Raw genomic sequence first — 96,872 nt, 5'->3', positions numbered from 1 at the left:
TCGGGGGCGCTCAACGAGTCGGTCTCCGACGTCTTCGGTTCGCTCGTCGAACAGTATGCCCTCGACCAGTCGACCACCGAGGCGAGCTGGCTCATCGGCGCCGGCCTGTTCACCGACGAGGTGGAGGGCACGGCCCTGCGGTCGATGAAGGCTCCCGGCACCGCCTACGACGATGACGTGCTCGGCACAGACCCGCAGCCCGGCCACATGTCCGACTACGTCGAGACGGACGACGACAACGGCGGAGTGCACATCAACTCCGGCATCCCGAATCGGGCCTTCTACCTCGTTGCCGAGGCTCTCGGCGGCAACGCCTGGCAGCGCGCCGGGCAGATCTGGTACGACACGATCACCCTCGAGCTCGCAGCCGACACGACCTTCGAACAGTTCGCCGAGGCCACGGTGCGCGCGGCCGGCACACGCTACGGTGAAACGTCGACAGAAGTCGACGCGGTGCGTGCCGGCTGGGGCACCGTGGGCGTGAAAGTGGGCAACGATGGCGGTCTCACGGCCTGACTCCTGGGCGATCATCGTGGTGCGCACCGGTGGCTTCGCGGGGTTGCGTCGCGAATGGCGCACGGGCACCGCGGATGCGCCCGACGTCGACTGGGCCACCCTCATCGGCGCGTGCCCGTGGAAAGACGCCGTGAAACCCGCCGACCCGCGGGCCCGAGACCAGTTCGTCTGGCGTCTCGAGGCATCGGGCCGCGCCCGCGCCTACCGCGCCACCCTCTCAGACGGCCAGCTCACGGGCGCGTGGCGGTCCCTCGTCGACGAGGTGCGACGAGCGCGACGCGGCGATGAGCACCCCCGACCCGCAACGCGCGACTAGCCTGCACCCTCGAGCATGACCTCGATGCTGCCGTCGGTCACGCGCGATTCGAACTTCGGCTGGGGTGCCGTCGCCGGCCCGTGCACGACGTCGCCCGTGCTCAGCGAGAACACGCTCTTGTGCCAGGGGCACACGACGCACCGCTCGCCGCCGTCGACCACGAGCTCGCCCTCGTCGAGCGGGCCCGACAGGTGGCTGCACGTGTTGGCGAGCACGTCGACACCTGCTCCGCTGCGCACGACGAGCAGCGGCACGCCATCGACGGTGCGCTGGGTGAGCTCATTGTGGGCGAACTCCTCTAGCGCGCCGAGATGGCGCCAGCCGGTCGGAAAGCGGTGCGGCACGTCTTCGGCGTGGTTCACCGCGGCCGCCTGCCGGTAGGCGAGGTGACCGCCGAGGTAGCCGGAGAAGCCGACGAAGGCGAGTCCGGCGAGGCCCAGAACGCGACCGCTGGCGTGACGACCGCGGGTGCGCTGCACGAAGGACGCCGCGTAGAACGCCGTCGCGACGGTGTTGGATGCTGCGTGCACGAGTCCCACGCGCTGCTGTTGTTCGTGCAACTCCGACCAGTCGGTGAGCCCGGTGGCGACGGACGGGAGTACGCCGGCTACCCCAGCACCCACGAGAAGGCGCGACGCCTTTTCAGAGCCGGGCACGCAATCGAGAATGGCACTGCTCACCCAGGCGCCGATCGGCAGCATCACCGCGACCGGGTGCACGGCGTGCCCGACCGGCACACCGTGCAGCAGATCGCGCAGTCCGCGGGGGCGCACCACCGCGTTCACGATGTCGCGCACTCGGTTCACCACCGGATCGAGCACCTCGGCGTCTTCGAGCACCGCGATCTTCTTGACAATGCCGAGCTCTCGCATGGTTGTTCTCCTATCCGATGGACTTCGCGTGGTCGGGAACGTAGCGGTACTGCTTCTTCGACGGGCGCTCGTAGTCGGCAGCAGACGGGCGGGCGGGAATCTTCACGCTCTTCGGCTCGGTCGACTGATACGGGATCTGCGACAGCAGGTGGTTGATCGTGTTCAGCCGCGAGGCTCTCTTGTCGTCGCTCTCGATCGTCCACCACGGCGCCTCGTCGATGTCGGTGTGAGCGAACATGTGGTCTTTGGCACGGGAGTAGTCCTCCCACCGCGTGATCGAGAGCACGTCGACGTCGGACAGCTTCCAGCGGCGAACCGGGTCGTTGAGGCGCTTGTGGAACCGCGCCTCCTGCTCCTCATCGGAGACCGAGAACCAGTACTTGATCAGGATGATGCCGTCGTCGACGAGCATCCGCTCGAACACGGGCGTCTGCTCGAGGAAGCGTTCGTACTGCTCCTGCGAGCTGTATTCCATCACGCGCTCGACGCCCGCGCGGTTGTACCAGGACCTGTCCATCAGCACCATCTCGCCCGCGGTGGGCAGGTGTTGGATGTACCGCTGGAAGTACCACTGGCCGAGTTCGCGCTCGCTCGGCTTCGTCAGCGCCACGACGCGGGCGGTACGCGGGTTGAGGTACTGCATGATGCGCTTGATGGCGCCGCCCTTGCCCGCGGCGTCGCGGCCCTCGAAGACCACCACGACCCGCGCGCCCGTCGCTGCGATCCACTGCTGCATGCTCACGAGCTCGATCTGCAGTCTCTTGAGCTCCGCCTCGTAGACCCGGCGGCGGACGCGCTTCTCGTGCTTCTTTTTTCCCACTAGCCGGACGGGTTCTCGACGGGCGTGCCGTCCTGCTCGGTTCCCGACTGCGGGTCGACCTCTTCAGGCTTCGGAACTGACGTGTCTGGGGTGTTCTCTGCATCGCTCATGCCAGCCACGCTAGGCGCACCCACGCAACGAGAAAACGCCGAGCAGGAATCGACGATCGGTGCTAAGGAGCTTCTCGAGGCCGGGTCAACCAATACGCTGGCCGAATGACCGATCCTAACTTCGATTCGCGAGATCGCGAACTATCCGTACGGGGTCACTTCATCGCGAGTGTCGTCGCGCTACTCCTCGCCGTTGCGTGGACAGGTTTCCCGATGCTGGCGGAGGCAAACGACACACCGCTGCGCGGCGAACTCGGCGGCTACCTCCTCGCGTCCATCGGTTTCGTAGGTCTTGCGGTGTGGTTGGCCGCCACCGGCCTGACACGGCAGCTGCGCGCCCGACGAGCCGCCCGAAGGGGTACGCGATGAGCCGCTCGATACGGGCGTCACTGGCTGTCGGAATCGGCGGGGCGTTGCTCCTGAGCGGATGCGCGTCGACGGCCGAGCCGGCCGGCGCTCCGGCGGGCAATCCCGCGACTCACGCGACGTACGACGCCACGAACGCGCCTCAACCGCCGCCCGCGGGGATCGTCATCGACTACCAGCTCGGCGGCGGCTACGCGCCGGTCGCCGGAGTGGGCGGGGTCGTGCGCGACAGCACGGAGGAGCCCGCCGAGGGGCTGTACTCGGTCTGCTATGTGAACGGCTTCCAGACGCAACCCGCCGACCGCGACGACTGGCTCGGAGGCAGTCCCGACCTCGTGCTCCACGTCGATGGTCGACCGCTCGTCGACGAGAATTGGCCGGACGAGCTCATCCTCGACACGTCGACCGCCGACAAGCGCCAGCGCATCGCGGCGAAGCTCGCGCAAACGCTCGACCGCTGCGCCTCGGCGGGGTTCGAGGCGATCGAGATCGACAATCTCGACAGCTATACCCGCAGCGACGGCCGCCTCGGTCAGGACGACGCGGTCGCGCTCGCCACGCTCTACGCCGAGCACGCGCACGCGGCAGGTCTTGCGATCGGGCAGAAGAATTCGGCGGAGCTCGGAGTGCGCGGGCGCGACGAGGCCGGGTTCGACTTCGCCGTGGCGGAGGAATGCCACCGGTGGGACGAGTGCGCCCTTTACACGGACGTCTGGGACGAACGGGTCATCGCCATCGAGTACGCCGACGATCTGCGCGGTGACTTCGACGACGTCTGCGCCGACCCGCAGGTTCCGGCATCGACGATTCTGCGCGACCGCGACCTGACGACGCCCACCGACCCCGAGTACCGCTTCGCGGCCTGCGGATTCACAGAAGCGGAGTAAGTGCCTCGATCCTCGATGCGGTCACCGAGCAGGCACACTGCGTCGGTCGAGGCCACAACAAGTGGCCGCGGGTACCTAGAATCGACGAGAGAAGTCACCGGAGGGGGTCAACGTTGTTATCCATCGTCTATGTCAGCTCTGCTGTCTCGCCGTTCTCCGACGAGGCGCTCGCTGAGCTTCTCGTGAAGAGCCGGGCGAACAACTCGGCAGCCCAGCTGACGGGCATGCTTCTCTACCGCGACGGGCAGTTCATGCAGGCGCTCGAGGGCGATGATGCGACCGTCCGCTCCGTGTACGAGGTCGTCGCCGCCGATCCGCGTCACGAGGGCGTGCGCACGCTGCTCGAGGAGCAGATCGACGAGCGTCGCTTCCCGGATTGGAATATGGGATTCCGCGCACTCACCGAGTCAGGCATCCGTGAGATCCCCGGCTACAGTTCGTTTTTCCAGGAGAGCTCGAACCCCGCCGACTGGGGCACTCCGTCACGTTCGCGGATGCTGCTGGAGTGGTTCCGCTACCACGACGCGGCCTGACCTTCTCGGGCTTCAACGCGGTCGCCCCGACCGCGTCTGTGAGTCCGGGCACGCCTCCGCCTGTCGCGGATCTGTCGGGCCCGGTCGCGGGGTCATCGCTTCCCCGTGTTTCTGTGCCCCTGGCAGGAATCGAACCTGCGACCAAAAGATTAGAAGGCTTTTGCTCTATCCACTGAGCTACAGAGGCGCTGCGCTACAGAGGCGCGGCATTAACGATAGCGCAGGCGGCGTCAGACGGCTTTCGCCAACGCCACGAGCACCTGGTTCACGGTGGGCACACCCTCGGCCCGGAACACCTCGCTGCCGTCTTCGGCGGCAATCACGATGGTCGGGGTCGAGCGGATTCCCGCCTTCTCCGCCTCGGCGGTGTCGCGCGCGACATCCAACTCTGCGATCTTCACGTCGGGCAGCAGCATGGCCACCTGCTTCAGCACGCCCCGCGTCTGGATGCAGGGGTCGCAGAAGGCCGAGGAGAAGAAGAGTAGGTTCACGTGAGAGCCAACCGGGGCGGAGGCGGGGCTATTCCTACTGGTCGCTCAGGCGCTCTTCGGGGTCTTCGAGCGCTTCGCTCGCCGTGGCATCCCACGTGTAGTGAACCTGCACGCTGCCGCCGATCGACTTCGCCTCGGGAGCGCCGTAGACGAGCTGCGACTCCTTGCCGTCGAGCGAGACCAGAACGGTGACGGTCTCGTCGTACGAGCCGTCGGTGCTGATGCGGGTGTCGGTCTGGCCGTCGTAGGGTCCGCCCGTGTAGAAGACGACGTACTGGTCGCCGCGCGAAAGCGTTACCTCGTTGTTTGTCATGAGTCAGGTTTACCAGACACCGAGCAGCGTCAAGACCCCGAAGACCAGCGACACGGCGGCGAGGGTGAGTGCGACGCTCACGATCACGAGGTGCACGGTGAAGAACGGAGTGGCCTTCCCCTCGGCCGTGCGAGCCCGCGGATCGCGCGCCACACGGCGGAAGAAGGTGGGCCAGACGGCGAAATTGAAGACGCCGTTCAGGATGAGGAGGACGGCAAGTGCGGTGGTCATGATGCGAACAAGACTATTCGGATGCTGCGGCGCCCGTTCGCGGTCGGCGAACCCATTACTTAACCCAGTTATATAACTGGGTTATAGACTTGCTGCATGCACGCAGAACCCACGGACATTTTCGAATCCCTCCTCACCTCCAACCATCGGCTCACCCGCATGGCGGCGCAGTCCACCGGCTCGACGGTCTCCGCCGCGGTCTGGTCGACCCTCTCGGTGCTGAACGCCGACGGGCCGCGCCGCAACGGCGAACTGGCGAAAACCGCCCGCATCACCCAGCCCGGTATGACCAAGCTGCTCGGCAACCTGATCGAAGACGAGTGGGTCTACCGCATCGCCGATGTGGACGACTCGCGCGCCTGGCTCATCGCCATCACCGACAAGGGCCGCGACGCGCTGTCCGACTGGCGCACCCAGCTCGCCGAGGCCACGAAGAACATCTTCGGCGACCTGAGCGACACGGAGTGGGCAACCCTGGGCCGTGCGGCCGAGATACTCGCGGCCCGCGTCGGGGTGGCGGAGGTCGCGGCGTGAGCGCATCCGACACCCACGCGACTCCCCCGATTGCGACCAGGAAGGCCAGCATCCTGCACCAGCCCAAGCAGGTCTGGGCGGTGGCCTTCGCGAGCGTCATCGCGTTTATGGGCATCGGCCTCGTCGACCCCATCCTGCCCGCCATCGCCGAGCAGCTCGAGGCGAGCCCCACCGACACGGAGATGCTGTTCACGAGCTACCTCGTGGTCACCGGGTTGGCGATGTTCTTCACGAGCTTCATCTCGAGCCGCATCGGCGCCAAGAAGACCCTGCTCATCGGCCTCGCTCTCATCGTGGCCTTCGCGGCCGCCGCAGCGCTCAGCGGAAACGTCGAGAGCATCATCGCCTTCCGCGCCGGCTGGGGCCTCGGCAACGCGCTGTTCATCTCCACCGCCCTCGCCACGATCGTGGGGGCGGCGAGCGGGGGAACGTCCAGCGCCATCATCCTGTACGAGGCGGCCCTCGGCTTGGGCATCGCGATCGGACCTTTGCTCGGCGGGCTGCTCGGCAGTGTCAGCTGGCGCGCCCCGTTCTTCGGCACGGCGGCCCTCATGGCGGTCGGTTTCATCGCGATCACCGTGCTGCTCGCGGGCGACGACCGGGCCACCCGCATGCCGACAGCGCTCTCCGCACCCTTCCGCGCCCTCGCCAGACCCGCTCTCGCGCTGCTCGCCGGTGCCGCGCTGTTCTACAACATCGGGTTCTTCACGCTGCTCGCCTACACGCCGTTCCCGCTCGGCTTCGGCGCGATGGGCATCGGCCTCACCTTCTTCGGCTGGGGCCTCGGACTCGCGATCACCTCGGTGTGGGTCGCCCCCGCCCTGACCGCGCGGATGAAACGCACCACCGTGCTCGGCGGGGTGCTGCCCCTCCTCGCCCTCGACCTCGTCGCGGCGGGACTCTTCGTCGGATCGCAGGCGGGCCTCGTGACCACCGTCGTCGTCGGAGGTCTGCTGCTCGGGGTGCTCAACACCGTGCTCACCGAGTGCGTGATGGAGGCCACCGACCTGCCGAGGTCGGTCGCGTCGTCGTCGTACTCGGCGGTGCGCTTCCTCGGTGGCGCCGTCGCTCCCCCGCTGGCCACCACCCTCGCCGGGCTGTACACCGCGGCGACGCCGTACTACGTGGCGGGCGGCTCGGTGCTGATCGCCATGCTGATCGTGCTGCTCGGCCGGCGGGCGCTCGCCCGGGTGAACGACGGCGCCGAAGAGCCGGTGGTCGAAGCCGAGGCGATCGGTGCGGGCGCACTGGCCTGACCGGCGTGCGACCGTCACGAAGATAGACTGAGCCAATGGCTACTGCTACGGACCGACTGGTCTGGATCGACTGTGAAATGACCGGACTCGACCTCGCGGTCGACGAACTCGTGGAGGTCGCCGTCGTCGTCACCGACTACGACCTCGTGCCGGTTCATCCGGGCTTCACGATCGTCATCAAACCCGACCAGTCCGCGCTCGACAACATGGGCGACTTCGTGCGCAACATGCACACCGAGAGCGGGCTCATCGAGGAGATCCCCAACGGCGTCAGCCTCGCCGACGCCGAATACGAGGTGCTCGAGTACATCCTCAGGTACGTCCCCGGCGTGCAGACGACGCCGCTGGCCGGCAACACGATCGGCACCGACCGCGCCTTCCTCGCGAAGTACATGCCGCGCGTCGACGGTCACCTGCACTACCGCAGCGTCGACGTGTCATCCATCAAGGAGCTCGCGCGCCACTGGTTCCCTCGCGTGTACTTCAACGCGCCGGCCAAGAACGGCGGACACCGTGCCCTCGCAGACATTCTGGAATCGATTCGCGAGCTCGATTACTACCGAAAAGCCGTATTTACCGCGGAACCCGGCCCCACCACCGAGCAGGTGCAGACCATTTCGGCCGAGGTAGTGGAGAGATTCGCTCCGCACCTGTAATAGGATCGTCTGGTTGCTTCAGTGAGAGATCACGAAGCAGCCGCCTGGTGGGCGTAGCTCAGTTGGCAGAGCGCTGGCTTGTGGAGCCGGATGTCGCGGGTTCGAGCCCCGTCGTTCACCCCAATCGTTGCACCACAGCAACACGGTATGGCCCGACTGAGAAGTCGGGCCATTGCCGTTTTATGCGAGGCTTGATTGCATGTCGAAGACCCTCGAAAGCACCGAGCTGCGCGAGCAGACCGTGCTCGACAGCCCGTGGGTCACCCTCGTCTGGAACGACCCGGTCAACCTCATGAGCTACGTCTCCTACGTCTTCCGCAGCTACTTCGGCTTCTCGCACGAGGAGGCCGACCGCCGCATGCTGCAGGTGCACAACGACGGTCGCGCGGTCGTCGCCACGGGCAGCCGCGAAGAGATGGAACGCCACGTCGAGGCCATGCACGATTTCGGCCTCTGGGCGACGCTGCAGAAAGCGGATGCGTGACCCCCTTCTCGAAGACCCCCGACGGCACAGTCGTGGTCGGCTTCAGCGCGGTCGAATGCGACATCATCGCCGATCTGGCGGCGCAGATCGCCGGCATGCTCGGCGACATCGCCGGTTCGGACGACGCCGACCCCCTTTTCGACCTCGTGGGTATCGGCGGCCGGTCGGCGATAGACCCCGACCCGGCGATAGCCCGGTTGTTACCGGATGCCTATGGTGACGATTCCGAGGCATCCGGCGATTTCCGTCGCCTCACCGAGCGCTCCCTCGCGAGCCGGAAGGTGGCGAACGCCCGGGTCGTGATCGCCACGCTCGAACGCGACAGCGGACACGTGGAACTCGACGAGGGCGACGCCCAGGCCTGGTTGCGCACCCTCTCGGACATCCGGCTCACGATCGCCGCCCGGCTCGGCATCCAGAGCGACGGCGACGAGGGCGCGACCGACAGCGACGCCGCGGTGGCGCTGCACGACCTCTACGACTGGCTCGCGTTCGTCACCGAGAGCCTGCTCGACGCCCTCGAGGACTGACCCGGGCCGGGCTCTGCCGGATTCCTCTGTAAGACTGGTCGGGTGGAAGCCCTCACCGAAGACGAGTTCGAGAAGCTGGTCGTCGACGAACTCGACGCCCTGCCCGATGAGATGGTGGACGGTCTCGACAACGTGGTGTTCGTCACCGAGGCGCGACCGGAAGACGGATCGCTCGACCTGCTCGGCCTCTACGACGGCGTCGCCATCACCGAGCGCGGCCAGTACGGGTTCGGTGAACTGCCCGACCGGATCATCCTGTACCGCGAACCCCTCGCCGACGTCAGCGAAGACCTCGACGATCTCAAAGACCAGATCCACATCACGCTCGTGCACGAGATCGCCCACTTCTACGGCATCGACGACGACGAACTGCACCGGCTGGGCTGGGCCTGACCCGTGGGCTGACCTTGTCGAGCGGATCCATCCACCGAGGATTCCGACAGGCTCGCTGCGCGACAGGCTCGATGCGCACCAGCTTCGATGCGTGAGGCTCGATGCGCCGCCGTCAACCCGCGTGTTCGCGCTCGCGTCTCACGTCGCGCATCGCCACACTCTTCGACGGCATGGGTCTCGGCCGCCGTTCGGGGTCGACGTCGGGCGGAGGCACCAAGAAGTAGTCGGTGCCGACCCGGTAGATCTCCCAGCCGTTGTCGTGGACGAGCAGGTGATGAAACTTGCAGAGCAGTATCCCGTTGGCCAGGTCGGTGCGGCCGCCCTCTGCCCAAGGGATGATGTGGTGCGCCTCGGTCATCGAGGGCTCCTTGTCGCAGTCGCCGAACATGCATGCTCCGTCGCGGATGGCGAGGGCGATGCGCTGCTTCGGGGTGAATGTGCGATGTTCACGCCCGACATCGAGCGGTCGGCCGAAGCTGTCGAGGGTGACCTCGGTTGTGGCTCCGTCGCACGCCAGGCGCTGCAGCGCGGCCGCGGTGAGGGGCGCGCCGGTGGCTTCGATACGTCCGTGACCGGAGGAGACGCCCGTCGAACCCCAGTCACCCCCTGCGCCGGAGACGCCCGCGGTCTCCAGAGTCTTCTTCGTGACGAGCACCCGGATCGACGCCGCGCCGGTGCCGAGGAGGTTCGTGGAGTCGGCATGGGCGCCGGCCTGCAACAGGCCGAGAAATGTGTCGGAGGCCAGCTGGCCGATGGTTCGCGGGTCGTTCAGGATACGCTCGGCGATCTGCTGGTTCTCGCCCGAGACAAAGCGGACGCCCCGCTTGGGCGATGTCGCACGATTGTTGAGCTCGAGCACGGTGGCGTAGCTCTCCGGATCGAGATCCCAGACCAACCTGCCCATGCCGTTGCCGAGGCTGAACACCCTCAGCGCCCGCTTCTCGAACCGCTCACGTTCACGGTCGGCGATACCCGCCTCGTCTAGGTCGTCGCGAAACTCACGAGCGCGCCCCCGCAGCAGGTCGAGATCGAGGGTGGATGCGAGCGCGCAGAGGGCGCCCGCGGCATCGGCGAGAGCGGCGGCGGGCACGTTGTCGGTCGGGAGTCCGAGCCCCGTTCGGATCGCGTCGGCGGCCCCCACCGACAGCGCGCCACTGGCTACCGCCGCGGCCACACACGCCAGCCATGGCTCTCGCGCTTCGAATACCTCGCCCGATGTCGGGTCGACCTGCCCTGACGTCGCTGCCTCCCGCACGAGCCGCCCCACCCGCACCGCGGTGGTCGCATCTTTACCCGACGCCCCAGAGGTCGCCTTCACCAACTCCTCGGCCGTCCTGAACCCCTCTCGCTGCGCGAGCCCCGAGTGGCCCATCTCCCGCGTCGAACGCGCCGCGATTTCGCCGGCAACGAGTGCCAGGTGAGCGTCGACGAGCTGCTTGGCCCGGGCGGCCAGTCGGCTCAGTGAAACGAGAGCCGCGTCATCCGATGCCTGAAAATCGGCGACATCGCTCGACACCGCGGAAGCGGCCTCGACGACAGCGGTGAACTGCTGCGTGAGGTCGATAGTCGGTGTCGTTGTCATGCCTCGATTTTCCCACTTTCGAACATATGTTCGAGTGTTCGCGGCAAATATTGTGGAGAAAAATCGAGCGCTGTGGAGAACTCAGGGAGAGGAGACCTCGAGCGGCAACGCCGGGTTGGCCGACCACTCCTCGAGCGACCCATCGTAGATGCGCACGGCCTTGACGCCGATCGCCGCGAGCGTGAGCGCCCCGGCGGACGCGGTGATGCCGCCGCCGCAGTAGAGCAGCACCTCTTCGGTTCCCGACGCGCCCACGGCCTGGGTGTCGACGCCCGCGCCGTCGTAGGCGAGGATCACCTCGACCCGGCTCTTCAGGGTGCCGTCGGCCTTGAACAGGTCGCGGCTCGACACGTTGACGCTGCCCGGGATGTGTCCGCGGCGCGAATAGCGGGTGGGATCCGTTCCGGCGAAGCTCCCCGAGGGCAGGCTGCAGACGAGCGGCCGGGAGTCGGAGGCCGAACGCTCGACGAGTTCCTGCTGGCTCACCCACGCCTTGCGTGCCACGGTCGCGGTCCACGGCGCGACCGGCGCGGCCTCGACCGCTTCACCGTTCTCGAGGGGCTGCCCGGCTGCCTTCCAAGCCGCGAGACCGCCGTCGAGCACGCGGGCCCGAACCCCGATCCAGCGCAGCAGGTACCAGAGGCGCGCGGCCCACACGGTCCCGGTGGTGTCGTAGATGACGACCTCGGCGTCGGCGGCGACCCCGAGGCGCGCGAGCTCGTCGGCGATTTCCTGGGGTTCCGGATGCGTGTAGTTGAGTTTCGCGCTCGTGTCGCTGAATTGCGTGGCCACGTCGACGTGGTGCGAACCGGGGATGTGACCGGCTAGCCAGCGCGGTCGCCCGTTGTCTTTGCGATAGTCGCCGTCGTACTTCGGCGGGTGCAGTTCGAGGCTCGCGTCGAAGACGACGGGAGGACTGTCGCTGCCGAGGGCGTCGGCGAGCTCGGACACGGAGATAAAGGGAGAAGTCACTCGGTCACTCTCGCACCATCCACCACGGCCCGCCACCGCGCAAGCTCGAGCGTCACGTCGCTGCCGTCGATCACGGCGTCGGCGTGCGCCGCGGGGTTCTCCCGGGTGAGGAACGCGTCCTCCTGCGCCGCCCACTCGTCCCAGTGCGGAGCGTAGGTCGAACCGTCGCGTTCCAGTGCTCGGCGCTTTCGCGTGGCGGCGTCGAGCGCGACCCAGATGCCGAACGTCGCGAGCCCGCGGTTGTCGCGGCTGAGCGCGCCGCAGCCCTCGATCACGAGCGGGCGACCCGGGTCGATGTCATGCCACTCCGCATGCCGACCGAGCGCCCAGTCCCACCGTCGCCACCGTGGGGCGTCGCTCGCGAGGATGTCGTCGTGCACGACCCGGCTGCCCTCCTCGAGCCCGCCCCACCCCGGGTACAGGTCGTCGAGGCGCACGAGCTGCGCGGTCGGCGACCCGGCGACGATGGCCCGCGCCAGCTCGGTCTTGCCCGATCCCGAGCGCCCGTCGATCAGCACCACGGCGGCCCTCACGGCAGCTCCGCGATTCCGTCGTCGTCGAAGCGCACGGTCACCTGCTGTCCGACGGTGACCGGATGCTGCGCGCTAGCGATCCCGTCGACCTCGCCGACCCCTGGCACAGTCAGCCGCACGTGCGAGCCGTCGACGGCGGGAGTGCGGCGCACGACCGTCGCGGCGACCGGCCCGCCATCCGTCACGACCACGGCACTCGGCCGCAACGCGACCGGATGATCCGCCGCGGGACGCACCATCCGCGCCGCGTCTCCCCCGAGCACCGTCGTGTAGCCGAGGAACCGCGCGATCTCGGGCGAGGCCGGGCGGCGCCACACCTCGGCGGGGGTGCCGCTCTGCCGCAGCCGCCCACCGATCATGACGGCGACACGGTCGGACACCGCGAACGCCTCATCCTGGTCGTGGGTCACGAACACCGCGGTGGTGCCCGTCTCGTCGAGGATGCGTCGCAGGTCGCCGGCGAGCCGCTCGCGCAGTTCGCGGTCGAGCGAGCTGAGCGGCTCGTCGAGCAGCAGCAGCCGGGGCTCGGCGGCGAGCGAGCGGGCCAGGGCGACCCGCTGCTGCTCGCCGCCCGAGAGCTCCGTCACCCGCCGGTCACCGAACCCGGCGAGGCCGACGAGCGTCAGCAGCTCGTGCACGCGGGAGCCCGACGACCGACCCGCGATCTGCAGCGGATAGGCGATGTTCTGCGCGACCGTGCGGTGCGGGAACAGCTGTCCGTCTTGGAACATCAGCGCGAACCCGCGTTTGTGCACGGGCACGGCCGTGATGTCGTCTCCGTGCCAGGTCACGCGCCCCGCGTCGAGCCGCTCGAGACCGGCGATCGCGCGCAGCAGCGTCGACTTGCCGCTGCCCGACGGGCCGAGAATGCCGAGCACCTCCCCCGCCTCGAGCCCCAGGGTCACGTCGTCGACCGCGACCGCGCCGTCGAACGACACGGTCACCCCGTCTACCTGCAGCGCACTCGAATCAAAAACCGCGGTCATCTAGAAAGCCCCCATCGTTCCCACGCGCAGCCGCTCGACGAGCGCGATCACCGCGACCGTCACGGCGGCCAGCACGACCGAGGCCGCGATGGCCATTCCGAAATTGTCCCCGCCCGGCAGGCCGATCAGCCGGAAGATCACCACGGGCAGCGTCGGCCGGTCGGGACGGGAGAGAAAGCTCGTCGCGCCGAACTCGCCGAGAGCGACCGCGAACGCGAATCCGGATGCCGCGAGCACGGGCCGCCCGACGATGGCGAGATCCACGTCCCGCAGCACCCGCCACGGCGCCGAGCCGAGCACGGCGGCCGACTCCCGCATCCGTCCGTCGATCCCGGTCAGCACCGGCAGGACGGTGCGCACGACGAGCGGCAGCGCCACGAGCGCCTGCGCGATGGGAACGAGCACGGGTGACGACCGCAGGTCGAACGGCGGCTGGTTGAGCGTGATGAGGAAGCCGAACCCGACGGTGACCGCGCTCACCCCGAGCGGCAGCATCAGCACGCCGTCGAAGCCGGCGAGCGAGCGGCGCAACCCGGGCGAGCGCGGGCGCCGCGAGATCACGAGGCTCGCGGCGAGACCGATGACGAGCGCGATGGCGGTGGCCTGCACGGCGATCACGAGCGAGTTGCCGAGGGCCGTCCAGACCGGCACGACGAGGGCGTTGCGGCTGCCGGTCGTGCCGAGCGCGGCGTAGTTACCGAGCCCCCAGCCGTCGGCGGTGCGCAGCGACCGCAGCAGCAGCGCGACGATCGGCAGGGCCAGGAAGGCGGCGACGGCCAGGGTGACGACGATGTTCGGCAGGTCGCCCGGTCGGGGTGCCCGCCCAGACCTAGCCGAGTCGACGCGCCGCTGCGCGGTGCGGCCCCCACGCGCCCGGGCGGCGACGAGCAGCACCGCCACGACGACGACCAGCTGGGTCATCGACAGCACGCTCGCGGCGCGCAGGTCGAGAAACTGGGTCGTCAGCAGGTAGATCTCGGTCTCGATCGTGCCGAACCTGGTGCCGCCCAAGACGAGCACGACACCGAAAGCCGTGGAGCAGAACAGGAAGACGATGGATGCTGCCGAGGTGATCGCGGGCGCGAGCCGCGGCAGCGTGACGGTGAACCACACCCGCACGGGACCGGCACCGAGCACGCGGGCGGCCTCCTCCTGCCGCTGGTCGAGCCCCTCCCACGTGGTGCCGACCGTGCGCACGACCACGGCCACGTTGAAGAAGACGAGTGCGAGCATGATGGCGGCGAACGTCCCGTCGAGGTGCAGGTCGCCGAGAAGGCCGCCCTCGCGCAGCAGCGTGCGGAACGCCACACCGACGACGACCGTGGGCAACACGAACGGCAGCACGACGAGGGCCCGCAGCATCCGCTGGCCCCTGAATCGCAATCGGTAGAGAACGTGCGCGATCGGGAGTCCGAGGATGACGCAGACGATCGAGGCCAGCGCGGCCTGGCCGATGGTGAGACCGATGAGGCGCAGCGTGCGCGGCCGCGTCAGCACCTCGGCGAAGCCGCCCAGGTCGAGCACCCCGTCGGCGAACAGCCCGCGGGCGACCATGGCGGCGACGGGCCAGGCGAAGAACACGCCGACGAACGCCAGCGGCACACCCGCCCCGAGCACGATCGCGAGGACCGTGCTCGGGGCGGGTTTCACACTCGTGCGACTCACGGGGTGGCGATCGCCGCCCACTCGGTGAGCCACTGCTCGCGGTTCGCGTCGATCTCGTCGGGGGCGACCTCGAACGGGTCGTCGGCGATCGCGGCGAACTGCGCCCAGGTCGCGGGCAGCGTGGCCTCGGCGTTCACCGGAAACACGTACATGTTCTCGGGGATGTCGTTCTGCACGGTCGGCGAGAAGAGGAAGTCGACGAGCTGTTCGGCGGCTGCCCTGTTCTTCGTTCCGGCGATAACGCCGGCGTATTCGGTCTGGCGGAAGCAGGTGTCGAGCAGGGCACCGGTGGGAGCCTCGGTCGCGCCCTCGGTCACCTCGGCGGGCGGGCTCGAGGCGTAGCTGACGACGAGCGGACGGTCGCCGTCGCTCGACGGCCCGGAGAAGTCGACGTAGTAGGCGTCGCTCCAGCCGGCGTCGATCTTCACGCCGTTGTCGACGAGGGCGGCCCAGTAGTCCTGCCAGCCGTCCTCGCCCTTGGCGGCGATGGTGGCGAGCAGGAAGGCGAGACCCGGTGACGACGAGTTCGCCGCGGGAACCACGAACAGGTCCTTGTACTCCGGCTTGAGCAGGTCGTCGAGCGTCGCCGGTTCCTCGATGCCGGCCTCGGTGAACCACTCGTGGTCGACGTTGACGCAGACGTCGCCGTTGTCGATCGGGGTGAGCTGCTCGCGTCCGCTGCCGGCGGGCAGCAGGTACTGCTCTTCGGCGTCGGTCAGGTCTTTCGAGGCGTAGTCCTCGAGCACGCCCTCGTTGACGGCACGGCTCGCGAACGTGTTGTCGATGCCGAAGACCACGTCGCCGAGCGGCGAGTCCTTCGTGAGCACAAGGCTGTTCACGAGCTGGCCCGCGTCGCCGGAGGCCTGCACCTGCACCTCGATGCCGGTCTCGTCGGTGAACTTCGCGAGGGTGCCCTCGCTCAGGGTGAAGGAGTCGTGCGTGACGAGAACGAGCGTGTCGGGCGCCGCGCCCGGGGCCGCGTCGCTCGCGCACGAGCTGACGGCGAGGCCGACCGCGAGCAGGATGCCCGCGGAGGCCAGAGTTTTCTTGGATGTGTGCACTTGTCGTGCCCTTTCATTCGCTGAAATAGGCACGGGTTGAAGAAGATATGGATCTCCCCGTGAGAATGCCTCCCTGCGCTGGCATGATCCAGATCAGGTTCGACGGTCGAAGCTTGGTTTAGCTTCCTCTCAGCCCGGCTCACCGGACTCCCGTGTTCGAGATCAGTGTAACCCCGCCGGCGGACGACGCATGAACAGGACAACCTGGCCGGAATGCGCGGTCGACAGGACGGATGCAGGCGAGCGGATGCCGCGGCTCCTGTCGAGGGAAGGCGGACGGGCAGCCGTCGGCAGCGGGTCAGCGCATCTGGCCGATCGCGCCGAAGAACAGCGAGAACCAGACGATGAAGAACACGACCTGCAGTATCGTGCCGACCATCCCGATGATCACGCCGGCGCGGGCCAGACCTCGGCCCTCTTCACCGGTGCGACGGATCTGGGATTGCGCGATATAGCCGGTGATGACGGCGGCCAGGGGAAATATGAACGCCGCGATGAGCGAGATGATCGCGAGGACATTGGTCTTCACCGGCATGACAGCGGCTTGAGGTTGGCTCATGGCTGTCAGTGTAGTGGCGCGGTCAGCGCCGGTAGGACGCCACCATCAGCTCGCCCGCGATGACCGCGAGCTCGTCGTCGAGCCGCTCGATGAGCCGGTCGGAGACCGAGCCGGCCACGAGGTCGTGCGGGCCGAGGGGCAGCAGGCGGCCCGTGCGCACCCGGATGACCTGCCAGCCGGTAGCGCGCAGCATCCGGTCTTTCCTGCGGTCTTTCTCTTCGTGGCGCCCGACATGCTCGAGCCCGTGCCGGCCGACGCTGTCGTATTCGATCGCGACGCGCAGCTCGGGCACGATGATGTCGGGCCAGATCTCGAGGTTGTTGAAGAACGGCTTCGCCACCCGGATCGCGTTGTTGCTCAGGTCGAAGTCGAACCGTTCGGCCACGCGTGCGCGCAGGTCGCCCTCGACCGCCGACGCGGGTCTGGGCGCGAGCGCGCTCACGAACGGCTCGCCCACCGCGACCCTGTCGGCCCCGGCCGACGCGTTGCGGCAGGTGCGGCAGCCGCGACCGCCGAGCATGCGCTCGACCGTCGACTCCCACGTGCCGTGACCGCGGCCGCACACCCAGCGGTACGCCGTCGCTGTGCCCGTCTCGACCGCGAGGGCGTCGCGCTGGCCCGGCGTCACGATCGACAGCAGCCGCTCGCGGGTGACCGCCGACCCGTCGAGTCGTCGGCACAGGTAGCAGCGGTCGTCGTCGCCGGTCTCGATGCGTCGAAGATCGCGCGGATGCCCGCACGCGTACGGCGGCGGCGGCACGGCGGGTGCCGCGGCGACGGGCGGCCGCCGTTTCACGGCCAGCGCCGCGCAATCGGGACACCACGACGACTTACGCCGCTCGCGCCCCGGCCTGTTGCGCTGCTCCTCGGGCGTGGCCACGAAGGTGTGCCCGGCATCGCACTGCCACACGAGCAGCACCTCGGCGAGCGGAGGGATCTGCGTGAGGGTCACGCCGTGGTTGAACTCGGGGTGGTACTGGCGGATGAGCACCGGATAGCGTTCCCAGTCGGCGCGATACGTGCCGACGGCGTAGGGCATGGCGGTGCCCTTGGACCACTGGCGGCGCGCCCACCAGGTGTTCACCGGCTCTGCCACGATTCCTCCCGCGGCGAGGCTAAGCCCGGCCGCCGACATTGCAGCGCGGCGGTACACACAGCAAAGCTCCAATACTGTGTACCCATGGCGTTTTCGCACGAGACAGATGGCGGGCTCTCCCTCATCGACCTCGTCGACGAAGTCATGACCCGCGCCGAAACCCCCGAGATCGCGCGCGAGCAACTCGCCCGTCTCATCGCCGCGTCGAAGGCGATTTCATCAGACCTCGACCTGCCGACGGCGCTGCGCAACGTGGTGCAGGTCGCCTGCAATCTCGCCTCGGCACGCTACGGCGCGGTCGGCGTCATCTCCCCCGACGGCATGCTCGAGGAGTTCATCCATGTCGGCATGAGCGACGGCATCGTCGCCGAGCTCGGCGCCCCGCCCAGCGGCCACGGGCTGCTCGGCTCGGTGATCGCCGAGGCGCGGCCGATCAGGCTGGAACACCTCTCCCGCGACGAACGCTCCGTCGGCTTCCCCGCCGGCCACCCGCCGATGGAGAGCTTCCTCGGTGTGCCCGTGCGCGTCGGCGGAACCATCTACGGCAACCTCTACCTCACCGGCAGCGCGCGCGGGTCGTTCGACGCCGTCGACGAGCAGATCATCCTGACGCTGGCCTCCATGGCCGGAACCGCCATCGCCAACGCGCGCCTCTACGAGGAGGCCCACCTCGGGCAACGGTGGCTCGCGGCATCCGAGGAAATCAACCAGCGTCTGCTGTCCGGCGACCTCGGCGAGACCGACGTCGCGCCCATCGCCGACCTCATCCTCACCCTCGCCGACGCGTCGTTCGTGGGTCTCGTGCTGCCCACCGACCGGCCGGACGCCCTGCCGTTCGCCCAGAAGTTCGGCCCCCTCGCCGATGCGACCGGCACCGTCGCCGACGACGAGATCGCCGCGCTGCCCGAGCGGGTGCGCCGCGCTCTCGAGCTCAAAGACGACCGTCCCTCCGCCTTCCGCGACATCGAGATCTGGGCGAGCGCGCTCATCGGCTCGACGATGGTCATCCCGTGGGGCGACATCGAGGCCACCCGCGAGGGCGCCCTGGTCATCACCCGCGACAGCGCCGGACATCCCTACACCGTGGCGGAACGGCGCATGGCGAAGCGGTTCGCACGCAGCGTCGCGATCGCCCGAGAACTCGCGATGGCGCGCAACAACCGCGAACACGTCGCCCTCACCGACGAGCGTGACCGTATCGCGCGCGACCTGCACGACCACGTCATCCAGAGCCTGTTCGCGGTCGGGCTCGGGCTGCAGAGCATCGTCGGTTCGGCGAGCGGCCAGGTCGCCGCGCGCATCTCCGCCCAGGTCGACGCGATCGACGTGACCATCCGGCAGATCCGTCAGACGATCTTCCAGCTCGGAACGACGCCGAGCGCCACGACGTGGAGCCAGAAGAAGCGGTTCAACCAGCTCGTGCGCGAGATCCTCGAGGGCGAGGGCATCGACTCGTCGCTCGACTTCCGCGGACCCGTCGACACCCTCATCGACAGCGAGCTCGGCGACGAGGTCTCGGCCGTGCTGCGCGAGTCGCTGAGCAACGTCGTGCGGCACGCCGACGCCACCCGCGTCGACATCTCGATCGCCGTCTCCGCAACCGAGGTGCGGGTGGTCGTCACCGACAACGGCCGCGGCCTCGGCGAGGTCGGCAAGCGCAGCGGACTCGACAACCTCGACCATCGGGCGCTGGCCCGCGGCGGCCGGTTCGCGACCGCCGCGCGCGCGCCCTCGGGAACGACTATCGATTGGGCCGTGCCCGTGGTGACTCAGTGACAGCTCCCGTGCGTCTCTACCTGCTCGACGACCACGAGATCGTGCGCCGCGGTCTCATCGACCTGCTCTCCGAGGAGAGCGACTTCGCGGTGGTCGGGGAGAGCGGCGTGGCCACCGGCGCGGCGGCCGCGATCGTCGCTTCCGGCGCCACGGTCGCGATCCTCGACGGACGCCTCCCCGACGGCAGCGGCATCGACGTGTGCCGCGACGTGAAATCGGCGGATCCGAGCATCCGGTGCCTCATCCTCACCTCGTTCGACGACGACGAGGCCGTGCTCGCCGCGGTGCTCGCGGGTGCCGACGGCTACCTGCTGAAAGAGGTGAGGGCTACCAGTCTGGTCGACGCGATCCGCTCGGTGGCGGCCGGCACCAAGCTGCTCGATCCCGCGGTCACCGAGCGCGTGCTCGACCGCGTGCGCTCCCCCGGTGCGACCGCGTCGCCGCTCGGACTGCTGACCCCGCGCGAGACCGAGATCCTCGCGCTCATCGCCGAGGGTATGTCGAACCGCGAGATCGCCGGCGCGCTCTTCCTGGCCGAGAAGACCGTGAAGAACAACGTGAGCGGCATCCTGTCGAAGCTCGGGATGCAGCGGCGAACGCAGGCCGCGGTGCTCGGGGCCGAGTGGCTCCCGAAGCGCGACCGCTAGCCGAGGCCTGCTCCCCGCGGCCGCGAGTTGTCACATATCGACCCGTTTCGACGGTCGATAGGTCGATTCGTGACAACTGGACGCGGCGCGCCCGGGTCAGCGGGCGGCCGCTACCCGCTCGTAGTACGCCAACGTCGCGATGATGCGGGTGAGCAGCTCGCCGACCTCGTTCTGCTCGTAGCCGCGGCGCCACGAGGTTGTCGTGAACCGCACGTTGACCACGTCGGCCGACACGAAGGGCGCCGGCACCGGCGGTTCGCCCGTGGTCTCGTAGGCGGCGATCAGCTCGCGGGCCGCGGCGAGGAAGCCGTCGACACCGACGATCGAGTAGCCCGTGCGGAACCTCGTGGTGGTGAACGTCGCGTCGGCGAGAGACGACGAGTGCAGCAGGTCGGCGGGCGGCGCTTCGACGGGCGCGGCGACCGGAGCCGCCTCGTACTCGCGTAGAGCCGCCACAACCCGCTCGAGCAGGTCGTCGACCTCGTCCTGGTCGAAGCCGTTGTCGAACTTCGTGGTCGGCAGGCGCAGGTGGGCCACCTCGTCCGCCGACAGCCCGGCGGCCGACACGGGCCGCCCGGCGGTCACGGCCGTCTCCCACGCGGCGAGCGCCGCACCCGCCACGGTGAGGAAGCCGGTGACGGGACCCTGCTCGTAACCCTCGCGGAATTTCGTGACGGTGAACCGGGCTTCGAGAACGGAGTCGGAGGTCAACATCCCCTCACCCTAGGGTGTGTCGAGCAGCGCGACGATCTTCTCGACCGTGCGCAGATTGCGTCCGGTCGCGGTCACGCCGAGGCTCAGAAAGTATTTCGCCGGCACCTTCGACTCGGAGATGCCGTTCGGACACCACTGGTAGATCGCGTGCGGACCGGCCACCAGGCGTTCGGGAAGAAGATCGGTGTCGGACGGGCGGCCGCGGACCGTGTCATCCGCGGGGCCGTCCAAAAAGTAGACCAGCGCCCGCGACGGATCGACCGACACCGAAGCCAACGGATTCGCGGCCACGATCTCGCGGAACCGCGCGTCGTCGACGAGTACCACGGGGGCCGACACGCCCGTGGCAGCCGCGATCGCCGCTTCGAGCGAACGGGCGTCGACGACGTCGGACGAGTCGAACACGACGTTGCCGCTGCGCAGGAGAGTGCGCACATTCTCGTGGCCGAGCGCCTCGAAACACGCCCGCAGGTCGGCCATCGCGATGGACTTCGCCGTTCCCACATTGATACCCCGGAGCAACGCGACATAACGGTTCACGCCAACACCCTAGCGACTAGCACAGGTGCGTCAACCCGGCAAAGCTGTGACAGCGTTGAGAGCCACCGTCTATCGTGAACACGACCCACCACGTCTATAACAAGGGGATTAATTGACTGTCTGGCCCGGATCTGCCTACCCGCTCGGCGCAACATATGACGGAAACGGAACGAACTTCGCACTATTCAGCGAATCTGCCCAGAAGGTCGAACTCTGCCTGTTCGACGACGACCACAACGAGACCCGCTTCGAGCTGACCGAGGTCGACGCGTTCGTCTGGCACGGCTACCTGCCCCAGGTCCAGCCCGGGCAGCGCTACGGCTACCGCGTGCACGGCGAGTACGACCCCGAGAAGGGCGAACGCAGCAACCCGAACAAGCTGCTGCTCGACCCGTACGCCAAGGCGACGACCGGTGTCATCGACTGGGACCCGAGCGTGTTCCCCTACAACTTCGGCGACCCGCTCTCGCGCAACGACGACGACTCGGCCGCGCACACGATGCTCGGCGTCGTCATCAACCCCTACTTCGACTGGGCCGGCGACCGCCATCCGCGCACGCCGTACAGCGACACCTTCATCTACGAGGCGCACGTCAAGGGCCTCACCAAGCTGCACCCGGGCATCCCCGAAGACCAGCGCGGCAGCTACGGCGGCGTCGCCCACCCGATCATGATCGAGCACTACCAGAAGCTCGGCGTCACGGCCGTCGAGCTCATGCCGGTGCACCAGTTCGTCAACGACTCGGCGCTGCAGGAGAAGGGCCTCAGCAACTACTGGGGCTACAACACCATCGGCTTCTTCGCACCGCACTCGGGCTACGCCTCCAACGGCGAGCTCGGCCAGCAGGTGCAGGAGTTCAAAGGCATGGTGCGCTCGCTGCACGACGCGGGCATCGAGGTCATCCTCGACGTGGTCTACAACCACACCGCGGAAGGCAACCACCTCGGCCCGATGCTCTCGATGCGCGGCATCGACGACAAGGCGTACTACCGCCACGTCGACGGCAGCCCCGAGTACTACATGGACTACACCGGCACCGGCAACTCGCTGAACGTGGGCCACCCGCATTCGCTGCAGCTCATCATGGACAGCCTGCGCTACTGGGTCACCGAGATGCACGTCGACGGCTTCCGGTTCGACCTCGCCTCCACGCTCGCCCGCGAGTTCTACGACGTCGACAAGCTGTCGACCTTCTTCGAGCTCGTGCAGCAGGACCCGATCGTCTCGCAGGTGAAGCTCATCGCCGAGCCCTGGGACGTCGGTCCCGGCGGCTACCAGGTCGGCAACTTCCCGCCCCAGTGGACGGAGTGGAACGGTAAGTACCGCGACACGGTTCGCGACTTCTGGAAGGGCGAGCCGTCGACGCTCGGCGAGTTCGCCGAGCGCCTCACCGGTAGCGCCGACCTCTACGAGCAGTCGGGGCGACGTCCGGTCGCATCCATCAACTTCGTCACCGCGCACGACGGCTTCACGCTCGCCGACATCGTGTCGTACAACGAGAAGCACAACGACGCCAACGGCGAAGACAACAACGACGGCGAATCGCACAACCGCTCGTACAATTTCGGCGTCGAGGGACCGACGGATGACCCGCACGTGCTCGAAATGCGTGCCAGGCAGCAGCGCAACTTCCTCACCACGCTGCTGATCTCGCAGGGCGTTCCGATGCTGCTGCACGGCGACGAGATCGGACGCACCCAGGGCGGCAACAACAACGGCTACGCCCAGGACAACGAGATCAGCTGGATCCACTGGGACAAGGCCGACCTGCCGCTGATGGAGTTCGTGGCGGCGATCGCGCACCTGCGCAAGGACCACCCCACGTTCCGCCGCAGCCGCTTCTTCGACGGGCGCCCCGTGCGTCGCGAAGAAGGTGCGCCGCTGCCCGACATCGGCTGGCTGGCTCCCGACGGCGGGGCCATGGCCCCCGAGGACTGGGATTCCGGCTTCGGCCGTTCGATCGGCGTGTTCCTCAACGGCGACGGCATCCGCGGCAAGGACATGCGCGGCGAGCCCATCGTCGACGTGCACTTCCTCATCCTTCTCAACGCGCACACAGAGGCCGTGGAGTTCACGCTGCCCGAAGACGAGTACGCCTCCGCCTGGGAGATCGTGGTCGACACGGCAGGCGCCGGCGTCTCCACCGAGCCGCGCAACGCGGGCGACACGGTGACCGCGCAGGCGGTCTCCGCGCTGATCCTGCGCCAGTCCTCCGGCCCCGAGCCCGAGACCGACAACTCGGTCGCGGCGTCGCTCATCGCCCAGACCGGCACGAGCAGCGCCATCAACGCCCCGGCCCGACCGGTCGTCGAGTAATGGCCGCCGTCACCGCGCTGCCCGTCTCGACCTACCGGCTGCAGATCACCGCGGAGTTCACGCTCTTCGCCGCGGCCGATCTCGTCGACTACGTGCGCTCGCTCGGCGCCGACTGGGTCTATGTCTCGCCGATCCTGCGGTCGACCAAGGGCTCGAACCACGGCTACGACGTCGTCGACAACTCGATCGTCGACCCCGCGCGCGGCGGACCCGAGGGTCTCGCCGCGCTCTCGAAGGCCTGCCACGAGGCGGGCCTAGGCCTGCTCGTCGACATCGTGCCGAACCACCTCGGTGTGGAAGACGCTACGCAGACCGCGTGGTGGTGGGACGTGCTCGAGAAGGGCCGCGACTCCCGCTACGCCGAGGCGTTCGACATCGACTGGGACTTCGGCGGCGGCAAGCTGCGGATCCCCGTGCTCGGCGACGCCGACGACGCTCTCGACGACCTGAAGATCGTCGGCAGCGAGCTGCACTACTTCGAGAACCGCTACCCGATCGCGGCCGGCACCGCCGACGACGGCGCCTCCGCCAGGGAGGTGCACGACCGTCAGAACTACGAACTGATCAACTGGCGCCGCGCGGATTCGGAACTCAACTACCGCCGCTTCTTCGCGGTGAACACGCTCGCGGGCGTGCGCGTCGAGGTGCCGTGGGTCTTCGAGGAGTCGCACGCCGAGATCGTGCGCTGGATCACCGAGGGCCTCGCCGACGGACTGCGGGTCGACCACCCCGACGGTCTCGCCGACCCGGGCGGCTACCTCGACATGCTCGCCGCGGCGACCGGCGGCACCTACGTGCTCGTCGAGAAGATCCTCGAGGGGCCCGAACGGCTGCCCGGGTTCTGGGCGACCGCCGGCACCACCGGCTACGACGCCCTCGCCGACATCGACCGTGTGCTGGTCGACGGCGGCGGGCGCGAGCGCCTCGACGCCATCGACACGGCCCTGCGCGACCGCGCCCAGCCGGTGGAGTGGAAGACGCTCATCCACGGCACCAAGCGCGGCATAGCCGACGGCATCCTCAACTCCGAGGTCAACCGGCTCGCCCGCGAGTACGGCGTGGCCCGTCCCGACAGCGACACCGCCCTCGTCGCCGACGCGGTGGCCGAGCTGCTCGCCTGCTTCCCCGTCTACCGCTCCTACCTGCCGAGCGGCGCCGAGCACGTGCACGAGGCCGCCGAACTCGCCCGCCGTCACCGCCCCGAGCTGTCGGCGACGATCGACGATCTGCTGCCCGTGCTGCTCGACCCCGAGCAGCCGATGGCCGTGCGCTTCCAGCAGACCTCGGGCATGGTGATGGCCAAGGGCGTGGAGGACACCGCGTTCTACCGCTACACCCGGCTCGGTTCGCTCACCGAGGTGGGCGCCGACCCCGAGGAGTTCAGCATCGGGGTCGCCGAGTTCCACCAGCGCCAGAGCGACCGTCAGGCGAGCCTGCCCGGTTCGATGACCACGCTCTCCACCCACGACACGAAGCGCGGCGAAGACACCCGCGCCCGCATCACAGTTCTCTCCGAGCTGCCCGAGCGCTGGGAGTCCGTGCTCGGAAACCTACGCGAGCTGGCGCCGCTCGGCGACGGCCCGCTCGAGAACCTGCTCTGGGAAGCCATCGTCGGCGCGTGGCCCGCCAGCCGGGAACGCCTGCACGGCTACGCGGAGAAGGCGGCCCGCGAGGCAGGCAACTCCACGACCTGGACCGGCCCGAACGAGGAATTCGAGGCGCGCATGCACGCGGTCGTCGACAGTGTGTTCGACGACGCGGCGGTACGCGGCATCGTCGAGGGATTCGTCGAAGAGATCGCGGATGCCGGGTGGTCGAACTCTCTCGCGGCGAAGGTCGTGCAGCTCACCGCTCCCGGCGTGCCCGACGTCTATCAGGGCAGCGAGCTCTGGGAGACGAGCCTGGTCGACCCCGACAACCGCAGACCGGTCGACTATGACATCCGACGCCTGTATCTGGCGGCGGTTTCGGCGGGGGCGCATCCGGAGATCGACGAAACCGGCGCGGCCAAGCTGCTCGTCACCTCGCGTGCCCTGCGGCTGCGTCGCGACCGTACCGAGCTGTTCACCCGCTACGCCCCGCTCGAGGCCTTCGGCAAGCAGGCCGCGCACGTCGTCGCGTTCGACCGCGGCGGCGCCGTGACCGTCGCGACCCGTCTGCCCGTCGGGCTCGCGGCGGGCGACGGCTGGGGCGACACCACCATCACGCTGCCGGGCCACGACCTCGAAGACGTGATCACCGGCGCCCGCTACCCGGGCGGCAGCGTTCTGCTCTCAGAGTTGTTCCACAAGTATCCGGTGGTGTTGCTCGCCCCCGTGGAGGTCGCATCGTGAAGAACCGCAACTACGAGGTGTGGGCACCGCTCGCCACCCGCGTCGACCTGAACGTCGAGGGCACGGCCGTGCCCCTCGAGTCGGCGGGCGGCGGCACCTGGGTCGTGCCCGCCGGCACCACCGTCGACGCGTCGGCGGGAACCCGCTACGGCTATCAGATCGACGGCGGCGACCTGCTGCCCGATCCGCGGTCGCGTCGCCAGCCCGACGGCGTGCACGGCGCGAGCGCGGTGTTCGACGACTCCGAATTCGAGTGGACGGACGCCGCGTGGACCGGACGCCAGCTCGCCGGCGGGATCATCTACGAGATGCACGTCGGCACGTTCACGCCCGAGGGCACCCTCGACTCGGCGATCGAGCGTCTCGACTACCTCGTCGACCTCGGCATCGACTTCGTCGAGGTGCTGCCGGTCAACAGCTTCAACGGCACGCACAACTGGGGCTATGACGGCGTGCTCTGGTACTCGGTGCAGGAGACCTACGGCGGACCGGCCGCCTACCAGCGGTTCGTCGACGCCTGCCACGCCCGCGGTCTGGCGGTCATCCAGGACGTCGTCTACAACCACCTCGGCCCGAGCGGCAACTACCTGCCGGTCTACGGCCCGTACCTGCACTCCGAGAGCGCCAACACCTGGGGCTCGTCGGTCAACCTCGACGAGGCCGAGGTGCGCCGCTACATCCTCGACAACGCCCTGATGTGGCTCGGCGACTTCCACGTCGACGCGCTGCGCCTCGACGCCGTTCACGCCCTCGTCGACACCGCCACACCGCACATCCTGCAGGAGCTCGCGCAGGAGGCCGACGCGCTGAGCGCCCACGTCAGGCGCCCGCTCACGCTGATCGCCGAGAGCGACATGAACGACGCCAGCATCGTCACCCCGCGCGAGGCCAACGGACTCGGGCTCGCGGCACAGTGGAGCGACGACTACCACCACGCGCTGCACGTCGCGCTCACGGGCGAGACGAGCGGCTACTACGCCGACTTCGCCTCGCTCGAAGCCCTCGCCAAGGTCTCGACGCGCGGGTTCTTCCACGACGGCACGTTCTCATCGTTCCGGAAGCGCGACCACGGTGCGCCGATCGACCCGGTCATGCCCGCCTGGCGTCTCGTGACGTTCTCGCAGGACCACGACCAGATCGGCAACCGCGCGGCCGGCGACCGGCTCACCGAGACCCTCGACTACGGCCAGCTGGCCATCGCCGCCGTTCTCACCGTGTGTTCGCCCTTCACTCCCATGCTGTTCATGGGCGAGGAGTTCGGCGCCACCACCCCGTGGCAGTTCTTCACGTCGCATCCGGAACCCGAACTGGGCAAGGCCACCGCCGAGGGCCGCATCGCCGAGTTCGAGGCGATGGGCTGGGATCCCGACACCGTGCCCGACCCGCAGGACCCGCAGACCTTCGAGCGCTCGAAACTCGACTGGTCGTCGGTCGAATCGGGCGATCACGCGCGTCTCCTCGCCCTCTACCGCGAGCTGATCGCGGTGCGCCGCGCAGTGCCGGCGTTCTCCGACCCCGACTTCGCGCACCTCCGCGCCTCGTTCGACGACGACACACGCTGGTTCCGGGTGGAGCGCGACGACGTGTCGATCGTGGTGAACTTCGGTCTCGAAACGCTGTCGCTGCCCGTGCTCGAGGCGACCGTGATCCTGGCGACGGATGACGCGGCCACCGTCACCGGCACCGTGCTGAGCCTGCCGGCTCACAGCGCCGTCATCCTGCAGCACTGATTCGCGCACACCCCTTCGCCGGTCGGACCTCGCGCGCTGCGGAGCCCGACCGGCGAATTTAGTTGTCGCTGAAACTTTTTTGGTCGATCGGGAATAGCGCACAGGTCCATGCGCTTGAATGAATCTGTGAGCACCGCCGTGCTCGTATATTTCGAAAACTCTGGAGTACACACATGACCATCGACGTCGCCACCATCCCCGCCGGAACCTGGACCCTCGACCCCACCCACTCCGACATCACCTTCAGCGTGCGCCACCTCGCCATCTCCAAGGTGCGTGGCGCGTTCGAGAAGTTCGATGTCACCGTCGTCACGACCACCAACCCCGCCGACACCACCGTCACCGCCTCGGTCGACGTTGCCTCGGTCAACACCAACCAGGCCGACCGCGACGGCCACCTCAAGACGAGCGACTTCTTCCTCGTCGAAGAGTTCCCGACCATGGACTTCGTTTCCACCGGCGTGCGCGTCGACGGCGACGTCTTCTTCGTCGACGGCGACCTCACCCTGCGCGGCGTCACCAAGCCCGTCACCCTGAAGGGCGAGCTCGGCGGCGTTATGGTCGACGGCTACGGCCAGACCAAGCTCGGCGCCTCGGCCTCGACCAAGATCAACCGCCTCGACTTCGGTGTGAACTGGAACGCTGCGCTCGAGGCCGGCGGCCTCACGCTCGGCAACGACGTCACCATCAACTTCGAGATCCAGGTCACGCTCCAGCCGTAATCTGCTCGCAGCACGTCGTTAGATACCCACGCGGCACTTGCGCCTCCGTTCGAACATGTGTTCGAATGGGGGCGTGAGGCATTTAACCGAGGGTTCAGCATGAGGTGGGACGGCCAGGCGATCAACGTCGAGCAGCGCGATTCCCTCACCGGTCTCGCCAAGCTCAGCAACGTGGTGCGCAGCGTGCAGACCCCCGAGTTCGCCGGCATCACCTTCCACGAGGTGCTCGCGAAGACCGCCCTCAACCACGTGCCGGGCGCCAGCAACTCGATGCCCTTCGCGTGGACGATCAACCCGTACCGCGGGTGCAGCCACTCGTGCGTCTACTGTTTCGCGCGCAACACCCACACCTATCTCGAGCTCGACGCCGGCAAAGACTTCGACAACGAGATCATCGTCAAGGTCAACGTCGCCGAGGTGCTGGCGAAAGAGCTGCGAACCAAGCGCGCCGTGATTCCGGCGGTCGCGCTGGGAACCAACACCGACCCGTACCAGCGGGCCGAGGGCCGCTACCGGCTGATGCCCGGCGTGATCGCCGCGCTCGCCCAGAGCGGAACGCCGTTCTCCATCCTCACCAAGGGCACCCTGCTGCGCCGCGATCTACCTCTGCTGGTCTAGGCGAACACGCAGATTCCCGTGTCGCTCGCGATGTCGATCGCGATCTTCGACGACGACCTGCAGCAGGCGGTCGAGCCGGGCACCCCCACCGCGAAGGCGCGGCTCGCCACGGTGACGGCGGTGCGCGAGGCCGGGCTCGACTGTTCCGTATTTATGATGCCGATCCTGCCGCACCTCACCGACACCACCGCGCACCTCGACGAGGCGCTCCGCCAGATCAAAGCGGCCGGCGCCACGACGGTGCTGTACACGGCGTTGCACCTCCGGCCCGGAACCAAAGAGTGGTTCATGCAGTGGCTCGAGCTGAATCATCCGCACCTCGTCGAGAAGTACCGGTTCATGTACTACGGGGTCAACTCCTACGCGCCCAAAGAATATCGACAGTGGCTCGCGGCCAAGATGCGGCCCCTCATCCGCAAGCACGGGCTCACCCGCGGCATCGAAGACCCCACGACGGGCGGCGTGGCCGCGCCCGACGTTCGCTCCCGCTTCGACCAGCGGGGAGAACGCCGAGCCCTTCCCTCCCTCATCGCCGAGGAACTGCCGCCCGCTGTCGCCGCCCAGGCACTCGGCGTGCCGACGCTGTTCTGACCGCCACCGCGACGGGCGGGGGCCGTCGCTGTCTGCGGCGTCGCGATCTGCGCCGACGCGGAATGAACCGCCCACCGCTCGACGTTGGCTCTGAACACGGCGTGACGATCTGCGTGACCGCCAGCACCGAGGGAGACAAACCGTGACGACCACCGATTTCGACTGGGTTCAGCTTCAGCACCGCGCCCACCAGGAGTTCGCCGCCCGCATCGCCGCCGTGCAGAACTGGGACGCTCCGACGCCCGACACCGACTGGAGCGTGCGCGACCTGGTCACCCACGTGGTCACGGAGCAGCAGTGGGTCCCCCATCTGCTCGCCGGCCGATCGCTGGAACAGGCTCGCTCGAGCATCGACCGGCTGCGCGCCGACCTCGCGGGCGAGTGGGCGCTGTACTCCCTCGCCGCCACGTCGGCGTGGCACAGCACGCCGCGCGACGCCCGCGTGCAGCTCTCCTCCGACACGGTGACGGCCGACGAGTACCTGCGCGAGCAGGTCGCCGACGTCACCATCCACGCCTGGGATCTGGCGCGCGCGGTGGGCGCAGACGAGACCCTCGACGACGAACTGGTGCGGGCGGTGTGGAGCGTGTTCGAGCCGCAGAAGGCCACGCTCGAGGCGAGCGGGCTCTTCGCCTCGCCCGTGCCCGTGGCCGACGACGCCCCGCTGCAGTCACGCCTGCTGGCGATCACCGGGCGCGACGACCGTCGGTAGCCGTATGTTTCGCAATCCCTGTTGCTTCGATCGCGCATCTGCGTACGATGTGCAGGCATTTTGCTCGTGCAAGGAGGCCCAGCAGTGACGATGCAGTACGAACAGCGACCCCTGTCTATCGACATCCGACTCGACGCACTCTCCGAGCGGGAATGGCGCGTCTGCGACAACCGCCTTCCCGAAAGCGACCACCTGTCCATTCTCGGATTCATCGAGCTGCGCAATGGACTCTTCGAGGTGACGACCATGGACGACCCCGGTCAGCGCGTGATTTTCGACTCGCTCGCGGCGGCCAGGAACGCCTTCGCGCCAATCCCGAGAGAGCGTGTTCACACGGCATAGCTCGTGGTCTAGTCTTCGAGTAACACCGTGCACTACTACCCCGCACGACGACGTCCGGGGCGCATTTCCCCCTCGCGGGGGAAGGACCGACGATGGAAGTGGTTATGGGCAAGATTCTGTATGGCGAGTCAGGCATCGAGGTAGTTTTCGACGACAGGGCTATGGCCCACCTACAGCTCGTCATCGGTGCGAAGCTGCGTCGGCGCGAGAGCTTCTTCTTCTCCTGGAAAGACGATGCGAGCGTGGGTGACGGCCGCAGCAGCATCTGGCTCGACTCCTCGATCCCGCTGTACTTCCGATACTCCGGCAGCAAACCGGTCACGATCAACCGGGAATGGCTCGACATCCTCACCCTCTCCGCCCACACGGCCCAGGGTCTGCAGTTCACGGGCGAGCCGCACGGCGACACCCCCGCGCCGCGGTCGCAGGTGTAGCAGGGGTTCCACCGTTTGACAAGTGTCTCTCTGACGAACACTTCGTTTGGTTGACTGTAGTGCCCCCAATCGAGGGCCGTACAGCAGACCCATAGGACGACGACCACCATGGTGCTCATTTCCCCGAGCCGCAAGCCCACCCCCGCCCGTTCCGTGAGCGTCGCGATGATCGACGACGAACTCTTCGCCCTGCTCACACCCACAGAGACGCTCGGCTACGTGCACAAAGTGGGCCGCGTCTACGTCGCCATGCGCGGCGCCGACTACAACCACGCGGTCGAGGTGGGGCAGACGCTGTCCCGCGAGCGCGCCATCGAAATCGTGCGCGCCGCCTAGCTTCAATAGAGTGGTCCTCGTGACCACCTATACGCCCCGCCCCTGGCTGGCCAGCTACGCTCCCGGAGTCCCGCACGAGATCGCACTTCCCGAAGGGTCGCTGTTCGACCTGGTCGACAACTCCATCCGAGAATTCCCCGACAATGTGGCCTTGGAATTCTTCGGAGCGACCACGACCTATAGCGAGTTGGGCGAGCAGATCTCCCGGGCCGCCGAGGGCCTGAGGCGGCTCGGCGTGAAGAAGGGCGACCCGGTGGCCCTCGTGCTCCCGAACGCGCCCCAGCACATTGTGGCGTTCTACGCCGTGCTTCGCCTCGGCGCCATCGTCGTCGAACACAACCCGCTCTACACGCCCCGCGAACTGCGGCACCAGTTCGAAGACCACGGCGCGCGTTTCGTGATCGCCTGGAACAAGGTCGTCGAGACGATTCAGGCTTTTCCCTCGGATGTCGCGGTCGAGACGATCATCTCGGTGGACGTCACACGGGCTATGCCGTTCATGACGCGAGCGCTGCTGCGTCTGCCCGTCGCCAAGGCGCGCGAGTCCCGCGGCGCACTCACCACGAGCGTGCGCGGCACCGTTCTCTGGAAGGACCTGCTGAAGAGCAAGCCGATCGACGTCGACGTCGCCCGGCCGGGGGCCGACGACGTCGCGCTGCTGCAGTACACGAGCGGCACGACCGGCAGCCCCAAGGGCGCGACCCTCACGCACCTCAATCTCACGGTGAACGCGGCGCAGTCCCGCGCGTGGACGCCGACGGTGCCCCGGGGCACCGCCGTTGTCTACGCCGTGCTGCCGATGTTCCACGCCTACGGGCTCACGCTCTGCCTCACCTTCGCCATGAGCATGGGCGCGCGGCTCGTGCTCTTTCCGAAGTTCGACCCCGACCTCGTGCTCGCGGTCGTCAAGAAGCGGCCCGCGACGTTCCTGCCCGCGGTCCCGCCGATCTACGAGCGCCTCACGAAGGCCGCCGCCGACAAGGGCGTCTCGCTCGCCGGCATCGAGATCTCCATCTCGGGCGCCATGCCCCTGTCGGCCGCCGTAGTCGAGCCGTGGGAGGCCGCGACCGGCGGCTACCTCGTCGAGGGCTACGGGCTCTCCGAGACCTCCCCCGTGCTGATGGCGAACCCCGTCGCGCCCAGCCGCCGCGCGGGCACCGTCGGCCTCCCGCTGCCCAACACCGAGGTGCGGGTCGTCGACCCCGAGAACCCCCAGGCCGACCGGGCGCCGGGCGAGGCGGGCGAGCTGCTCGTTCGCGGCCCGCAGGTCTTCAGCGGCTACTGGGGAAAGCCCGACGAGACGGCCGAGGTCTTCGTAGAATCCACCGACGATGGCGCGCACTGGTTCCGCACGGGAGACATCGTGAGCATCGACGCCGACGGATTCGTCAGCATCGTCGACCGCATCAAGGAACTCATCATCACGGGCGGATTCAATGTCGCCCCCAGCGAGGTCGAGGAATGCCTGCGCGGTTTCCGCGGCATTGCGGATGCCGCCGTCGTCGGCCTTCCTGACGGTCACAGCGGCGAGGCGGTCGTCGCGGCCGTCGTGCTCGAGCCGGGGGCCGAACTCGACGCCGAGGCGGCGCGCGCCTACGTGCGCGAGAACCTCACGCCCTACAAGGTGCCCAAGCGTCTCGTCGTCGTCGAGGCGCTGCCGAAGTCGCTGATCGGCAAGGTCCTGCGCCGCGAGGTGCGCACCATCCTGCTCGATTCCGGCACGGGCGCGTGATGGCCCGGACTCCGACGGAGCGGGCCCGACGTCTCTGGCGCTGGTCCGCCGCCGCCGTGGCGGCCGGCCTGCTCGTCGCCGTCGCGAGCATCTTCCTTCCCGTCGCCGCGTTCGCGCTGTCGATCGTGGCCGCCGTGTTCTTCGTGGCGGCGGTGCTCGTCGGAGCGATCGCGGCGAACCAGACGACCCGCCGGCCCGAGCTGACGTGGATCATCGCGGGCATCCTCGTCTTCTGGGTCGCGAACAGCGCGCTCTACCTTCACCTCGTGGTCGAGGCGAACTCGCTCGTCGGCACGGTGCCGCCGCAGGAGGCGATCGACCTGCTCGGCACCCTGTTCGCCGCCGGCACCACCGCGCTCATCGCCGCCGTCATCCTCACGATCGTCGGCTGGGCCGTGCGGCCCGGGCGCTGGTCAGCGCTGCACGGGCCCAGCGGGCAGTCGTAGCCGCCGGTCCCCAGGCGTCGGTCGCTAGGCGGCCGGGATCGGGAAGACCAGCAGCGTGCTGCTCGCCGTCGCCACGGTGCGCCCCTGGCCGTCGAGCACGATCGCCTCGGCGAACGCGACTCGTGATCCCGGCTTGGTGACCGTGCCGACCACGGTGAGCGGCCCCGTCGTGGTGCTCACCGCCCGCAGGTAGCTCACCTTGATCTCGAGCGACGTGTAGCCCGTGCCCGCCGGAAGTGTCGTCTGCACCGCGCAGCCCGCCGCCGAGTCGAGCACGGTGCAGACGAAGCCGCCGTGCACCGAGCCGATCGGGTTGTAGTGCGACTCGTCGGGATGGCAGCTGAACGTCGCCGTCCCCTGGCCCACCGACTCGAGGTTCATATTCATCAGCGCCGTGATCGGCGGCGGCGGGATCTCGCCGTCGATCATGGCCTGCAGGTACTCGATGCCGGGCATCGTGGCGGCGCGCGAGGCGCCGACCATCGGGTCGTCCCACTCGACGGTGCGGCTGCGAACGACGTTGTTCTCTGGGTCCATACCCCCCAGTGTGCTGCTAGGCCGGATCGGTCACAAAGTCGATGAGCTGTTCGACTCTTCCCAGCAGGGCGGGCTCGAGATCGTTGTAGGAATTCACCTGACCGAGGATGCGCTGCCAGGCGCGGGCGATGTCGGCCTGTTCCGCGTGCGGCCAGCCGAGCGCGGCGCAGATGCCGTGCTTCCACTCGATTCCGCGCGGGATGACGGGCCACTCGCGCAGACCCAGTCGCTGCGGCTTGACCGCCTGCCAGACGTCGATATACGGATGCCCGACGACGAGAACGTGGGATCCGTGCGGTCCGCGCGCCACGGCATCCGCGATTCGGCTCTCCTTCGACCCGGGAACCAGGTGGTCGACCAGCACGCCCAGCCTGCGGGATTTCGCGGGGCCGAACTCCGCGACCAGGCTCACCAGGTCGTCCACGCCCTCGAGGTATTCGACGACGACGCCCTCGACCCGCAGGTCGTGCCCCCAGACCTTCTCGACGAGTTCCGCGTCGTGGCGGCCCTCGACGTAGATACGGCTCGGCAGCGCAACGCGAGCCGCGACATCCGCGACCCTGATCGAGCCGGAGGCGCTGCGCCCGGTCGACGCCGCTTTGCGCACCGGTGGACCGAGGGTGACCCGCGCACCGTCCACGAGGAAGCCGGCACCGAGCGGGAAGGCCCGGATCTTGCCCGCGCGGTCTTCGAGTTCGACGCTCGTGCTCTCGATGCGCACGATGGCGCCGACGAAACCCGTCGCCGCGTGCTCGAGCACCAGGTCGCGCTCCGCAGCGACCACGGGAGCGGCGGCGAGAACGGGGCGCTTGGTGAACCCGACGAGCGGGTCAGAGCCGTAGCGGTCGTACGTCACGGCCTAGTTCCCCTGGAGGGAGTGCTCCGCGACGTAGGGCGGGGCCAGGTGTAGGTACTTCTCGTGCACCTGGGCGCTCGTGTGCCCGGTCGTGCCGTCGAGGTGCGTCTGCGGCGAGTCGAACTCGACGATCCACATGCGGGTCGGCCCGCCGGTGTTGGTCACGCGCTGGATCGCTGCCCCGCCCGCGCCGACGATGACGCCGCTCGGTTCTTCCGGCCAGGGCGAGGGGTCGTCTTCCGACACCGCCTCGACGTAGACCTGGGCGCCGATTCCGAAATCGAAGGTTTCCACCGGGGTTGTCATGGCTCCATCTTCGCCCACGCGCCGCTAGGCCTCCGACTGACGTGCCGCCCTCGCCCGAGATTGCTGCCGCAGCCGGTGCGCCGCCGGCCAGGTGACGAGCAGGGCGAGCAGCACGCCGACCACGGTGCCGAGGCCGTTCGACAGCAGGTCGCGTGGATCCGAGACCCGGTCGGAGAGCCAGACGCCCTGGGCAAGCTCGATCCAGCACGAGGCGAGTAGCCCGGCGAAGACGCCCACCCACCAGAGCCTCCGGCCGAGCAGCAGCAGGACGAAGACACCCATGGGCACGAAGAGCGCGACATTGGCGGCGAATTCGACCCGACCGAAGGTGAGGAACTCCGTGCCGACGTTCGACTGGACGGAGCGCGCGACCCGCTGCAGCAGCGAGAACGTGCGCACGCCGGCGTTCGACGGTGTGAGCGTGAGCCACGCGAGTGTTCCGAGATACGCCAGAGTCACGACACTGACGATCGGGTGGCGACGGAACACGTCTGTATCGTCTCAGGCCCGCCTATGCGACACGTGGGAGAAGAGTGGATGCGACGTGTGAGCCGAATCCTGCGGCGAACGCCCGCTTCGGGGCAGGATGGGGGGATGGACAAGCCCCAGATCGAGCATGAGCCCGAACGCACGCAGTACACCCTGGTTCTCGACGGGTCGGAGATCGGCTACGCCCGCTACACCGACACGGCGACGCAGCGCGTTTTCACGCACACGGTGGTGCAACCCGAGTTCGGCGGCCGCGGTTTCGCGACCGGGCTCATCGAGTTCGCGGTCGCCGAGGCACGCGCCGAAGACAAGCGCATCGTCGGCGAATGCCCGATGGTGGCCCACTGGCTCGGCAAGCACCCCGAGCTCGCCGACTACGTCGACGAAGCCTAGAGGCGTAAGGGCCTAGGAGACCTAGACGCCTAGGAAGCCGGTCGTCAGCAGTTCGCGCACGCTCGGCAGCACTTCGGCCAGCAGCTCGTCGCTGTCGACCCCGAGCAGCTGGGCGACGGCCGAGCAGATGGCGCCCAACTCGAGCTCGCCGTCGCACGCACCGACCACCGCGGCCAGCGCCGTGCCGAGCGGGAACGTGCGGCCGAAGCCCGTGCCCTGCCGCAGATCCATCACCGTCGGGTCTTCGTCGCCCGGCCAGTAGTGCCGCTCCTCGGTCACGTCGCCCGCCACGACGGGGGCCGTGCGCGTCAGCTCCGCGTCGGACAGCGGCGCCTGCAGGTCGTGGGCCGCCAGGGTGGCCGCGACGTGTACGCCGAGTCCCGCGGGATTGTTGCCGAGACCGCCGTGCAGGCGTTCCAGCCTGCGCAGGGTCGGCCCTCCCGTCACGGGTCGGCGCAGAGTCACGTAGCCGAAGCCGATGCTCGAAACGCCGCGGGCGGCGAAGTCGTCGAGCCAGGCGGCGTAGAGAGCGTCGAACTCGTCGGTGCGGGGCAGTATCCCGCCGTCGCGGATCCAGGTCTCGGCGTAGAGCGCGGCGTCTTGCACCTCGCGTTCCACGACCCAGGCGTCGAGCCCGGTTCCGTCGAGCCAGGCGGTCACGCGCTCGAAGGCGTCCACACCGTCGTGGTACTCCCAGTTGCCGAGCAGCTGGGCGACGCCGCCGGGCGCCAGATGGCGGGCCGCGCGGGAGATGACGGATGCGACGAGCGCGTCGCCGACCAATCCCCCGTCTCGGTACTCGTACGACGGCACGCCCTCGCCGCGCGGGGTGATCACGAACGGCGGGTTGGAGACGATCTGGTCGAACGTCTCGCCGGCAACCGGTTCGTAGAGGCTGCCCGACCGCAATTCGATGTTGCCGACGCCGTTGAGCTCGGCGTTGAACCGGGCGAGTTCGAGCGCGCGGCCCGAGATATCGGTCGCCACCACGTGCTTCGCGTGGCGGGCGGCGTGCAGCGCCTGGATGCCGCAGCCGGTGCCGAGGTCGAGGACGCGGCCCACCTTCGTGCCCACCATGAGGCCGGCGAGCGTGGTCGACGCTCCCCCGACGCCGAGCACGTGAGTCTCGGGGATGGCACGGCGCAGGGCCGCCTCGCCGAGGTCGGAGGCGATCCACCAGCTGCCGGCGCCGAGCGCGTCGACGAACGCGTGCGGACGCAGGTCGAGCAGCGGCATGGCCAGCTCGCCGTCGAGGCGCACGAGACCGAGGGCTTCCGCACCGTCGACGCCGAGCGCCGGGAGTGCCGCCGCGAGGCCGGCCGTCGGCACGGGCAGGCCGAGCACGAAGAGGGTCGCGAGCACGCCGACACCGCCCGTGGCGGCCACCGCGCGCCGCGCAGGCTCGCGCTGTCCGCGGCGGAGCGCGGAAGCGGCATCCGGCCCCCACAGCGAGTCGACGGTGTCGGCGGTGAACTGCGCGGCGAAGAGGTCGTCGCGTAGGCGGGCGATGAGGGCGGAAGTCACTGCGACATTCAACCCCATCGGCGGCACTGCCAGCGACCGTCGCGCAATTCTCTGCCGCACCCCGGCGTCGGTCAACCCCCGACGAGGCCGGTCTCGCGGCGACCTACCGTTAAGAAGTGGCCGCGGCGTGCGCCCGCACCACGCAGGAGGTGCATGGCCATGCGGCGCGTCTACTATTCCAGCGGTTCGATGCTCACGGGCGACTCGATCGCCAACGCGGTGCTCGAATACGCCGAGGCACTCGCCAAAAACGGTCGGGCCGACATCGTCGAGATCCCGGTCGTCCTGGCCTCCGGTGCGTCCGGAACGGCGACCCTGCTGATCGGGCCGTCCAGCCAGTTGGCGAGCGTCACCGAAGAGTCGGAGTTGCGGCAGCCGTTCGACGATTCACTCGTCGACGATCTGCGGCAGCGGGCGACACGGTTGAACACGCCCCGGGCGGGCGACTACCAGCCCCAGTACGCCGACTTCCTGTCGGTGCACGAAGACTACGAGTGAAACGGGGCTGAAGAAGCTCCGGAATCGATCAGGCTTCGGGCTCTTCGACGATGCGCAGTCCGCCTGGGCTGTTCGCGCTCACGGTCAGCGCCTCGAGCCAGAGGCGGTTGACCGCCGGCGGCTGGGATTCCGGGTAGGTGAAGTAGAGGGGGATGGAACGGTGCATCCAGATGCAGCTGCGGCCCTCGCCCACGCCGGGCGCGTCCTTCCAGGAGAAGAGGAAGCCCTCGTCGCGACGCAGCTTCGCGACGATCACAGCCTGAAGGTGCGCGAGTACACGGTCGTCGAACTCGATCTCAAGGTTTGCGTTTCCATAAACCAGCGTTCCCACGAGGCCCCCGCTTTCTAACTTCTGTTGCTTCGCTCAAGCGCGCAGAACCCTGCGTCATGTGCACGATCCTACGGCGAAAAATACGTGTTCTCAGTTTACGCCCCCGAAGCGGATTGTCGACGCTCGCGCGGGTAGGCCGCCCCGGCTGGGCTTCACGCTCGGTTTCGATGTGTACCCTGTCCACATGAGAGTTCGTCGTCGCCCCGCGCCCGGGAGCACCCCGTGACCGAACCCGCCACGGCACCGCCGCGCGAGACGTATCGGCACGGCGACCTCCGCCAGGCGCTCATCACGGCGGGACTCGACCTCGCCCGCGAAGGCGGTCCGGACGCCGTCGTGCTGCGCGAGGCGACCCGCCGGGTGGGGGTCTCCCCCAATGCGGCCTACCGGCACTTCGCCGACCGGCACGCCCTGTTGACCGCGGTCTCCGCCAGCGCCCAGGGAATGGTCGCCGATTCGATGCTGGCCGGCATTGCGCCGCAGGGGCCGGATGACGCGGCCACCGCCGCGCGCGGCCGGCTGCGAGCCGTCGGCGAAGGATACCTGCGCTTCGCCCGCGAGCAGCCCGGGCTGTTTCGTGCGGCGTTCACCGTTCCCGACGACCTGTCGAACTCCGGCTCGCCGGCGAAGGCTGGCGCCGCCGGCTTCACGCCCTTCCAGATCCTGAGCGGGACGCTGGACGAACTCGAGAGCGCCGGGGTGCTGCCGGCTGACCGTCGGGCGGGCGCAGAGCTGCACGCCTGGTCCGCCGTGCACGGTCTCGGCATGCTCATCATCGACGGCCCGCTGCGCGGCCTCACCGCCGAGATGATCGACGGCGCCACGACCCGACTGCTCGACATGGTCGACCGCGGCATCTGAGGCCCGGCGCGGTCAGGCAGCGTTGTACGCTGAATTGACCGCCAACGCCCCGAGGAGATCGTGAAGCCGCTCAGCGAATCCGACATCCGCGCCAGCTTCGTCAACGCGACGCGGGGCGAGATCGACCGCATGCCGTTGCCGGGCCTGCACGAGGTGCTCTGGGACAGTCGGGAGTACCTGGGTTGGCGCGACCCGCAGGCGCGTCAGCGCGGCTACCTCGTGCACTGGTCGGGCGACACCCCGGTCGGCATCGTGCTGCGCGCATCCGAGGTCGCCCTCAGCCACGGAATCTCCGCGATGTGCGCCCTCTGCCGCACCGCGCAGCCCTCGCACCAGGTCACCATGTTCTCCGCCCCACGCGCGGGCGAGGCGGGCCGCAACGGCAACACGGTCGGTACCTACATCTGCGACGACCTCGCCTGCTCGCTGATCATCCGCATCGCGCCGGCCGCGCAGCCGATGCACCCCGATCCCGCCGACGTGATCGCCACCCGCGCCGAGGGCCTGCTCGGGCGCGTGAACGCCTTCACCGCCGACATCATGCGCACGGCCTGAATGGCCACCCGCCTGCTGCTGCTCGCCGACACCCACGTGCCGAAACGCGCGCGTGCGCTCTCGCCCGCCGTGTGGTCCGCTGTCGAGGAAGCTGACCTGGTGATCCATGCCGGCGACTGGGTCGACGTCGCACTGCTCGACGAGCTGCAGGACCGCGCGGCCCGCCTGCTCGGCGTGTGGGGCAACAACGACGGCGCCCCACTGAGGGCCCGCCTGCCCGAGGTCGCCCGCGAGACCGTGGACGGCATCCGCATCGCCGTCGTGCACGAGACCGGCGGCGCGGTCGGGCGTGAGGCGCGCTGCGACGCCGCGTACCCCGATACCGACCTGTTGGTCTTCGGGCACAGCCACATCCCTTGGGACACGGTCACCCCCGGCGGCCTGCGTCTGCTCAACCCCGGTTCACCCACCGACCGCCGCCGCCAGCCGGTCTGCACGATGATGACCGCGGTCGCCGATGCGGGCGTGCTGCTCGACGTGAAGACGGTCGCCGTCGAGCGCTAGGCGGCCTGCTCTCTAGATAGCAGGGGCGCTAGGGGTTGTCGCGCGTCGGCGGCCGGTGGCAGCGTGGAGTCATGACTGACGACACCGATCTCGAGACCATCCGCACGATCATCGACGCGGCCAAGGTGGCCATACTCACCACGACGAGCGAGGAGGGCGAGCTGCACAGCCGCCCGCTCGCGGTGCTCTCCGACACCTTCGAGGGCTCGCTCTGGTTCTTCACGGCAGACCCCAGCCCCAAGTCACGAGACATCGCAGCGAATCCCGAGGTGAACGTGGCCTACGCCGACAACAAGGCCTACCTGTCGATCGCCGGCACCGCGTCTATCGACCGTGACCGCACCCGCATCGACCAGCTCTGGAACCCGATGGTCGAGGCGTGGTTCGAGAACGGCAAAGACGACCCCTCGGTCGCCCTGCTGCGTGTCGACGCCCGCAGCGCCGAGTACTGGTCGATAGACAAGCCGGGGGTCGTGCGGGCCTTCGAGATCGCCAAGGCACTCGTAACGAAGACCCCGCCCGACCTGGGCGAGAACCGCACCGTCGCGCTCTAGAAAGCCGTCGCACTCTACCGGAGGAGAAGATCATGCCGCTCACGTTCCGACCCGGGCAGCCCCGCTGGATGGACCTGATCAGCCGCCACCCAGACACGGCCGTCGAGTTCTACACCTCGCTGTTCGGCTGGCAGACGGCGGCGGCACCGCCCGAGTTCGGCGGCTACGTCACGTTCTCCGCTGACGGTAAGAACGTCGGCGGTCTCATGCTGAACCCCGCCGACTCGGGTGTCGACGACACCTGGACGGTCTACCTCGAGATCGCCGACGCTCGCGCCACGGCCGAGGCGACCAAGGTCCAGGGCGGCCGGGTGCTCGAACTCGAGCAACTCGACGACATGGGCACCTGGCTGGTGATCACCGACCCCGACGGCGCGCGGGTCGGCGGCTGGCAGAACGAATCGCACACCGGGCTCGAAGTGACCCAAGGACCGGGCGCCCCGGTCTGGGCCGAGCTGCACGCCCGTGACTACGCGAAGGCCGTGCAGTTCTACACGACCGTGTTCGGCTGGGAGAACGAGGTGCTGAGCGACACCGACGAGATGCGCTACACGACGCTCGGTTCGGGCGCGGACGCGGTCGCCGGCATCTGGGATGCCGACGACCTGCCCGAGATCGAACCGCCCTTCTGGGACGTGTACTTCGGCGTCGAGAACGCGAACGAGGCGGCCGTGCGGGTCACCGAGTTGGGCGGCACGATGCTCGAGCGGGTCGAAGACAGCCCCTACGGCCGACAGGCCCACGCGGTCGACCCGACCGGCGCGAAATTCGCGATCCTGCAGGTGGACTAGCGGAAACCTTCCGGTCAGTCCCGTTGCGTCAGCTGCCGCTCGAGTTCGGCTATCGCCGCCAACTCGCGACTCGTCTGCACGACGCCTATGACCGCAATCACAGGGAAACCAATGACTTCGATCCAAGCGAGCCAATCCGGAACAAACGAGTTGGCCAGGCTGATCACGCCGAGGAGGGTCAGGAACAGAAAAATCAGTGGGTTGAGCCACCGGTATCGCGTCGCCTGTCGCTTGCGATAACGCAGTGCCGACAACCAGGATTCGTCGATCGCCGGGGGCAGAGCGCGTGCGCTGATGGCAGCCTGAACAGCTCTCGCCGTACTCGCCCCACCCATTCCGCGATTCTGCCGGGCAACAATGAACGCGAAAGCCGTGCCGAAGAGCAACCCGCCGACTGCACCCAGAATCACGACGAATCCGATGTTCCGCTCTGGGCTGGTCAACGCAGTAAACAGGCTCATCAGCACTCCGAAGAGCCCGCCGCTCACGAGTCCGACAACAAGTAGCGGGCGACGCCCGCTTACCTCGCGCACGTTCATGAAGCTCCCCCTAGGCTGAGGCCGTCTGGCCCGACGGCCTCAGCCTAGGGGGATGCGCCGGAATACCCCGGTGCTGACACACAGACGCCGATCCTGTCCGTGCGGGGTCGCTACGAGGCCGACAGCACCGAGAGCACGTTGCCCGCCGGGTCGCGGAACCAGGCGATGTCGGGGCCGTCGCCCTTCATCACCCCGCGGTCGTCGGCCGGGATCGATGGGCCGTAGATGTTGGTCTCGACACCGCGTGCGTTGAGGTCGTCGACGGCGGCGTCCACGTCGTCCACTTGGAAATTGAGGATGGTGAAGGTGGCGGGCTCGTGGTCGGGCTTCACGTAGGCGAGCACGGTGGCGCCGCTGTCGAGGTGCAGGTTGAGGAAGCCCATGTCGTTCTCGGTGATCCTCAGGCCGAGGGTCTCGCCGTAGAACTTCTTGGCGGCGTCGAGGTCGTCGATCGAAAAGCCGCTGAAGGCTCCGCTGGGTGTGAACATCGGTGTTCCCTTTCACTAGGTGGGGCAATGTGGTCAGTGTCCACATTGCCCCGTTGCGAGGATTTAATCCACCCCCGGGGCGAGGCGGCGGCGCAGTACCTGCCGCTCGACGAGGGTCCACGTGGTGGTCACCGTGAGGTAGAGCGTGGCGGCGAGAGGCACGAGCGCCGCGAACAACACGGTGATGAACGGCAGCCAGCTGAGGGCGGCGTTCATCCGGGCCATGGCGGGAGCCGCGTCATCCGCGGGCTTATTGAAGGCGAGGGCCACTCGTCGTGACGCGAACGCCACCGCCGCGATAACGAGCAGCAGCGCGGCATAGACGAGCAGGTCGAGACCGAACGCGCCCGTCGTGAGCAGGTGCGCGAGCGACGTGCCGAGCGGAACCCCGAGCAGCTGCTCGGTGAGCAACGCGTTCCCGTGCCCGTTTACCGTTGGCAGGATGAACAGCCCGTAGACGATCGAGAGCACGGGCGCCTGGGCGAGGGTCGGCAGGATGCCGGCGAGGGGGCTCGCCTTCTCGCTCGTGTAGAGCTCCATCGTCTTCTTCTGCAGCATTTCGGGGTTCTTCTTGTACTTCTTCTGCAGGGCCTGCAGCCGCGGCGCGAGCCGCCGGCGGGTGAACTCGGCGCGCACCTGCGAGCGGCCGACGGGGATGAGAAGCAGGCGCAGAACGAGGGTGATGAGCACGATCGCGAGCGCGGCGCTCGCCGACCCTGCGAGCGGTGCGAGCAGGTCTTGCAGGCCGGTGACGACCGAATAGGCGGCGTCGAGCACGACTGCGATGGGGGCGAAACTATAGATGTCCACGGAAAGGGAGTCCTCGCGTTGAGAGTGAATGGGGGCCGTGTGGCCGCGCATCCGCTCTCTGGAAGGGGACTACGCGACCGCGGGGGTCCGCGAGGGTGCTCTGGTGCGTGGCTTGCCCGGGGTGTGCGGATGCTGCGGCTCGGGCATTCCGACGAGCGACTGCCTGTGCGCCCTGGCCCGTTCTCCCACGCCGAGGTCGTGCGCACGGATCACGATGGCCGCGTAGCGCGCGGCAAGCACACTGGATACGGCGAGAGCGGCGATACCGGCAAAAACGAGCGTCGTCGGCTCGCCCTGCGCAACGGCCATCGCCAGGAACGACACGGTCATTACCATGACGAGTCGTTCGAGGATTGCGTGCACGCGCCCAGCATAATCGCCGGGCCGCGGTGCACACTGGGAAGATGACTATTTCCGAAGAACAGGCATCCCGCGTCGCGATCGTCGGCGGAACCGGCAAGGTCGCGAAGCACCTCATCACCCTTCTGCACGCCCGAGGCGACGAGGTGGTTGCGATTTTCCGCAACGCCGACCGCTCCGACGAGATCGCCCAGCTCGGCGCCATCCCCGTCGTGCTCGACATCGAGTCGGCCGGCGTCGACGAGCTCGCGTCGACCTTCGAAGGCTGCGACGCCGTGGTCTTCTCCGCGGGGGCGGGAGGCGGCAGCCCGGCCCGCACCCGCGCGGTCGACTTCGAGGGTGCGGTCACCGCCATCGACGCCGCGACCCGCGCCCGCGTGCAGCGTTTCGTGATGGTGTCGGCCATCGGCGTCCGCGGCCCGCTGCCCGGCGAGCCCGACGACTCGATGCGTCCGTACTACGAGGCGAAGCGCGACGCCGACCTCGCGGTCGAGGGCTCGGGTCTCGAGTACACGATCGTGCGCCCCGGCGGGCTGACGGATGACGCGGCCACCGGCCTCGTCACCATCGGCGACACCGTCGAACGCGGCAACATCGCCCGCGCCGATGTCGCGGCGGTCATCGTCGCGGCGCTCGACAACCCCGGCACCATCGGCCACGCGTGGGAGGTCGTCGCCGGCGACCGGCCGATAGCCGACGCCATCATCGACGCGCTCTAGCCCTAGATCGGTGTCGGTGGCCCGCAGTATTTTAGGTGCCACCGACACCGCAGAGGAGCGCACCATGGATTGGAAGATCGAACTACTCTCCGTACCCGTTTCAGACATCGACAGGTCGAAAGACTTCTACGTGAAGCTCGGCTTCACCGCAGACCACGACACCCGGGTCGACGAGACCATGCGGTTCGTGCAGCTCACTCCCCCGGGATCGGCCTGTTCCATCGTGCTCGACAAGAACCTGGGCGGCTCGATGGAACCCGGTTCGCTCGAGGGCATCCAGTGCGTCGTCGCCGACGCGGACGCCGCACTGCAGCAACTGGCCGACGCTGGCGTCGAGGCGCGCGGCGTCGAAGAATACCCGTGGGGTCGGTTCGTGTTCTTCGCCGACCCCGACGGCAACGGCTGGGCGCTGCAGGAACTGCCCGACTACTCGGCGGTGCAGCCGAGCTAGCGACGTTCGGTGGGCAATCTCGGGCGCCGTCGATCCTCGATCTACCGCGTAACCTCGAGTAAGCCTCCCCACCCAGCAAAGAGCGGTGCCATGACCTCGCAGCCATTCTCGTTCCATGTCGACGACTCCGTGATCGACGACCTGCGCCATCGGGTCGCACACACCCGCTGGGCGCAGCCGCTGGGCGCGCCCGGCTGGCAGGCCGGCACCGACGCCGACCAATTGCGTCGACTCGCCGAGCACTGGGGCGACGGGTTCGACTGGCGCGAGCACGAGGCAGCGATCAACGAGTTGCCGTCGTTCACGACGGACATCGACGGCGCGGCCCTGCACTACCTGCGGTTCGATGCTGCCAGCGACGGCGCGCTGCCCATCGTGCTGACCCACGGCTGGCCGAGCACGTTTATGGAACTGGTGCCGCTCGCCCGACGATTGTCGAACCCCGGCGAATTCGGCGGCGACCCGGCGACGGCCTTCACCGTCATCGTGCCGTCGCTGCCGGGCTTCGGCTTCTCGCAGGCCCGTCCCACTTTCCCCAGCGACCTCCCCACCCATGAGATCTGGCACCGGCTTATGCGACACGAACTCGGGTTCGAGCGATACGCCGCGCACGGCGGCGATCTCGGAGCCGGTGTCACCTCACGATTGGGCCAGGCACACCCCGAGTCCGTGGTCGGCATCCATCTCCTCGCCGTGTCGCCGCCCGCACACTTCGACGACGCGTCGCTCGACGAGCAGGAGCGTACCTACCTTGCGGCTGTCCGGACCTGGGTCGCCGACGAGGGTGCGTACCAGCACCAGCAGCAGACCCGCCCGATGAGTCTTGCTCCCGCGCTGTCGGATTCGCCCGTCGGGCTGCTGGCATGGATCGTGGAAAAATACCGCGCCTGGAGCGACAGCCACGGCGATCTGGGTTCGCGCTTCACCGACGATTTCTTGCTCGCCCAAGCGTCGCTCTACTGGTTCACCAACACGATCTCGTCGTCGTTCCGCCCCTACTACGAGCACGCGCAGGGGCTCTCCGTTCCCATCACCGGCGTCTCGATACCCACCGCAATTGCAGTCTTCCCCGCCGACATCAGCCGGCCCCCGCGTCAGTGGGCCGAACGGTCGTACAACGTGCGGCGCTTCACCGAGATGCCCCGGGGCGGACACTTCGCCGCCCACGAGGAGCCTCAACTTCTCGCCGACGACATCCGCGAGTTCTTCACCACTCTCGCGCGCTGAAACCCGACACAGACGGAGCGCTACTCGTCGTCGAACGGCCAGACCGGGCGGATCTCGATTTGCCCGGCCCTGGCCATGGGGTGCGCGGCCGCGATCTGAATGGCGTCGTCGAGGCTGTCGCACTCGATCACGTCGAACCCCGCGATCCAGTCGTGACCTTCGTGCAGCACGCCCGTGGCTGTGACGACTTCGCCGCCGCGCACCTTCACGACCGTCGCCTCGGCACCCGGCCTCGTGCGGTTGCCGTAGAGGTGGGCCCCGCGGGATTCGAGGTCGTCGACCCACCGTCCGGCATCCAGATCGCCGCCCGCCTCGCCATCGGGCGCGTCCGCGATGAGCAGTAAGAACTCCATTGTTACTCCTTTGGTTGCCTCATGTTTACAGCGTCAACTTGCGCGGGACAAGGGCTATTGCCCGGGCGCTAGTCATCGGCGTCGTGATCGCCCGCGGCAACATGGTCGGGAAAGTCGGTCTCGCCGATGCCGACCGCGCCGTAGAACGCCGTCACGAACGTGCGCGCCTCGACCGCGAGCCGCGCCTCGGACGCCTCGGCGCCGAAGTTCGCCGTGAAACCGTAGGTGCCCTGCGACGGGCCGTTGCGCCAGGCGAAGTCGTAGCTGATCGCACCGCCGGGCTGACGTCGCCCGCTCACGCGGAACAGCTCGCCGTCGATGGAGAGGTCGAGATCGCGCATGTGTCGACCTTAGCGACGCGGTTCACAGGCGGGCGGGCCACACTGGGGAGCATGCGCAGAAACATCAGCCCCGTCGTGCCAGGTCCCGGTCAGGAGTCCGTGTGGGACTACCCGAGGCCGCCGCGGGTCGAGCCGACGGGAGAGCGCGTGGTGGTCAACCTCGGTGGGGTGACGATCGCCGACACCACCGATGCGCTGCGGGTGCTGGAGACGAGTCATCCGCCCGTCTACTACCTGCCCCGCAGCGCGTTCGTGCCGGGCGCCCTCGAACCCGCCCCGGGCAGCAGCTTCTGCGAGTTCAAGGGCGTGGCCGGCTACCTCACCGTGCGCGGGGGCGATGTGGTCGCCGAGAGCGCCGGGTGGTTCTATCCCGAACCCAGCCCCGGCTTCGAGGTGCTCGCCGACCGGGTCGCGCTCTATCCGGGCGCGATGGAGAGCTGCGAGGTCGACGGCGAACGCGTGCTGCCGCAGGCGGGCGGGTTCTACGGCGGCTGGATCACCGGCCGCGTCGTCGGCCCGTTCAAGGGCGAGCCCGGCACGCTGGGCTGGTAGTCGCTTTGTAGGCTGGACCAATGACCAGCATCGCCCGCCGCCTCCGCATCGGCGTCGTCGCCATCCTCGTCCTGGTGGTGCTCGTCGCGGTCGGCGTGCTCGTCTGGGCCAACATCGTGATGCAGGGCGACCGCGACCGGGCGCTCGAGGTCTGGACAAACGACGCCGTCGAGGTGACGAGCACCGACCACTCGGTCGTGATCGGGCCGACGGGGGTCGCATCCGGCACCGGGCTCGTCTTCATCCCGGGCGCGAAGGTCGACACGTACGGCTACATGTACAAGCTGTCCGAGATCGTGGAGCGCACTGGCGCGACGATCGTGATCACCAAGCCGATCCTGAACCTGGCCTTCTTCGACCAGCGCCCCCTCGACACCTTCACCGCCGACGCACGCGGCGTCGACCGCTGGTTCGTCGGCGGGCACTCGCTCGGCGGGGTGCGGGCCTGCATGCTCGCCGACGACCCCGACGTGAGCGGCCTCATCCTGTTCGGCAGCTATTGCGCGAACGACCTGACCGAATCGGGCCTCGAGGTCTTGAGCATCGCGGGAAGCCGTGACGGACTGAGCACGCCCGACAAGATCGCGGATGCGCGGGGCCTGTTGCCGGCGGACGCCCGCCTGGTCGAGATCGAGGGCCTCAATCACGCGGGGTTCGGCGACTACGGGGCGCAGCCGGGCGACAACACCGCGACCATCACCACCGAGACGGCGCGCGACGAAATCACCGACGCGCTCGCGACGGTTCTCTCGCGATAGCCCGCTCACCGTTCTGCTGCGGGCCGAATAGCGATAGCGTCTCAGGAGGCGCAACAGAACAGAGGCTGCTCAGATGATCTTCGAAGTCGGCGAAACCGTCGTTTATCCGCACCACGGCGCGGCGACCATCACCGCCGTCACCACTCGCACGGTGAAGGGCGAGGAGAAGAAATACATCACGCTCGACATGCACGGCAGCGACCTCGTGGTCGAGCTGCCGGTCGACAACGCCGAGCTGGTCGGCGTGCGCGACGTGATCGACGACGCGGGCGTCGAGGCGGTGTACGCGGTGCTGCGCGGGGAGGCCGAGGAAGAAGTAAGCAACTGGTCGCGACGCTTCAAGGCGAATACCGAGAAGATGGGCAGCGGCGACGTGTACCGGGTGAGCGAGGTCGTGCGCGATCTCTGGCGCCGCGACCAGCGCGCCGTGCTCTCCGCGGGCGAAAAGCGGATGCTCGTGAAGAGCCGTCAGATCGTCGTGTCCGAACTGAGCCTCGCGCTCGGCGCCGACGAAGACGCGGCGATCGACGCTCTCGACGACGTGCTGGCCTCGAGCCTGCCGGAGCCGGCCGCCGCCGAGTAGCCGGCGACGACCGTCGGTCGGGGTTAAAGCTCCTTCGGGATGAAGGCCCAGAGGATCAGGTAGATGATCACCTGGGGGCCGGGGATCAGAATGGATGCGACGGTGAGCGCGCGCACGAGCGTCACCGACCAGCCGAAACGGTTCGCGATGGCGGCGCAGACGCCGCCGATCATGGTGCCGGACTTGGGACGCTGGAGTGTGCTCATGCCCCTAGTCTGTCGAAATCCCGTGCGGGCCGCATCCGGGATAACCCCCGCATCAGCGCTACAGGGATGATCGTCGCCGCGTGACTTCTAAGGCATGATGAGTTGCAAGCGTCCCCGAAACTGGGTCGGGCATTTCGGGGGAAATCATGGTCACTGCCGTCGCGGCACCGTCGGTCGGTGATGTTGTCACGGCTCCGGCGATCCGCGCCCTGATCGCTGCCACCGTGGTCGTGAATGCGGTGTACCTCGGGGCGCTGCTGCTGCCCGGCGATCCCGCGAGCGCGCTGGTCAACGTCTGGCTGTCGCTTCTCGCGGTGTGGCTCCCGGTCGGAGTCTTCTGGCTCGTGGCGGTGCGCACGGCGTTTGCGAAGTGGGAGGTCACCCTCGTGGCGGCCGCCGTCACCGCCAACGCCGCAGGCGATACCTACTTCTCGCTGGCGATGGATTCATCCGGCAACCTGCCCTCACCGTCGTTCGCCGACCTCGGCTACCTGATTTTCTACCCGCTCATGCTGGCGGCACTCGTCGTTCTCGTGCGACGTCAGTCGCGCACGCCGACGGTATCGGTGGCCGTCGACAGCACCCTCGCCGTGTTGGGCGCGTCCGCCGTTCTCGCGGTGGTGCTCGCGCCGGTCTTCAATGAGGCTGCCGACACGACACCGATCGACGCGGTGATTGCCGCGCTCTACCCGCTCTTCGACCTGCTCCTGGTCGCAACCGTTGTGGGAATCTCGGCGTCGCCGCTCCTACGCCTCGGACCGCGATGGCAGTTGCTGTTGACCGGCCTGGTGCTGTTCACCGGGGCTGATATCGCCTATGCGCTGCTGAACCACGAGGGGGCGTACGTCAGCGGGACGCCGCTCGACGTCGCCTGGACCGCCGGGGTGGCGTTCATCGCACTGTGGGTCGACGGTGTCGACCGCGTCCGCCCCGTTCTGCCCTCGGCCTCGTCCCGCGGGCGGCTGCTGCCCGTGCCGGCCCTGGCCGTTCTCGCCGGGGTCGTCGTGCTCTTGGTCGCAACGCAGACACGCGTGCCGACCGTTGCGTTCGTGCTGGCCGCCGCGGCGGTCGCGCTCTCGGCCGTTCCGGTCATGTTCCGGCAGTCGATGCTCGCCCGAGTGCTCGAGGGACAGGAACAGGTGGTCGCGCGCCTGACCGCGCTCGACAAATCGAAGAGCGACATGATCGGCACGGTGAGCCACGAGATGCGCACACCCCTGACCTCCATCCTCGGCTTCCTGGAACTCGTGTTGGACGACGCGGGAGGAACGCTCCCTAAGTCGGCGCGAGACATGCTGCTCGTCGTCGACCGCAACGCCCAGCGACTGCACACGCTCGTCGGGAACATGCTCGTGCTGACGCGTCTGGAGTCGGGCGATGCGACCCTCGCCACCGCGCCCGTGGAGCTCACCCGCGTGCTCGGCCGGTCGGCCGAATCGTTGCGCCCGTTCGCTCAGTCTCGGGAGGTGCAGTTCACGATCGACTGCGGTGACGCGGCGATCGTGGAGGGCGACGAGGCGCACCTGGAGCGGGTCTTCACGAACGTCATGGAGAACGCCGTGAAATTCACGCCCGCCGGAGGGTCGGTGCACGTCGGCGTCGCTTCGGGAATCGCCCTGGCGGGCCGGCCCGCCGTTCGGGTCTCGGTCGCGGACACCGGCATGGGCATTCCGACCGGCGACATCCCCCAGCTCTTCGACCGGTTCTTCCGCGCCACGAACGCCCGCGACGAGGTCGTGCCCGGTACCGGACTCGGGCTCGCCATCGTGAACGACATCGTACGGTCGCACGGGGGCGAGATCTCCGTCACCTCGGTGGTCGGCGAGGGGTCCACGTTCGGGATCACCCTCCCCGTGCGGCGCTAGCGGACTACTTCTGGGCGGCGGGCGCCTTCACCTTCTTGGTGAACAGCGTCTCGGCTTCCTCGAGCGAGAGGCCATTGGTCTCGGGCACGACCTTGAGAACGAACACGAACGACAGCGCGGCGAACAGGGCGTAGAGGCCGTAGGTGAGCACGAGCGACACCGACGCGAGCGGCGGGAACGACAGGGTGATCACGAAGTTCGCGATCCACTGGGCGGCGGCCGCGATTCCGAGGGCACGCGCACGGATGCGGTTCGGGAAGATCTCGCCGAGCAGCACCCAGACCACGGGGCCCCACGAAGCGCCGAAGCTGATGACGAAGACGTTCGCGGCGACGAGAGCGACCGGGCCCCAGGCGCCGGGCAGGCTCGGCGCGCCGTCGACCTGCACGGCCTGGCTGAACGAGATAGCCATGGTCGCGAGGGCGACCGTCATGCCCACCGACCCGAAGAGCAGGATGGGGCGGCGGCCGACACGGTCGACGAGGGCGATCGCCACGAAGGTGACCGCGATGTTGGTGACGGCGGTGATGACCGAGATGGTGAGCGAGTCGCTCTCCTGGAATCCGACCGACTTCCAGAGGGTGGTGGAGTAGTAGAAGATCACGTTGATGCCGACGAACTGCTGGAACACCGACAGGATGATGCCGACCCAGACGATCGGCTTGAGGCCGAAGCGGTTGCCGCGCAGCGCCCCCTTCTTTGAGCCATGGGCGTCGGTCTCGATGCCCGATCGCATGTCGCGGATCGCGCGCTCGACGTCGTCGTTCGGCCAGAGTCGGGCGAAAATTCCGCGCACCTCGTCGTCGCGCCCCTTGAGCACGAGGAATCGGGGAGACTCGGGCAGCTTCAGGGCGATGAGGCCGTAGACCACGGCGGGCACGATGCCGGCGAGGAACATCCATCGCCAGGCCTCCAGGCCGAGCCACAGCTCCTGGCCTGCGCCCCCGGCCCAGTTGGCGAACACCGTGTCGGAGAGCAGCGCGGCGAAGATACCGATCGTGATGGCGAGCTGCTGCAGCGAGCCGAGGCGACCGCGCAGGTTCTTCGGCGAGATCTCGGCGATGTAGGCGGGGGCGATCACCGAGGCGATGCCGATACCGAGGCCGCCGACGAGGCGCCAGGCGATGAGGTCCCACACGTTGAAGGCGAGACCGGTGCCGACGGCGCTGACGAGGAACAACACCGCGCCGACGAGCATGGCCGGAATGCGGCCCTTCCAGTCGGCGAGACGGCCGGCGACGTAGGCGCCCACGGCACAGCCGAGCAGCGCGACCGCGACGGCGAACCCGGTGAGCGACTCGCTCAGGCCGAACTGGTCTTGGATCGGATCGACCGCCCCGTTGATCACGGAGGAGTCGAAACCGAAGAGGAAGCCGCCGACCGCGCCGGCCACCGCGAGAGCGATGACCTTGAGGTTCGTGCCGGACTTTTCGGTGGTGCGTGACATCGTCGTTCTTCTTTCGTGTGGTGAGTCATCATCACCACGCTGGAACGACCCGTACGACTCTACCCCCGAGGTCGGTTCCACGCGGTTGGTCCGCCCGAACCCGCCGCATATCCCTCGAGTGACACGTCGCCCCGCTTCCACGCGGCGAGCACGGGCGCAACGATGCGCCAGCATTGCTCCGCGATGTCGCCGCGCACGGCGAGCGACGGGTCACCCTCGAGCAGCCCCGAGAGCACCTCGCCGTAGGCGCTGAGTTCGCCGGCGCGCAGCGGGCTGTCGAGAACGACCCGCTCGAGCTCGAACGGGTCGTCTTCGCCGTTGACCATGAGGTCGAGTTCGAGCGCGGCGGGCTTCATGGCGATGCGCAACTGTGCGGGTCCGGAGGGGCCGTGCAGGCCCACCGGCAGGTGCGGCACGGCGCGCAGCGTCACCACGATCTGCTGCTTCGCCTCGCCGATGGCCTTCCCGGAACGCAGCACGAACGGCACCCCGGCCCACCGCCAGTTGTCTATCGCGAGGGTGACCTCGGTGAGCGTCTCGGTCTCGCGGGCCGCGTCGACTCCGTCTTCGTCGGTGTAGGCCGGCAGTTCGCGGCCGTCGACCGTGCCCGCCGTGTAGTGCGCGCGGCGACTGGACGAGCCGTCCTTCTTCCACGGTCGGGTGGCGCGCAGCACCTGCGCCATGCCGCCGCGCAGGTCGTCGGCATCCACGCTCGCGGGCGGCTCCATCGCGGTGAGCGCGAGCACGAGCAGCAGGTGGCTCTGGATCATGTCGGCCAGCGCGCCCGCCCTGTCGTAGTACCCGGCGCGGCCCTCCAGGGCGAGCTTCTCGTCGAAGACGATCTCGACCTTCTCAACATTCGGCGCCGACATGAGCGGCTCGAAGATGCGGTTCGCGAACCGCAGTCCCAGCAGGTTGAGCACCGTCGACTTGCCGAGGAAGTGGTCGACCCGGAAGATCTGCTCCTCGGGCACCAGCTTCTCGAGCCTCCGGTTCAACGCCCGAGCAGAAGCCAGGTCGGTGCCGAACGGCTTCTCGAGCGCGAAGACGATGCCCTTCGGCAGGTCGATCGACGACAGCGCCTTCACGACCAGGATCGTGACGGCGGGCGGCAAGGCGAAGTAGAGGGCGATTCGCCCGGTGGCGGCGTCGAACGCGCGTCGCAGATCGTCCGGGTCGGTCGCGTCGCCCCGGAGGTAGAACGACTTCGCAGCCACAGCGCTGCCGAGATCGGACGCCTCCGTCGCGAACGCGGCGGACACCGTCGACTGCCACGCGGCATCCGTCACTTCGTCCCTGTCGACCCCGATCAGCTGCACAGCCTCGCCCCGCGGGGAGGCGAGCAGCGAGGCCAGGCCGGGCAGGAGCAGGCGCGAGGCGAGGTCGCCGCCGGCGCCGAGGATGATGAGCGTGTCGATGCGTTCGGTCATGGTTCACGACCCTAGACCCACTAGTGCGGTGAGCGCAGAGAATCCGGGTCGGCGATGGCGGTGCCGGCCTGGCAGCCGAGTTCGCCGGACTGCAGCAGCACGGCGGGCGCATAGACGTCGGCGACCGTGCCAGCCACCCAGGACACCAGCACGCAGTCGTCCCCATCGCCCATCGCGACCCCGACGGCCGAGTCGCGCACCACGACGTCGGGTTGCGCCGCGGTCGTGTAGTCGCCCTCGGGATCGACGAGCAGCGCGGCGATCGCGGCGGAGATCTGCTGCGCATCAAGTGCTTCGGATGACACGGGGCCGGTGCCGAGCGCGGCGAGCACCTGGCGTGCCGCGTCCGCCGCGTTGGGTGCGAGCACGGCGCGCACCGTGGTGTCTTCGGGGATGACGGCCGGCACCGGGTTGGGCGGACAGTCGACCGCGTCTACGCCGTCGCCTAACTGCCGGTCGCCCTCGTAGCCGAAGTAGGAGAACTCGACCGCGAAACAGAACGGCCCGTGAACCTCGGCGGTACCGCCGAACCCGCCCTCGATCGGCTGGTCGGGCACGAGAAATGTGAGCCGGCCGAACGGGTCACCGTGCACGGCGTCCGGGTACTCCTCGACGGCGACGATGGTGATCGCGAGCCGTTCGGAGAACTGTTCGTTGATCGCCCGCGCGAAGTCATCGATGTTCGGGCGCGTGGTGGTGAGGCTCTGCACGAGGTCGAGCACGGTGCGGCGCGCCCGGTCTTCCGCGGCGCCCTCCGAGGTGACCGTGGGGGTGACAGTGGCGCAGCCGGCCAGCCCCGCGAGCGCGGCGAACACGAGCAGGGCCGACACCGCGCGTACTCGCATAGCCCGACACTACTAGGCGCGTTTCTTCGCACTTCCCTTCGGCGGAAGCAGGGTGTTGGCCTCCTCGAGCGACATGCCGTTGGTTTCGGGGATCACCCGCAGCACGAAGAAGAAGGAGAGCAGGGCGAACGCCGCGTACATGCCGTAGGTGAAGACGAGCGAGAAGGCGGCGAGCGGCGGGAACGACACGGTGATGGCGAAGTTGGCGATCCACTGGGCGGCGGCCGCGACCCCCAGCGCCCTGGCGCGGATGCGGGTGGGGAAGATCTCGCCGAGCAGCACCCAGACGACGGGACCCCACGAGGCGCCGAAACTGACGACGAACACGTTGGCGGCGACGAGCGCGATCGGGCCCCATGCGCCGGGCAGGCTCGGCTCGCCGTCGACCTGCACGGCCTGACTGAACGCGACGGACATAGTCGCGAGGGACAGCGCCATTCCCGCCGATCCGAACAGCAGGATGGGGCGGCGACCCACACGGTCGACGAGCGCGATCGCCACGAACGTGACGGCGATGTTCGTCACCGACGTGATCACCGAGATCGTGAACGAGTCGCTCTCTTCGAACCCCACCGACTTCCAGAGGGTCGTCGAGTAGTAGAAGATCACGTTGATGCCGACGAACTGTTGGAAGATCGAGAGGATGATGCCGACCCAGACGATCGGCTTCAGGCCGAACCTGTCGCCGCTGAGCGCCCCCTTCTTGGAGCCCTGCTGGTCGGCCTCGATCGCGTCGCGCATGTCGCGGATCGCGCGTTCCACGTCGTCGCCGGGCCAGAGACGGGCGAAGATGCCGCGCACGTCGTCGTCGCGGCCCTTGAGCACGAGGAAGCGCGGTGACTCGGGCAGCTTCAGAGCGATCAGGCCGTAGACCACCGCGGGCAGCGCGCCGGCGAGGAACATCCACCGCCAGGCCTCGAGACCGAACCAGAACGGCTCGGCCGCTCCCCCGGCGCCGTTGGCGAACAGCGCGTCGGAGAGCAGGGCGGCGAAAATACCGATCGTGATGGCGAGCTGCTGCAGAGACGCCAACCGGCCACGCATGTGCCGGGGCGAGATCTCGGCGATGTAGGCCGGCGCGATGACCGAGGCGATGCCGATGCCGAGACCGCCGATGAGACGCCAGAACACGAGGTCCCACACGCCGAACGCGAACCCGGTGCCCAGCGCGCTCGCGAAGAACAGCACGGCCCCCACGAGCATCGCCGGGATGCGTCCCCAGCGGTCGGCGATACGGCCTGCACCGTAGGCTCCCACCGCGCAACCCAGCAGGGCGCTCGCCACGGCGAAGCCGGTGAGCGACGACGACAGGTCGAACTGACCCTGCACCGCGTCGACGGCGCCGTTGACCACAGACGAGTCGAAGCCGAAGAGGAAGCCGCCTACGGCTCCCGCGACGGCCAGCGCTATCACCTTGAGATTGGTCTTCGGGGTCGTCTCGGTCACAGGATCCTCCGCTCAACGTCGAACAAGAAAGGTCAACGATACGACGGGGCCCTTCGCTCACCGAGGCCTTGCGAAGCGACGCCGATGGCGCGTCACATCCGCGACCGCCGGGTGGCATGATGAGCGCAGCGGATCGCCGAAGGGACAGCGCCATCGAAATCGACATCGTCACCACGATCATCTGGATCGTCTCGTTTGTGCTCGTGACAGTTGCCGTGACCGGCCTCTCCGGCCGGGTCGGCTGGTCGGCTCCCGTGGCGCTCGTCGCCGTGGGAGGGCTCGTCTCGTTCATTCCCGGCGTTCCCCAGTTGACGGTCGAACCCGACCTCGTGTTGTACGGCATCCTGCCCCCGCTGCTGTTCGCCGCGGCCATCCGCACGCCGCTGAAAGACATCCTCGCCAGGCGCGACAGCATCTTCGTGCTCTCGGTCGGGCTCGTGGCCTTCACCGTCGCGGCTGTCGGCTTCTCGCTCTGGTGGCTGCTGCCCACCGTCGGGCTCGCCGCAGCCTTCGCGTTCGGGGCGGTCGTCGCCCCCACCGACGCGGTCGCCGTCACCGCGATCGCCGGCCGGCTGCGGCTCCCCCGCCGCGTCGTCACGGTGCTCGAGAGCGAGAGCCTGCTCAACGACGCGACCGCACTGGTCGCCCTGAACGCGTCCATCGCGGCGATCGTGACCGTGCTCAACCCGTGGGACGTCGTCGGCGAGTTCGGCATGGCACTCGTCGGCGGCATAGGCGTGGGGCTGGCCGTCGGCTTCGTGATCTCCGCGATCCGCAAACGCCTGCGCGCGCCCGTGCTCGACACCAGCCTGTCGCTGGCGATCCCGTACATCGCGTTCATCCCGGCCCAGCTGCTCGGCGGTTCGGGAGTGCTCGCCGTGGTCGTCGCCGGGCTGTTCCTCGGCCAGCGCGCACCGCTCGTGCAGAGCGCCGAGGCCCGCATCGCCGAGTCGATCAACTGGCGAACGATCCGCTTCCTGCTCGAGAACGCCGTGTTCCTGTTCATCGGCCTCAGCCTGGCCGGCATCCTCGCCGGTGTCGCCGGCTCGGACTACGGCTTCTGGCACATCGCCCTGCTGTCGGTACTCGTGCTGGCCATACTCGTCGTCTCCCGCTTCGCGTTCGTGTTCGCGACCACGCTGTTCTACATGGTCGGCCCCCGGTACACACGCAGCCGGGCGTGGAGCTGGCCGACCGCGACCGCCGTGTCATCCGCCGGCATCCGCGGCGTAGTGACGCTGGCCGCCGTGTTCCTGCTGCCCGAGGAGACCCCGGAGCGCGAGCTGCTGCAGTTTCTCGCGTTCGCGGTCGTGGTCGGCACACTCGTCGAGGGGTTACTGCTGCCCCGGATCATCCGTTCATTGAAGCTGCCGCCACCGGATGCGACCCAGGAACGCGTCGAAAAACACAATCTGCTCGCGGAAGCGCAGAGCGCGGGCCTCGCCCGGCTCGAGGCCGAGACGACGCCCGACGACGACCCCGCCGCGGTCGCGCGGCTGCGGGTCAACGCGGAATTCCTCTCGCAGGCGATGGCGCGCGCGGTGCCCGACGAGTCCGAGCCGTCGTTCGCCGCCTACGGCCGGCTGCGCCGCTCGATGATCGAGGCCGAGCGCGAGGCGGTGCTGCGGGCGCGCGCCGAGGGCCGCTACCAGGAACGGGCCGTGCGCGACGTGCTGCGCAGCATCGACTCCGAGGAGACGGCGCTCGCGATGCAGCGGCGGAAGCCCGAGTAGCCGCGCACGTTCTAGCCCGGCTGCCACGGTTTGCGCCGTTTGGGGCAGCTCAGCGGTCGAAGTGCCCCACATGGCGCAAATCGATGGCGCCCTGCCATCCCTGCGAGGCCAGTCGGCGCGCGAACCGGTCCGCGAGTTCGACCGGCTGGCGGGAAAGGTCGTCCGCACTCACTTTCACCACCTTCCAGTCGTGATCGAAGTACTTCTCGTCGCGCCGGATGTCACTGCGCTGCTGTTGCACGCTGCGATGGTGCTCGCCCTCGTACTGCCCGACGGTGCGGTACTCGGGCCAGGCCAGATCGGGCATGCCGAGGTCGACACCGTCGGTCGTGACGCATCGCACGTTGAGCAGCGGTTCGGGTAACCCGGCGCGCACCAGCAGGAGCCGCAGCAACGACTCCGGCCGAGACAGCGGCCCCTCGCGCACAAGCGGAAGCGCAGACGCCCGCGTGCGGTGCCCCGCCCCGCCGCAGTTCGGCGGCGGACGTCAGGTCGTCGAGGGTCGCGAGCGGCAGCAGGTTCAGGTACGGGTTGCCCGTCACGATCCAGTCTGCGACGGCCACCGCGTCGTCGACACTGAGCTTCTCGGCGAGCTGGCACCAGGCGACCGCCGGCGAAACCAGCGGCAGACCCACGAAGTCGACGACCTCGGCGGGCAGCAGGCGTGCGCGATGACCGGTGACCCCATGGCCGGCCGGCGCCCTTGCGGGAGCGGGCGTCGTCACGTGCAGGTTCACGGGCTCGAGCGCGCCGAGCGGCAGCGGAAAGGCGTACAACTCGGCGGCGGTCAGGTGGCTGAACGCGTTGCCCTCGGCCATCCGTGGCAGGTACGCGCGGCAGCGGTCGACGAGCAAGGTCAGGTCGAGGCCTACCGATCGCGTTCCGTGGAATACCCGCTGCAGGTCGCTCGACCGCAGCCGGTCGCGCGTCACGCCGCGGGCGATGGCGTCGCGCACGGCGAAAGGCTCCCGGCCGAGGGGTTCGGGAAGGTCGGAGCGCTGCGGCATCCGGCTATTCTCACTTTCTGAAGCGGGTCCCCAAGCGAATCATCCACAGGGCGCCGTGGTTTGCGCCGTTTGGGGCAGTTCCGCGGCCGAAGCGCCCCACATGGCGCAACTCGGCGCGCCCGCCCGCTCGGCCGCAACGCACGCCACCGCGCGGCACCCCTAGAGTGTGAGCATGATGGCCGCCGCAGACCAGCCCGCCCGATCGACTCGAACGGGCACTGACGCGTGAGCGGCGCCAGCTCGGCCGCATCCTCGATCGATCTCTCGAAGCGCGACCTCACGCTCGACATCGCTCGGGTGTTCTGCGTCGTACTCGTCGTGATCATCCACCTGTTGATGATCGGCGTCGGGTTCGACGAAGCGGGCGCGCTCGTCGTCAGCCGTCCACTCGAAGAGCAGCCCTGGTTCGCCTATGCCACCTGGGCCGGCCAGATCATGCCCCTGTTCTTCGTGGTCGGCGGCTTCGCGAGCCTCACCGCGTGGCGCAGCCTGAACCGTCGCGGCGGTGGAGCGGCCCAGTACGTGCGCAACCGGGTGCTGCGCCTCGCCCAGCCCGCACTGCCGCTCTTCCTCTTCTATGTCGTGGTGATCGGCGGCGCGCGGCTGGCGGGCGTCGACCCGCAGCTGCTCGACGTCGTGATCGTCGGCGCCGGACTGCCGCTCTGGTTCCTCGCCGCCTATGCGCTGTGCCAGGCGTTCGTTCCGTTGATGGCCGGATGGCACGCGAGGGCCCCGCGGGCGACGCTCGCAGTGCTATTGCTGGGAGCAATCCTCGTCGACACCCTGCGCTTCGCGACGGGCATCACCGAGATCGGTCTCGTCAACCTGTTCTTCGTCTGGCTGCTGGTTCAGCAGATCGGATTCTGGTACGCCGACGGCTGGTTCGCGGCCCGCTCCGGCTGGCAGCTCGCACTCATCGCGGTGGGCGCCTACGCCACGCTGTTCCCGTTCACGATGATCGGCCCCTACAGCGACGACATGCTCACCAACCTCAACCCGCCGACCCTGCCGCTCGTGGCGCTCGCGCTCGCGCAGGCCTGCGTGCTGCGGCTGATCCGACCGGCGCTCGCCGCCCTCATGAACACGCACGTCGCGAGAGCCGTCGTGTTCGTGATCGGCACCCGGCTCATGACGATCTACCTGTGGCACCTTCCCCTCATCATCGCGCTCAGCGGCGTCGCGCTGCTCATCCCCGGGGCCAGCCCGCCGCCCGGCAGCGAGGCGTGGTGGCTCACCCGCCCGGTGTTCTTCGTGATCGTGGCCGTCGCGCTGTTCGGCCTGTCGTTCCTTGTCGCCCGCTGGGAGGCCCCGCGCGAGGTCGGCGACACCCCGCCCGGCTACATCGTGGGCATCGCCGCCGCGCTCACGTTCATCCCGGCGTTCTGCGTGATGCAGTGGTTCCTCGACTTGCCGCTCGCGATCCTCGGCTCCGCCTGCCTCGGCGCCGCCGTTCTGCTGCTCGGCCGCTGGCCGGCCAGGGTGCGGGAGTCGGTGGACGCGTGACCCTACCCCGCAGCACGCCCGAGGCGCAGGGCGTGTCGTCCGCGGCCATCGTCCGGTTCGTCGATGCCCTGGAGCGCAACCTGCACGAGGTGCACAGCATGATGCTCGTGCGGCACGGGCACGTGATCGCCGAGGGGTGGTGGGCGCCCTACCGCGCCGACCTGCCCCACTCGCTCTTCTCGATCAGTAAGAGCTTCGTCTCCACCGCGGTCGGCTTCGCGGTCGACGAGGGCCTGCTGTCTATCGACGACCGCGTGGTCGACCTGCTGCCCGACGACCTTCCCGAGGTCGTCGGCGACAACCTCGCCGCCATGCGCGTGCGCCACCTGCTGACGATGACCTCGGGTCACTCCGTCGACACGGTTGACGCGACTTCCGGGCCCGAACAGAACTGGTCGCGGGCGATCCTCGCCCTGCCCGTCGAGCACGCCCCCGGCACGACGTTCGTCTACAACACGGGCGCCACCTACCTGTTGTCGGACATTCTGCAGCGGGCCACGGGCGAGCGGGTGCTCGACTACCTGACCCCGCGCCTGTTCGAGCCGCTCGGCATCGCGGGCGCCACGTGGGAGCAGTGCCCGCGCGGCATCGATGTGGGCGGTTGGGGTCTCAGCATCACCACCGAGCACATCGCCGCGTTCGGCGAGACCTACCTGCGCGACGGCGTATTCGAGGGGCGGCAGGTCGTGCCCGCCGAGTGGGTGCGGGCCGCGACGACACTCCAGGTGGAGAACGGCGACCCCGGCGCCGCAGACGACAACACGCAGGGATACGGCTTCCAGTTCTGGCGCAGCCGTCACAACACCTACCGGGCCGACGGCGCGTTCGGCCAGTGGTCCATCGCGATGCCCGAGCAGGATGCGCTGCTCGTGATCACCAGCGGCCTCGACGACCCGCGCGCCCTGAACACTGTGTGGGACCACCTCCTGCCGGTTCTCGGCGGCGTCGAGAAGGCTCCGGATGCGACCGGGGTCGCGACGCTCGCCGACAGGCTCGGCACACTGTCGCTCGCCCTGCCCGACGGCTCGACGCGCTCCCTCACCGCGCAGCGGGTCTCCGGCGTGCAGTACGCGCTGCCTAAGAATTCTCTCGGTCTCGAGTCGGTGGCGCTCACCTTCGACGGCGACGAGGCACGGCTCACCGTCGTCGCCGAGCGCGGCACCGACGAGATCGTGTGCGGCAGCGAACGGTGGGCGCCCGGCGAGTCGACGCTGCTCGCGGATGCGCCGGCACCCGCGGCCGCGGCCGGCGCGTGGGCCGACGACGACTCCTACCTCGTCACCGTTTTCCTCACGACCACGCCGTTCTCGGTGACCCTGGTTCTCGACTTCCGCGACGACGAGGTCACCCTCACCGTGGAACAGAACGTGTCGTTCGGGCCCACGCGCCTGCTGCACACCGTGGGGCGGCGGGTATAGCGAAACCGCACTTGTGGACAGTGTGAACTTTCTGCCACTGTATTCGCATGTCGAATCAGGAATAAAGCCTCCCTCAGAATCGCTGCACCCTCAGACGCACGATTTCGCGTGAAATCTCGCCGCGACATCCGGGTACCGTCGCCCGCCCTCCACATCAGCCCTCTTGCAGGACAGGACACCCCTTTGTCAGAAACAATCACCGCTCCCGCGGCAGCCGAGTCGGCCGCAGCGATCGAAGAGAAGCGCATCGGCGCTCGCAATACCCTCGCCATCACCATCCTTCTGGTGTCGACCTTCGTCGTGATCCTCAACGAGACGATCATGAGCGTGGCCCTGCCGCACCTCATGGAAGACCTCGACATCACCGCGAGTGCGGCGCAGTGGCTGACCACCGCGTTCCTGCTCACGATGGCCGTCGTCATCCCGATCACCGGATTCCTGCTGCAGCGCTTCACCACGCGCGGCATCTTCATCACCGCGATGACCATCTTCAGCGTCGGCACCCTGATCGCCGCGATCGCCCCCGGCTTCGAGGTGCTGCTCGTCGCTCGCGTCGTGCAGGCCGTCGGTACCGCGATCATGATCCCGCTGCTCTTCACGACCGTGCTGACACTCGTTCCCGAGCACAACCGCGGACGCATAATGGGCAACATCTCGATCGTGATCTCGGTGGCGCCTGCCGTCGGCCCGACGATCTCCGGCCTCATCCTGAGCGTGCTCGACTGGCGTTGGATGTTCATCATCGTGCTGCCCATCGCGGTCGTCGCCCTGCTGCTGGGCGCCATGCGCATTCCGAACGTCTCCGAGACGCGCAAGACCCCGCTCGATGTGCTCTCCGTGATCCTCGCGGCCTTCGGCTTCGGCGGAATCGTCTTCGGACTCAGCAACCTGGGCACCGCCGTCGGCGGCATCACCGCCGTCGAGGCGTGGGCCCCGCTCGCGATCGGCCTGGTCGCCCTCGCCCTGTTCATCGTGCGCCAGCTGGGCCTGCAGAAGAGAGACATCGCGCTGCTCGACCTGCGCACGTTCAAGACGCGGTCGTTCTCGATCTCGATCGGCCTCGTGATGATCAGCATGATCTCGCTGTTCGGAACGCTCATCCTGCTGCCGCTCTACACGCAGGACGTGCTCGGCCTCGACACCCTGACCACCGGCCTGCTGCTGCTGCCCGGCGGCCTCATCATGGGTCTGCTCGCGCCGTTCGTCGGCCGACTGTACGACCGCCAGGGCCCGACGGCACTCGTGATCGCCGGTTCGGTCATCGTGAGCCTCGCGCTCTGGGGCATGACCATGCTCGGCCAGAACACCGAGATCTGGTGGGTGCTCGTCGCGCACGTCGGTCTGAGCATCGGGCTCGCCCTGCTGTTCACCCCGCTCTTCACGTCGGGGCTGGCCGGTCTGGCACCGAAGATGTACTCGCACGGAAGCGCCATCCTCAGCACGGTGCAGCAGCTTGCCGGCGCTTCGGGCATCGCGCTCTTCATCACGGTGCTGTCGTCGCGTGCGGCGAACATGATGGCCGACGGCTCGAGCGAGGTCGCGGCGACCGCCGCCGGCATCCACTCGGCCTTCGTCTACGGCTCGATCATCTCGCTGATCGCCATTCCGCTGGCATTCTTCGTGCGCAAACCGGCGTCGAACGGCGCGCAGGCTCCGATCGGGCACTAGGCAGACAGATACGCCGGTTGAGTAGGGCCGCCTGCGGCCCGTATCGAAACCCTCCGAGGGTCTCGATACGGTCGCGGGGCGACCTACTCGACCGGCGTTTTTCTATGACAGGTCGACGCGACGCCCCAGCCCGAACTCTTCGGCCTCGTCGTCGGTGACCATCGCGTAGACGCCCGCGGGCACGCCCGGCAGGTCGGCGATGCGCGCGGCAACCGCGAGCAGGCGCTCTTCGGATGCCGCGTTGATGAGAAACACGTACACGTCGCCGAACTCGCCGCCGTCGTCGTAGAGAGCGGCCTCGCCGCGCTCGTCGAGCTCGGTGATGTAGTCCATGACCTCGTCGATCCACGGGAACGGGTCTTCGCCCTCCGGCAGCCCGATCAACGGGGTGAGCGGAACGTGGATCTCCACGACGGAATTCGAAATCTCGGAAATGGTGTCCTCCTGGGTACGGGTTCCAGCCTAGGCGCAGCGTGTGTCCGAGGTGTCGCGTAGCGTGAGGCGAATGGGCGCCATGAACGAACTGATCGACGCGGATGCCGTGGCCGGCCTCCGCGCGCGCCTCGCCTCCGCGGCGCCAGGCCTCGAGTTCCCGGCTCTCGCCGATGTCGCCGCGGGATTCGGCGACGCGTCGCTGCGCCAGCGCACCGACCGAGTGAGCGCCGCACTGCTCACCGACCTCCCGGCGGATTACTCCGAGGTGGCCACCGTCTACCGGCGGGCCCTGGCCGATCCAGCGTTCGCCGGATGGACGATCTGGCCCGTCGGCGAGACCGTCACCACCCTCGGTCTCAAGCAGCCGCAGCACTTCGCCGACGCCCTGGGGCTGCTCGCCGAGCTGACGCCGCGGCTCACCTCGGAGTTCCCGATCCGCCGCCTGCTCGACCACGACATCGACGCCGCCCTCGCCATCGTGCTGTCGTGGACCACCCACCCCGACCCGCACGTGCGGCGCCTCGCGAGCGAGGGTACGCGCGTGTACCTGCCGTGGGCCGTTCGCGTGCGGGCGTTGCACGGCCGCCCCGAGGCCACGGTGCCGATTCTCGACGCGCTGTACCGCGACGAGAGCGACTACGTGCGCCGCTCGGTCGCCAACCACCTCAACGATCTCGCCCGGCAGAACCCCGACCTGGTCGTCGAGGTCGCGGCGCGCTGGCTGGACGCGCCCGACGAGAACACCGCCTGGGTCGTGCGGCACGGCCTGCGCACGCTGGTGAAGAAGGCACATCCCGGGGCCCTCGGCTTGCTCGGCTTCGCGCCCGTCGCGGTGAGTGTCAGCGATCCGGTGCTCGACGCGACCGTGGTCACGCTTCCGGGAAACCTCGGCTTCCGGTTCATCCTGACCAACGACGGCCCGACGACCGAGCGCATGGCCGTCGACTACGTCGTGCACTTTATGAAGAGCAACGGGCGGCCGGCCGAGAAGGTGTTCAAGCTCACGGCGGTGACGCTCGCGCCCGGCGAGAGCGTCACGATCGCGAAGCGGCACGCGCTGCGCCAGATGACGACGCGTGTGCACTACGCCGGCACGCACACGCTCGAACTGCAGATCAACGGAGAACGCCACACGCGCACCGACTTCGAGGTCGTGCTCTAGACGCCTCTCCCGCGCGCGCCCGTTCAACAGGACACCAGCCTCACGAAGGCTGAAATCGTCCTGCTGAACGGCGATCGGGGAGATGTGATCCTGTTAAGCGGTGCGGCCAGATGGTTTGGCGCGCGCTCAGACCCTCGGCAGGTGCCGCGGGCATACGCTGGACGCATGCCCCGAACCGTCCTGCGCTTCCACGGCCGCATCGCCGGTTTCGGCACCGGCTCGGGCGTTCGCCTCGTCGTCGGCATGTGGCCGCGATCCCCGCTGGGCAGCTTCGCCGACGTGATGGTCGAGCGGCCCGACGGTCACCGCATCCTGCTCGCGCCGAGCGAGGCCGTCGCCGAGTTCGTCGGCGCCACCTACGTGTTCGACGAGGTGCGCATCGTGCCCGTCGCCTACACGCGCACCGGCCGCGAGATCACCGTCGCGGCCGGGCCGCTGAACGCGCGGTTCACGGTGGGCACGATCTCGCCCCTCGGCCGGCTGTTGCGGATCGTGCCGCGCGGCATCGCCACGCGTCCCGGCTGGCTGCGGCTCATCGACCCGGTGGCGCGCGTGCTCGTGCCCGGCGCTCGCACGGCAGGGTCGGCGGGTCAGGGGCGGCGCGAGTACTACGGCGTCACGTCCGCGCGGGCCATCACCGCTGTCACCGCCACGTGGGACGGCGACGACCTCGGCGCTCTGGCACGCCTGCACCCGCCCGTGCGGTTCGGCTTCGGGTCGGCCCCCGCGTCGCCGCACATCGTCGAGGTAGTGACGACGATCGTCGAGTCGGAGATCCGGCGCCGCTGATTCTCGCAACTCAGGCAGAATCGCGGATGCCGCGGCTCGAGCCGCACGACGGCGGGGCCACGACGGCACCCCGCGCACGTTCTGCCTGAGTTGCGAGAACCGGCTGTCCGGCGTTCGTCATTCAGGAGGACTGCTCTTCCGCGCGCTGTACAGCCGCGCGATCACGCCCCCGAGCACGACAGCAACCCCGGATCATCCGGAATCACGAACACTCCTCTTCGCAACTCAGGCAGAATCGCGGATGCCGCGGCTCGAGCCACACGACGGCGGGGCCAGGGCGGCTCACCCCGCGCATCCTGCCTGAGTTACGAGAACCAGCTGGGCGGGTTTCGATACGGTCGCGGAGCGACCTACTCAACCGGCGAAGGCGCTAGGAGGGCAGCACGCCGAACGCGCGCGCCAGCTTGTCGATCTTCTGCGCGCGGCCGAGGCGGGGAAGGTCGCTTCCGTCTCGGATGACACGTCCGCGAGCCTCGAAGTCGTCGAGGAAATCGCGCGCCCAGCTCACATCGCTCTGCGTCGGGCTGATGACCTCGTTGATCACCGGGGTCTGCTCGGGGTCGAGGCACAGCTTGCCGGTGAGCCCGAGGGCCACCGTCATCTGCGACTGCTCGCGCAGGATCGGGTGGCTGCTGCCCACTGTCGGTCCGTCGATCGGGCCGGGCAGGTCGCCGATGCGGCTGGCCACGACCAGGCGCGAACGCGGATACGCCATGGCGAGGTTGTCGGCGCTCGTGCCGGTGTCGCGGCGGTAGTCGCCGCTGCCGAACGCGAGTCGGAACGTTCCGCGGGCACGGGCGATCGACACGGCCTCTTCAATGCCGAGCGCCGATTCGATGAGCGCGAGCACGGGCGTGTGGCCGCCGAGCCGGTCGAAGGTCTCGGTGACGTCGGCCGGCGACTCCGTCTTGGCGAGCATCACGCCGCGCAGCCCCGAGACGCCGGAGAGGGCGTCGACGTCGCCGCTCCAGAAGTCGGTGGTGCGGTCGTTGATGCGCACCCAGCCGTCGCCGCCGCCGGAGAGCCACTCGACCACGTCTTCGCGCGCCTTCGGCTTGAGCTTGGGGTCGACGGCGTCCTCGATGTCGAGCACGATCTGGTCGGCGCGGGAGGCGAACGCCGAGTCGAAGGTCTCAGTTCGGGTCGCCGAAACGAGCAGCCACGAGCGGGCGATTTCGGCGGGGATGGAGTCGCGGCGGGAAACAGAATCTGGGGCGTGAGGCGTCGTTGTCATCACCGTCAGGGTATCGTGCGTCGGCTAGGAAGACTCCTTTCGTTCATTCTGGTATTCGATGACGGCGATCTCCGAGTCGTAGGTTTCGACGCGCACCAGGTGCAGGTCGAGGTCGCTGGAACCGGACGGGAACGCCGAGCGACCGTGGCCGAGCAGTCTCGGCAGCACGGCGAGGCGCACGGTGTCGACGAGGCCCGCGGCGAAGAGGGTGTCGGTGAGCGTGAGACTCCCCCACACCATGAGGTCGCCCGGGAGGTCGCGCTTGAGGCGGCGCACGGCTTCGGCCGCGTCATCCGAAACCAGCGTCGCCGGCGGGTACTCGCCCCAGGGCGCCTCCTCGAGCGTCGTCGACACCACGAACTTCGGCAGCTCGTTGATGGGCCGTGCCAGCAGCTCCTGGTCGGAGTCGGAGGTCGGCCAGAAGGCGGCGAACATGCGGTAGGTCGTGGCGCCGAGCACGATCGCGTCGACGGTTTCGAGCCGCGAGAGGGTGTCTCGGTCGAGCTCCTCGGAGGGGCCGGAACCGTCGAAGAGCGCGAATTCGCCGCTCTCGTCTCCCGCGAAACCGTCGGCGCTCACGAACTGGTGCACGATCAGGTCGCCCATGGTCAGGCCGGTACCGCGTTCTTCGCCGCATCGACGATGAGTTTGGAGACAGCGTCGGGGTGGCTGATCATAGCGACGTGGGAGCTCTCGATCTCCACGGCGATGCCGCCCGCCCGCTCGGCCATCGCCCGGTGCGCCTCCGGCGGGATGGTGCGGTCGTCCGACCCGATGAGGAACCAGCTGGGGATGGTCTTCCAGGCCGGCACCCCCGAGGGAGTGCCCAGCGTGTTGAGCGCCGCGGGGCGTTGCGCCGCCGCCATCGCGGCCGCGTCCTCGTCGCTCAGGTCGTCGCAGAACAGCTCCTTGAAGTAGGCCGGATCGATGTAGCCGTCGGCATCACCCTCGGCGGCGCCCGGGTAGGGACGCACGAGGGTGTGCTCACCGAGAGCAGAGTGGCCGCCGCCGAGACCCAGCGCCTGCAGCACGGGTTCGCCCTCGTCGAGTGCGAAACCGCAGATGTAGACGAGCGACACCACGTTCTGGATGTCGGTCGCGGCGTTGGTGATCACCGCGCCGCCGTAGGAGTGCCCGACCAGCACCACCGGACCCTCGATCGTCGCGAGCACCGCGCGCAGGTATTCGGCGTCGCCCGCGAGCGAGCGCAACGGATTCGCCGGCGCGAGCGCGGTGTATCCGTCGCGCTGCAGGTTCTTGATCACGGCCGTCCAGCCCGACGCGTCGGCGAATGCGCCGTGGACGAGAACGATGGTGGGCTTCAGCTCAGAATTCACGGGTACCTCCGGGTCGTGGGATGTGGATGATGGCTCACAAAGTAGACCCGGGCGGATGGCGAAAACAACATCTAGAAATGTGTCGATCGACCCCTGTCTGGCGCGTCATACAGGTGTCAGTATCAGTTCACCGAAGGGACACCCAATGCAGTATTCGCTTCTCCTCCACGCGCCGGAACCCGGCGACGCCGACGTCAGCGCCGAACAGATGGCCGAGTTCCAGACGGCCTTCGACGTCTATGCCAAATCGCTCGATTCCGCGGGCGTGCTCGTGGCCATCGACATCCTGCAGGGTTCGTCGGCGTCGACCACGGTCGCCGTGCGCGACGGTGCGCCGCAGATTCAGGATGGCCCGTTCGCCGCGACGAAAGAGCAGTTGGCGGGCACTTTCGTGATCGAGGTGCCCGATGTGGACGCGGCGATCGCCTGGGCCGAGAAGAACCCGGGCGCCCAGTACGGCGTGGTCGAGATCCGCCCGTCGGCGATCGCCTACCGCGACGGCGCGTGGCAGACGCCCGCCTGACCGCCGGGGCGCGGGCCGAGCAGGTGGCCCGCGCCTCCTACGGGCGGCTGCTCGCGATCCTCGCCGCCGAGACGGGCGACATCCCGCGGGCCGAAGACGCGCTGGCCGGTGCGTTCGAGCGCGCACTCACCACCTGGCCGCAAGTGGGGATCCCCTCGAACCCCGAGGCCTGGCTCGTCACGGTGGCCCGCAACCGGCACCGCGACGTGGTCAAGTCATCGGCCTACCGCACGTCGGCACCGCTCGACGTCGAGCCGGGCGTTCTCGATCTCGTCGATGTCGAGGCGATCCCCGACAAGCGCCTCGAGCTGATGTTCGTGTGCGCGCATCCGGCGATCGACGCGGCGATCCGCACCCCGCTCATGCTGCACACGGTGCTCGGCTTCGACGCGGCGTACATCGCCCGGGCGTTCGCGGTGCCGGCGACCACTATGGCGCAGCGGCTCGTGCGGGCCAAGCGGCGCATCCGCAGCGCGCGGGTGCCGTTCGTCGTTCCCGTTCTGCAGGACATGCCCGCGCGCCTGCCCTCCGTGCTCGAGGCCGTCTACGGCGCCTACGCGATCGACTGGCAGCTCGTGTCGGGCCCGACCGTGCGCGATTCGCTCGCGGCCGAGGCCCTCTACCTCGCCACGACGCTCGCGAAGCTGCTCGACGACGAGCCCGAGGCGTTCGCCCTCGCGGCCCTGATCGCGTTCTCCCTCGCCCGCGTCGATGCCCGGGTGGCAGACGACGGATGCCTCGTGCCGCTCGCCACCCAGAACCGGGCGCTCTGGCGGCCCGAGCTCGTGCGCGAGGGCGAGCGCCTGCTGCACCGCGCCCACGCCCTCGGCCGCATCTCGCGCTTCCAACTGGAGGCCGCCATCCAGTCGGCGCACTGCGCGCCGGGCGAACCCGACGCTGTGGCGCTGCTCGCCCTGCACGACGCGCTCGTGCGCGTCTCCCCCACGCTCGGCGCGCGGGTGGCGCGGGCCGCCGTGCTCGCCGACGTCGGAGGAGCGCGCGCGGGGCTGACCGCGCTGGACGACATCGACGGCGCGGAGAGGTTTCAGCCGGCGTGGGCCACACGGGCGCACCTGCACGCCACGCTCGGTGTGACGGATGCCGCGGCATCCGCCTATTCGAAGGCGATCTCGCTCACTACCGACGGTCCGTCGCGGCTCTACCTCGAGCGGCGGGCGGCCGAGGTCAGACCCGCAGATCGGTGACCACGAGGTAGTGGTCGCTCGGCGGAAGCCCGTCGGGCTCGTCGCGCACGATCCACGAACCCACGACGGTGACCGGGCGGGCGGCGCGACCCGGCCGCGCCATCACGTGGTCGATGCGGCGGTTGAACTGTCGTTTCGCTTCGTGGGTCGCGAACGTGTTGGTGTCGGAGAAGGTGCGGGGGTCGGCGGTGAAGTCGTTCGCATCGCCCCACGTGTCGATGAGGGTCTCGCGCAGGCGGGCCATCGCCGGCATCGCGAAATCGGCGTTGAGGTCGGCCAGCAGCAACGACGGCAGCTCGCCGTTCGACAGCGGCCCGCTCACGATCTCGCCGAGCTCGGCGAGTTGGGCGGAGTGCTCGTCGAGACGGTCCGGCTCCCAGCTGGTGGCACCCACCACGACGTGCAACGGGCCGAGCGGGTGCGCGACCGTCGCGATCAGGGCCACGAGGTCGCGCCCCTGCGACGGCATCGGGTGCGCCTCCACCATCGTGATCGGCCAGCGGCTCAGCAGCCCGAGCCCCATGCGCACGCCGTACTGGTCGGGGTTCTGCACCGGGTCGGGCGGCACGGGGATGCCGGGCTCGACGAACGCCGAATACATGCCGAGTTCTTCGCCGAGCGCGTCGGGCTGGGTGCGGTCGCCCAAGGCCCACGCCTCCTGCAGCCCGACGATGTCGGGGTTCCAGTCTTCGAGCGTCGCCACGATGCCGCGCTCGCGCAGGTGCCATTCGTCGCCGAAGATCCACCACACGTTCCAGGTCGCGGCCCTGATGACCGTCTGCTCGCCGTCCATTGGCTCATGCTACGAACGCCCCCGCCGCGAATCGAGGGGGTTGCGAGCCGCGGAGGGGAACGTAGGTTGAGGGGATGAGCAATCTCAGCAAAGGCGACCGCGTCAGTTGGAACACCCCGCAGGGCCGCACCCGCGGGCACGTGGTCGAGAAGAAGACGCATGACTTCGAGTTCGCCGGGCAGCATTTCACCGCGACATCCGACGACCCGGCCTTCGTCGTCGAATCGGAGAAGAGCGGCGCTCAAGCGGCCCACAAGGGATCGGCGCTGCGCAAACTGAAGGACTGATTGAATTGACGGGTGCTAACGCCTGAGATCCCGCCAGCCCGCTCCGTGCTTTCCCCGGACGTCACCAACATCGCCACCTACGAATTCGGCGACCCGGATGCGCCCACCGTCTTCGCAGTGCACGGTTTCGCGTCGAGCGCGCTGCTGAACTGGCATTCCACCGGGTGGATCCGCGACCTGCTGCGTGCGGACTTCCACGTGATCGCGATCGACCAGCGCGGTCACGGCGCGAGCGACAAGCCGCACTCCCCCGACGCGTACACGATGGCCGCGCTCGTCGACGACGTGCTGGCCGTGCTCGACACGTTCATGCTCGACGAGGTGGCGTATGTCGGCTACTCGCTCGGCGCACGGGTCGGCTGGGAGGCGGCGCGCGAGCTGCCCGAGCGCATCACGAAGGCGGTGCTCGGGGGCATCCCCGACGGCGACCCGCTCACGCGCTTCCAGGTCGATGCGGCCCGCGCGCACATCGAACGCGGCCACGTCGTGGAGGACCGGCTCACCGGCGCGTATCTGCAGATGGCGAGCGGCATCGAGGGCAACGACCTGACCGCCCTCGTCGCCCTCGTCGAGGGCATGCGCGGCGGCCCGCAGCCGAGCGCCGATAACGCGCCCGACCAGCCGACGCTGTTCGCCACCGGAAGCGAAGACGGAATCCTGCCGAAGTCGCGCGCACTGGCCATGGCGGCGGAAGGCGAGTTCTTCGAGATCCCCGGCCGCAACCACTTCAACGCGCCCACCTCGCGGGCGTTCCGCGACGCCGCGCTCGAGTTTTTGCGGGCGCCCGCGGGTTGAGCCTGTCGAAACCCCGCGGGTTGAGCCTGTCGAAACCCTGCGGGTTGAGCCTGTCGAAACCTAGCCCGCGCTGTCCTTCAGCACCTCGTCGAGGTCGTACAGCGCGAACCATCTTTCGGCAGACGCCCGCGCCGCCGGCGTGAGCACCGAGTACGGGCGCGGTTTACGCCCGCGCTCGAGCACGGTGCGCTCGAGGTAGTCGCGCACGAGCCAGACGTCGATCGGATCGGAGTCGGTGACGTCGAGCGCGGCTGACACCCGCTCGTCGTCCATTCCCAGGGTGCGCTGCAGGTCGGCCTCGCTGAGGCCCGCCAGCTCGAGGTTGGCCCGCTGTTCTTCGCTCGTGGCGGCGCGCTCGCGTTTGTTCAACGTCATGCGTCTATTCTCGCCGCGAGCGAGCTCAGCCGCCGGTCCAGCCTTCGGCATAGACCTCGACACCGGCTTGGGCGCATTCCGCCTTCGCCTCGGCGAACGCGCTCGACCAGCTTTCGGTGGCGGGGTCGAACGTGGTCGGCGCACCCGGGCGACCCTCGCCGACGGCCACTTTCATGTCTTTCACGGCATCGGAAAGGTCGGTGCCGATCGACGTGTCGATACGCTGCACGAGTCGGCCGACCAACTGGTGTGACGCGCGCAGTTCCTGTTGCCCGACACGTCCCTCGACGAACGCGACGCCCTCGTTGTGCAGCAGCGTGTTGACGTCGATCAACTCCGCGCAGATCTCCTGCGGGGTCGGCGACTGGGTGATGGTCATTCCATAGGTCACGTCGGACGTCGGCGTCGGGGCGGCGGTCTGCACGGTGTCGGTGGATATCGGGGCGGCGGTGCATCCGGAGAGAGCGGATGACACGGCCACCGCCACGGCAATCGCGGCAGCGCGGCGGTACGTCGGGTTCCCCATCCGCACAGCATCCCAGCAACCGGGAAAGGTGACAACAATTTTGCTCGCTTTCTACAAATAGATAGTGCTACTCTCTATTCATTCCAGCTCCCCAAACGAAACGAGCGCAACCATGACCGCCACCTCCACCCACGTCGTTCTCGGCGGCAACGGCATCATCGGGCGCGAGACCGTTCGCGCACTGGTCGAACATGGCGAGGCACCCGCCTCCGTCGGACGTCGCGCTTCGACCGCGCAGGGCGTGCGTTCGGTGATCGGCGACCTCCTCGACCCGGCGGCCGTGAGTCTCGCGCTGCGAGGAGCCGAGGTCGCCTACCTGACGGCGGGGCTGCCGTATTCCAGTCGCGTCTGGGCCGAGCAGTGGCCGATCGTCATCCGCAACGCGATCGACGCCGCGGTCGAGCACGGCACCCACCTCGTCTACTTCGACAACGTGTACGCCTACGGCCTGGTCGACGGCGCAATGACCGAGCAGACCGCCATCGATCCGTGCAGTAAGAAGGGGCGCGTGCGGGCATCCGCGCTGCAGACGCTCGCCGCGGCATCCGATCGCGGACTCGACGTGACCACCGTGCGCAGCGCCGACTTCTACGGTCCCGGCGCGACGACGAGCGTGTTCAACTCGTTCGCCCTCGACAAAATCGCCGCGGGCAAGACGGGCACCTGGCTCTTCGACGCCGACCAGCCGCACTCGCTCACGTACACCCCCGACATCGGCGACGCGCTCGCCCTCGTCGGCAGAACACACGAAGCGCGCGGCGGCACCTGGCACGTTCCGACGGCGCCCGCGCTCACCGGCCGCCAGTACATCGAGCTCGCCGGCGGCCGGGCCGGCGTGATGGGCAACACGATGATGCGCATCGGCTCGCTATTCAACTCCGCGGCGCGGGAGACGCTCGAAATGGCGTACCAGTACACGGCCCCGTACGTCTTCGACTCGCGTGCGTTCGAGACGACCTTCGGGGTGGCGGCGACGCCGGTCGCGCGGGGCATCGAAGCGTCGCTCGCGGCGGCCCGGCCCACGGCTCAGCGTGCACAATTGGCTGTATGACCGAACTCGCCGCCGTCGCGACCGAGCTCTACGCCCTGCTGCCGACGGAGTTCACCGCCGCCCGCAACGCGCGCGCGAAGAGCGAGGGCGGCACCCTCGGCACCGAGGTCAAGTCGCTGCCGAGACCGTCGGCGGCCGCGTGGGCCGTCAACCTGCTCGCGCGGGAGCGGCCCGACGACGTCGCTCAGCTGTTCGCGCTCGGTGACTCACTGCGGAACGCGCAAGACGGCTTCGATCGCGCGACGCTCACGAAGCTCGGCTCGCAGCGGCGGGCCCTGGTCGCGGCACTCGCGAAGCAGGCGGGTTCCCTCGCCGCCGACGCGGGGCATCCGGTGAATGCGGCGGCCATCATCGATGTCGAACGGACCCTGCAGGCCGGCATGTCGGATGCTGCCGCTGCCGCGGCCGTGACATCCGGACGGCTGGTGCGGGCGCTCTCGGGCGACGGCCTCGAAGCCGTCGACCTCGACGACGCGGTGGCCGGTCCGCTGCCACACGCCCGGGCGCGCGGGAAGGCGAAGACCCCCGTGAAGAAGGCGCCGTCGAAGAAGAAGGTCGAGGCCGCGGATGCTGCGGTCGCCACCGCACGGGCGGCCGCCGCCGACGCCGAGCGCACGGCGCGTCAGGCGGGCAGCGCGAAGGAGTCGCTGACGCTCGAGCGCGAGGAACTGCGCGAGCACCTCGCCGACGTGGAGGGCGAACTCGCCGATGCGGCACGGGCGTTCGAGGCGGCCGAGCGCAAGCGCACGACAGCCGCGCGGGCGCTGGAGAAGGCCGAGCGCGAGCGGGCGACGCTGCTGGTTGAGTAGGTCGCTCAGCGACCGTATCGAAACCTCGCGAGGGTTTCGATACGCGCCCTAGAGGGCGCTACTCAACCGGCAGCGAGCCGCGCGACCTTCAGCGCCAGGTAGCGGCGTTCGGCCACGCTGACCGTTCCGCGCATCGCGGTGCCGTACGCCTCCACCGCGCCGACGGCATCCCCGGCGAGCTCGAGCAGGTGCCCGCGCACCACGTCGAACCGGTGCGTGTGCGCCAGCCCCGCCTCCCCCGCGATCGTTCCGAGCAGGGCGAGTCCGGCGAGCGGCCCGTCGACCATCGCGACCGCGACGGCGCGGTTGAGCGTGACCACCGGTCCCGGCGCGATGCGCTCGAGCACGGTGTACAGCGCGAGGATCTGCGGCCAGTCCGTGTCATCCGGGGTCGCGGCCTCGTCGTGCAGCGCGGCGATCGCCGCCTGCAGCTGGTACGGCCCGACCGCGACTGAGCCGAGGGTGGCGGTCAGCAGCGCGGTGCCCTCGGCGATGAGCGCGGCGTTCCAGAGCCTGCGGTCCTGTTCGGCGAGCGGAACGAGCATGCCGTCGGGCAGTTCGCGGGCTGCCCGGCGGGCGTCGGTGAGCAGCATCAGGGCGAGCAGCCCTGCTACCTCGCCGTCCGCCGGGAGGCTGGCCCGCAGCATCCGGGCTATGCGGATCGCCTCGTCCGTCAGGTCCGCGCCCGCGGCGACCGACCGCGAACCTGGCGTGTAGCCCTCGTTGAAGATCAGGTAGAGCACCTGCAGCACGACGGCGAGCCGCGCGTCAAGGTCGTGTGCGGGAGGCGGCTCGAAGCGCAGCCCGGCCGCGCGGATCTGCTGCTTCGCCCGGCTGATGCGCTGCGCGACGGTCGATTCGGGCACGAGAAACGCGCGCGCGATCTCGGCCGTCGTCAGCCCGCCCACGGCGCGCAGGGTGAGCGCGAGCTGCGACGGCTGCGAGAGCGCCGGGTGGCAGCACAGGTAGAGCAGGGTGAGAGAGTCGTCGTCGCCGGGCACGGCCGTCGCAACCTCGAGCGCGGCGACACTGTATTCGCGCTCGCGGCGGGCGATGTCGCTGCGCAGCGAGTCGATGACCCGGCGCGAGGCGACCGTGATGAGCCAGGACCGCGGATGATCCGGAATCCCGTCAGTGCTCCATGCGGTCGAGGCGGCGAGCAGCGCCTCCTGGGTGGCGTCTTCGGCGGCCGACCAGTCGCCGTAGCGGCGGGCGAGCACGCCGACGACCTGCGGCGCGAGTTCGCGCAGCAGGCCGACGACGACGCGCTCGTCTGTCACTGCTTGTCTGTCACTGCTCGGGCGGCCCCGACGGGACGGGACGCAGCTCGACCACCTCAGACCACACGACGATCTCGGCGCAGATGTCGAGCGCGCGTTGCTCGCTCGCCACGTCGACCACCCAGAAGCCGATGACCGACTCCTTCGCCTCGGCGAACGGACCGTCGGTCGCGACCGGCTGTCCGTTCTCGAGCCGCACGACCTTGGCCTGGCTGGGGTCGGCGAGTCCCTCGTTGTAAACCATCTCGCCCGAGTCGCGCAGGCGCCCGTCGATGGCGATCATGAACTGGATCATCTCGCCGATCCACTCCGGTGTCTTCGTGGCGCCCATCTCCTCGGCGCTTCCGAACATTGCGATCATGTACTTCATCGTTCACTCCTCGTTTTCGGATGCCCGGGGCGGGCGTCTCACACAGGAGTCGGAGCCGGGCCGGTGTTCTCGACATCACCGTACCGAAACAGCCGGTCGAGTAGGGCCGTCTGCGGCGGGTACCCGCTGGTTGAGTAGGGCCGTCTACGGCCCGTATCGAAACCTCGGCGGGGTTTCGATACGGTCGCTGGGCGACCTACTCAACCAGCACGCTAGCGTCACGGCCGTTCGCCGCCGCCCATTCCGCCACCGCCCATTCCGCCGGCGGCCGCCACGCCCTCGGTCGCCGTGCCCGCCTCGGAGCCGTCGACGTAGACCCTGTACTCGGCATCGGCCACGAGTTTGCTACCCGAGTAGACGACCGACGCGAATTGCTTCTCAGAAGTGAACGACGTGACCACCGTGCCATCCGCGTCTCGGATCTCGACCTCGGAGCCGGCCTCGCCGCTGGCCGTCGCGGCGAGGAAGCCCTGCGCGGAGTCATCGCTCGGGGAGACGACCATGCCCGAGCTGCCGGCAGCGAGCACCGTGCCGCCGCTCACCTCGAGGGTTCCGTTGACGTCGAGCGCGCCGTTGCCGTCGTTCGTCGGCCCGTAGACGGTGAGGGTGCCGCCGCTGATCTCGGCGGATCCGTTCGAGTCGAACCCGTCGCCGTCGGCGTGGATGGTCGTGTCGCCGCCGGTGATGGAGACCATCTCGGTGCCGCCGGTCTCGCCGCCCATGCCGCCGCCCGTGGTCTCGGTCGTCGTGCCGGCCGACGCGTTGATGCCGTCGTCGCTCGCCGTCACGTCGACCGTGCCTTCCGCGACGGTGATGGTGGCGCTCTCGAGCCCCTCGTAGGATTCGGTGACCGCGACCGTGCCGCCGTCGATGAGCAGCGCGGTGTCGGCGTGAACGCCGTCGTCGCCGCTGGCGAGGGTGACCTCGGCGTCGCCGCCCAGGTGGATCGCACCGTTCGAGTGCACCGCGTCGTCGGAGGAGTCGACGTCGATCGTGCCGCCCTCGACGATCACGTAGGTGCCGCCCTTAAGACCCTTGGACGAGGTGTCGGTTACCTGCTTGCTCGCGCCTCCGCCGGCCGCGACCGTGACGGAGCCGCCGGTGATCACGAGGTCGGTCTCGGCGTCGACGCCGTCGCCGGCGGCCGTCACGTCGAGTGTGCCGCCCTGGATGTCGATGTAGCCGCGGGTCAGGTCTTCGTCGTTGTCGCTCTTGAGTCCGTCGCCGCCGACGGTGACCGTGATGTCGCCGTCCTCGACGGTGAGCGAGTCTTTGCCGCGCAGGCCGTCGTCGACCGCGTCCACCGCGATCGTGCCCGACAGCACGACTAGATCGTCGGTCGAGGTGATGCCGTCGTTGCCGTTTCCGTTCACGGTGAGGCTTCCGGTGCCGGTGATGGTGAGATCGGTGTCGGCGTACAGCGCGGCGTTGGCCTCGGCCGTGTCGGCGTACGCGGACGTGTCGCTCAGCGTGTTCTCGCTGCCGTCGGCGAGCGAGACGACCGCGTTGGTCGCCGTGGTGAACGTGATCGCCGATTCCGTTGTGGAGGAGATGTCGGCGCCGTCGAGTACGAGCGCGACGACCCCCTCGTCGACGGAGTCGACCACGATCTGCCCGTCGTCGAGCGTGCCGCTGAGCACGTAGGTGCCGGCCGCCGTGATGGTGACGGTCGATCCGTCGATGGTGACGGTCGATCCGTCGATGGTGACGTTCTCAGAATCGGATGTCGCGGTGTCTCCGTCGAGCGTGATCTCGACGGCGTCGTCCATCGACCACTCGTCGTCGTTCGTCGTGGTGGCGTCTTCGTTCGCGGCGAGCACCGCCTCGGCGGTGAGCGTCGCGTCGACGTCGGCGATGGCCGAGCTGCTCGATGCGGCTGCGTCGGTGGCCTCTGTTGTCGTTGTCGCACAGGCCGTGAGGATCACGGCGCCGAGCAGCAGGGAGGTGAGGGTCATTGGGAGGGCGAACTTTTTGCGCATGATGTGGGTCCTAAGCGTCGAAGTGGTGGCGCAGTACGCGCGCCCATTTGTTGGAGGGAAGATCGTGCCGCATGGCGGCTAAGCCGGTTCCGAATTTGGAGATCGTGGCCGGGCGGTGTCCGTGCGACCAGAGGAGTCGGTCGACGTCGCTGGTGCGCTGACCAGACTTGGTCTCGATGATCACCGAGCGCGGCAGCCGCAGAACTGCGCCGTCGTTGGTCTCCCAACTGAGGTCGGTGTCGACGGTCGCGCGGCTCTGCGAGTTCGGCACATACAGAGTCGCTCGGCGGTAGCGGGTGACCAGGGTGGGCACGAGGTCGAGTTGCTCCGGGTGGTCGATTCCGATGCCATCGAGGGCCGCATCCGCATATTCGCGCCCGTCGGGTGTGAGGGCGTCGCGGTCGCGCATCAGGTAGGGCAGGCGGTCTTTTATCGTCGTGCCGCGGGCGCCGCGCGTCTTCATCTCGAGGTACGACTCGGCGGTGTCGACGTAGCTGCGCGTGCGTAGCTTGAAGCGCCGGCGGCGTCCGGTGGCTGCCATGCGGTAGCTCAGCAGTCCGGGGGTGTCGAAGTAGACGGACTCATAGTTGGATGCCCGCTGCCCGTCGATCTCGAGAACGCGCGTCGTCGCATCCAATTTTTCGAGCACGGCATCCGCCTCGTGCGCCCGAAGGATGTACTTGCGGTCGACCCGGGTCTGCAGCGCGGCGGCGGCGATCAGCTCGTCGAGCGAGATGGTGTCGAGGTGGTTCATCGGGTGCTCCCTACGAGGTCGCGCTGCTCGGCGTCATCCGCTGCCAGGAACCGCGCCTGGGTGGGCGGCTTGCTGATGGCCTGGTAGCGCACGTCGACCAGGGTCGTGTCGTTCACGAGGTCGAGGTGCTGCACGGTGACCTTCTGAACGCGGGCGCCGAGCATGCGCTCGAGTTCGAGCCGCAGTTTGGTCTCGTCGGCGTAGGCCGTGTCGAGCTGCACCGTCTGCTGGCGGTACTGCTTGAACAGGCGCGGGTTGTCGCCGACGAACAGCACCAGCACGATGAGCGCCATCAGGGCGATTACGAGCGGGTTGATAGTCGTGCTGAGTCCGGCCATCAGGCCGAGCGCGAGGGACGCGAAGTAGTAGGCGACCTCGGTCTGCGAGATCTCAGACGACCGCAGCCGGATGATCGACAAGACGCCGAAGAGGCCGAGCCCCAGGCCGACGCCGACCTCCGAAGAGCCCAGCACGGTCGCCACGGCGAGCACGCCCACGTTGACGCCGAGGAATGCGACCACGAGATCGCGGCGCCGGTGACGCGGGAAATACATGCCGAACGTCATGATCGAGATGGCGAACAGATCGATGGCGATCATTACGGCGGAAACCATGGTGCGCTCCTGGGTTACTAGTCGGTGAACGAGGTGTGACTAGTTAGACAGGGGCGGCTATGCGGTTTCTATGTGGGGGCTGTGGTTCTAGGCTCCCACGTCAGCACCGGTGCTCAGAGCCAGACGAGCGGCGGCGACCAACGCATCGGCGTACTTTCCAAGTTTCGGCAATATCTCACCCGCAGACTCCACGTTGACAAGCGGGATCCCCACCTTCGTGCAGTTCTCCCGAACTTTGTTAGACGTCGAATGCCCCATCTTCCCGGTGATGCAAATCACAATCGTTTGTGAGTCCCGGGTACCTTTGATTTGCGCATCCAGATTTCGCGGAGGTTTGGACTTCTCACAGGGGACCCATACAAGTCGAGATCTGTCGACATTCAGTTTCGCAAGTAGTGATTCCGCAACAGACCTGTCTGGTTGGCCGCCGACGACAAGAAGTTTGAAGTCTTGTAGCGCGTCTGCGCGAGCTTCCCACCTTTCCGATTCAGTTGGTGAGTTCGGCACCGTTTGGAAGAAGACCCGCTCCGGCGGAGCGGGTAGTACGCGCCCAACCGTTACACCAGCAGGCCAGCATTCGGCGGCGATCGCGAGGTGCAACTCGGATGCATGCTGCATGGCCCCGATGTCAATCGCGAGAATAGTGGCGTTAGCGTCCTTGCCAAGGTACTTTACGTCCAGTGTTCGCTCTCTAAACGAATCAGCGTTCTTGAGCGGGGGCCGGCTCAGCAGAGCCTTCATTGCTCGATGCACCCCTTTGGACATGCCTGCCGGCACGCTACTGCCGCTGCTGCATACTCGCGTCGCGTAGAAGTGACTCACTGCTCCATGCGTTTCACTGCCCATTGCGACGCGTTCATCGCGCTCCCATTCGACAAAACGAACCCAGAAACGACTTTGTTCCACTGGAGAGCTGAAAGTTGAAAGCGCCAGACCAGGGTCAAAGACGATCGTCCTCACGAATCGAGCCCGGCTTGCATCGTCCTAGCTACAGCTTTCATAATCGCGAGCGAGTCAGAATCCTGCGCGTCAAAGAACCCCGTGGGCCATTCCGACATGTCCCCGAATTGATCGATCGAAAGGGTGCGGAGAGTCGACGCTCCGTTCTCCTGCTCCACGAATATGACCGCTATGCCGTCGCTAGGCGTACGGCCCTCAGCAACACGACGACGCAGGCGAGTCACGAGATACTCACTATGGGTCTCTACTATGAGTCGAACGTCAGGGCGGGCGAACAAGAAGAAGTCTGCCAGGCGGGACTGGACCGCGGGATGCAGGTGAAGTTCGGGCTGCTCAATCAAAAGTATTGAATTCTCGTCGATAGCCAATGCCGCGACTAAGACCGGAAGCAGCTGGCTTGCACCCACGCCAATCGTCGTAAGGTCTCGATGAACGCCCTCAACTCTAAGTCGAACGCCGCGTCCCAGTTTCCCGTGATCGATCACCTCAATGTGGTCTCCAATGCCCAAGTACTCGCACCAGCGACTGACCGCTTCCGGTAGCCTCTCTGTTCGGGTTTTACCATCCCAATCGCCATACGTCACCCGATGATCTTTTAGCCGGGTTAGCACTTCGGCAGTCAACTCGCCACGAATACCAACAGGCAAAGATTCCATTCGCTCGTCCCAAGCGCTATGGACAACCCTCGGTTCGTCCCTCAGCGGCCCGAGGTATGCGATATCGTCCGCCGTGTTCTCAATTTCCTCCCCCACTGTCGCGAGTAGGTGTAGAGCTAGCTCGTGTTCGCTTGCCACCACGTTCTCTACGAGCCCTTGATAGCGCGTGGGATTCCGCCCGTCGAAACGAGCGCCATTGGTCGAAATGACCACCCAGGGGTTCCGAGAACGCTGACGAATAGCCAAATCCACCAGCTCTTGGCGGACATTCGCTTCCATTGATCGCCACTCTTGAAGTGACCACCGAGTTCGATACATCGGCGACTGATCTTCAATCGGTTCGATTTCGGGGTGCGAGGCCATGAACTCCCGTTTGTTCACCAGCAAACTGAGTTCATTCGTCACAAAGGAACGTAGCCGGTTTGGGTTCTCCTGAACGTTGGGGCTCTTGAAGCTCGAGTCCTCGACGTAGCCGTTATAGGTTTTTTCTATCCACGAGGCCGATCTGATCAGTGCGATTCCCACCGGCATCAAACCTCGCAGAACCAAATACATCCTGTTTGCAGCGCGTCGTTGGTTCTCCGTAGATATTCGGAGCACCGTTAGTGAATCGTCCCTGAGCAGGTCAGATAGCGCCTTTACGTCTGCCCGGTTCAGCCGAGTCACCGTCGCCTCGAAAACAACTGTTGCGTCGGCTAGGTCCAAAATCTCGACATCAACGACGGTGAGCCTAGGTCCGTTTGGGGCAAGGGAAAACTGCACTTTCATTTCAGGAGCGGTCTGTCCTTGCGATCTACCTTCGACCGGAGAGAATTCGAAGGCGAGCTCGAGACTCTTTTGACCGTTACGCACCACGTCATCAGGCGCACCCAGACGCACCAGTCGACCGTTGAGCGCAAGCTCGCCTCCTCCGGCACTTGACTGCGATAGGAGCAATAGTGATTGCAAAAGTGACGATTTTCCGGAGCTGTTGGTACCGCTCACAACGCTTAACCGTCGCCCGTCGAGTTTCAATCGAGCTGACACGAGCGATTTGAAATCACTAACTCCCCAAGACAACATGCGTTCAAACTACTAGTAAATCTCAGCATTATTGAATTCTGACGGGAGTCAGCTACCCCCACAACTGGCCTCTGTCGAGGGAGGCTCAGCTAGTGCAGGATGAGACGGACGCTCGGCCGTGAGCGTCACGACGACAGGATCCGCGAATGCCCGCAGGTGATTCCGCCGCACTCGAGTCGCACCGCCAGGGCTTGCTGGCCGGAGAACTCGAACGCCTCGCGACCGCCGCAAAGGAAATGGAACGACGCTTTGCTGCGGCCGCACACAGCGAGCGGCGCCTAGCGCACACACTCGAAGTGCTCGAGAGCCGCGGCTACACGGTGTTGGCCGACCGTCGGTGGCCGAAAAGCCGTCGCGCGCAGGTCGACTTCATCGTCGCTGGTCCGGGCGGAGTCTTCATCGTCGACGCCAAAGCGTGGCGCGACGTGACTGTCGCCGGCGGGGCCGTCTTTCGGGATCAGGCGGATGTCACGGATGACTTCGCCAACATCGCTGACCTAGCCGACTCCACCCGCACAATTCTCGCGGACATCGGGCTAGCGCCCGGCGAAGTTCACGCGCTGGCGGTTTTCACTGACAAGCGGAACTTCAAGAGCACGGACCTCTACGGGGTCACCCTCCTCTCCGAAGCTGAGGTGGTGACGCGCATCTCGCGAGCGGGCGCGCGACTCTCCACCGCTCAGTTGGCGAACGTCGTCGAGGCCTTAGACGAGCTTTTTCCCATCTATGAGACCGACAATTCACTGGAGCTGGATCTGTCGTTCGTCGAACCCGTTCTGCCCGAAGACCTACCGGACCTTTTGCCTGAAGCCGTCTATGTGAACAGATTGACGGCCGCCGAGATCGAGAGCGCACTCGTCGAGGGAGTGATGGCGCTTCCGATCGAAGATTGGATGGCGTTCCTGCACCCGACGCAGGCGAAGCTCGTGAATCGGACCTTTTCCGGTCCTTCGCGGATTCGCGGCGCTGCCGGGACGGGAAAGACCGTCGTCGGTTTGCATCGCGCGGCCTATTTGGCGCGATCGAATCAGGGCAAGGTACTCGTTACGGCGTTCGTCCGAACCCTCCCTGCGGTGCTCGAATCGCTACTCGCGCGGCTCGCTCCCGATGTGAGTGACCGCGTCGAGTTTCACGGCGTCTATTCGTTCGCCCTCGACGTACTCAAACAGCGAGGCGTGCACGTCAATCTTCAACATGAAGAGGCTGAGAGCCTCTTCGACGCCACTTGGTCCCGTTATGGCGCCGACCTTGAGGTGCTCGACCCTTCAGCCGATTACTGGCTCGACGAGATCAATGCAGTGATCAAAGGCCGTGGCATCCGGACCATCGATCAGTACTCCGCTCTGGCGCGTTCCGGGCGACGTCGACGGCTGACTGTCGAGCAGCGCCGCCACGTGTGGCGCTTCTACGTTGCCTACGAGAAGGCTCGAATCGCAGCCCAGATCTACGACTTCCCCGATGTCATCCTGCACGCCGCTGCCTCGCTACGGACGAAGCCGCTCGAAGGCTACAGCGCGGTCATCATTGACGAGGCTCAGGATCTCACGTGCATGATGGTGCGAATGTTGCACTCGCTCGTTGGCAACAAGCCCGACGGGCTCAACCTGATCGGCGACGGCCAACAGACGATCTACCCTGGCGGCTTCACTCTTGCCGAGGCGAATGTGTCGATCGCTGGCCGCGGCGTTGTCATGACCACGAACTACAGAAATACCTTCGAGATCGTAGAGTTCGCCGCCTCGCTTGTCGCCGGCGACGAATTCGTCGACATCGAGGGCGCGATAAGCATGGCGGATGCTTCACAGGAGATCCTGAGGCACGGCCCCGCCCCAATGATTACACGGTTCGCTTCAACCACCCTCCACGACGAATCGCTTGTGGACCACGTTCTGGCTGTCAAGGCGACGGGCACGAGTTACGGCGATGTGGGTGTGCTCGCACTCGCCAATTGGCAGGCTGCTCACATGGTCAAGGCGCTGCAGGCTGCCGGAATCCCCACGGTTGAGCTGACGCATTACAGCGGTCAAGCAGTTGATGCGGTGAAGGTCGGAACCGTTCACCGGGCGAAGGGGCTCGAGTTCAAACAGGTACTGATGGCACGTACACCCCGCTCACTTCTCGAATCTGCACCCGCCGCTGACAACGCATCGAGCGAGCGTCGAGAACTTGATCGCCGCGCACTGTATGTGGCGATGACGCGAGCGCGTGACGGGCTGTGGGTCGGCGTTTCGTAGGCCCCTGTGCCGCATCCGTTACATACAGTTGCGTTGTAGGGGCACCTTGCTCCTCACGATGTTTCAAAGGAGAACGTCATGAGCGCATATCACTCGTCAAACCCGTCGGATCCCGACGTCTATCATGATCACGAACATTGCCCCACGGGACAACAGATCCCCGCGAGCAATCGTGTTTCCGGTACCGGCGGAAACGACCGCTGTAAGCAATGCATCGCTATGGGTTAATAAAGAGCAAAATGCTCGTCGAGCCTTAGCTGCCTGACGTCGCAGTTACGCACGAGGGCGAGCCGCCGCCATGTTGGATAGTGATAGTGGCGGCTCGCTTTTCGAAAGCAGGCTTCGATACGGTCGCGGAGCGACCTACTCAACCGGCAGGTGTGAGCACGAGCTTGCCTGACCCGCGCGATGACTGCAGGTGAGCCATTGCCTCGGATGCATCCGCCAGCGGATGCGCGGCGTCGATCACGGGCGCCAGCTTGCCCGCTTCGACGAACTCAGTGAGCATGGCGAGGTCGGCGGCGGTTGTCAGCGAGATCAGGCCCTTCAGCTTCTGCTTTGAGCCGATGGCCCGCAGCGGTGCCGTCATCGCGCGACCGACGCCGCCGGTGAAGCGGCCGCCGGCCTCTCCCCCGACGATCACAAGCGTGCCGTCGGGTGCCAAAACGCCGCGCAGATCGCCGAACGTGTGCGTGCTCGCCATGTCGACGATCAGGTCGTAGCGCTCCCCCGACCGGGTGAAGTCGGTCGTCGTGTAGTCGATGACCTCGTCGGCGCCGAGCGAGCGCACCAGGTCGAGCTTCGCGGTGCTGGCGACGCCGGTGACGTGTGTGCCGAACGCCTTCGCGAGCTGGGTTGCGAAGATGCCGACACCGCCGGACGCTCCGATGATCAGCACCTTCTGCCCGGCCTGCACGTGACCGGTGTCGCGCAGCGCGTGCAGGGCGGTGGCCGCGGACGTGGGGATCGCCGAGGCCTGCTCGAACGAGAGCGAGGCCGGCTTCGGGGCGATCTTCTTGACCGAGGCGCGGGCATACTCGGCGAGACCGGCGTCGACGACGCCGAACACCTCGTCGCCGGGCCTGAAGGCCGTGACACGAGGGCCGACGGAGTGCACCAGCCCCGCGACATCCATGCTCCTGATTCTTTGTCTGGGACCTTTGAATCCCACGAACGGGCGCATGATCAGCGGCAGTCCCGTCATGAGATGGATGTCGCCGATGTTGAGCGAGGTGGCGCGCACCTCGATCAGCACGTCGTCGTCGCCGATCGTCGGCATGGGCACGTCGTCGAGGTGCAGCACAGACGAGTCGCCGTATCGGTCTTGCACTATCGCTTTCATCAGTTGGAACCTCCGTATTGGAAGACGTCGTCGAGCGGAACCTTGAATTCGCGCGCGATCTGGAACGCCACCTCGAGCGAGGGCGAATAGCGTCCCTGCTCGATGGCGATGATGGTCTGGCGGGTGACGCCGATGCGCTCCGCCAGGTCGGCCTGCGTCATCTCGCCGGTTGAGGCGCGCAACGCACGGATGTTGTTAGTGACACTCGTCGCCTTGACCACGGTCAGAAACCCCTGCGGTAGACGATGACCTTGGTGATCGCGCCGAGCACCGCCGACAGCACGAAGCCCAGGTAGAGCACGTTCGCGATGTAGAAGTAGTCCGCCTCGATCATGGCCAGCAGCAGGGCGGCGAGGGCGCCGATCACGAGAAACGACTGCCCGACCCGGTCGCCGAGGTAGCCGATGTCGCGGTCGCGCACGTCCGTCTTCTGGTCGCGACGCGGCGTGAACATGCCAATCACGATGTTGATGACGATGCCGGCGACGATCGCGATACCGATCGACCAGAGCATCGCGGGCACGTAGTCGACGTCGACGAGAGGGGCGGATGCGGCCCTCCCCAGCACGGAGAACAGGTAGCCCCCGTACACGACGACGGCCACGGCGAGGTAGGTCCACGAGCGGCGTTCTTCGAGTGTCATCGGTCTCTCCCATGTCAAAGTTTCTTTACATGGGAAGAGTAGGGCGCGCTGGTAGCGCGTGTCAAGAATGTTTTACATTGATCTTTCTGCGGCGCTCAGTGCGGCGTCGAGCGTGCGGCCCGCGGCGGTGCGGTCGACGCGCACGACGACCATCGACGCGAAGACCAGGCCGGTGACTGTGGTCGCGATGAGTTCGATCGTCGGGGCGTCGACGTCGGGGTGCCGCGCGATCGCGCCAGCAGTGACGCCAGCGCGCAGTTCGGCGCAGTAACGCGTCACGACCTGCTGCAGTCCGCCCTCGTGACCGAGGAGCGCCGCTGTGGCGTTCAGCAAGAGGCATCCGTTCACCGCAAGCGAGGTCGGCTCGTCGACCATCGCGTCACGGAGTCCTCGCAGGTAGGTCTCGAGCGCGTTGGGGGCGACCACCTCGGCAGCGAGGGGCGCGAGGCGGGGACGCACGACGTCGTCGAGGTACGACTCGACGGCCTCGTCGAACAGTCCGCGCTTGCTGCCGAACGCGTGGTAGATGCTGGAGCGGTTGAGCCCGGTCGCGGTCTCGAGGTCGGCGATGCCGGTGCTCTCGTAGCCCTTGCTCCAGAACGCCTCTCGCGCCGCGCGCACGACTTCGACGTCGGCGAATGTCTTCGAGCGACCCATATCCAGGCTCCCCTGCTTTTTGAACCGGTCATTCTTTTTGAACCGGTCATTGCAGTATAGTAAAACGTCCAGTTCACAGAAAGTCGAGGTCGCCATGCGCGCCATCATCCATCACCAGTTCGGAGAGCCCTCGGAGGTTCTCGCGGTCGAGAACGTCGAAACGCCGGAGCCCGGCGCGGGCGAGGTGCGCGTGCGCACCCTGCTGAGCCCGATCCACAACCACGACCTGTGGACCATCCGCGGCACCTACGGATTCAAGCCCGAGATGCCCGCCCGCGCCGGCACCGAAGCGGTCGGCGTCGTCGACGCCATTGGTGCGGATGTCACGCACCTCACCGTCGGCCAACGGGTCGCCACCGGCGGAACCTTCGGCGTCTGGGCCGAGTACTTCATCGCCAAGGCGGCAGCCCTAATTCCCGTCGACGACTCACTGAGCGATGAGGTCGCCGCGCAGCTGGTGTCGATGCCCTTCAGCGCGATCAGCCTGCTCGACACCCTCGAGCTGGCGGAGGGCGACTGGATGGTTCAGAACACCGCGAACGGAGCCGTCGGGCGCCTCGTCGCACAGCTCGCCGCCGCCCGCGGCATCAACGTGATCGGCCTAGTGCGCAAGGCCGCCCGCGTCGACGAGCTCGAGGAGCAGGGCATCAGCAACATTGTCGCGACCGACAGCGAGGGTTGGCAGGACAAGGTCAAGGAGATCACCTCCGGCGCCCCCATCACGATCGCCCTCGACTCCGTCGGCGGTAGCGCTTCTGGCGACCTGGTGTCGCTGCTCTCCCCCAACGGCACACTGATCGTTTTCGGCGCCATGGATTCGCCCGTGATGGAGATCAGCTCGGGCGCCATCATCTTCAACAACATCACTGTGAAGGGCTTCTGGGGCAGCAAGGTCATGGGCTCGATGGGCGCCGACAAGCGCGCGGGCCTGCTGGGCGAACTCGGCCTGCGCATCCGCGAGGGATCGCTGACCCTGCCCGTCGAAGCGACCTACTCGTTCGACGAGGCGGGCGCGGCCAGCAAGGCCAACTTCGTCGAGGGGCGTGCGGGGAAGGTGCTGTTGCGGCCGTAGGGCCCTCCTTCGCAGGCTCAGTCGGCGCTGGGGTCGCGCAATCGCTGGCGCGATTGCCATAGCTCCACCGCGCTACTCAACCAGCAGAGCAGCACGCGTAGGGTTGGGAGGGTGAAGACGCGCTCGTGGATTGTGCTCTCCGCTGTGGCGCTGATGCTCATGGGGTGCGCTTCGCCCGCGCCGCAGCCCGCCGCGACCACCCTGCCGCCCACTCCCACGCCGACCGCCACTGCCGACCCGCTGGCCGGGCTCACCCTCGAACAGCGCGTCGGCCAGGTGTTCATGGTCGGCACCACAGCGTCGGCAGCAGAGGCCGCGACGCTGTCTGCAGTACGCGACCGGTTCGTCGGCGGCGTCTTCCTGTCGGGCCGGTCGAGCGCGGGAACGGCCGCGACCGCCGCCGTCGTCGCGCAGTTCACCGCCGCCGCTCCGCCGGATCGCCCCCTTCTGGTCTCGACCGACCAGGAGGGTGGCCAGGTGCAGGTGCTCAGGGGGCCCGGGTTCAGCGAGATGCCGTCCGCTCTGGAACAAGGGGCGATGGATGCGGCCAGCCTGCAGACTGGCGCCACCGCCTGGGCCCGCGAACTGGCCTCGGCCGGGGTGACCATGAACCTCGCGCCGGTGGTGGATCTCATCGCTTCTAGGGAGGCCGCGACATCCAACCCGCCCATCGGAGGGTACGACCGCGAGTTCGCGTTCGACGCCCCGGGCATCGTGGCTCACGCGGACGCGTTTCGCGCCGGCATGAGCGCGGGTGGGGTCACGAGCGTGATCAAGCACTTTCCGGGGCTCGGCGCGATCACGGCGAACACCGACGACACCGCGGGCGTCACCGACACGACCACGAACGCGCAGAGCGACAGCGTGGGCATCTACCGCAGCGAGATCGCGTCGGGGGCGAACGTGGTGATGATGTCGTCGGCGATCTACACGCAGATCGACTCGGGGGCGCCCGCCGTCTTCTCCCCCACCGTCGTCACCGGGCTGCTGCGCGGCGGGCTCGAGTTCGACGGCGTGATCATGACCGACGACCTGTCGGGGGCCGCGCAGGTGACGGCGTGGTCGCCCGCGGACCGCGCGGTGCTCGCAATCGAGGCCGGCTGCGACATCGTGCTGGTGTCGCGATCGCCCGCTATCGCCGCCGAGATGATCGACGCGGTCGTCGCGAAGGCGCAGAGCGACCCGGAGTTTGCGAACCTGGTGGATGCCGCGGCGCGACGCGTAATGACGCTGAAGAACGCCGGCTAGCGGGTTTCGATACGCTCGCTGCGCGAGCTACTCAACCAGCGTGGCCGCTCGCTGCGCGAGCTACTCAACCAGCGTGGCCGCTCGCTGCGCGAGCTACTCGACCAGCGACTCTTCCCGCTTGCGGGCCCGGATGCTGCGCACCCGCGTCACCACGAACCAGGCGACGAGCGCGACCACCACGGCGATCACGATCTTCTGGAACACGCCCGCATACTGCTCGACGACGTGCCAGTTCTCGCCGAGGTAGAAGCCGGCGATGACGAAGATGGAGTTCCAGATGAGGCTGCCGGCGGCCGTCAGGGCGGTGAACGCGAGCGGGTTCATCCGCTCGACTCCCGCGGGCAGCGAGATGAAGCTGCGGAAGAGCGGGACCATCCGCCCGAAGAAGACGGCCTTCGTGCCGTGCTTGCCGAACCAGACCTCGGTTTTGTCGAAGTCCTCCGCGCTCATGAGCGGCAGCTTGTCGACGATTGCGCGCACGCGGGCGCGGCCGAGCCAGGCGCCGAGCGCGTAGAGCACCCACGCGCCGACGATCGAGCCGAGCGTGGTGAAGACGATTGCGTCGACGAGACCGAAACTGCCGCGGCTCGCGGTGAAACCGGCGAGCGGAAGGATTACTTCGCTCGGAAGCGGCGGGAACAGGTTCTCGATTGCGATCACGAGACCGGCACCGGGAGCGCCGAGCGTCTCCATCACCCCGACCGCCCAATCCGCGAAACCTGTGAGCTGGGAACCATCGGCGATGTCGGTGGGCATGGGTTCGAGGGTAAGGGGCGAACCTGAGCGGAGTTTGGGTGGGAGGAGGAGTCGATCTCAGGGCGTGTAGACGTGAAGCTTTTCCGGGTTGACTTGGATCGCGATCTCGGTGACTCGACCACTAACGATCTCCAGATCGAAGACGCCGATGATCCTGTCCCCCTCACGCGTGACGATTCCGGTGCGACCGTTCACCATTTCAATCGTGGTTGCTAGCGTCGCCGTGAGCTGACGCTGCTTCCCCACGACTCCGAGAAGATAACGAGCAACGAGGTCCGATCCGACAACAGCCTTCCTTGCTGCCCGGGTGTGATCACCACCATCAGCTCTCGACACGACGCTCGGGTCTAGGACGCGGACGAGCGCTTCCAAATCGCCGCCCATGCACGCACCGAGAAAGGCCTCTACTACTCCGTCGCGTTCCTTCTGGTCCGACGTGCTCGACGTCGGCCGCGGAGGCGCGCCGATCTTGTGTCGAGCGGTGGAGGCGAGCTGTCGGCATGATCCGGTTGTCCGCCCGACGATTTCGGCGATGTCATCGAAACTGAGACCAAAGACGTCGTGAAGGATCAAACTGACCCGCTCCCCCGGACTCAATCTCTCCATCGCGACGAGGAGTGCCAGAGACACCGACTCGTCCAGACTGATGGAATCGGCCGGGTCCATCGCTCCACGACCCGAACCTTCCCCGGCATAGGAGCCGATGAGTGGCTCGGGCAGCCAAATGCCGGTGTACTGTTCGCGACGAGCTCGTGCCGACCCCAATTCGTCTAGGCAAATCCGACTGACGACGCGAGTGAGCCAGGCCATTGGCTCTCGCACCAGGTCGCGCTGATCCTGATCCAGACGGTGCCAGCGTATGAGCCCCTCCTGGACCGCATCTTCGGCGTCATGAACCGAACCGAAGATACGGTAGGCGACGCCGAATAGCCGACGGTGATCAGCACTCCCCGGTGCGGCAACGGTCATGCGCGAGTCAGCTCCCCGTCGGCCAGTGGCTTGGGCCCCTTGGGTGCCCAGTATGCTCCCGGCTTGCTCCGCTCTTTACGCGGACCGTCGACAGTCATCGTGCAGATCATCTCTTTAAACCGTGCACCAAGTGAGCCACCGATGGCAAAAGGTGTTGCTGTGTCGTTCGACCTCACAAATTGAACGTAGCCGTCGCGCCGACCGATGCTGATGCACTGCACCAAGAACCCGACTGACGTGATCGGCAATGGTCGGCGACGCAGGAGGGCGAGGAGGACATCGGCCGCCGCGCCGCCAAGCGGGAGCGCCGCCGCGCAACCCATGCGCAGGTGCTGTCCGTACTGCTCGGGGAGTCGCACGGCGTCACCGGCGCCAAGAATATCCGGGACGTCGATCGAGCGGAGATGCTCATCGACTCGTAGCCGCCCGACCTCATCGCAGGCGAGACCGCTATCCCGAGCGAGGTCGGGCACTGAGAATCCCGCTGTCCATAAGCAGACGTCGAACACCATCGTCGACTCGTCGACGAAATGCAGAGTGCCTTCGGTCACGGAGGATACAAAAGGGCGGTTCTCGATATCAACGCCCAGCCGGTTGAGACGCTTGGTGATGCTGCGCCGCGCCCGAGCACGCATTGGTCTGACCAGGGGCCCTGACGTGACCAGAGTGACCCGCAGCTCCGGATTCTTCTCCGCGACCTCAGCGGCCGTCTCCACTCCGGTGAAACCGCCTCCGACGACGACGACACGTTGTCCAGCTCGGGCAGCGGCGATCGATCCCGCCGCCGCTGTAGCCGAATGAGGGTCAGCTATTGCATACGTGAACTCGCCAGCGCCTTTGACTCGGTCTGTGGAGTCGCCGCTTCCCACCGCGTAGACGAGCTTGTCGTATGCGTAGGTGGAGAGACCGCCTCTCGCCTCGCGCACGTCGACTACGCGCTTTGCCGGATCGATGTGCGCCGCCGTGCCGATAGTGAGCTGCACATCGGGGTGCAGCATGTCTGCGAGTGGGATGGCCGCAGTGTCACGGGTGCCTGCGGCGACCTCATGGAAGCGGATGCGCTCGTAAAAATGCTCATCGGGGTTGATCAGACGAATGCGGACGCTGGCTGCTTCCGCATCGCTGAGCGACGAGCGCAGGCGGTTGGCGCAGATGACGCCGGCGTACCCGCCTCCGACGATGACGATCGTTTTCATTTGTCCTCCTGAGATAGACCTTCACTACTCATGACGACATAGCCATCCGGAATGTGAGGAACGTCTCTGTCAGACACGCCCCGGCCGGAGGACGCAGAGCGACCTAACCGACAGCGGTCAGTTGCTGCAGCCCCGCCACGCGCAACAGGTCGAGGCGGGCGGCGTCCGTCGAGCCCGGTTCGGCCGTATAGACGACGACGCGCAGGTCACTGCCGGGCGCCATCAGCACGTCGCAGTCGAGGGCGATGGGGCCGACCATCGCCGTGTGCACGATCTTTTTCGACGAAAGGTGCGTCGCCACCCGGGCGCACGACCAGAGGTCGGCAAACCGCGGGCTCGACTTCAGCAGCGTCGCGATCAGCTCGGCGAGGGCCCTGTCGTTCGGGTACCGGCCCGAGGCCGAGCGCAGGTCGGCGGCGAGGTCGTGCTCGAAATTATCGGCTTCCTCGACGCTCTGGGTGATCTCGGGATTCTCCCCCGCCATAAATACGCGCCACGCGACGTTCGCCGCCTTGCCCGAATACAAGGACGGGTCGCCCTGCAGCGCCGCCCACAGCGGATTCCAGCTGATCAGATCCCAGGTCGCCGAAAACACGGCGGCCGGGGTGTCGCCGAGCCGGTCGACGATGCGCTGGATGCTCGGGGTGAGGTGTCGCGGCACCTCCGCGCTCGTGGGCACGGCCGCACCGGCGACGCGGTAGAGGTGGTCGCGCTCCTCGTTGGTCAGTCGCAACGCGCGGGCGATCGAAGCCAAGACCTGCGGAGACGGACTCGTCGACCGCCCCTGCTCGAGCCGCACGAGGTAGTCGACGGAAACACCGGCGAGGGACGCCAGCTCCTCGCGCCGCAGACCTGGAGCGCGACGACCGCTACCGCGCGGCATGCCCGCCGCCTCGGGCGCCAGCCGGTCGCGCCAGGCGCGCAGGATGACAGCGAGTTCGTGCGGCGCGACGTCGTTCATTGCTTCAGTCTCCACCCTCCGCGCCGCGGGAGGGTGGTACTCGCAGTCCATAGTCAACAGCGTGCCTTCTCCACGAAACACACCCGCCGCACGCTGGAGCCATGACAACAACACTCATCACAGGAGCCAACAAAGGTCTCGGTTTCGAAACCGCACGACGCCTCATCGAACTCGGCCACACCGTCTATCTCGGAGCCCGCGACGCAGAGAAGGGAGCGGCCGCGGCCGAATCGCTCGGCGCGAGATTCGTACAGATCGATGTGACGGATGACGCGTCTGTGGCGGGCGCTGCGGCATCCATCCTCGAAGAAGCAGGCCACCTCGATGTGCTCGTCAACAACGCCGGCATCTCGGGGTCGCAGGCCGACTCTGCCGACGTGACGGCCGACATCGTGCGCGAGGTGTACGACGTCAATGTCTTCGGCGTCGTGCGAGTAACGCACGCGATGCTCCCGCTGCTGCGCAAGTCACAGTCGCCGGTCATTGTGAACGTATCGAGCGGACTCGGCTCGTTCGACCGGGTGAACGACCCGGCGCACATCGAGTCGACCTTCGCGACGATCGCGTACGGCTCGTCGAAATCGGCCGCCACGATGATCGCGGTGCAGTACGCCAAGGCGTTTCCCGACATGCGCGTCAACGCGGTCGACCCCGGGTACACGGCGACCGACCTGAACGGCAACAGCGGCACGCAGACCGTGGCCGAGGGAACCGACGCGGTCGTGGCGATGGCGACGATCGGCGCCGATGGACCGACGGGCACGTTCGTGGCGCGCGACGGGGTTATGCCCTGGTAGCGGTCACGCCGGTCGAGTAGGCCGCCCGCGGCCGTATCGAGACCTGTGGAGGGGTTTTGATACGGTCGCTGAGCGACCTACTCAACCGGCACTAAGCCGCGAGGGGCAACCCCTCAGCGACCGTGACCGTAAGAGCGCCATCGACTGCGTCGACCGTCAGGGCTCCGCCGTCGAACAGCGCGTCGGTCACCAGCAGGTCGGCGATGCGGTCGTCGAGCTCGCGCTGGATCAACCGGCGCAGCGGGCGGGCACCGTACTCGGGCTCGTAGCCGTGATCGGCGATCCAGTCGACGGCGGCGTCCGTGACGGCCAGGCTGATCGAACGACCCTCGAGCCGCGCCTGCGTCGCCGTGAGCAGCAGCCGCACGATCTCGCGCAGCTGGGCCTTGTCGAGCTTGCGGAACAGCACGATCTCGTCGATGCGGTTGAGGAACTCGGGGCGCATCGCCTCGCGCAGCTTGCCCATCACCCGGTCGCGCAGATCCTTCTCCGGCGCGAATCCATCGGCGGTCGTCGACCCCACGAAGCCCATGGCACCACTGCGGCTGGCCAGCACCTCAGCCCCCACATTGGAGGTCATGATGATGACGGCGTTGCGGAAGTCCACGGTGCGGCCCTGGCCGTCGGTGAGTCGTCCGTCATCCAGAACCTGCAACAGCAGGTTGAAGACGTCGGGGTGGGCCTTCTCGATCTCGTCGAACAGAACGACAGAGTAGGGGTTGCGGCGAATGCGCTCGGTGAGCTGCCCGGCCTCGTCGTAGCCGACGTATCCGGGAGGGGCACCGACGAGACGCGAGACCGTGTGGCGCTCGCCGAACTCGCTCATATCGAAGCGCAGCGTGGCCTTCTCGTCGCCGAAGAGCGACTCGGCCAGAGCCTTCGCCAGCTCGGTCTTGCCCACGCCTGTCGGGCCCAGGAAGAGGAAGCTGCCGACGGGCCGGTTGCGGTCACCCATGCCCGTGCGGTTGCGCCGAACGGACTTGGCGACAACGGATACCGCGTCGTGCTGCCCGATCACACGGGCGTGCAGCTCGGTCTCGAGCTTGGCGAGTCGCGAACGGTCGGCCTCGGTGAGGCGCGCCGCCGGGATACCCGTGGCGCGCGAGATCACCGCGGCGATCTCGGCCTCGTCGACCACCGCGTCGGCCCGCGTCGACGACGTGGAGCCGTCGAGCTTGGCCTGCACCGCCTGGATGTCGTCACGGAACTTCGACGCCTCCTCGTACTTCTCGGCCGCGACGGCCGAGTTCTTCGAGCCTTCGAGCACGGCGAGCTCCTCGAGCAGCGCCGAGACGTCGACCTTCGAACCCAGCTTGAGGCGCAACCGTGCCCCAGCCTGGTCGATGAGGTCGATGGCCTTGTCGGGCAGGAACCGGTCGGTGACGTACCGGGCCGACAGCTCGACCGAGGCGCGGATGGCCGCATCCGTATATCTGACAGCGTGGTGGTCTTCGTAAGCCTTGCGCAGCCCCGACAGGATGAGAACGGCGTCTTCGATGCCGGGCTCCCCCACCTGCACGGGCTGGAAACGCCGCTCGAGCGCGGGGTCCTTCTCGATCGAGCGGTACTCCTTGAGCGTGGTGGCGCCCACGAGGTGCAGGTCGCCCTTGGCCAGACGCGGCTTCAGGATGTTGCCCGCGTCCATGCCGCCCTCGCCCGCGCCACCGGCGCCGACGACGGTGTGGATCTCGTCGATGAAGATGATGAGGTCGCTCTTGTGGGCGCTGATCTCGTCCATGAGCTTGGTGAGGCGCTCTTCGAAGTCGCCGCGGTACTTGGTTCCGGCGAGCATGGCGGGCAGGTCGAGGCTGACGAGGCGCTTGCCCCGCAGCTGCTCGGGAACGCCGCCGTCGACGATGGCCTGGGCCAGCCCCTCGACGATCGCGGTCTTGCCGACGCCGGCCTCGCCGATGAGAACGGGGTTGTTCTTCGTGCGGCGCGACAAGATCTCGATGGTCTGTTCGATCTCGTCGGCACGACCGATCACGGGGTCGAGCTCTCCGTTGCGGGCGCGCTCGGTGAGGTCGGTGCCGTAGGTGTCGAGGGTCGGGGTCTCGGATGCGGGCTCTGCCGCCGTCTCGTCCGTCTGCGGGGCTGTGGTCACGGTCTCGCGCAGGTTGTTCTGCAGGGCCTCGGGCGTGACGCCGGCGGCGGTGAGCACCTGGCCGGCGGGCGAGTCCTGGTTGAGAACGAGCGCGAAGAAGAGGTGCTCGGGGTCGATGTAGGTACTGCCGGCGGCGCGGGCCACCTGCAGGGCGTGGAAGATCGCGCGCTGGCCGGATCGCGTCAGCGACGGGGTTT

At 67.9% G+C, this 96,872-nt stretch carries 109 protein-coding genes, 2 tRNA genes, 1 pseudogene and 1 riboswitch (1 of these 113 only partly in view); of the genes and pseudogenes, 55 read left to right on the top strand and 57 right to left on the bottom strand.

The features are described from left to right. Together ACLQ6X_RS13655 and ACLQ6X_RS13650 are read left to right on the top strand one after the other, a co-directional pair. Nucleotides 1-516 (top strand): peptidase M4 family protein (locus ACLQ6X_RS13655; RefSeq protein WP_411700699.1); only part of this gene is annotated, 516 nt, incomplete at its 5' end. Further along, the gene (locus ACLQ6X_RS13650; RefSeq protein WP_411700698.1) at nt 497-832 is read left to right on the top strand and encodes a protealysin inhibitor emfourin; all 336 of its coding nucleotides are present in this window, start codon (nt 497-499) and stop codon (nt 830-832) included. The genes ACLQ6X_RS13655 and ACLQ6X_RS13650, both read left to right, overlap by 20 nt. Here the strand turns inward: ACLQ6X_RS13650 and ACLQ6X_RS13645 are convergent. Beyond that, nucleotides 829-1,704, bottom strand: a complete 876-nt coding sequence (locus ACLQ6X_RS13645; protein ID WP_411700697.1) for a Rieske 2Fe-2S domain-containing protein — start codon at nt 1,702-1,704, stop codon at nt 829-831. The genes ACLQ6X_RS13650 and ACLQ6X_RS13645 overlap by 4 nt on opposite strands. Nucleotides 1,705-1,714: 10 nt before the next feature. Then, nucleotides 1,715-2,524 carry a polyphosphate kinase 2 gene (gene ppk2, locus ACLQ6X_RS13640; RefSeq protein WP_411700696.1) on the bottom strand — a complete coding sequence of 270 codons (810 nt, stop codon included), beginning with the start codon at nt 2,522-2,524 and terminating at the stop codon, nt 1,715-1,717. 475 nt (nt 2,525-2,999) lie between these two features. Between ppk2 and ACLQ6X_RS13635 the strand changes: the two genes are divergently transcribed. Both ACLQ6X_RS13635 and ACLQ6X_RS13630 read left to right on the top strand, forming a co-directional pair. Next, nucleotides 3,000-3,887: an endo alpha-1,4 polygalactosaminidase gene (locus ACLQ6X_RS13635; RefSeq protein ID WP_411700695.1), complete on the top strand. Its 888-nt coding sequence runs from the start codon at nt 3,000-3,002 to the stop codon at nt 3,885-3,887. A gap of 113 nt (nt 3,888-4,000) precedes the next feature. After that, nucleotides 4,001-4,420 (top strand): BLUF domain-containing protein, encoded by a 420-nt coding sequence (locus ACLQ6X_RS13630; RefSeq protein ID WP_411700694.1) that lies wholly within the window; start codon nt 4,001-4,003, stop codon nt 4,418-4,420. 114 nt (nt 4,421-4,534) lie between these two features. On the opposite strand, the gene ACLQ6X_RS13625 is transcribed toward ACLQ6X_RS13630, so the two are convergent. From ACLQ6X_RS13625 to ACLQ6X_RS13610, 4 genes are all read right to left on the bottom strand, one after another. Continuing rightward, nucleotides 4,535-4,607: transfer RNA gene (locus tag ACLQ6X_RS13625), tRNA-Arg, on the bottom strand. Between the two features lie 43 nt (nt 4,608-4,650). Beyond that, the gene (locus ACLQ6X_RS13620; RefSeq protein WP_411700693.1) at nt 4,651-4,911 is read right to left on the bottom strand and encodes a thioredoxin family protein; all 261 of its coding nucleotides are present in this window, start codon (nt 4,909-4,911) and stop codon (nt 4,651-4,653) included. A 34-nt stretch (nt 4,912-4,945) separates the two neighbouring features. Then, nucleotides 4,946-5,224 (bottom strand): oligoribonuclease, encoded by a 279-nt coding sequence (locus ACLQ6X_RS13615; RefSeq protein WP_411700692.1) that lies wholly within the window; start codon nt 5,222-5,224, stop codon nt 4,946-4,948. A 9-nt stretch (nt 5,225-5,233) separates the two neighbouring features. Continuing rightward, on the bottom strand, nt 5,234-5,455 hold the full coding sequence (locus tag ACLQ6X_RS13610; protein WP_411700691.1) for an SCO4848 family membrane protein: 222 nt from the start codon (nt 5,453-5,455) through the stop codon (nt 5,234-5,236). Nucleotides 5,456-5,551: 96 nt separating this feature from the next. On the opposite strand from ACLQ6X_RS13610, the gene ACLQ6X_RS13605 reads away from it, so the two are divergent. The 7 genes from ACLQ6X_RS13605 (at nt 5,552) to ACLQ6X_RS13575 (ending at nt 9,308) form a co-directional block, all read left to right on the top strand. After that, entirely contained in the window at nt 5,552-5,989 is a 438-nt protein-coding gene (locus tag ACLQ6X_RS13605; RefSeq protein ID WP_411700690.1) for a MarR family winged helix-turn-helix transcriptional regulator, read from the top strand. After that, on the top strand, nt 5,986-7,245 hold the full coding sequence (locus ACLQ6X_RS13600; protein WP_411700689.1) for an MFS transporter: 1,260 nt from the start codon (nt 5,986-5,988) through the stop codon (nt 7,243-7,245). The genes ACLQ6X_RS13605 and ACLQ6X_RS13600 overlap by 4 nt, the downstream gene beginning before the upstream one ends. Before the next feature lie 35 nt (nt 7,246-7,280). Next, entirely contained in the window at nt 7,281-7,901 is a 621-nt protein-coding gene (orn, locus tag ACLQ6X_RS13595; protein WP_411700688.1) for an oligoribonuclease, read from the top strand. A gap of 47 nt (nt 7,902-7,948) precedes the next feature. Continuing rightward, nucleotides 7,949-8,024: transfer RNA gene (locus tag ACLQ6X_RS13590), tRNA-His, on the top strand. 76 nt (nt 8,025-8,100) lie between these two features. Further along, nucleotides 8,101-8,385, top strand: a complete 285-nt coding sequence (gene clpS / locus ACLQ6X_RS13585; RefSeq protein ID WP_411700687.1) for an ATP-dependent Clp protease adapter ClpS — start codon at nt 8,101-8,103, stop codon at nt 8,383-8,385. Continuing rightward, on the top strand, nt 8,382-8,915 hold the full coding sequence (locus tag ACLQ6X_RS13580; protein ID WP_411700686.1) for a DUF2017 domain-containing protein: 534 nt from the start codon (nt 8,382-8,384) through the stop codon (nt 8,913-8,915). Before clpS ends, ACLQ6X_RS13580 begins: the two co-directional genes overlap by 4 nt. Before the next feature lie 111 nt (nt 8,916-9,026). Continuing rightward, a complete protein-coding gene (locus tag ACLQ6X_RS13575; RefSeq protein WP_411700701.1) occupies nt 9,027-9,308 on the top strand; it encodes a metallopeptidase family protein in 282 nt (93 codons plus the stop codon). Between the two features lie 112 nt (nt 9,309-9,420). Here the strand turns inward: ACLQ6X_RS13575 and ACLQ6X_RS13570 are convergent, their stop codons facing one another. From ACLQ6X_RS13570 to ACLQ6X_RS13535, 8 genes are all read right to left on the bottom strand, one after another. Continuing rightward, the gene (locus ACLQ6X_RS13570; RefSeq protein WP_411700685.1) at nt 9,421-10,890 is read right to left on the bottom strand and encodes a DUF222 domain-containing protein; all 1,470 of its coding nucleotides are present in this window, start codon (nt 10,888-10,890) and stop codon (nt 9,421-9,423) included. 81 nt (nt 10,891-10,971) lie between these two features. Next, nucleotides 10,972-11,862: a sulfurtransferase gene (locus ACLQ6X_RS13565; RefSeq protein ID WP_411700684.1), complete on the bottom strand. Its 891-nt coding sequence runs from the start codon at nt 11,860-11,862 to the stop codon at nt 10,972-10,974. Then, the gene (locus tag ACLQ6X_RS13560) at nt 11,859-12,395 is read right to left on the bottom strand and encodes an ATP-binding protein (RefSeq protein WP_411700683.1); all 537 of its coding nucleotides are present in this window, start codon (nt 12,393-12,395) and stop codon (nt 11,859-11,861) included. The genes ACLQ6X_RS13565 and ACLQ6X_RS13560 overlap by 4 nt, the downstream gene beginning before the upstream one ends. Then, nucleotides 12,392-13,381: an ABC transporter ATP-binding protein gene (locus tag ACLQ6X_RS13555; RefSeq protein ID WP_411700682.1), complete on the bottom strand. Its 990-nt coding sequence runs from the start codon at nt 13,379-13,381 to the stop codon at nt 12,392-12,394. The genes ACLQ6X_RS13560 and ACLQ6X_RS13555 overlap by 4 nt, the downstream gene beginning before the upstream one ends. Then, nucleotides 13,382-15,031, bottom strand: coding sequence for an ABC transporter permease (locus tag ACLQ6X_RS13550; protein ID WP_411700681.1), 1,650 nt, complete (start codon nt 15,029-15,031; stop codon nt 13,382-13,384). An 11-nt stretch (nt 15,032-15,042) separates the two neighbouring features. Further along, a complete protein-coding gene (locus tag ACLQ6X_RS13545) occupies nt 15,043-16,107 on the bottom strand; it encodes a thiamine ABC transporter substrate binding subunit (protein WP_411700680.1) in 1,065 nt (354 codons plus the stop codon). 56 nt (nt 16,108-16,163) lie between these two features. Further along, nucleotides 16,164-16,271: riboswitch (TPP riboswitch) on the bottom strand. 134 nt (nt 16,272-16,405) lie between these two features. Beyond that, nucleotides 16,406-16,666 carry a DUF4190 domain-containing protein gene (locus ACLQ6X_RS13540; RefSeq protein ID WP_411700679.1) on the bottom strand — a complete coding sequence of 87 codons (261 nt, stop codon included), beginning with the start codon at nt 16,664-16,666 and terminating at the stop codon, nt 16,406-16,408. Between the two features lie 22 nt (nt 16,667-16,688). Continuing rightward, the gene (locus ACLQ6X_RS13535) at nt 16,689-17,762 is read right to left on the bottom strand and encodes a zinc-ribbon domain-containing protein (RefSeq protein WP_411700678.1); all 1,074 of its coding nucleotides are present in this window, start codon (nt 17,760-17,762) and stop codon (nt 16,689-16,691) included. Nucleotides 17,763-17,846: 84 nt separating this feature from the next. Here ACLQ6X_RS13535 and ACLQ6X_RS13530 point away from each other — a divergent pair, with 84 nt between their 5' ends. Then, entirely contained in the window at nt 17,847-19,538 is a 1,692-nt protein-coding gene (locus ACLQ6X_RS13530) for a GAF domain-containing protein (protein WP_411700677.1), read from the top strand. Next, entirely contained in the window at nt 19,535-20,185 is a 651-nt protein-coding gene (locus ACLQ6X_RS13525) for a LuxR C-terminal-related transcriptional regulator (protein WP_411700676.1), read from the top strand. The genes ACLQ6X_RS13530 and ACLQ6X_RS13525 overlap by 4 nt, the downstream gene beginning before the upstream one ends. Before the next feature lie 96 nt (nt 20,186-20,281). Here ACLQ6X_RS13525 and ACLQ6X_RS13520 read toward each other — a convergent pair whose 3' ends face one another. Both ACLQ6X_RS13520 and ACLQ6X_RS13515 read right to left on the bottom strand, forming a co-directional pair. Beyond that, nucleotides 20,282-20,899 (bottom strand): DivIVA domain-containing protein, encoded by a 618-nt coding sequence (locus ACLQ6X_RS13520; protein ID WP_411700675.1) that lies wholly within the window; start codon nt 20,897-20,899, stop codon nt 20,282-20,284. A gap of 9 nt (nt 20,900-20,908) precedes the next feature. Beyond that, nucleotides 20,909-21,439 carry a DUF1697 domain-containing protein gene (locus ACLQ6X_RS13515; RefSeq protein ID WP_411700674.1) on the bottom strand — a complete coding sequence of 177 codons (531 nt, stop codon included), beginning with the start codon at nt 21,437-21,439 and terminating at the stop codon, nt 20,909-20,911. 112 nt (nt 21,440-21,551) lie between these two features. Between ACLQ6X_RS13515 and glgX the strand changes: the two genes are divergently transcribed. The 11 genes and pseudogenes from glgX to ACLQ6X_RS13460 all read left to right on the top strand — a co-directional run bounded on the left by glgX (nt 21,552) and on the right by ACLQ6X_RS13460 (nt 33,752). Beyond that, on the top strand, nt 21,552-23,756 hold the full coding sequence (glgX, locus tag ACLQ6X_RS13510) for a glycogen debranching protein GlgX (RefSeq protein ID WP_411700673.1): 2,205 nt from the start codon (nt 21,552-21,554) through the stop codon (nt 23,754-23,756). Further along, nucleotides 23,756-26,089, top strand: coding sequence for a malto-oligosyltrehalose synthase (gene treY, locus ACLQ6X_RS13505; RefSeq protein ID WP_411700672.1), 2,334 nt, complete (start codon nt 23,756-23,758; stop codon nt 26,087-26,089). Before glgX ends, treY begins: the two co-directional genes overlap by 1 nt. Then, nucleotides 26,086-27,819, top strand: a complete 1,734-nt coding sequence (gene treZ, locus ACLQ6X_RS13500; RefSeq protein ID WP_411700671.1) for a malto-oligosyltrehalose trehalohydrolase — start codon at nt 26,086-26,088, stop codon at nt 27,817-27,819. Before treY ends, treZ begins: the two co-directional genes overlap by 4 nt. Before the next feature lie 173 nt (nt 27,820-27,992). Then, entirely contained in the window at nt 27,993-28,541 is a 549-nt protein-coding gene (locus tag ACLQ6X_RS13495; protein WP_411700670.1) for a YceI family protein, read from the top strand. A 99-nt stretch (nt 28,542-28,640) separates the two neighbouring features. Continuing rightward, nucleotides 28,641-29,750 (top strand): annotated as a pseudogene (locus tag ACLQ6X_RS13490) (Rv2578c family radical SAM protein). Between the two features lie 142 nt (nt 29,751-29,892). Then, the gene (locus ACLQ6X_RS13485) at nt 29,893-30,462 is read left to right on the top strand and encodes a TIGR03086 family metal-binding protein (RefSeq protein ID WP_411700669.1); all 570 of its coding nucleotides are present in this window, start codon (nt 29,893-29,895) and stop codon (nt 30,460-30,462) included. 84 nt (nt 30,463-30,546) lie between these two features. Further along, entirely contained in the window at nt 30,547-30,804 is a 258-nt protein-coding gene (locus ACLQ6X_RS13480) for a hypothetical protein (protein WP_411700668.1), read from the top strand. Between the two features lie 104 nt (nt 30,805-30,908). After that, nucleotides 30,909-31,238 carry an ATP-dependent DNA ligase gene (locus ACLQ6X_RS13475; protein WP_188509837.1) on the top strand — a complete coding sequence of 110 codons (330 nt, stop codon included), beginning with the start codon at nt 30,909-30,911 and terminating at the stop codon, nt 31,236-31,238. Nucleotides 31,239-31,346: 108 nt separating this feature from the next. Then, the gene (locus ACLQ6X_RS13470; protein ID WP_411700667.1) at nt 31,347-31,574 is read left to right on the top strand and encodes a hypothetical protein; all 228 of its coding nucleotides are present in this window, start codon (nt 31,347-31,349) and stop codon (nt 31,572-31,574) included. Nucleotides 31,575-31,593: 19 nt separating this feature from the next. Beyond that, a complete protein-coding gene (locus ACLQ6X_RS13465) occupies nt 31,594-33,306 on the top strand; it encodes a long-chain-fatty-acid--CoA ligase (RefSeq protein WP_411700666.1) in 1,713 nt (570 codons plus the stop codon). Next, the gene (locus tag ACLQ6X_RS13460) at nt 33,306-33,752 is read left to right on the top strand and encodes a hypothetical protein (RefSeq protein WP_411700665.1); all 447 of its coding nucleotides are present in this window, start codon (nt 33,306-33,308) and stop codon (nt 33,750-33,752) included. The genes ACLQ6X_RS13465 and ACLQ6X_RS13460 overlap by 1 nt, the downstream gene beginning before the upstream one ends. Nucleotides 33,753-33,776: 24 nt before the next feature. Here the strand turns inward: ACLQ6X_RS13460 and ACLQ6X_RS13455 are convergent, their stop codons facing one another. The 4 genes from ACLQ6X_RS13455 to ACLQ6X_RS13440 are packed head-to-tail and all read right to left on the bottom strand — an operon-like array spanning nt 33,777 to nt 35,940. Continuing rightward, entirely contained in the window at nt 33,777-34,289 is a 513-nt protein-coding gene (locus tag ACLQ6X_RS13455; protein WP_411700664.1) for a PaaI family thioesterase, read from the bottom strand. Between the two features lie 16 nt (nt 34,290-34,305). Then, nucleotides 34,306-35,145 carry a DUF3097 domain-containing protein gene (locus tag ACLQ6X_RS13450; protein ID WP_411700663.1) on the bottom strand — a complete coding sequence of 280 codons (840 nt, stop codon included), beginning with the start codon at nt 35,143-35,145 and terminating at the stop codon, nt 34,306-34,308. A 3-nt stretch (nt 35,146-35,148) separates the two neighbouring features. After that, nucleotides 35,149-35,451, bottom strand: coding sequence for a hypothetical protein (locus tag ACLQ6X_RS13445; RefSeq protein WP_411700662.1), 303 nt, complete (start codon nt 35,449-35,451; stop codon nt 35,149-35,151). Between the two features lie 24 nt (nt 35,452-35,475). Then, on the bottom strand, nt 35,476-35,940 hold the full coding sequence (locus ACLQ6X_RS13440; protein ID WP_411700661.1) for a VanZ family protein: 465 nt from the start codon (nt 35,938-35,940) through the stop codon (nt 35,476-35,478). Between the two features lie 105 nt (nt 35,941-36,045). Here ACLQ6X_RS13440 and ACLQ6X_RS13435 point away from each other — a divergent pair, with 105 nt between their 5' ends. Continuing rightward, entirely contained in the window at nt 36,046-36,333 is a 288-nt protein-coding gene (locus ACLQ6X_RS13435; RefSeq protein ID WP_411700660.1) for a GNAT family N-acetyltransferase, read from the top strand. Between the two features lie 21 nt (nt 36,334-36,354). Here the strand turns inward: ACLQ6X_RS13435 and ACLQ6X_RS13430 are convergent, their stop codons facing one another. Next, the gene (locus tag ACLQ6X_RS13430) at nt 36,355-37,875 is read right to left on the bottom strand and encodes a methyltransferase (protein ID WP_411700659.1); all 1,521 of its coding nucleotides are present in this window, start codon (nt 37,873-37,875) and stop codon (nt 36,355-36,357) included. A 135-nt stretch (nt 37,876-38,010) separates the two neighbouring features. Here ACLQ6X_RS13430 and ACLQ6X_RS13425 point away from each other — a divergent pair, with 135 nt between their 5' ends. Then, entirely contained in the window at nt 38,011-38,355 is a 345-nt protein-coding gene (locus tag ACLQ6X_RS13425; protein WP_411700658.1) for a hypothetical protein, read from the top strand. Between the two features lie 28 nt (nt 38,356-38,383). Here the strand turns inward: ACLQ6X_RS13425 and ACLQ6X_RS13420 are convergent, their stop codons facing one another. Continuing rightward, nucleotides 38,384-38,611 (bottom strand): hypothetical protein, encoded by a 228-nt coding sequence (locus tag ACLQ6X_RS13420; protein WP_411700657.1) that lies wholly within the window; start codon nt 38,609-38,611, stop codon nt 38,384-38,386. Nucleotides 38,612-38,908: 297 nt separating this feature from the next. Here ACLQ6X_RS13420 and ACLQ6X_RS13415 point away from each other — a divergent pair, with 297 nt between their 5' ends. The 5 genes from ACLQ6X_RS13415 (at nt 38,909) to ACLQ6X_RS13395 (ending at nt 41,951) form a co-directional block, all read left to right on the top strand. Then, a complete protein-coding gene (locus ACLQ6X_RS13415; protein WP_411700656.1) occupies nt 38,909-39,547 on the top strand; it encodes a TetR/AcrR family transcriptional regulator in 639 nt (212 codons plus the stop codon). A 60-nt stretch (nt 39,548-39,607) separates the two neighbouring features. Further along, a complete protein-coding gene (locus tag ACLQ6X_RS13410; RefSeq protein WP_411700655.1) occupies nt 39,608-40,102 on the top strand; it encodes an FBP domain-containing protein in 495 nt (164 codons plus the stop codon). After that, complete coding sequence (locus tag ACLQ6X_RS13405; protein WP_411700654.1) at nt 40,103-40,606, top strand: metallophosphoesterase family protein; 504 nt, start codon at nt 40,103-40,105, stop codon at nt 40,604-40,606. It begins immediately after the preceding gene. A 71-nt stretch (nt 40,607-40,677) separates the two neighbouring features. Further along, nucleotides 40,678-41,160: a pyridoxamine 5'-phosphate oxidase family protein gene (locus ACLQ6X_RS13400; RefSeq protein WP_411700653.1), complete on the top strand. Its 483-nt coding sequence runs from the start codon at nt 40,678-40,680 to the stop codon at nt 41,158-41,160. Nucleotides 41,161-41,192: 32 nt separating this feature from the next. After that, nucleotides 41,193-41,951: a VOC family protein gene (locus ACLQ6X_RS13395; protein WP_411700652.1), complete on the top strand. Its 759-nt coding sequence runs from the start codon at nt 41,193-41,195 to the stop codon at nt 41,949-41,951. A 14-nt stretch (nt 41,952-41,965) separates the two neighbouring features. On the opposite strand, the gene ACLQ6X_RS13390 is transcribed toward ACLQ6X_RS13395, so the two are convergent. From ACLQ6X_RS13390 to ACLQ6X_RS13375, 4 genes are all read right to left on the bottom strand, one after another. Continuing rightward, nucleotides 41,966-42,490: a hypothetical protein gene (locus ACLQ6X_RS13390; RefSeq protein WP_411700651.1), complete on the bottom strand. Its 525-nt coding sequence runs from the start codon at nt 42,488-42,490 to the stop codon at nt 41,966-41,968. Between the two features lie 110 nt (nt 42,491-42,600). Continuing rightward, nucleotides 42,601-42,978 carry a VOC family protein gene (locus tag ACLQ6X_RS13385; protein ID WP_411700650.1) on the bottom strand — a complete coding sequence of 126 codons (378 nt, stop codon included), beginning with the start codon at nt 42,976-42,978 and terminating at the stop codon, nt 42,601-42,603. A 63-nt stretch (nt 42,979-43,041) separates the two neighbouring features. Next, nucleotides 43,042-43,788: a membrane protein insertase YidC gene (gene yidC / locus ACLQ6X_RS13380; RefSeq protein ID WP_411700649.1), complete on the bottom strand. Its 747-nt coding sequence runs from the start codon at nt 43,786-43,788 to the stop codon at nt 43,042-43,044. A 69-nt stretch (nt 43,789-43,857) separates the two neighbouring features. Beyond that, nucleotides 43,858-44,151 carry a hypothetical protein gene (locus tag ACLQ6X_RS13375; protein WP_411700648.1) on the bottom strand — a complete coding sequence of 98 codons (294 nt, stop codon included), beginning with the start codon at nt 44,149-44,151 and terminating at the stop codon, nt 43,858-43,860. 41 nt (nt 44,152-44,192) lie between these two features. On the opposite strand from ACLQ6X_RS13375, the gene ACLQ6X_RS13370 reads away from it, so the two are divergent. From ACLQ6X_RS13370 to ACLQ6X_RS13360, 3 genes are all read left to right on the top strand, one after another. Then, nucleotides 44,193-44,867, top strand: coding sequence for an SDR family oxidoreductase (locus ACLQ6X_RS13370; protein ID WP_411700647.1), 675 nt, complete (start codon nt 44,193-44,195; stop codon nt 44,865-44,867). A 64-nt stretch (nt 44,868-44,931) separates the two neighbouring features. Continuing rightward, on the top strand, nt 44,932-45,318 hold the full coding sequence (locus ACLQ6X_RS13365) for a VOC family protein (protein WP_411700646.1): 387 nt from the start codon (nt 44,932-44,934) through the stop codon (nt 45,316-45,318). Between the two features lie 90 nt (nt 45,319-45,408). Next, entirely contained in the window at nt 45,409-46,545 is a 1,137-nt protein-coding gene (locus ACLQ6X_RS13360) for an epoxide hydrolase family protein (RefSeq protein WP_411700645.1), read from the top strand. Between the two features lie 20 nt (nt 46,546-46,565). Here the strand turns inward: ACLQ6X_RS13360 and ACLQ6X_RS13355 are convergent, their stop codons facing one another. After that, nucleotides 46,566-46,898, bottom strand: a complete 333-nt coding sequence (locus ACLQ6X_RS13355) for a YciI family protein (RefSeq protein ID WP_411700644.1) — start codon at nt 46,896-46,898, stop codon at nt 46,566-46,568. A 68-nt stretch (nt 46,899-46,966) separates the two neighbouring features. Next, the gene (locus tag ACLQ6X_RS13350; protein WP_411700643.1) at nt 46,967-47,239 is read right to left on the bottom strand and encodes a hypothetical protein; all 273 of its coding nucleotides are present in this window, start codon (nt 47,237-47,239) and stop codon (nt 46,967-46,969) included. Between the two features lie 51 nt (nt 47,240-47,290). On the opposite strand from ACLQ6X_RS13350, the gene ACLQ6X_RS13345 reads away from it, so the two are divergent. The 3 genes from ACLQ6X_RS13345 to ACLQ6X_RS13335 all read left to right on the top strand — a co-directional run bounded on the left by ACLQ6X_RS13345 (nt 47,291) and on the right by ACLQ6X_RS13335 (nt 49,132). Then, complete coding sequence (locus tag ACLQ6X_RS13345; RefSeq protein ID WP_411700642.1) at nt 47,291-47,791, top strand: DUF427 domain-containing protein; 501 nt, start codon at nt 47,291-47,293, stop codon at nt 47,789-47,791. A gap of 20 nt (nt 47,792-47,811) precedes the next feature. Beyond that, entirely contained in the window at nt 47,812-48,549 is a 738-nt protein-coding gene (locus ACLQ6X_RS13340) for an alpha/beta hydrolase (RefSeq protein WP_411700641.1), read from the top strand. A 73-nt stretch (nt 48,550-48,622) separates the two neighbouring features. Then, nucleotides 48,623-49,132 (top strand): CarD family transcriptional regulator, encoded by a 510-nt coding sequence (locus ACLQ6X_RS13335; protein ID WP_411700640.1) that lies wholly within the window; start codon nt 48,623-48,625, stop codon nt 49,130-49,132. 23 nt (nt 49,133-49,155) lie between these two features. On the opposite strand, the gene ACLQ6X_RS13330 is transcribed toward ACLQ6X_RS13335, so the two are convergent. Next, nucleotides 49,156-49,338 carry a PspC domain-containing protein gene (locus ACLQ6X_RS13330; RefSeq protein ID WP_411700639.1) on the bottom strand — a complete coding sequence of 61 codons (183 nt, stop codon included), beginning with the start codon at nt 49,336-49,338 and terminating at the stop codon, nt 49,156-49,158. 146 nt (nt 49,339-49,484) lie between these two features. Between ACLQ6X_RS13330 and ACLQ6X_RS13325 the strand changes: the two genes are divergently transcribed. Next, nucleotides 49,485-51,203 carry a sensor histidine kinase gene (locus ACLQ6X_RS13325; protein ID WP_411700638.1) on the top strand — a complete coding sequence of 573 codons (1,719 nt, stop codon included), beginning with the start codon at nt 49,485-49,487 and terminating at the stop codon, nt 51,201-51,203. A gap of 4 nt (nt 51,204-51,207) precedes the next feature. Here ACLQ6X_RS13325 and ACLQ6X_RS13320 read toward each other — a convergent pair whose 3' ends face one another. From ACLQ6X_RS13320 to ACLQ6X_RS13305, 4 genes are read right to left on the bottom strand one after another with little or no spacing between them, the layout of a single operon-like run. Then, nucleotides 51,208-52,650, bottom strand: a complete 1,443-nt coding sequence (locus ACLQ6X_RS13320; RefSeq protein ID WP_411700637.1) for a sugar porter family MFS transporter — start codon at nt 52,648-52,650, stop codon at nt 51,208-51,210. A gap of 59 nt (nt 52,651-52,709) precedes the next feature. Then, nucleotides 52,710-54,080: a glucose-6-phosphate dehydrogenase gene (locus ACLQ6X_RS13315; protein ID WP_411700636.1), complete on the bottom strand. Its 1,371-nt coding sequence runs from the start codon at nt 54,078-54,080 to the stop codon at nt 52,710-52,712. A 20-nt stretch (nt 54,081-54,100) separates the two neighbouring features. After that, entirely contained in the window at nt 54,101-54,925 is an 825-nt protein-coding gene (locus ACLQ6X_RS13310) for a hypothetical protein (RefSeq protein WP_411700634.1), read from the bottom strand. Nucleotides 54,926-54,937: 12 nt separating this feature from the next. After that, nucleotides 54,938-56,371: a sugar porter family MFS transporter gene (locus ACLQ6X_RS13305; protein WP_411700633.1), complete on the bottom strand. Its 1,434-nt coding sequence runs from the start codon at nt 56,369-56,371 to the stop codon at nt 54,938-54,940. 119 nt (nt 56,372-56,490) lie between these two features. Here ACLQ6X_RS13305 and ACLQ6X_RS13300 point away from each other — a divergent pair, with 119 nt between their 5' ends. Continuing rightward, nucleotides 56,491-58,104, top strand: coding sequence for a Na+/H+ antiporter (locus ACLQ6X_RS13300; RefSeq protein WP_411700632.1), 1,614 nt, complete (start codon nt 56,491-56,493; stop codon nt 58,102-58,104). 49 nt (nt 58,105-58,153) lie between these two features. Here ACLQ6X_RS13300 and ACLQ6X_RS13295 read toward each other — a convergent pair whose 3' ends face one another. Next, nucleotides 58,154-58,531, bottom strand: coding sequence for a hypothetical protein (locus ACLQ6X_RS13295; protein WP_411700631.1), 378 nt, complete (start codon nt 58,529-58,531; stop codon nt 58,154-58,156). Nucleotides 58,532-58,553: 22 nt separating this feature from the next. Here ACLQ6X_RS13295 and ACLQ6X_RS13290 point away from each other — a divergent pair, with 22 nt between their 5' ends. The 4 genes from ACLQ6X_RS13290 (at nt 58,554) to ACLQ6X_RS13275 (ending at nt 63,700) form a co-directional block, all read left to right on the top strand. Continuing rightward, nucleotides 58,554-59,132: a hypothetical protein gene (locus ACLQ6X_RS13290; protein WP_411700630.1), complete on the top strand. Its 579-nt coding sequence runs from the start codon at nt 58,554-58,556 to the stop codon at nt 59,130-59,132. Between the two features lie 204 nt (nt 59,133-59,336). Then, entirely contained in the window at nt 59,337-60,614 is a 1,278-nt protein-coding gene (locus ACLQ6X_RS13285; protein WP_411700629.1) for an acyltransferase family protein, read from the top strand. Then, the gene (locus tag ACLQ6X_RS13280; protein WP_411700628.1) at nt 60,611-62,032 is read left to right on the top strand and encodes a serine hydrolase domain-containing protein; all 1,422 of its coding nucleotides are present in this window, start codon (nt 60,611-60,613) and stop codon (nt 62,030-62,032) included. Before ACLQ6X_RS13285 ends, ACLQ6X_RS13280 begins: the two co-directional genes overlap by 4 nt. A 183-nt stretch (nt 62,033-62,215) precedes the next feature. Next, nucleotides 62,216-63,700, top strand: coding sequence for an MDR family MFS transporter (locus ACLQ6X_RS13275; RefSeq protein ID WP_411700627.1), 1,485 nt, complete (start codon nt 62,216-62,218; stop codon nt 63,698-63,700). 102 nt (nt 63,701-63,802) lie between these two features. On the opposite strand, the gene ACLQ6X_RS13270 is transcribed toward ACLQ6X_RS13275, so the two are convergent. After that, nucleotides 63,803-64,111: a glutamyl-tRNA amidotransferase gene (locus ACLQ6X_RS13270; protein ID WP_411700626.1), complete on the bottom strand. Its 309-nt coding sequence runs from the start codon at nt 64,109-64,111 to the stop codon at nt 63,803-63,805. Nucleotides 64,112-64,205: 94 nt separating this feature from the next. Between ACLQ6X_RS13270 and ACLQ6X_RS13265 the strand changes: the two genes are divergently transcribed. Together ACLQ6X_RS13265 and ACLQ6X_RS13260 are read left to right on the top strand one after the other, a co-directional pair. Beyond that, nucleotides 64,206-65,297: a DNA alkylation repair protein gene (locus tag ACLQ6X_RS13265; protein ID WP_411700625.1), complete on the top strand. Its 1,092-nt coding sequence runs from the start codon at nt 64,206-64,208 to the stop codon at nt 65,295-65,297. 165 nt (nt 65,298-65,462) lie between these two features. Continuing rightward, a complete protein-coding gene (locus ACLQ6X_RS13260; RefSeq protein ID WP_411700624.1) occupies nt 65,463-66,086 on the top strand; it encodes a hypothetical protein in 624 nt (207 codons plus the stop codon). Between the two features lie 370 nt (nt 66,087-66,456). On the opposite strand, the gene ACLQ6X_RS13255 is transcribed toward ACLQ6X_RS13260, so the two are convergent. Genes ACLQ6X_RS13255 through ACLQ6X_RS13245 form a run of 3 tightly spaced genes read right to left on the bottom strand, consistent with a single transcriptional unit; the run spans nt 66,457 to nt 68,657 of the window. Continuing rightward, complete coding sequence (locus tag ACLQ6X_RS13255; protein ID WP_411700623.1) at nt 66,457-67,320, bottom strand: HpcH/HpaI aldolase/citrate lyase family protein; 864 nt, start codon at nt 67,318-67,320, stop codon at nt 66,457-66,459. 24 nt (nt 67,321-67,344) lie between these two features. Beyond that, nucleotides 67,345-67,926 (bottom strand): dihydrofolate reductase family protein, encoded by a 582-nt coding sequence (locus tag ACLQ6X_RS13250; protein WP_411700622.1) that lies wholly within the window; start codon nt 67,924-67,926, stop codon nt 67,345-67,347. A gap of 2 nt (nt 67,927-67,928) precedes the next feature. Beyond that, nucleotides 67,929-68,657, bottom strand: coding sequence for an alpha/beta fold hydrolase (locus ACLQ6X_RS13245; RefSeq protein WP_411700621.1), 729 nt, complete (start codon nt 68,655-68,657; stop codon nt 67,929-67,931). Nucleotides 68,658-68,802: 145 nt separating this feature from the next. On the opposite strand from ACLQ6X_RS13245, the gene ACLQ6X_RS13240 reads away from it, so the two are divergent. Together ACLQ6X_RS13240 and ACLQ6X_RS13235 are read left to right on the top strand one after the other, a co-directional pair. Next, nucleotides 68,803-69,180, top strand: coding sequence for a YciI family protein (locus ACLQ6X_RS13240; protein ID WP_411700620.1), 378 nt, complete (start codon nt 68,803-68,805; stop codon nt 69,178-69,180). Next, complete coding sequence (locus ACLQ6X_RS13235) at nt 69,162-70,385, top strand: RNA polymerase sigma factor (protein WP_411700619.1); 1,224 nt, start codon at nt 69,162-69,164, stop codon at nt 70,383-70,385. The genes ACLQ6X_RS13240 and ACLQ6X_RS13235 overlap by 19 nt, the downstream gene beginning before the upstream one ends. Here the strand turns inward: ACLQ6X_RS13235 and ACLQ6X_RS13230 are convergent. Next, entirely contained in the window at nt 70,366-71,178 is an 813-nt protein-coding gene (locus tag ACLQ6X_RS13230; RefSeq protein WP_411700618.1) for an endonuclease/exonuclease/phosphatase family protein, read from the bottom strand. The genes ACLQ6X_RS13235 and ACLQ6X_RS13230 overlap by 20 nt on opposite strands. Nucleotides 71,179-71,252: 74 nt before the next feature. On the opposite strand from ACLQ6X_RS13230, the gene ACLQ6X_RS13225 reads away from it, so the two are divergent. Continuing rightward, the gene (locus ACLQ6X_RS13225; RefSeq protein WP_411700617.1) at nt 71,253-71,465 is read left to right on the top strand and encodes a DUF2945 domain-containing protein; all 213 of its coding nucleotides are present in this window, start codon (nt 71,253-71,255) and stop codon (nt 71,463-71,465) included. 45 nt (nt 71,466-71,510) lie between these two features. Continuing rightward, nucleotides 71,511-72,260: an alpha/beta fold hydrolase gene (locus ACLQ6X_RS13220; protein WP_411700616.1), complete on the top strand. Its 750-nt coding sequence runs from the start codon at nt 71,511-71,513 to the stop codon at nt 72,258-72,260. 60 nt (nt 72,261-72,320) lie between these two features. On the opposite strand, the gene ACLQ6X_RS13215 is transcribed toward ACLQ6X_RS13220, so the two are convergent. Together ACLQ6X_RS13215 and ACLQ6X_RS13210 are read right to left on the bottom strand one after the other, a co-directional pair. After that, nucleotides 72,321-72,635 (bottom strand): DUF2316 family protein, encoded by a 315-nt coding sequence (locus tag ACLQ6X_RS13215; protein ID WP_411700615.1) that lies wholly within the window; start codon nt 72,633-72,635, stop codon nt 72,321-72,323. A 25-nt stretch (nt 72,636-72,660) separates the two neighbouring features. Then, nucleotides 72,661-73,161 (bottom strand): hypothetical protein, encoded by a 501-nt coding sequence (locus ACLQ6X_RS13210; RefSeq protein WP_411700614.1) that lies wholly within the window; start codon nt 73,159-73,161, stop codon nt 72,661-72,663. Between the two features lie 112 nt (nt 73,162-73,273). Between ACLQ6X_RS13210 and ACLQ6X_RS13205 the strand changes: the two genes are divergently transcribed. Both ACLQ6X_RS13205 and ACLQ6X_RS13200 read left to right on the top strand, forming a co-directional pair. Further along, nucleotides 73,274-74,212 carry an NAD-dependent epimerase/dehydratase family protein gene (locus tag ACLQ6X_RS13205; protein WP_411700613.1) on the top strand — a complete coding sequence of 313 codons (939 nt, stop codon included), beginning with the start codon at nt 73,274-73,276 and terminating at the stop codon, nt 74,210-74,212. After that, nucleotides 74,209-75,021 carry a transposase gene (locus tag ACLQ6X_RS13200; protein WP_411700612.1) on the top strand — a complete coding sequence of 271 codons (813 nt, stop codon included), beginning with the start codon at nt 74,209-74,211 and terminating at the stop codon, nt 75,019-75,021. Before ACLQ6X_RS13205 ends, ACLQ6X_RS13200 begins: the two co-directional genes overlap by 4 nt. A gap of 62 nt (nt 75,022-75,083) precedes the next feature. Here the strand turns inward: ACLQ6X_RS13200 and ACLQ6X_RS13195 are convergent, their stop codons facing one another. The 7 genes from ACLQ6X_RS13195 to ACLQ6X_RS13165 form a co-directional block, all read right to left on the bottom strand. Continuing rightward, nucleotides 75,084-76,301: an RNA polymerase sigma factor gene (locus ACLQ6X_RS13195; RefSeq protein ID WP_411700611.1), complete on the bottom strand. Its 1,218-nt coding sequence runs from the start codon at nt 76,299-76,301 to the stop codon at nt 75,084-75,086. Nucleotides 76,302-76,311: 10 nt separating this feature from the next. Beyond that, nucleotides 76,312-76,671, bottom strand: coding sequence for a YciI family protein (locus tag ACLQ6X_RS13190; RefSeq protein ID WP_411700610.1), 360 nt, complete (start codon nt 76,669-76,671; stop codon nt 76,312-76,314). Between the two features lie 218 nt (nt 76,672-76,889). Continuing rightward, nucleotides 76,890-78,650 (bottom strand): carbohydrate-binding domain-containing protein, encoded by a 1,761-nt coding sequence (locus ACLQ6X_RS13185; protein WP_411700609.1) that lies wholly within the window; start codon nt 78,648-78,650, stop codon nt 76,890-76,892. 10 nt (nt 78,651-78,660) lie between these two features. Further along, the gene (locus ACLQ6X_RS13180; protein ID WP_411700608.1) at nt 78,661-79,404 is read right to left on the bottom strand and encodes a polyphosphate polymerase domain-containing protein; all 744 of its coding nucleotides are present in this window, start codon (nt 79,402-79,404) and stop codon (nt 78,661-78,663) included. Further along, on the bottom strand, nt 79,401-80,018 hold the full coding sequence (locus ACLQ6X_RS13175; protein ID WP_411700607.1) for a DUF4956 domain-containing protein: 618 nt from the start codon (nt 80,016-80,018) through the stop codon (nt 79,401-79,403). Before ACLQ6X_RS13175 ends, ACLQ6X_RS13180 begins: the two co-directional genes overlap by 4 nt. Nucleotides 80,019-80,105: 87 nt before the next feature. Next, nucleotides 80,106-80,978: a hypothetical protein gene (locus ACLQ6X_RS13170; RefSeq protein ID WP_411700606.1), complete on the bottom strand. Its 873-nt coding sequence runs from the start codon at nt 80,976-80,978 to the stop codon at nt 80,106-80,108. Beyond that, on the bottom strand, nt 80,975-82,696 hold the full coding sequence (locus ACLQ6X_RS13165; RefSeq protein ID WP_411700605.1) for an AAA family ATPase: 1,722 nt from the start codon (nt 82,694-82,696) through the stop codon (nt 80,975-80,977). Before ACLQ6X_RS13165 ends, ACLQ6X_RS13170 begins: the two co-directional genes overlap by 4 nt. Nucleotides 82,697-82,842: 146 nt before the next feature. Here ACLQ6X_RS13165 and ACLQ6X_RS13160 point away from each other — a divergent pair, with 146 nt between their 5' ends. After that, nucleotides 82,843-84,930, top strand: a complete 2,088-nt coding sequence (locus ACLQ6X_RS13160; RefSeq protein WP_411700604.1) for a 3'-5' exonuclease — start codon at nt 82,843-82,845, stop codon at nt 84,928-84,930. A 367-nt stretch (nt 84,931-85,297) separates the two neighbouring features. On the opposite strand, the gene ACLQ6X_RS13155 is transcribed toward ACLQ6X_RS13160, so the two are convergent. From ACLQ6X_RS13155 to ACLQ6X_RS13140, 4 genes are all read right to left on the bottom strand, one after another. Further along, nucleotides 85,298-86,272 carry an NAD(P)-dependent alcohol dehydrogenase gene (locus ACLQ6X_RS13155; protein ID WP_411700603.1) on the bottom strand — a complete coding sequence of 325 codons (975 nt, stop codon included), beginning with the start codon at nt 86,270-86,272 and terminating at the stop codon, nt 85,298-85,300. Continuing rightward, nucleotides 86,272-86,493 (bottom strand): helix-turn-helix transcriptional regulator, encoded by a 222-nt coding sequence (locus tag ACLQ6X_RS13150; protein ID WP_411700602.1) that lies wholly within the window; start codon nt 86,491-86,493, stop codon nt 86,272-86,274. The genes ACLQ6X_RS13155 and ACLQ6X_RS13150 overlap by 1 nt, the downstream gene beginning before the upstream one ends. Before the next feature lie 2 nt (nt 86,494-86,495). Further along, complete coding sequence (locus ACLQ6X_RS13145; protein WP_411700601.1) at nt 86,496-86,915, bottom strand: hypothetical protein; 420 nt, start codon at nt 86,913-86,915, stop codon at nt 86,496-86,498. 72 nt (nt 86,916-86,987) lie between these two features. Beyond that, on the bottom strand, nt 86,988-87,572 hold the full coding sequence (locus tag ACLQ6X_RS13140) for a TetR/AcrR family transcriptional regulator (protein WP_411700600.1): 585 nt from the start codon (nt 87,570-87,572) through the stop codon (nt 86,988-86,990). A 94-nt stretch (nt 87,573-87,666) separates the two neighbouring features. Here ACLQ6X_RS13140 and ACLQ6X_RS13135 point away from each other — a divergent pair, with 94 nt between their 5' ends. Next, the gene (locus tag ACLQ6X_RS13135; RefSeq protein WP_411700599.1) at nt 87,667-88,644 is read left to right on the top strand and encodes a zinc-binding dehydrogenase; all 978 of its coding nucleotides are present in this window, start codon (nt 87,667-87,669) and stop codon (nt 88,642-88,644) included. A gap of 111 nt (nt 88,645-88,755) precedes the next feature. After that, nucleotides 88,756-89,892 carry a glycoside hydrolase family 3 N-terminal domain-containing protein gene (locus ACLQ6X_RS13130; protein WP_411700598.1) on the top strand — a complete coding sequence of 379 codons (1,137 nt, stop codon included), beginning with the start codon at nt 88,756-88,758 and terminating at the stop codon, nt 89,890-89,892. Between the two features lie 93 nt (nt 89,893-89,985). Here ACLQ6X_RS13130 and ACLQ6X_RS13125 read toward each other — a convergent pair whose 3' ends face one another. From ACLQ6X_RS13125 to ACLQ6X_RS13110, 4 genes are all read right to left on the bottom strand, one after another. Next, nucleotides 89,986-90,648: a DedA family protein gene (locus ACLQ6X_RS13125; protein ID WP_411700597.1), complete on the bottom strand. Its 663-nt coding sequence runs from the start codon at nt 90,646-90,648 to the stop codon at nt 89,986-89,988. A 57-nt stretch (nt 90,649-90,705) separates the two neighbouring features. After that, a complete protein-coding gene (sigJ, locus tag ACLQ6X_RS13120; protein ID WP_411700596.1) occupies nt 90,706-91,617 on the bottom strand; it encodes an RNA polymerase sigma factor SigJ in 912 nt (303 codons plus the stop codon). Further along, nucleotides 91,614-92,813, bottom strand: coding sequence for an NAD(P)/FAD-dependent oxidoreductase (locus tag ACLQ6X_RS13115; RefSeq protein ID WP_411700595.1), 1,200 nt, complete (start codon nt 92,811-92,813; stop codon nt 91,614-91,616). The genes sigJ and ACLQ6X_RS13115 overlap by 4 nt, the downstream gene beginning before the upstream one ends. A gap of 103 nt (nt 92,814-92,916) precedes the next feature. Beyond that, the gene (locus tag ACLQ6X_RS13110) at nt 92,917-93,774 is read right to left on the bottom strand and encodes a helix-turn-helix transcriptional regulator (protein WP_411700594.1); all 858 of its coding nucleotides are present in this window, start codon (nt 93,772-93,774) and stop codon (nt 92,917-92,919) included. A 101-nt stretch (nt 93,775-93,875) separates the two neighbouring features. Between ACLQ6X_RS13110 and ACLQ6X_RS13105 the strand changes: the two genes are divergently transcribed. Continuing rightward, the gene (locus ACLQ6X_RS13105) at nt 93,876-94,571 is read left to right on the top strand and encodes an SDR family oxidoreductase (RefSeq protein WP_411700593.1); all 696 of its coding nucleotides are present in this window, start codon (nt 93,876-93,878) and stop codon (nt 94,569-94,571) included. Nucleotides 94,572-94,662: 91 nt separating this feature from the next. Here the strand turns inward: ACLQ6X_RS13105 and ACLQ6X_RS13100 are convergent, their stop codons facing one another. Then, on the bottom strand, nt 94,663-96,872 hold the 3' portion of the coding sequence (locus ACLQ6X_RS13100; RefSeq protein ID WP_411700592.1) for an ATP-dependent Clp protease ATP-binding subunit. It continues 319 nt past the right edge of the window; the window shows 2,210 of its 2,529 coding nt (coding positions 320-2,529); its start codon lies off the right edge, out of view — the gene reads right to left on this strand; the stop codon is at nt 94,663-94,665.

Source organism: Conyzicola sp. (assembly GCF_046714715.1).
GTDB lineage: Bacteria > Actinomycetota > Actinomycetes > Actinomycetales > Microbacteriaceae > Conyzicola.
The sequence above is the reverse complement of the archived record's forward strand: the minus strand, read 5'-3'. Positions and strand labels throughout refer to the sequence as shown.

What these genes read in the sequence shown, in the direction of transcription:
- ACLQ6X_RS13165 (WP_411700605.1), bottom strand. Translation starts at nt 82,696, where the DNA reads ATGTTGTCTTGGGGAGTTAGTGATTTCAAATCGCTCGTGTCAGCTCGA.
- ACLQ6X_RS13190 (WP_411700610.1), bottom strand. Translation starts at nt 76,671, where the DNA reads ATGAAGTACATGATCGCAATGTTCGGAAGCGCCGAGGAGATGGGCGCC.
- ACLQ6X_RS13145 (WP_411700601.1), bottom strand. Translation starts at nt 86,915, where the DNA reads ATGACACTCGAAGAACGCCGCTCGTGGACCTACCTCGCCGTGGCCGTC.
- ACLQ6X_RS13345 (WP_411700642.1), top strand. Translation starts at nt 47,291, where the DNA reads ATGCGCAGAAACATCAGCCCCGTCGTGCCAGGTCCCGGTCAGGAGTCC.
- ACLQ6X_RS13445 (WP_411700662.1), bottom strand. Translation starts at nt 35,451, where the DNA reads ATGACAACCCCGGTGGAAACCTTCGATTTCGGAATCGGCGCCCAGGTC.
- ACLQ6X_RS13255 (WP_411700623.1), bottom strand. Translation starts at nt 67,320, where the DNA reads ATGACAACGACGCCTCACGCCCCAGATTCTGTTTCCCGCCGCGACTCC.
- ACLQ6X_RS13520 (WP_411700675.1), bottom strand. Translation starts at nt 20,899, where the DNA reads ATGTTGACCTCCGACTCCGTTCTCGAAGCCCGGTTCACCGTCACGAAA.
- ACLQ6X_RS13645 (WP_411700697.1), bottom strand. Translation starts at nt 1,704, where the DNA reads ATGCGAGAGCTCGGCATTGTCAAGAAGATCGCGGTGCTCGAAGACGCC.
- ACLQ6X_RS13475 (WP_188509837.1), top strand. Translation starts at nt 30,909, where the DNA reads ATGGGCAAGATTCTGTATGGCGAGTCAGGCATCGAGGTAGTTTTCGAC.
- ACLQ6X_RS13320 (WP_411700637.1), bottom strand. Translation starts at nt 52,650, where the DNA reads ATGTCACGCACCACCGAAAAGTCCGGCACGAACCTCAAGGTCATCGCT.
- ACLQ6X_RS13310 (WP_411700634.1), bottom strand. Translation starts at nt 54,925, where the DNA reads ATGCGAGTACGCGCGGTGTCGGCCCTGCTCGTGTTCGCCGCGCTCGCG.
- ACLQ6X_RS13340 (WP_411700641.1), top strand. Translation starts at nt 47,812, where the DNA reads ATGACCAGCATCGCCCGCCGCCTCCGCATCGGCGTCGTCGCCATCCTC.
- ACLQ6X_RS13230 (WP_411700618.1), bottom strand. Translation starts at nt 71,178, where the DNA reads ATGGACGGCGAGCAGACGGTCATCAGGGCCGCGACCTGGAACGTGTGG.
- ACLQ6X_RS13330 (WP_411700639.1), bottom strand. Translation starts at nt 49,338, where the DNA reads ATGAGCACACTCCAGCGTCCCAAGTCCGGCACCATGATCGGCGGCGTC.
- ACLQ6X_RS13540 (WP_411700679.1), bottom strand. Translation starts at nt 16,666, where the DNA reads ATGAGCCAACCTCAAGCCGCTGTCATGCCGGTGAAGACCAATGTCCTC.
- ACLQ6X_RS13370 (WP_411700647.1), top strand. Translation starts at nt 44,193, where the DNA reads ATGACTATTTCCGAAGAACAGGCATCCCGCGTCGCGATCGTCGGCGGA.
- ACLQ6X_RS13400 (WP_411700653.1), top strand. Translation starts at nt 40,678, where the DNA reads ATGACTGACGACACCGATCTCGAGACCATCCGCACGATCATCGACGCG.
- ACLQ6X_RS13390 (WP_411700651.1), bottom strand. Translation starts at nt 42,490, where the DNA reads ATGAACGTGCGCGAGGTAAGCGGGCGTCGCCCGCTACTTGTTGTCGGA.
- ACLQ6X_RS13615 (WP_411700692.1), bottom strand. Translation starts at nt 5,224, where the DNA reads ATGACAAACAACGAGGTAACGCTTTCGCGCGGCGACCAGTACGTCGTC.
- ACLQ6X_RS13455 (WP_411700664.1), bottom strand. Translation starts at nt 34,289, where the DNA reads ATGGACCCAGAGAACAACGTCGTTCGCAGCCGCACCGTCGAGTGGGAC.
- ACLQ6X_RS13240 (WP_411700620.1), top strand. Translation starts at nt 68,803, where the DNA reads ATGCAGTATTCGCTTCTCCTCCACGCGCCGGAACCCGGCGACGCCGAC.
- ACLQ6X_RS13315 (WP_411700636.1), bottom strand. Translation starts at nt 54,080, where the DNA reads ATGACCGAACGCATCGACACGCTCATCATCCTCGGCGCCGGCGGCGAC.
- ACLQ6X_RS13210 (WP_411700614.1), bottom strand. Translation starts at nt 73,161, where the DNA reads ATGGGGAACCCGACGTACCGCCGCGCTGCCGCGATTGCCGTGGCGGTG.
- ACLQ6X_RS13180 (WP_411700608.1), bottom strand. Translation starts at nt 79,404, where the DNA reads ATGAACCACCTCGACACCATCTCGCTCGACGAGCTGATCGCCGCCGCC.
- ACLQ6X_RS13650 (WP_411700698.1), top strand. Translation starts at nt 497, where the DNA reads ATGGCGGTCTCACGGCCTGACTCCTGGGCGATCATCGTGGTGCGCACC.
- ACLQ6X_RS13325 (WP_411700638.1), top strand. Translation starts at nt 49,485, where the DNA reads ATGGTCACTGCCGTCGCGGCACCGTCGGTCGGTGATGTTGTCACGGCT.
- ACLQ6X_RS13430 (WP_411700659.1), bottom strand. Translation starts at nt 37,875, where the DNA reads ATGGGGTTGAATGTCGCAGTGACTTCCGCCCTCATCGCCCGCCTACGC.
- ACLQ6X_RS13350 (WP_411700643.1), bottom strand. Translation starts at nt 47,239, where the DNA reads ATGCGCGATCTCGACCTCTCCATCGACGGCGAGCTGTTCCGCGTGAGC.
- ACLQ6X_RS13495 (WP_411700670.1), top strand. Translation starts at nt 27,993, where the DNA reads ATGACCATCGACGTCGCCACCATCCCCGCCGGAACCTGGACCCTCGAC.
- ACLQ6X_RS13260 (WP_411700624.1), top strand. Translation starts at nt 65,463, where the DNA reads ATGCCCCGAACCGTCCTGCGCTTCCACGGCCGCATCGCCGGTTTCGGC.
- ACLQ6X_RS13365 (WP_411700646.1), top strand. Translation starts at nt 44,932, where the DNA reads ATGGATTGGAAGATCGAACTACTCTCCGTACCCGTTTCAGACATCGAC.
- ACLQ6X_RS13570 (WP_411700685.1), bottom strand. Translation starts at nt 10,890, where the DNA reads ATGACAACGACACCGACTATCGACCTCACGCAGCAGTTCACCGCTGTC.
- ACLQ6X_RS13530 (WP_411700677.1), top strand. Translation starts at nt 17,847, where the DNA reads ATGGCGTTTTCGCACGAGACAGATGGCGGGCTCTCCCTCATCGACCTC.
- clpS (WP_411700687.1), top strand. Translation starts at nt 8,101, where the DNA reads ATGTCGAAGACCCTCGAAAGCACCGAGCTGCGCGAGCAGACCGTGCTC.
- ACLQ6X_RS13265 (WP_411700625.1), top strand. Translation starts at nt 64,206, where the DNA reads ATGGGCGCCATGAACGAACTGATCGACGCGGATGCCGTGGCCGGCCTC.
- ACLQ6X_RS13105 (WP_411700593.1), top strand. Translation starts at nt 93,876, where the DNA reads ATGACAACAACACTCATCACAGGAGCCAACAAAGGTCTCGGTTTCGAA.
- ACLQ6X_RS13470 (WP_411700667.1), top strand. Translation starts at nt 31,347, where the DNA reads ATGGTGCTCATTTCCCCGAGCCGCAAGCCCACCCCCGCCCGTTCCGTG.
- treY (WP_411700672.1), top strand. Translation starts at nt 23,756, where the DNA reads ATGGCCGCCGTCACCGCGCTGCCCGTCTCGACCTACCGGCTGCAGATC.
- ACLQ6X_RS13200 (WP_411700612.1), top strand. Translation starts at nt 74,209, where the DNA reads ATGACCGAACTCGCCGCCGTCGCGACCGAGCTCTACGCCCTGCTGCCG.
- ACLQ6X_RS13385 (WP_411700650.1), bottom strand. Translation starts at nt 42,978, where the DNA reads ATGTTCACACCCAGCGGAGCCTTCAGCGGCTTTTCGATCGACGACCTC.
- ACLQ6X_RS13160 (WP_411700604.1), top strand. Translation starts at nt 82,843, where the DNA reads ATGCCCGCAGGTGATTCCGCCGCACTCGAGTCGCACCGCCAGGGCTTG.
- ACLQ6X_RS13225 (WP_411700617.1), top strand. Translation starts at nt 71,253, where the DNA reads ATGAGCAATCTCAGCAAAGGCGACCGCGTCAGTTGGAACACCCCGCAG.
- ACLQ6X_RS13460 (WP_411700665.1), top strand. Translation starts at nt 33,306, where the DNA reads ATGGCCCGGACTCCGACGGAGCGGGCCCGACGTCTCTGGCGCTGGTCC.
- ACLQ6X_RS13185 (WP_411700609.1), bottom strand. Translation starts at nt 78,650, where the DNA reads ATGCGCAAAAAGTTCGCCCTCCCAATGACCCTCACCTCCCTGCTGCTC.
- ACLQ6X_RS13395 (WP_411700652.1), top strand. Translation starts at nt 41,193, where the DNA reads ATGCCGCTCACGTTCCGACCCGGGCAGCCCCGCTGGATGGACCTGATC.
- ACLQ6X_RS13575 (WP_411700701.1), top strand. Translation starts at nt 9,027, where the DNA reads ATGGTGGACGGTCTCGACAACGTGGTGTTCGTCACCGAGGCGCGACCG.
- ACLQ6X_RS13435 (WP_411700660.1), top strand. Translation starts at nt 36,046, where the DNA reads ATGGACAAGCCCCAGATCGAGCATGAGCCCGAACGCACGCAGTACACC.
- ACLQ6X_RS13555 (WP_411700682.1), bottom strand. Translation starts at nt 13,381, where the DNA reads ATGACCGCGGTTTTTGATTCGAGTGCGCTGCAGGTAGACGGGGTGACC.
- ACLQ6X_RS13110 (WP_411700594.1), bottom strand. Translation starts at nt 93,774, where the DNA reads ATGAACGACGTCGCGCCGCACGAACTCGCTGTCATCCTGCGCGCCTGG.
- ACLQ6X_RS13125 (WP_411700597.1), bottom strand. Translation starts at nt 90,648, where the DNA reads ATGCCCACCGACATCGCCGATGGTTCCCAGCTCACAGGTTTCGCGGAT.
- ACLQ6X_RS13115 (WP_411700595.1), bottom strand. Translation starts at nt 92,813, where the DNA reads ATGAAAACGATCGTCATCGTCGGAGGCGGGTACGCCGGCGTCATCTGC.
- ACLQ6X_RS13610 (WP_411700691.1), bottom strand. Translation starts at nt 5,455, where the DNA reads ATGACCACCGCACTTGCCGTCCTCCTCATCCTGAACGGCGTCTTCAAT.
- ACLQ6X_RS13360 (WP_411700645.1), top strand. Translation starts at nt 45,409, where the DNA reads ATGACCTCGCAGCCATTCTCGTTCCATGTCGACGACTCCGTGATCGAC.
- ACLQ6X_RS13635 (WP_411700695.1), top strand. Translation starts at nt 3,000, where the DNA reads ATGAGCCGCTCGATACGGGCGTCACTGGCTGTCGGAATCGGCGGGGCG.
- ACLQ6X_RS13335 (WP_411700640.1), top strand. Translation starts at nt 48,623, where the DNA reads ATGATCTTCGAAGTCGGCGAAACCGTCGTTTATCCGCACCACGGCGCG.
- ACLQ6X_RS13140 (WP_411700600.1), bottom strand. Translation starts at nt 87,572, where the DNA reads ATGGGTCGCTCGAAGACATTCGCCGACGTCGAAGTCGTGCGCGCGGCG.
- ACLQ6X_RS13135 (WP_411700599.1), top strand. Translation starts at nt 87,667, where the DNA reads ATGCGCGCCATCATCCATCACCAGTTCGGAGAGCCCTCGGAGGTTCTC.
- sigJ (WP_411700596.1), bottom strand. Translation starts at nt 91,617, where the DNA reads ATGACCGTTGCCGCACCGGGGAGTGCTGATCACCGTCGGCTATTCGGC.
- ACLQ6X_RS13300 (WP_411700632.1), top strand. Translation starts at nt 56,491, where the DNA reads ATGAGCGCAGCGGATCGCCGAAGGGACAGCGCCATCGAAATCGACATC.
- ACLQ6X_RS13215 (WP_411700615.1), bottom strand. Translation starts at nt 72,635, where the DNA reads ATGACGTTGAACAAACGCGAGCGCGCCGCCACGAGCGAAGAACAGCGG.
- ACLQ6X_RS13355 (WP_411700644.1), bottom strand. Translation starts at nt 46,898, where the DNA reads ATGGAGTTCTTACTGCTCATCGCGGACGCGCCCGATGGCGAGGCGGGC.
- ACLQ6X_RS13205 (WP_411700613.1), top strand. Translation starts at nt 73,274, where the DNA reads ATGACCGCCACCTCCACCCACGTCGTTCTCGGCGGCAACGGCATCATC.
- ACLQ6X_RS13425 (WP_411700658.1), top strand. Translation starts at nt 38,011, where the DNA reads ATGGCCATGCGGCGCGTCTACTATTCCAGCGGTTCGATGCTCACGGGC.
- orn (WP_411700688.1), top strand. Translation starts at nt 7,281, where the DNA reads ATGGCTACTGCTACGGACCGACTGGTCTGGATCGACTGTGAAATGACC.
- ACLQ6X_RS13250 (WP_411700622.1), bottom strand. Translation starts at nt 67,926, where the DNA reads ATGGGCGACCTGATCGTGCACCAGTTCGTGAGCGCCGACGGTTTCGCG.
- ACLQ6X_RS13175 (WP_411700607.1), bottom strand. Translation starts at nt 80,018, where the DNA reads ATGGTTTCCGCCGTAATGATCGCCATCGATCTGTTCGCCATCTCGATC.
- ACLQ6X_RS13405 (WP_411700654.1), top strand. Translation starts at nt 40,103, where the DNA reads ATGGCCACCCGCCTGCTGCTGCTCGCCGACACCCACGTGCCGAAACGC.
- ACLQ6X_RS13605 (WP_411700690.1), top strand. Translation starts at nt 5,552, where the DNA reads ATGCACGCAGAACCCACGGACATTTTCGAATCCCTCCTCACCTCCAAC.
- ACLQ6X_RS13155 (WP_411700603.1), bottom strand. Translation starts at nt 86,272, where the DNA reads ATGAAAGCGATAGTGCAAGACCGATACGGCGACTCGTCTGTGCTGCAC.